Here is a 115,343-nt window from a genome sequence, read left to right as displayed (position 1 = left end):
ACATCCTCACCGGGGCCAAGGTGGCGGACATCATGGCGATCCTCGGTTCGATCGACGTGATCATGGGCTCGGTGGATCGCTAAAGGTTGTTCGACAACTTTTTCAAGGATCCCCCCATCCCCGGCCACTGGCTGCACCAGAGCCGCACGGTTCGTTTCGGTGACACCGATGCCGCCGGGGTGATGCACTTTCACCAGCTGCTGCGCTGGTGCCACGAGGCCTATGAGCAGAGCCTGGAGGCCTTCGGACTGAGCTCCGCCGAAATCTTCCCGGGGCCGACCTGGCGCAAGGAGTTGCCTGGCGGGCGGGCCAACCCGGCCGTGGTGCTGCCGATCGTGCACGCCCGTGCCGATTTCCACAGGCCCCTGCTCGCCGGCGATGCCCTGACGATCACCCTGGCCCCGGTGGTCCTGGAGGGAGGCCTCTTCGAGGTGCGCTATCGCTTCGAGGCCGGCGGTTTCGAGGCGGCCAGCGCCCTCACCCGCCACCGGGCGATCGAGGCGGCGACCCGTCAACGCTGCGCGTTTCCGGAGCCGATCGCCCGCTGGCTGAAGGAGTCGAGCGCCGCACAACCTGCTGCTGAGGGCGCTGAGGCGCCTCGGCCGGCCGATTCCTAGGGCCCCACAGCCCGCTCGAGACCCCCACCCTCCGGGGCGGATGCGCAGGCTCAGGGGGCGGCCGCAGGATCGCCCATGGGCGGAGTTTGACTGGATTGAGCGGAAATGGTCCGTTAGGGACGAAACAGCGCTAGGCATGGATGCCCCCAGGTTCCATCGTCCATGCGCCGCACCGCCGCGCTCAGCCTCGCCCTGCTGGGCGCCTCCCTGAGCCTGTTGCCCCTGCCCGCCCCCGCTGCCGAGCAGGTGGTGTTCGTGAGCGGCGCCTTCCGGCGCTCAATCCCCGTGGCCGATCTGGAGCACCTGGCCCAAACAGGCGAGGCCCGGGGCCTGCTCGCGGACATGATCCGGCTGGGCCGGCAGAAACCCCAGACCGTGGCCGATCTGCTCAACCGCAGTGTGAGCCTGCCTCTGGTGACCACGAGCCGGCTGCTGGGCACACGCATCGGTGGTGTGGCCCTGGCCCGGGTGGCCCGCATCCTCTATCCCCTGCAGGCCCCCAAGTCCGGGGTGCCGGCCCTGCGGGCCGCGACGGTGCTGGGGATCAACGCCGGTGACGGGAAACTCTCCCCGATCGGCTTCCTGCAGGCCTACCCCACCACCGATCTGGCCGTTAACCTGCCCGCCCTGAAGGCGGCCATCAGCCGCGTCAGCGCCCTCAGCGATGTGGTACGCGTGTTCCTCGAGAGCGACCTGGGCAGCAATCTGGGCAACGATTCCTCCAGCCCCAAGCCCTGAAGCTCAGCCCCCCAGGGGCGCTCGCTCAGCGGCGCAGCACCCAGAGCAGCGTCGCCAGCTGCAGGGGTAGCAGGCTGGCCAGCAGGGCCAGGGGATGAAGGCCATCGGAGATCGTGACCCCGGCCAGGCTGAAGCTCACCAGGGCCGCCACAGCCAGGATCAGCCGCAAGGCAGGGCGCTCGGCCCGGCGATCGGAGGGACGGGCCGACGGGCCCGCCACGCTGGTGGTGGCGCGGCTCAGAACCACTCTTTCTTGCCGTCGATGTAGAGGGCCTTGAACTCCTCGGGTGTTTTGGTGAGGTAGATGATCCCCTCGATCAGGCCGATGACACCGAAGACAAAGCTGGCGAAACCGCAGGTGACCACACCTCCGACCACCGAACCCACCGCCATGATCACGCCGGGGGTGGTGTAACCCAGCACGAATTTGTGAACGCCGAAGGCCCCCAGAAAGATGCCCAGCAGTCCGGCGGCGAGCTTCTTGTTGCTGACCTCGGTGAGATCGCTATCGGTCATCGGGGTACGGCAGACCCCCGCTTCTAGCCGAACCATTCGGCCCTGTCATGCGGCCGTCACTGAGTGACGTCGGCGGATCAGGACGTCGGCGTGGCCTCCTGGAGCCACCGCAGCCAGCGCCCCCGCTCCCATTTCCCGATGGCATTCGGGGCCAGCTGCGGGCAGGGGAACCACTGGCGGGGCCGCTGGGCGGGGGACAGGGCCGCCGCGGCCGTCTCCAACGCCGCCACCAGCGCGGATCCATCGGCGCCGCCCTGGGCCCGCACCAACGCCACCAGCCGCTGACCCCAGAGCGGGTCGCGCTGCCCCAGCACCAGGACCGCCTGCAGAGGAAGGCCCGCCTCGGCGGCCAGGTCCCGCAGCCGCCGCTCCACCTCCTCGGGGAACACCGTCTCACCGCCACTGCTGAGCGCCCCATCCAACCGGCCCAGCAGCTCCAGCCCCGCTGCGCTCAGTCGGGCCCCGTCGCCGCTGCTCCACCAGCCCCCCGGCGCCTCCAAGGGCTGAAAGCTCCCGGCCTCAAAGGCCCCGGGGCTGAGGCTGGTGGCCTTCACCTGCAGGGCACCGCTCGCCGGCTCGAGGCGCAGCTGGGCATGGGCCAGGGGATGACCGCAGCCCCATTCGCCTGCCAGGAAACGCTCGGGCGAAAGGGCGGTGACCATCGCCCCGGTCTCCGTGCTGCCGTAGCAAGGGGCCAGGCGCACCCCTGCCCGCCGCGCCGCGGCCGCCAGTTCCGGCGCCAGGGCCGCCCCGCCGATCCAGATCAGAGCGAACCCCTGCAGCCAGTTGATCCCGGCGGGATCGGCCAGCAGCCGCTGCAGCTGGGTGGGCACCAGCGACAGCAGCGCTGGCCCAGCGTCGGAGGAAGGTGCCCATTCAACGAGCGCTGCTGGCTCGCGCATCCAGGCGGGCTCCAGCCAGCGCAACGTCGCTCCCCAGCGGCGGGCGCGCACCAGGGGCATCAGGCCGCTGATGTGGTGCAGGGGCAGGGGGTTGAACAGGGTGGTCGCTGCCGGATCGATCCCCTGGAGCTGCAGCCACAGGCCCGACGCCACCGCCGCCCGCTCCAGCCCAGCCAGGGGCTGCACACACCAGCGCCTTCGGCCGCTGCTGCCGCCGCTGGCGATCACCACGCCCGGCCCCCAGGGGGAGGGGGTCTCCAGGCGCTCGGGCAGGGCCGCCGCCAGCTCGCCCTGGTCCTGCGGCGAGGCCAGACCCACCAGGGCCCCTTCGGCCCAGAGCGATTCCAGTGCTGCGGCCGTGGCCGCTGCATCGGCGCCGGTGCCCAGGCGGCTGATCACATCGCCGCCTCCCACACCCGCTCCGGATCGCTCTCGAACAACGGCCCGCCTGGGCACCAGCCTGGAGCCAGCCCAGGGGCCGTGGGCGTGGGGCCCAGGGCCTGCAGGGCCGCCAGGTGGGCCACCAAGCGCTGGCCGAGGCCGGTTTCCAAGGCCGTGCTGATCATCCGACGGGATGCCCCCTGGCGCAGCTCCAGCCAGAGGGGGCGCGGATCGCCTTCAAAAGCGGGGCGGCGCACCTGCCAACCGTTCCAGGTCGTGCGGAGCTCGGGGAAAGTCCGCAGGGATTCATCAAGGGCCACCGGCACCGCGGCCGCCAGTTCCAGCAGGCCGTCCTGGTCGCTGGGGGCCAGGGGCTGCTCCAGCCATTCCAGCCGCGCTTCCCCCGCCAGCCGCTGGGCCCAGGCGAAGGCCGTCGGGCGGTCCCAACCGCCGTTGGCATCAAGCCGCAGCCGGGCCGTGGCGGGCAGGCGCTGCAGCAGACGCTCCAGCCACTGCCGCTCCCGGCCGTCGGCCCCTGCGGCCACCTTCCATTTGACGGTGAGGGGCGAAGGCGATTTCAGCGCAAGGACCTGCTCCAGTGAGTCCAGCATCGCCGCACCGGCCGGCAGCAGCACGGCCGAGGCGGGCGCGGCCAGCCAGCCGCCTGCGCCGCCATCAACGGCGGGCCAGCCATCGAGTTCCGCCAGGGCTGAGCCCAAGGCGAAGGCCAGGGCCAACGGCAGTCCTGGCAGGGCGAGCTCCAGGTCGGAGCGCTCGATCGTCTCCCCCAGCCCCCGGATCGCCGCCGCCAGGTCGGGTCCAGCCGGGCTCCCCCAGCAGGCACCGCCCCCTCGGCGTTCAGCGGCGCCGCCTCCCCCAACCCAATGCGACACCGGCGCCCTCCATCCGCAGCAGCCAGCCCCGCTTGCGCTCCAGCGCCCCATGGGCCGTAACCATCGCCCGGGGCAGCTCGAAGACGAACGGGCGCCAGGCCAGGACCAGGCGGCTCACCGCAGGGCGGCCAGGGCGGGCCCGATCGCCAGGCCCAGGGCCAGCCCCAGGCCGTTGAGGGCCTGGAAGCGCAGGGCCAGGAACTTGCTGGCATGGATCTTCTCCGGCACCCGGTGGTGCTCCCGCAGCAGGCCGATCAAGGCCGTGCCCGCCGGCAGACCCGCGCCCCCAGCAGGGCCGTGAGCGGCCACTGGCCCACCAGCACCGGCGCCCACTGAAAGGCCAGGGTGCCGGCCACGAACCAGGGCACCAGCGCCGCGGCGCGGCCGGTGCCCAGACGCACCACCGGCGAGCGCTTGCCGTGGGCCGCGTCCTCCTGCACCTGGTGGAAATGGGAGCAGAACAACACCAGGGTGGTGGCCAGGGCCGGGCCGCTGCCGAGCTCGATTGCCGCCCCCCAGGGCACCCCCACCAGGGCCCCTGCCGGCGCCAGGGCCAGCAGGGCGGCAGCCGTGGCCAGGGGCCCGAAGGCGAGCCAGCAGAGGGGCTCCCCCAGCCCCCGGTAGCCCAGGCGCAGGGGTGGCCCCTGGTAGGCGTAGCCGATGCCGCAGCAGGCCAGCACCAGCACCAGCACGGCGGGGTTGCTGCGCAGGGCCACCAGGGCGATCAAGGCCAGGCCCGCCACCAGGGCGCCGTTGGCGATCCAGGCCACCCGGTCGCGGCGGCCGGTGAGGTTCACCACCGAATGCGGTTTGCCGTGGCGGTCCACGCCGGTGTCGGCATCGAACACATCGTTGGCCAGGTTTTCCCAGGCCAGCAGCAGCACCGCCCCCAGCAGGAATCCCAGCAGTTGATCCAGCCGCAACGCCTGACCCTGACCGAGCCACCAACCGGCCGCCAGCAGCACCGGCATCACCGCCACCGAGTACATCGGCCACTTGATCGCCGCCTTCCAGAGGCGCCGGCGATCGGGCGCCGGCGAGCCCCCAGCCGGCTCCCCGGAGGCGTAACGGCTTGCGACGACCTGGGGCTCGGACATGGCGGCCGGCGGCGGACGGCGCGGGAAGGCCCATACATTTGAGCAGCTTCCACGGCCCTTCCCCCATCCCGTAACCGGTGCAGGCCAGCCCCTCCTTCCTTGAACTGCTGGCGGCGGCGGCCCACGGGCGCGGCAGCTGGAAGACGAGGGCGTTCTCAGCCTGGCGCTGCCCCTGGCCGAGCCCAGGGACAACCACCGTCACGATCCGCTGGCCCTGCTGCCCCACCTGGGCGACGGGCAGGGGTTCCGCTTCCTCTGGGATGGGGCCCCGGGGCTGTGCCTGGCCGCCAGCGGTAAAACCAACCACCTGGAACTGAGTGGGCCCCGGCGCTTCGAGCTCGCCCAGCGTTTCAGCGCCCTCAGCCTCAGCCGCCTGGCGGCCCTGCCCCAGGGCTGCCCTCCCCTGGCCAGGCCGCGGGTGCTGCTGGCCTTCTCCTTCTTTGACAGCCCCCTGCAGGAGGGAACGGGCGTGCCGGGGGTGCAGGCGGTGCTGCCCCGCTGGCAACTGAGCCGCCAGGGGCGGCACTGCTGGCTGCGGCTCCAGCGCAGCCTCGGCGGCGAGGTCACCGCCCGCTCCGTGGCCGAGGAGCTCTGGGAGGAGGCCCAGCGGCTCTCCACCCTGCCGAGCGATCCCGAGGCCCACGGCGAAGCGGCCCTCGGCCCCGGTGTGATCCACCGCTCCAGCTGGCAAGCGGGCTACCGGGGCGCCGTGAAACAGGCCCTCGGGCTCGTGGAGGACGGTGAGCTGCGCAAGCTGGTGCTGGCGGTGCGCCAGGACCTGGAGCTGGACCAACCCCTCGATCCCCTGCGGCTGCTGTCTCACCTGCGCCGGCGTCAGCCCGGCAGTTGCCGCTTCCTGTGGCAGCTGCGGCCTGGCGAGGCCCTGATCGGCGCCTCCCCCGAGCGGCTGCTGGCGGTGCGCCAGGGCCAGCTGCGCAGCGATGCGTTGGCGGGCACGGCACCGATCGGAGCCCCCTCAGGTCAGCTCATCGGCTCGATCAAGGACCTCCATGAGCACGAGCTGGTGGTGGAGGCGATCACCCAGGTGCTGACGGAGAACGGCTTGCGGCCCCGGCGGCCCCGCCACCCACGCCTGGCCCGCCACGGCCAGCTGCTGCATCTGCACACCCCGATCACCGCCGATCTCGACGGCCAGCAGCCCCTGGCCCTCGCCGCCGCCCTGCACCCCACCCCGGCGGTGGCGGGCCTGCCCCGGCGGGAGGCCATGGCCTGGCTGCGCAGCCTGGAACCGTTCGAGCGCGGGCACTACGCCGCCCCGATCGGCTGGATTGACAGCGAAGGGGACGCCGAACTGCGGGTGGCGATCCGGAGCGGCACCCTGCGGGGCCGGCGCCTGGAACTCACCGCCGGCGCCGGCCTGGTGCGGGGCTCGGAGACGGAACGGGAACTGCAGGAGGTGGCCCTGAAGCTGGGAGTGCTGCAGCAGCAGCTCTGCCTGCCTGACAGCCATCTGCCCAAGACCTTGCCCCTCAGCCCGCCAGCAGCCGCTCCATGGTGAGATCGGCCAGGGGCACACCCCCGAGCCGCTCCACCTCCCGCACCCCCGTGGGGCTGGTGACGTTGATCTCACTGAGGCGATCGCCGATCACGTCGATGCCCACGAAGAAAAGGCCCTCGCTGCGCAGGGCCGGCGCCAGCTCGGCGCAGATCTGACGTTCCCGCTCGCTCAGTTCCGTGGCCTCGGCGGCGCCCCCCACCGCCAGGTTGCTGCGGAACTCCCCGTCAGCGGGCCGGCGGTTGATCGCGCCGAGGGGTTCGCCGTCCACCAGCAGGATGCGCTTGTCGCCCGCGGTGACGGCGGCCAGAAAGGCCTGGGCCATCACGGGCATCGCCTGTTGCTGGGTCACCAGCTCCAGCAGCGCCCGCAGCCCGGGGGCGTCCGCCGCCGTGCGCACCACCCCCTGGCCGGCGCGGCCCCCGAGGGGCTTGAGCACCACCTCCCCTGCTCGGCGGCGAAGGCCGCCAGCTGCTCCACCTGGGCGCTCACCAGGGTGGGCGCCATCAAATGGCTGTAGCGCAAGGCACCAAGTTTCTCGTTCCAGCTGCGCAGAGCCGCGGGATGGTTGAGCACACGGACCCCCTTGAACGCCGCCAGCTCCAGCAGGTGGGTGGCATAGAGGTAGGCCTCATCCACGGGCGGATCCTTGCGCATCCACACCCTGGGGAAGTGGGTGAGCGGCAACCAGACGGGCTCCCCGAGGCTGTACCAGGGTTCGGGCAGCTCCCAGCCGCCGCTGGTGGGCCGGATGTCCGCCAGGGTGATCAGCTGGGCGCGCACCAGGGGTTCATGCCCCGGCTCCAGCCCCTTGACGGAAAGTTCCGCCGGGGTGGCCACCCAGACCTGCTGAGCGGCCCGCTGGGCCGCCTGCATCAGGGCGACGCTGGAGTCTTTGGTGGGGCGCAGACGCTGGATCGGATCCAGTACGAACAGTTGGGGCTCCGCCACGGTCAGGCGAGCAGGGCGTCGAGCTGGCCGGAGCGCTCGAGGGCGAACAGGTCGTCGCAGCCGCCCACGTGGGTGCCGTCGATGAAGGTCTGGGGCACGCTGCGACGGCCGCCGGCGCGCTGGGCCATGGCCTCGCGGGCGGCGTGATCGCCATCGATCGCGAACTCGGTGTAGGCCACCCCCTTGCGATCCAGCAGCGCCTTGGCGCGGACGCAGAACGGGCAGGCCCGCCAGGTGTAGATCTCAACCTTGTTCGCCGTGCCCACCGCCATTGCGTTGCCGTGCCGATTGGTATGGATCCTAAGAACCACCCCTGCGCCGCACTGGTACGGTCGACCACACCGAACCCCCGAACGCCGGTGCTGGATCTCACCGACTTCAAACGCGATCTCTCCGAGCTCACTGACCGCCTGGGCCATGCCCAGGACTGTCTTTGACGTACCGGCCCTGAACGCTCGCCAGCGCGACCTCGAGCAGCTGGCCTCGCAACCCGGTTTCTGGGACGACCAGCAGCAGGCGCAGAAACAGATGCGTCTGCTGGATGAAGTCAAGGCCCAGCTGGAGCAGCTGCACCAGTGGCAGACCCTGATCGATGACGGCCAGGCCACCCTTGAGCTCTACGCGCTCGAAGCCGACGACGACCTGCTCGCCGAGGCCCATGGCGGCCTCTTGAGCCTTAAGGCGGCCTTGGATCGCTGGGAACTGGAGCGGCTCCTGAGCGGCCCCTATGACAAGGAGGGCGCCGTGATCTCGATCAACGCCGGCGCCGGCGGCACCGACGCCCAGGACTGGGCGCTGATGCTGATGCGGATGTACACCCGCTGGGCCGAGGACCACGGCATGACGGTGAGCGTGGATGAACTCTCCGAGGGGGAGGAGGCGGGGATCAAGAGCTGCACGATCGAGATCGATGGCCGCTACGCCTACGGCTACCTGCGCAACGAGAAGGGCACCCACCGGCTGGTGCGGATCTCGCCGTTCAACGCCAACGACAAGCGTCAGACCAGCTTCGCCGGTGTGGAGGTGATGCCCAAGCTGGAGCAGGAGGTCAAGCTCAACATCCCCGACAAGGACCTGGAGGTCACCACCTCCCGCTCCGGCGGCGCCGGCGGCCAGAACGTCAACAAGGTGGAAACAGCCGTGCGCATCCTGCACATCCCCACCGGGCTGGCGGTGCGCTGCACCCAGGAGCGCTCCCAGCTGCAGAACAAGGAGAAGGCGATGGCGCTGTTGATGGCCAAGCTGCTGGTGATCGCCCAGGAGCAGCGCGCCGGAGAGATCGCCGACATCCGCGGCGACATCGTCGAGGCGGCCTGGGGCAATCAGATCCGCAACTACGTGTTCCACCCGTATCAGATGGTCAAGGATCTGCGCACGGCTCAGGAGACCACCGATGTGCAAGGGGTGATGGACGGCGATCTCGATCCGTTCATCCAGGCCCTGCTGCGCCAGGGTGTGGAGGTTGCGGCGGATGTGGCTGCCTGAATGACCCATGCCTGATCCCACCAGCCCTACCCCGGCGACACCACCCCCCAGCTTCGTGAAGCTGGCCATGCGCAACATGGTGCGCAAGGGGCGCCAGAGCCTGCTGCACTTCGGCCTCACCGCAGTGGGGCTGGTGGGCTTCCTGCTGCTGTTGGCCTGGCTGGGGCGCCCGATTGTGCCCCAATGACCCTGCCCGATCTCGATCTCGCTTTCTCCGTCGAGGGCGTGCTGGCGCCGGAGCTGCTGAGCGCCGCCGGTTCCCTGGCCGACCCGCTGGAGGGGGCCGAGCGCTGGCATGCCCTGATCGGCGACTGGCTGGCCCAGTTGGGCGCTGAATTGGCCGAACACGTGCAAGCCCCCGCCTACAGCCTGGGGTTGCAACTGGTGGACGATGCCGCCATCGCCGAGCTCAATGCCGATTGGCGCCAGCACAGCGGCCCCACCGACGTGCTGGCCTTCGCCGCCTTGGACGAGGCGCTCGAAGACGCTCCGCCGATGCCCCTGCCCCTGGGGATGGACGACGACGAGCCGGGGCGCGAAGCGCTGGAACTGGGGGACATCGTGATTTCCCTGGAAACCGCCGAACGCCAGGCCCTCGAACACGGTCACTCACTGGATCAGGAACTGCGCTTCCTCGCCAGCCACGGGCTTCTGCACCTGCTGGGCTGGGACCACCCGGACGAGCCCAGCCTGGCGGCGATGCTGGAGCGTCAGCAACTGCTCACAGACTGAGCTGGTTATCGGCGGTATGGTTCGTGCCAGGAGGCTTGAGGCCCTGCGCCGAATGACCACCCTGATGCCACCCGAACCCGTCACGACACTCCCCGCTCAACGCCCCGACGTCCACCGCCGCGGACGCAGCCTGAGGGTCGGGGCCTGGCGGGTGGCCGGCGATCTGCCCGCCAGCTTCCGCTACGCCGCCCAGGGCCTGGCCTACGGCTTCGCCAGCCAGCGCAACTTCCGCATCCATGTGATCACCGGATTGCTGGTTTTTCTGCTGGGCCTCTGGCTGGGCCTGAGCACGGAACGGCTGGCGGTGCTGGTGCTCACCGTGGCGGCGGTGCTGGTGCTGGAGCTGCTCAACACCGCCACCGAAGCGGTGGTGGATCTGGCCATCGGCCGCCAGTTCCATCCCCTGGCCCGCATCGCCAAGGATTGCGCCGCTGCCGCCGTGCTGGTGGCGTCGCTCGCCTCGATGCTGATCGCCCTGCTGCTGCTGATTCCGCCGCTCTGGGTCCGGCTCGGCCTTTGAATGGATCCAGTTGAGGGCCGCTCGGCCCACGAGGTTTGATGCTGCTGGTGCTCGACAACTACGACAGCTTCACCTTCAACCTGGTGCAGTACCTCGGCGAGCTGGCGGCGGAGCATCCGATCGCGGCCGAGCTGCGGGTGGAGCGCAATGACGCCCTCAACGTCGAGGCGATCCGGGAGCTGCAGCCCGAGGCGATCCTGATTTCACCGGGTCCCGGCGATCCAGACCAGGCGGGGGTCTGCCTGGAGGTGCTGCGGCAATTGGGGCCGACCGTGCCGATCCTGGGGGTGTGCCTGGGCCACCAGTGCCTCGCCCAGGTTTTCGGCGGCAAGGTGGTGAGGGCCAGCGAGTTGATGCACGGCAAGACCTCGCCCGTGCGCCATGGGGGCGAGGGAGTGTTCGAGGGACTGCCCGATCCGCTCACCGCCACCCGCTACCACAGCCTGATTGCCGAACGCGCCAGCCTCCCCGACTGCCTGGAGGTGACCGGCTGGCTGGAGGACGGCACGATCATGGGCCTGCGGCACCGGCAGCACCTCCACCTGCAGGGCGTGCAGTTCCACCCTGAAAGCGTGCTCACCGAAGGCGGCCATCGGCTGCTGGGCAACTTCCTGCGCCAAGCAGCCTCCATCAACCCTCCAACCACAGCCGCGACCGGATCGCCGGCCTGAACCCAACCGGGGCATCGCTTCGGCACGCCCGACCCGGGGATCGAACGCCGAAACCCAGGGCAACTGAAGGCTTAGAAGAGAGTGAGATCTAAAGGAGGACCGGCGTTTTCGAGGATGAGGCCCCGAAGAAAGCCGTAGGGTGAGAGGCGATTGTTCAGCGATTCAGCAGTTCACCCGGTGGACAAGTGTCCATTGAGCGCTACTGACGATCCCTAGGGCCACATCTCAGGCCTTGTTACGCCACAAAACAGAGACGCAGGCCCCATGGAATTCGCCGATCAGGCCCTGAATCTTCAGTCCGATCGCCTGAACCCGGGAGACATCGTTCCACTCGAACCGTGGAGCACGGGCAGCGAAACAGGCTTGCTGCTGCCCTTGCTGGAGGCCAGCACGCAGGGGCAACTCAACGATCCAGTGTTCCTGCTGCAGGAGGCGCCACCACCCAACCCTGATCAGAGCTGGCCGGCCCTGGTCGACCATCCCATCTTGATCAGTGGCTTGGAGCAAGGCTCCTACAGCCTGAGCGTCGCCCCAGCGGCCAGCGGAGACTGGCTGACGGATTCTTCCGCGCCGCAGAGCAGCCCAGCCCTGCCTGGACGGCAACTGATCTTCGTGGATGGTGGGCTGAGCGATGCCCATGACCTGGTTGGGCAGATCCAGCAAACAGCCGATCCATCAACCACGGTCGTCACCCTGCTGGATCCCCAGCAAAATGGCCTGGCTCAAATCTCCGCCGCGCTCGCGGGTCAGAGCAATCTGGCCGCGATTCACATCCTCGGCCACGGCAGCAGTGGAGTGCTGCAACTCGGCAGCAAGCTCCTCAGTCAAAGCGACCTGGAAGCCCAGGCAGAACTCCTCAGCGGCTGGGGTTCAGCTCTGCAGGAAACAGGCGACATCCTGCTCTATGGCTGTGATGCCGGCTACGGCACGGCTGGCTTCGCGTTCGCCTCAACCCTGGCGCGGCTCACCGGAGCGGATGTGGCGGCCTCTGTGGATGCCACGGGATCAGCAGCCCTGGGCGGCAACTGGTTTCTGGAAAGCCAGGTGGGCACCATCGAAACCACGGCCCTCTCTCCCGATTATCAGGACCTGCTGGCGGTTGAACCGTGGCTCGGCATCAGCAACGCGCTCGCTTCTGTGGTGAACAGGCTCGATGGCATCGGCATCGGACTGCCGGTCGATGCCTCTTCCGCGCTGGCAGGTGATGGCCCCCTGGGCATTCTCACGGCGCTGCGGGATGCCCTGGCCAGCGCAACCGGCGATGGCGCTGTTGTCGCCTCCAGCCTGAACATGGAGCTCAATGGCCTGATCGGCACCAGCGACGTCACCTATGTGACCTGGGCAGCCAACACCCTGAGCCTGAATCTGGATCAAACGGTCACCGATTCTCTCGATCTCACCCTCGGAGAGGGCAGCCCGATCACGGTGGCGGGCTCTCTCGATGCCTCGATCGCCCTGGGGGCGAGCGCAACCTTCACCCTCAATGCTGGCGGCACAGCGCTCCAGTCCTGGAGCCTGAACCTGTCGCTGTCCGACATCGATGTCGACGTCAGCTCCCTCACCCTGGCGGGGGATCTGGGCCTGGCCAGCTTCGAGGCCAGCGCCATCAGCCTCGCGATCGACCCTGGGCTGACCCTCAGCCTCACCACAGGCTCATCGCAGGCCTCCGGCCCGATCACGGTCGACTTCAGCGATGTGAACGATCCGTTGGATCCAGGCCCTGATGTTGACGACCTGACCTTCAGTGCCTCGATCCAGATCGCCTCGGCCCTGGGAGAGTTCCCCACCCAGAGCCTGACCCTGGCCTGGCAGGACATCGAGAGCACCGACTCGATCCAGGTCTCCGGCAGCGCCGTCACCACCGCCCTCGATCTGATTCATGACCTGGCGGGTTCGCTGCAGGACGGGCTGAACGAGCTGGGTACCAAGGCCCAGGAGCTCGCGGATTCCGTCCTCGGCAATGACATCTTCTCGGACGACACTCCGCTGCCGTTGGTGGGTGGCACCCTCAAGGACCTGCTCGATCTGCGCTCGATCATCGATGGGGTGATCGGCGCGGGTTCTGCCGTGGTCGACTACCTGGCCGTCCGCGATCTCACCACCACCACGCTCAGCTTCGACACCAGCATTGGCGATGTTCTGGTCCTCACGGATGGGAAGGAAGTCCATCTGATTGAAGACACGGCCAGCGCCGAGGACATCGAGCGCATCCTTGGCTTCTTCAACAGCATTGGCCAGGGCAAAGCGCGGGTGGTTGAAGTCAGTGGCGCCGACGCGACAACCAGGGAATTCCGCATCGGAGCCCAGGGCACCCTCAGCAGCCTGCCCACCCTCAGCATCGCCTCGATCCAGGCCGCCACCCTCGTTGACGGCGAGCCATCGAACTCGAAAACGCTGACCCTCGCGGCCACGGGCGATGTGGTGGCCCTCCGATTGGGGAGCGGAGCCGAAGCCGAATACGCCGTTGTGGACGCAACGGCCACGGCGGAAGCCTTCGCCGCGGCGATCGCCGAACTCAGCTCCATCGGCGCCGGCAATGTGGCAGTCGTCGAGACCACCACCACCGGCGCAAGAAGCTTCACGATCACGCTCTCCGGTACGGCCACCACTCAACTGTCCGGTCTGGCCGTGGTCGCTCAGCCCTTGACCACAGCCTCCATCGCTGGAGCCAGTTACAGCGAACTGACCGGTCTGAGCTTCAGCGAGATCGAAGACTCCCTGCCGTCGTTCGATGCCCTCAGCTCCGTTCTGGCCGAGCGCATCGAGACCAGCCTCGCTGATTTCCTCTCTGGAACATTGGGAGTCAGCGTTGATGTGGGTCTTGATCAGGATGGGCTCACGTTCACGTTGGCCCCCACACGATTCGGTGTGGAGGATCAGCTCTCCTTTGATCTGGGTGCCGATCTCGCAGCTGCGGGCATCACCCTCGACACCAGTCTGCAAGCCGACGTGGAAGCCGACGTGGAAGCCTGGCTTGACATCGGTCTCACCTTTGGCCTGGATCTATCGCGCTTGGCGATTGATGTTGCCACGATCAGCTCAGGTTCCCCAACATTCGATGGAACCACCTACACCCTGTCGATTCAGAACCCAACAGGCACTTACGTCATCACTGATGGCAACGAGTTGACCGAGTTGTCAACCCAGCTCAGCGCCAGCCAGATTGAAGAAGCCCTAGCGGCCTGGAGTTCGATTGGCGGTGACAACATTGTAGTCACTGCGGTTGGAGAAGATTTCGAGATTCTGATCAAGCCAGGCGCCACAATCCCGGGCGGTCTGCAGATCGCGCCGCAAACCCCCAGCGCTTCTGATTTCTTCATTCAGTTTGACCAGATCAATGCCCACGCCGCCATTGATGTCCTGGGAACTGCGGATCTAGCAGCGGATCTGGCCGGGGCGACGGGAACCCTGGCGGCAACGGTGGATGCCAGCCTGGTGGTGGATGTCGCTGTGGTGATCACCAACAACGACAACGTTGCCGTGCTCAGCGCTGCCGCGGGGACAGCCGACACCTACACACTCACCCTCACAGGTGTTGCCGGACAGTACGAGATCGCCGTGGGCCAGATCTCTCTGGTGCTGGATAGCTCGCTCACCGATGATCCCGATACAGCTGCCGCTGCCGAATCACTGGAAGCGGCTCTCAATGCGGGGCTCGACCTTGGCGCCCGCAGCTTCGTGGTGGAGGCGAGCGGCGCCAACACGTTCACGATCAGCTTCAGCTCGCCACCGGCCTTCGTTGCTGCCTCCGGCACCACGGTCAGCGGAACCCTGCTCACGCTGAATCCGGCAGCGGGCGCCTGGTCCATCTCCCTCGATGGAACGACCATTGCCCTGCTGGGAACCAACGGCTCCCCGCCCAGTGCCGAACAGATCGCCACCATCCTCAACGCCGATCCAACCGTTGAGAACTGGGGCGGAGCGGTGGTGCTGGATGCCCTCGATGCCGCACCATCGCTGACCAGCGGCAATGCTGAACAGGCCACCCTCAATGGTGACAAGCTCAGTGTCCTGGTCAGCGCAGGCACCTACACACTCACCGTAGGCACAACAAATGTAAGCCTGGCCTACGACGCGACCGACGCGGCCCTCACGACGGCCCTTAATGCGCTTGCCACCAACGGCACCTATGAAGTCGAGCTGATCTCCGCAACGGTGCAACCAGCTGTCTTCCGCATCACCTTCATCGGCAACTTCATCCCGGACAGCTACGACATCCGGTTCGCACAGGCTCCTGCTCTGACCCTTGACAACACGGCCGTTCCACGACGTATCAACTACGCCGATCTCGGAGCGCTGCGCATCGACGTCGCGGCTGAGTCCGATCTGGATCTGGCCATCACTGGCACCGGCAGCATCAGCACCAGCGACAACTTCCTCAACTTCTCCGGCAGCTTTGATGTTGCGGCCAGCAATATAGACATCTTCAATCTGTCCGCCCCGCTGCTGTATGCCATCAGCTTTGAGGGCGTGCTGACCATGGACAACTACTTCCGCATCTCTGGAGAGCTGAACTTTGCCCAACAGCAAGGTCCGCTCACCTTCAGTGATGGCAGGGTGGTGGATGATGCCATCTACAGCGTTCTCAGCGGCAACAACATTGATGTCTTTGCCGGCTACCTGGACCCAACGGCAGATGGCAACGATGGTGATAGCCAAGGAATCAGGATCGAAGACATTGCCTTCACACTGGTTACCTACAAAGACGGGATAGGAGCTGATGCCACCAACGCCGACTTCCGTGCCCTCAAATCCACCGGCGGCAGTGCGGAACTGGTGGGCGTCGAGGGTGTGCAGGTCGCGCTGACAGATTTCAGCCTGGAGGTCAACACATCAACGGCGGCTGGATCGCTGGTGCTCGACTTCAATCCAGGAGGCAGCCAGAGCGGCAGCGAAGTGTTCTCGCTCGTCGATGACGCAACTCCCAGTTCCACCGAAACCATCAGCATCGACTTCGATGGCGATCAAGGAAAACTGTTCGGCGCTTCCGGCACCCTGACGCTACAGATCCTCGCCTATCTGATGGCCGAAGCCACCTTCACACTCAAGCGACGCAGCCTGACCCTCAGCGGTGGCTCAGCGCCGGAAGGTGAGTTCGACCTGGTCACCTTTGAGCTGGAGAACGTCTTCGCCTACGCAGGAACCGGCGTGATCGATGTCGCCGGTAGCGAAGGATTAGGGGCAGATGGCCGCTTCAGCCAGGACGATCTCGACGCCATCGATGAGGATCCCAGCCTCTACGACGGCACCGGATTCGCCGTGGCCGATGGTCGTCTGGGCCTGGCGATGCTGCAGGGTGCAGAAGCTGCGAGCGAACCGAGAGATTCACGCAGCTACATGGCCATCACCTCCGAGCTGGGCAGCGCTCAACTGCTCGGGTTGCCATCGGAGTTCGAGGTCCAGGCCTTCAACATCGCCGTTGAACTCAACCGTGCCTCAGGAGTAGCCGCCGACGGCAGCACACAAGCCACGGCCCTGGATTGGTCCACGGCTCTCGGTGCCAACAACCCCACCTTCTTTGCCGAGTCGAGCGACCCCAGGCAGCTCACCTACGCCGGTGCCTTCACGCGCATCGCCGGTGAATTGAATCTGAAAGCCTTCGATGTTGTTGAGGTCAATGGCGGCTTCGAACTCACCATTCAAGAGGCGGATGTCAGCTTTGATCCCTCGGCCTCAACACCAGTGATCGATCTGGATAACGCTGAATTGCTGCAACTCAGCATCAGCATCAACGATCCCGATGGCGATGGTGGCCCTGGCAAGGGCTTGCGCGTCGGCGCTGCCGATGGGGTGAATTTCTCGATCGATGAAGGCCGCTTCATCTACACAAGCCTGCAGGCTAATCCAGCCGATCGCTCAACCTTCCCAGCCAAATACTATTCGATTCAAGCTGAAGTCAACGGCGCAGAACTCAATGGACTGGGCGAAGGGATCGACATCACCGCCACCAGCCTGAATGTTCTCAGCAATGGCCTCAGCGGGGTGGCACCTTCGGGCGCGCCGGATGCCTTGGATTGGACCAGCATGGTGGACCTCTCGCCAGCGGATGACACCTTCACAGCCACGGCGATCAGCGGGGCCACAACCGCTGGCCTATCGATCGGCGGTGAACTGGCCATCAACCTCGATGGCTTCGTGCTGGCCAGGGGCGGTTTCTCGTTCGTGGAACAGACCGGGCTGGAGCTCACGGACAGCACAGCCCTCACCAGCACGGCGCTCAGTGACGTAACCCTGCAGACGATCTCCCTGAGCGAGGTGGATCTGTTCGTGGGCACCGGCGGCGCCTGGAACAAGGACAGCGACGGAGTCATTCAGGCCCTCGATCTGAGCAACGCCACGGGCTTCAGCATCGAGAACGCCAACCTGGAGATCGCCACCGTCAGCGAAACGGCTGGCCAGCGACGCCGTTGGATGGGGCTCGCCGCGAGCGTAAGCCAGCTCGATCTGGTGGGCCTGCCCAGCGATCTGCTGGAGTTGCGCTCCCTCAATGTGCTCTACAACAAAACCGATCCCGCCAGCGGCAGCCGGTTGGACTGGTCCAACCTGGTGAGCACCACCGAGGCCGACAACACCGATGGGCATCTGAACGGGTTGGCGGAGGAGATCCAGTCCCTCACCAGCACCACAGACCTCAGTGTCAGCGGTGATGTGGCGCTCAATCTCGAGGGCGCGGTGCTGGCCACGGGCACGATCGGCGTCAGCCTGAAGTCCGGCCTCAGCATCGACGACTGCAACGTCAACGTGGACAACGCCAGCCTGCTGCTGGTGGAACTGTCCGATCTGGATGTGTTCGTCGGCAGCGGTGGCGCCTTCACCCGCGAAGACGCCAGCGATCCCGATTCAGCCGTCACCGGCATCCATACGGATGAGGCCGTTGGCTTCTCAGTCAGCGGCGCCAATCTCGATCTGGCCGTGCTGCAGGAAGTGCCGCCTACCACTGGCGGTGGCACGGCCCGAAGCTGGCTGGGTCTGGCCGGAAGCCTGGAATCGATGGCGCCCGTGGGCCTGCCCGATGGCATCACCATTGAGGTGAACAACCTCAAGGTGCTGTTCAACGGTCCCGACAGTTCGACAGCCCCAGAGCGGATCGATTGGCAGGCCCTGGCCGAGCAGGACGATGATCTCTTCGGTATCGATGACACCGGGCTCGCGGAGCTCAGCAGCGGCACCTCGCTGAGTATCGCTGGTGACCTGCTGGTTTCTGTCGACAACGCCATCACCATCAGCGGCTCGGTCGCACTCGAGCAGCGTGAACTCGCCCTGGATCTGGATGGTGACTTCCAGGCAGAGAGCTATTCCGCCCTCACCCTGGGCGCCAAGAACCTGCAAGCGTTCGTCGGCACGGGGCCAGCCGACAGCGATGACGATCAGCAGGTGGACAGCAACACCGAGCTGGAAGCCAACGGCGCCCTCGGAGTTGCCATTCGCGTCGACGAGTTGGCACTGGCCTTGATTGCTCCGGTGCCCACGGCAGGAGTACCAAGCACCAGGAGCTATTTCTCGCTCAAGGCCAGCGGCAATGCAGCACTGATCGGCGTCGAAGGCATCACCCTCTCGGGTTCCGTGGCCGTGGAGGTCAACCGCGGCCGCGATGGTGCAACCACCATCGATGCCCTGAATTTCAAGGAGCTGTCCGCCGATGCCCTCTCCGAGGGTCTAGACGAGGACCTTGAAGGTCTGGTGGTGACGACAGGCCCGCTGAGCACGGATCGCGTGGTGCTGGGTTTTGACAGCACCGCCCAGGTTCTATCAGTGGCGGGTTCGGTGGACATCGTCATCTCTGAGTTCATCCAGGTTCAGGGCAACTTTGCCTTTGAACAATCGGACGCTCTCCAGGAGGTCGTGCTGGCTGATGCCAGCAGCACAACGCTGGATGTCTCCGTACTCAAGATCGGCGCCAGCGACGTGAAGGTGTTCGTCGGAACCGGTGGCCCCTACTTCCTGGCCAACGATGCGACCTCAGATTCGGCAACCGGTGTTGCCCTCACGATCGATGCGTTCGGCCTCGCCCTGATGCGCACCGAGTCGGGTGCAACGGGACCCAGCGGAAGCTTCTACGCCCTCACGGGAACTGGCGGCGGGGCACTCGTGGGCCTGGAAGACATCCTCACGATGGCCGTCACGGACATGAGCGTGGCCGTGAACGGAGGTTCACTCATTCCGGCTGGCGGAGGACCCGCCACGACCGCGGCGGTTGACTTCAGTGAGACAGATTTTGGCGCGGGCGCAGGCGGCGGCATCGAGATCCCGACCGGGATCGGTGCCTCGATGATCCTTGGCGCTAACCCCAGCTTCAACGGCGAAAGTCTGCGGGCCAGTGGCGACGTGGAGATCTCCATCGGCGGGTTTGTGGAGATCAGCGGCAGTGTGGCGCTGGAGCGCAAGGGCGGAATCACAGCCACCCTCAGCGATGGCTCCACAAAGACCCTGTCGATGCTGAGCTTCGGTGGCTCGGGTCTGGACGCCTTCATCGGCGATCCAGGTGTCGATGGTGACGCAACCGACGACAAGGGGCTGGTCGTCGACGGTGCCAGCTTCGGCCTGGCTCTGTTGACGCCGGACGATGTCGCCGATGCCAGCCGCTACTACGCCTTCGAGGCCAGTATCGATGCCGTGGTCCTCACCGGCTTCGATCCCTTCAACCTCTCGATTACCGACGTGGCCATCTCCGGCAACGGAGGCAGCGATGTGCTCAATCCCCGGCGTGTTGTTGATTTCAGCCAGGGTTACACACAGGGTTCCGGAGCTGCGCAGGACTTTGCCATCAGCACCGGAACGACCCCAGATTCCGTAGTACTCAGCGGCAGTGAGGCCGAGATCAAGGCCAGAGGCACGGTCACGCTGGGCGTGACTGTGGATACGCTCAGCGTGGAACTGAGCGGCAGTGTGGCCGTCCGCATTGGATCGGCCGATCTCATCCTGGCCGATGGCAGCGCAGTCAACGATGCCAACGCGATCGAGGTGGGCATCAGCAATGCGGCCATTGAGATCGACACAGATACAACCGACGCTGCCAACGAACTGATCAGCTATGGCAGCGCTGCCAATGTCAACATCGGTCTTGCCTACTACACCAGCACAGATCCAACCGATGCCCGAAGCTGGCTCGGCTTCAAGGTGGCTGGCGGTGAACTATCCGGCGGCAGCGGAGGCGTATCTGGCGAAATTTCGAACATCTCGGCCAGCTACAACGCAGTCTTTGGCCAAACCACCCCAGATCCGACGGAGGCCGTCAACTTCAGGACGAGCTTCGACGGAGCCCTGCTCGTTGAAACCGGTGGGCTGGATGCAGAGGGTAATCCCACCACCATTGCCCTGGCCATGGGGTCAGGGGGCATCAACCTACAGGCGGATGCCGCCCTCACGATTGACGAATATTTCTACGTCAGTGGAACCTTTGGCCTGGAAAGCAGCACCGGCACAATTGACATCTCCAAGACTGGCGTTGTTCAAGAAGTCGCTGTCAGTATCCGCAGTGTGCAGGTCACCGGGGCCCAGGCCTTTGCCGGCACTGGCGGCCCTTACCGCCAAGGCGATGGCAGCATCAACTACGAGGCCGCTGGCCTTGCCCTGGAGGATGTCAACTTCGTCCTCTATCGCTACACGGAAGTCGGCGGCAGCACACGCAGCTGGGACGTGGTCTACGCCGAAGCCTCAACGGCGGCACTTGTGGGCATCGATGGCCTCACCCTCCGCAGCGATCTGATCCGCATCAAGGTCAACACTGCGGCACTCGATGGGAGCTTCGTTCGGTTCAACGAAGATATCGATTTCGATGGCGATGGCACGAGTGAAACCATCATCAGTTACGTCAGCGTCCTGAAGGAAGTCAGCACCCATGCGGTGCTGGCCATCGATGAATACGTCTACATCGAATCCGTTCTCACCTTCAAAACTGAGAGCGGCGTGGATGTGGTCCTCACCCAGCCGAGCTCAGGTGCTGAAGACACCATGGCCCTGCGGAAGACCATGGCCGTCACGACGGTGACCGCCACAGACGCCAACATCTTCATCGGCACGGGTGGACCGTACTTCCAACCGGATGGATCCAAAGAGGAAGCAGGCGCAGCAGGCATTGTCATAGAAAATCTGGATCTCGAACTGAATTTGTTCAAGTCAGAGGTTGCCAATGACCGATCCAGCTTCTTCGCGCTCGATGCCTCAGCAAGTGATATCAAAGTGGTGGGAGTAGACCCAGCGATCTTTAAGTTTGATGTCGAAAATCTCAAGATTGAAGTCAACAGCGGCAACGACATTCGGGGTCGGGTCATCGACTTCCAGGCCACCAACGCGCTCACAGGAGATCCCGCAGACGATTTCGCCTACGACTTTGACACCAAGCTGATCAGCGTATCGGCCGAAGAACTGACGCTCTCGGTGGGTGGCTTCCTGCAGATCAACGGCTCCTTTGCCATGTCGAAGCAGGACGGACGAACCGTCACCCTCTCGGACATCTCCCAGACCCGAGAGGTGGTGAATCTCGTCACCTTTGGCTTCGACAACCTCAACGTGTTCGCCGGTGAGGGCCGCTACGACTTCAGCAAGCCTGTGGAGGAGCAGACCGACGAGCCATCGGGCCTGCTGATCAGCGGCGGCCAGCTGGCCGTTGCCCTGTTCAATCCGCTGGCTCCAGCCGCAGAAGGCTATTACGCCATCAGTGCCTCCCTGGGAACGGCCGAGCTGGTAGGCATTGATGTGGGTTCAACCGACGCATCACCGCTGAGTGCCTCGGGGTATCAGGTACAGATCAACAGTGGTGTCACCAAGCTTGGGGCAGCCAGCAAGGTGGGGATCGACTTCACCGCCTTCGAGGATCCCTTCACCGTGCAGACCGGTGGTGAGGAGGTGGAGTTCAGCTTCTCCTCCCCCACCGAACGGGTGGCAATTGACCATGCCAGATTGACCATTGGAGACTTCGTCTATGTCTCCGGGAGCTTTGCCTTGGAGCGACGCATCGGTGGCTCGGTGACACTCGGCGCGGGTCTGCAGAATGACGTTCAGCTGAACAACGTGAACACCCTGGTGATCGGAGCCAAGGATGTCGACCTGTTCGTGGGTGACGGTCCTTACTTTGTCGACGCCGACAACGATGGGGTCTACGAAAATGTCAACGATGGTTTGGACGGACGCCCTGAGGCCGTCGGCCTGGCCATCGAGAATGGGATGTTTGCCCTCGTCGTCAGCCGAGAAGTTGCGAACACCGGTGCCTCGCAAACGAAATACACAGCACTGAAGGCCTCCGCCGACTTCGTCGGCTTCGTGGGCATCGACGATTTCCAGCTGTCCGCCTCAGGAGTCAGCATTGACTACAACTCCGTCTCCGGACCTGGCGTTGATGTTGGAGGAACCAGTTCAGCGATCAACTACGCCGACGATCCGCTGGATGTCTTCGGAGACGAAAGTGTCATCTTTGACGTGGCAACGCGGGTCCTTCGTGCATCCGTCGACAATGCCACTCTGCAGATCGGCTCCTATGTCTCGCTCACGGGAGGCTCTCGCCTTCGAGAAGGGCGAGGTATTGGAGGATGTGGAGCTCTCCAGAGGTGGCAGCATCGCCACGGCATCGGTCCTGAAGATCGGAGCCAGCGATGTCAGCCTGTTTATCGGTACGGGTGGTCCCTATGCCAGCGACAGCAACGCTGATGGTTCGATCGATCTGGCAACCGAAACCAATGCCAATGCCGTTGGTTTTGCAATCACGGATGTCGATCTTGCCCTTGCCATCCTTCAGGATGCGGACGCGACGCCTGGCACTCCCACCACCAAGTACATCGGCCTGCGGGCCAGCGGCGCCCAGGCCGGCTTGGTGGGTACATCGGATTTCGGTGTCGATTTCGGCACCGGTGCCATCACCATTGAACTGAACATCGCCAGTGGCGGTGGGGCCACAGCCGCCTCCGAGGTGGTGAACTTCGCATCCCTTGGCGATGGGGATGGGTTGGTCGTCAAAACGAGCACAAGCACGGAGCAGGTCCTTGATTTCGAGGAACGCCGGATCCATGTCGGTGCCAATGATGTCCTGGTGAACCTGGGTGGCTTTGCCTATCTCAATGGCAACCTCAGCTTTGATCTTGGCTCGCGAACCTCGGTCATCGTTAATTCCGGAATCCCCAGCAGCGTGTTGTCCGCTATCGAAAGCTCCGGCCTCACATTGAGTGAGGTTGCAGCAACAATCAACGGCTTCCTTCAAGAACTGGAGGAAACCGATCCGCGCACATTGCTGAGAACGAAATTCGTGGACGCCGTTGAGCTTGCACGGACCACCCTGGAAGAAAAATTGATGAGCTTGTCGAGACAATCAAGGATGAACTGAATGAGCAGATCACCAGCGCGATCAGCTATGCGCAGGATGCATTGGCGCAAAGACTGAAGAGCAACGTCGGCGCTGTATCCACAGGGATCTCTGAAACCATTATTGACGATCTGTTTCAACCTTTGCTCGACGAGATCTCAAGCGGACTACCTCCTGCGATGGCCAGCCTTCTTGGCAAAGTGATTGAGCCGCTCAAAGCCACGCTCACCAAAGCCATCAATTCCTACCTCGGTGGAGCCATCGATGATGCCATCCAGCAGGTGGCCGGCACGCTGTCAACAACAATCACCTCCACAACCGATCGGCTCGCCGCAACCATCAGCGCCAAGATTGATGCTGCACTCATCCCTGTTCTCAACCGCATCCAGCTGAAGCTGGATGGTCTCTACAACCGCTTTGATGCCCAGCTGGCTCCTGTCCTGGATGGTCTGGAAAGCTTCGCTGGCCTTCAATTCTCCGACGACTTCCGCACGGTGTCGGGGATGGACGTGGAAGTCACCAAACTGGGGATCGGCGGCGCCGATCTGTTTGTTGGCCTGCCGGGCGTGGATAGCGATGAGATCGGGGATCTCTTTGCGGGAGACAACCTGGGAGAACGCCTACGCGATCTCGGTGCCATCGGCCTCTACGGCTCCAATGTCAATCTCGCCCTCGGCATCTTCAAGCCCCTGGTCAGCGAGCAGCTGCCCACCTTCACGGCGATGAGCCTACAGATCGATGAAGCCGGCTTCACTGATGGTGGCGCAGGCATCCTCGACTTGGATGTCCAAGACATTGTGGTCAACCTGAACCTCGGAGGCGCTCTGGTTCCTGGGGCGAGCGCTCTGCTCAATAACTCCACGATCAACTTCGTCGCGAGCGCGGAAGCCAATCTGCGGGACGATGGAACCTATGCGGATGGCTGGACAGCAGATGGCTATACCATCGAAACTGCGGTGGATACCGGGGACGACACAGTTGAAACCAGTACCACGCTCGGCTTCGAAAGCGAACTGATCAGCGCCAGTGTGGGTGAAGCCAGAGCCCAGATCGCCAACTTCGTCTACCTCAAAGGCAGTCTCGCCTTTGAAATGGGGCGCACCCAGACCGTCGAACTCACCGGCGGCCTCGCGTCAGGTGCGATCGACGCCGCGATTGATGCGGCAGAAGAACTGGGCTTTGGCGGTGATCTGCTGACCACACTGGCCGCCAACGTGACAGGGCCCAAGACCCTGTCGTTCATGACGATCGGAGGTTCTTTGAATGCCTTCGTGGGCATTGTTGGTGATCCCGATGATTTTATCGATAACTTCGATGGCACCAGAGAGAGTCTCGGCGAAGGATCCGTCGGTCTGCTGATCAACAATCTCGATGTTGGCATGGCCTTCATGAGGCCTGAATTGAAGCTGGATCCCTCGAAGTATTTCGCCCTCAAGGGCAGTGCTTCAGGAATCAGCCTTGAAGGAATTGAGGGTGTCACGGTTGATGCCGACAACCTCCTGATTGAGGTCAACCAATCAACGCCAAGCATTTATGGTGTTCCGATCTTCCCCGTCGTTGACTTTGCCGGCACCGACCAGTTCGCCAGCGAAGAAGATGCCTTGTTTGGCGGCGCCGACCGGGTGATCACCCTCGGGGAACTCAAAGCATTCGTCGGCTCTGCATCGATTGCCTCGCTCAGCAGTGATTCACGCGCAGGCAACACTGTCGTCAATCATGAAGACCTCCTCACCTACCTGGATGGCGATCTCGACGGCATGATCAGTCTGGCTGAAGCAGCCCAGCTGCTGGGTGGCGGCGACAATGGCCTTGATCTTGCCACGGCAATCGATCTCGATGAAGACGGCAAGATTGATCCACTGGGCTATGAAGTGAAGACAGGCACGGGTACGGCACCGGTCTACCTGAGCATGGATTCCGCCCTGGTGCGAGCCCAGGGCATGCTGAACCTGGATGTGCTGGGGATTGTCACCCTCAGGGGCAACTTCGCCTTCGAACTCGGTCCCACCCAGGATGTGACCATCCGGGATGTGAACGGCAATCTGGCTCCAGACCCCGTCAATGTCACCACCATGACGGTGGGCGCCTCCGATGTGTTCGGCTTCATCGGTTGGGATGGGCCCTACTTCAATGACGACGGTTCCATCAATCCCAATGCCAGTGGCCTGGCGCTGAACAACCTCAATGTGGGCCTCTTCGTTGGAGTGTCCACGGATCTGAGCAATCCAGCGGCCTATGCAGCGCTTGACTTCTCGCTTGATTCACTGCAGACCGTCGGCGCGCTCAAGCCGATCATTGATTTGGATGTCTATCTCTCCGCCAAGATCAATCTAGGCGTGGGCGTCAACGGGAGTGGTGCCAGCGTCGGCGCGATTGATTTCAAAGAGAGCGCGCGTAATTACTACGAAAACAACAACGACACCTACGGCGACTACTGGTCTGAGCAAGGATTCCTGGTCAACACAGGCAACCCCGATTCGCCCATCGTTCTTGGCTTCGAGGAGTTCCAGATCGATGTGGAGATGGTGGGTTCGCTCACCGTCAAGGCCGGTTCCACCAAGCTGGCCGAAATGCAGGGGGTCTTCTTCCTGGAAGTTGATAACGAAGGCTTTGCCCTTTTCGCCAGCGTGGATGTGCGCGTAGGCCCAGACATCGGCAAGAGCAGCAGCCCCCTTGTAGCCATCAGCGCCCTGGGCGCTGTTGTGATCAACAACCAGGGCTTTGCGGCAGACCTCGATATCGATATCGGTCTGAATCTATCGGTGATCGATCTGGATGTTTCCGCCAGACTGCTGATCAACACAACAGGCGTAACCCAGACAATTACACTGCCTGACACCATCATCAGCAGGCTTGAGGCCAATGAGGATGCCGGCAACATCCTTGCGGGCAACCTGCTCGATCGCCTGGGTGGAAGCAACAACAATCAATACAGTATCGATGGACGCAAGCCCATCATCGTGGGTAGTGACGGCATACCGAAAACCAGCACCATCAGCAAGCTGCTCAACGGTGGTGTTCTCAGCGCATCGGAATATGCCCGGACGCCCTCTCCCTATATCACTGCCGTACTTTCCGGTAGCGTGACCTTTGCCGGCTTTGCCGAGGCGCAGATCACGGGAGGGATTGGGATTGATGCCAACAGCGTTGAGCTATTTGCCGATCTGAGCTTCTCTATCGGCACGCAAGGTATCTCGCTTGATTTCGAAGCCAAGGGTGCCATCTCCATCGATCGCTCCGGCATTGCCCTGACCGCAGCCGTGACGCTCAAAGCTGACGTCACATCAATGCTCAGTCTTGAGGCAGCAGGCTCCTTACTGATCAATACGAAAGGCCCTGTTGATATCTTCAAGCTCAGCATGAAAGGAGATCTCACCATTGCCAAGGTGGTCTCCATTGGTGGTGACTTCAACATTGAAATCGGCGCAGGCGGGGAAGGCACCTGGCGGATCGGGGCCAATCTCTACGGCAACCTCGGTCCGATCAACATCACGGCCGGTGGCTGGATTCAATCCGATGGTCAGTTCAGCATTTCCGTGAGTGGAGGGCTGTACTTCGGCATCCCGGGCTTCTCGATTTCAGGCCAGGTGTTCGGCTCCGTCTCCCTGATCAAGAGTGGCACCAACTATCTCTATTCTGAAGACGATACCTACACGCTCTCCGTCCAGGTTGGAGGACGGGTCAGGCTGGAGATCGTCGGCATCGGCATCGGCGCCTCCGTCACCCTCGGCGGCACTGCAGTCTTTGGCCCGTCCTCGACAACGCTGAGCCTCTACGCGCGGGGTTGTGTTGATCTGTTCTTTGATGAAGTCTGCGGGGGCGGCACCATTGCCAGCATCAGCATTCCTGGAAGCATCTTCCCCACCCCGCCGCCCAGGTTGGCCAAGGTGGAAGGTGGCGTCCTCAATCTCAACGCTGGCGCGCGCAGCACCCAACGTACGGTTGTTAAAAGCGAGATCAACGAGGGCTACCAACTCACTGACCTGGGGGTGGCCGAGTACTCGTTCAGGCCTTCGGCTACACGGAGTACTACAACGGAGTTTCCAGTGTTGCTGCTGACTTTGGATCCGGAAATGACAGCCTGATCCTGACCCAGGGATTTGGATTGGCGGTCAACGCAAGAGGGGGTGCCGGCAACGATGTGCTGGCCTCCGCCGGCAGCGCTCGTGTCGACTTCGATGGTGAGGGAGACAATGACATCCTCTTCGGGGGCTCGGGAAATGACACCCTGCGTGGCGGATCCGGCAATGATTACCTCGAAGGTGGCGCCGGTGCCGATCGGATCGAAGCCGGCGCAGACAATGACGCTATCTTCGGCGTCATCAACGATCTTCTCGGCGATTCGATCGATGCTGGGGCGGGAACTGACAAGCTCGAAGTCAAGGGAACATCGCGATCCGATCTTCTGCGCTTTGCCGGAAATGGCACCACATTGGAGATCTACAACATCCCAACCGGGCCGCAAAGCAACATGGCAACGGCATCGGGCCTGGAATCCCTGCTCATCGTTCCCGCCGACGGTGCCGACACGGTCCTTCTCGAAGACAGCGTACGAAGTGCCGTCGGCAGATTCGAGGTCAATCTGCGCGAAGACAGTAACAAACAGCTCGCTGACACCGTAAACCTGATCCAGTCAGCCTTCGCCGATCGCGTTGATGTCAATGCCAGCGTTTCTCTGGAGCCCTCCACTGTCCGGCGCCTGACGGATTTCCCTGCTCTAGCCAGCACCAACTTTGTGGACACCACCTCGGCAACCTGGGGGCTGGCGAACGGACCCACAACCAGCCTCTCGATCTCCGGGCAAGGAAGCAACGACGAATTCGTGGTCAGAGGTGGGGATGGCAATGATGTCTTCAACATCAACGCCATCAACATCAATACCCGTATCGAGGGCCAAGCCGATGCGGACACCTTCACAGTGGGCAGCAATGCATCGACGACCAACAGCAATGGGGCGCTGACAGGCATCAAGGCCAACCTGGCCGTTGATGGTGGCAGTCAGCCAGTCGACCTCCTCACGATTGACAAGAGCGGTGACAGCACCAACAACCTCGGCACGATCGCCAGCACGGGTTCTGCCGCAGGTCTCAGCGGCTTCGGCATCGCCGGCGGCAGGCAGATCAGCTTCGCCGCCCTTGGCCAGGTGAACCTCAACCTGGGCAGCGGCGCTGACGACCTCACGATCCAAGGCAGCCATGCCTCGGTGCAGCAGATCAGCATCGATGGCCGTGCGGGCGCCGATCAGTTCAACGTCCGGGCCATCGCCGCCGCCGTCACGATCCAGGGCGGAGAGGGCGTCGATCGCTTCAACGTAGGCAGCAACGCCACCACAAGCACGAACAGCGGAGGCACTTTGAATGCCATCGCCGCCCTGCTCACCCTCCAGGGGGCGGCGGCACAGGCGAGCGCGACTCACTGCTGGTGGATGAAACCGGAGATGCCACCGCTAACAGCGGTGCGCTCAGCCGCGACAGCATCACTGGACTAGGCATGGGTGGCTCGATCACCTACCTGACCCTCGAAGATCTCACCCTCTCTCTGGGCAGCGGCGGCAACACCTTCACGGTTCAGAGCACCCACTCCGGCACTCCGCGCAAAACCACCTCTCTCCAGCGGCAGCACTGGCGATCAGGTCACCATCGTTGACGCTGCTGACGATCTCACCGTCTTCGGCCAGCAGGGTGCCGACACCATCAACCTCCAGGGTGCCGACAGCGGCAGTTCGGTCGTGGTCAACGGAGACGCCGACAACGACACGGTGAACCTTGCGGCCAGCCTTGATCTCACCGCTGGAACGGTCACCGTCAACACCGGCGACGGTGAAGACACCACCAACATCCGCGGCATCGGTGGCACCACCACGGTGAACGCCGGGGCCAACGACGACATCATCAATGTGTTCGCCACCGGCACCGGCGGGACCGGCACAGCGACCCAGCTCACCCTCAGGGGCGATCAGGGTGCCGATGTGGTCAACATCCAGACCCTCAACGACGTCACCCTCGTGCAGGCGGGCAATGATTCGGACACCATCAACGTGGGCAACCAGGCCGCAGGCACCCTCGCCAGCCGCAGCGCGAACGGAGGCGGCAACGTGCAGGGAATCCGGGCCAATCTCACGATCAACGGCGATCTGCCCACCAGCGGCAGCGACCATCTCAACGTGGACAACACCGGTGATAGCGCCGATCGCAGCGGCACCCTCACCTCCACCACGCTCTCAGGCCTCGACATGGGGGGAACGATCACCTACGGAACCATCGAGCACCTGCTGATCAGCCTCGGCAGCGGCAGCGACACGTTCACCATTGAAAGCACCCACAAAACCAGCGATCCTGCGGCGCTCGCCATCGGCTTCCAGAAGGACACCACCCTGCGCAGCGGCGGCGGTGACGACCAGGTGGTGATCAACAGCGCTGACGACCTCCTCGTGGTGGAAGGCCAGGCCGACAACGACACGATCACGGTCAACGGCACCAACAACGGCAGCAACAGCACCTTGCGCGGTGATGGCGGCAATGACACGTTCAACATCCGCGCCATGAACGGAACGGTGCTGGCGGAAGGAGGCACCGGAAGCGATACCACCAATGTGGGAAACCTGGCCCCTGCGCGGCCAACTGCCGATGGCGCCACTGCGCCCACGGGCGTCATCACAGCCATCAATGGCTTGCTCACCGTTGATGGGGGCAACGACGATGCCTCCAGCGATCAACTCAATGTCGACGACTCCGCCGCCGCTAATGCCAAGTCAGCAATCCTGGATCAAATCGACACCAGCAGATTCAGCCTGAGGGGCATGGAGCTGGAGCAGGGCATCAACTACCTCAATCTCGAGACGTTCAACCTCTGGATGGGTGCCGCTGGGGATCACCTGCTCGTCAATGCCACCCACGGCACGACCACCAACGTCTTCAGCGCCGCAGGAGCGGATCAGATCCAGATCAACGACGCCGATGGCCAACTGACGATCTACGCCGAAGCCGGCGACGACGTCATCGGTGTGCGCGGAACTGGCTTGGGCAGCACGGTCACGATCTACGGCCAGGCCGGCAGTGATCAGATTCACATCAGCGATTACGGCAAAACCGATAACAACAAGCTGGATCTTGCCACTGCCACCCTGCTGCCCGCTGCCTATCCAGGCGGTCTGCAGGGGCCAGGCATCGGTGGCATCGCCACCCCGGTGGCCTCCAGGATCGGCCAGGTGGATGGGGTGCAGGGCTTGGTGGTGATCGATGGTGGAGCCGCCGCGAACGAGAGCGACGTGCTCTTGATCGACGATTCCGGCAACACCACCGCCAAAGCCGCCACCCTCACCAGCAACAGCCTGCGCGGCCTGGGCCTCGGCGCAGGACTTGACTACACCCATCTCGAAAGCCTCAAGCTCTCGATGGGCACCGGGGCCGATGTGCTGTTGATCGACAGCACCCACCAAGCCAGCACTGAGGTGTTTGGCGGCGATGGCACAGAAGCCACCAACCGCCGGGATGACACGATCGCGATCAACACAATCGGCGGTCTCACCACCATCCACGGCCAGGCCGGCAACGACGTGGTGGAAGTCAATGTGCAGGGGGATCCGAGCGGAGGCATCTTCACGCGCACCAACAGCAATGGCCTGGCGGCCCTGCTCAATCTGCACGGTGAATCGGGTTCCGACCTCACCACCGTGAACCTGGCCGGCACGGGCAGCGCCCTGGTGAATGTGTTTGACAACGGCGCACCCGACAGCGGCGTCGACGCGCTGATCATCAACGGCACCGAAGAGGCCGACACCTTCCTGGGGCGCCAGAACTTCGTGGCCCTCCTCAATGGCTTGACCAGCCAGGGCTTCACCAACGCCGAACGGGTCAACTACGACAAGAACATCAACGCCCGCCTACGGATCAATGGCCTGGGCGGTGACGACAAGATCGTGATGGATGACAACAGCTCGATCACCACCCTCGATGGCGGCGAAGGAGCAGACACCTTCCAGATCGGCCAGATCTTCGGCACCCTTAGGGATGCCAGGGCCGGGGTTCAACCGGGAGACAGTTTTGATGTCACCCCCGTGATCATCGGTCTGATCCGCGATCCCGAAACAAACGAGATCATCTTCAATCCCGTCGGCTTTGACCCCGTCACCGACGTGCTATCTGCAGAAACGAGGCAGAAAATCATTGACGCCATTGCGGCCAGTGGAGATCAACCCCTACAAGGCATCGCCTACGTCAGCAGGGGTGTCAGCTATGCCACCACCATCTTTGGCGGAGACGGCAACGACACCTTCAACGTCTATCGCAATGAAGGCACTCTTCGCATGGAGGGTGAAGACGACAACGACACCTTTGTGATTCGTGCCTTCGTTACCATCGATACAACGGACAAGCAAGGCGAGAGCGAAGTCAAGGGCGGTGATGGCGAAGACTCCATCACCTATGCCATTAATGCCCCCGTGAACATTGATGGCGGAGCGGGCTTCGATACCGTCGTCGTGCTTGGCACCCCCTTCAATGACAGCTTTGTTGTCACCCGCGATGGCATCTTCGGTGCCGGCCTCAATGTGCGCTTCGAGAACATTGAGCAAGCTGAGCTCGATGCCCTCGAGGGCGATGACAAGATCTTCATCCTCAGCACCAATGAAGATGTGGTCACCAAGATCATCGGCGGCCTGGGTAGCGATCAGATTCAGGTCATGGGCGATGTGACCGCCCCAATCGTGAGTGCCGAACTTCAGGCGATTTCGGGCCTGATCACCCACACCTTCAGCAGCACGGATTCCAGCTACGCCACCGTGGGCGCCCCCGGCGTAGACACCCTGGTGAGCACCCCCTCCACCGGGGCTCTGGTGTCAATCGAGCAGGCCACCCAACCGCTGCTGGTGAGCGAAGCCGGCCTGCTCTCCGGCTACAGCATCCGCCTGCTGGAGAAGCCCAAGGCCGGGGAACCCGTCTATCTCACGGTGTCCGCAGGCCCCACCAGCACAGCCGATCAGGCCATTGGTGGCCGCAGCCTCCTGCTGCGCCGCAAGGGTGTGGGCACATTCACCAGCGCCCTTGTGCTCAGCTTCGATGACGACAACTGGAATCAGGCCGTCGAGCTTGAAATCCAGGCCGAAAACGACAGCGCCCCTGAAGGCGAGCGCATTGCCCTGATCAGCCACAGCATCATCAGCCTGGATCAGCGCTTTGACGGCCTGGCTCTCAAGGACGTCTACATCAAAATCATCGACAACGACAAGGCCGGGCTCGACATTCGCCCGCTCGATGCCGACCACTCCGGCTTCAGCGGCACCACCACCGAGGTGCTGGAAGGAGCCAATGGATTCACGGATCAATACTCCGTCAGCCTCACCGCAGCCCCGAAAGTTGGAGAAACCGTCACGGTGACCCTGAACAACGGCATCTTCACGTCAACGAACACCAACACCCTGATCTTCACAAGCGCTGACTGGGATACGGCCCAGACCGTCACGGTCTCAGGCGTGGAGAACAGTAAGCAGGATGGCAAGAAAGCCACCAAGATCAAGCACACCCTCTCCTCAGTGACGGGAGATGGCAGTGACGCTGGCAACTACGCCAACATCGCCGCCTCCTTTGATCTCGATGTCACGGTCTACGACGACGACGTGGCTCAGCTCATCGTTCAGGAAAGCGACGGCTTCACCGCCGTCAACACAGGCACGAATGGTGGTGATGCCTACCGGGTACGGCTCACCAAGCTGCCTACGCAGACCGTGAATCTAAAGGTGGAGACCGATACCACCACGATCATCCAAGGCGCAGTTGCAGACCCCTACAGCACAACGATCAGCTTTGACTCCAGCACCTACAAGCAGTGGAGCATGGTCGGCATTAACGCCAATCCCACACTCTCGCTATCGGCGGAAGCGCGCAGCCTCAAGAAATTTGCCACCCGTGACCAAAATCTCGACCAGATTCAGGGCGCCTTGGTCATCGAGGGTGGTCGATCGGACATCGACCGCAGCTTCGCCGCGCCAGTTCTGCTCCCGGGAGAAACAAATGTTCCAAGCAAAGTCGAGCTGCTCAACACCAATGAATGGGATGACATCGATTCACTCACCATCTTCCACACCGACAACAGCGATGCTGATACCGGCAAGCTGAGCTACCGCACCCAGACTGATCAATCACAGAACCTCTCCAACCCTGGGCTCGCCTTGACAGGCCTGGGGATGGGAGACGACATCCGGGTGAATGAAGGCACGGATGAAAATCCAGTTTGGCGTTACTACGGCGGCGGCATCACATTCAACGGCTTTGAAACCACCGACATCCTTCTCGGCAAGGGGAATGAAACCCTGATCGTGGAGACCACGGCTGATCGGGACGAGGCCACTCGCGATGAAGTCAACACCGATTTGTTGAACGATCCACGCTCGATCATGGCGATCCATGGCGGCGGTGGCGACGACACCATCACCATCAACGACCGCGGTGAAGGTGCACTGATTGTCTATGGAGACAGCTCCCAAGATCGCCTGCGCTACAACAATTCCACGGGTGCGGCGTCTGCCAGTGGCACCAGCTTCAACAACCCAGGTAACGACCGGATCGATGCCTCAGCCATGCAAGCCAAGGCTGATGGCTACGTGGGGCTCGTAATCGATGGTGGCGAAGGCAACGACAACATCAAAGGCAGCCAGGGAGCCGACCAACTCACGGGCAATTCCGGTGACGATGGGGTGGACGGCCAAGCCGGCGACGACCACATCTATGGCGATGCTGCCTTCAATCTGAACCTGAGACTGTTCGCCGAAGATCAACAACCCAACCGCAAAGTCCAAAACTATGGGCTCAGCAATGATGCGGCCATGTTCACGGTGCTCACCAGCCCAGAGCCTGGTTCTGACAACCTCTTGGGCGGAGATGGCCAAGACGTGATCCTGGCCGACCAGGGCATCCTCACCCTGGCGGCGGGCGTCCGCCGCATCAATACCACCGCGGAGGTGGAGCGCATCGAAACCAGCGTGGAAGGCAAAGGTGGCAGCGACACCATCAATGGCGGCGGTGGTGACGACATCGCCCTGGGGGGCTTTGGCGCCGACACGATTGCGCTCGGAGCTGGCAATGACATCGCCCTCGGCGACAACGGCGAGCTGATCTACGACCTGGCCAACCAACAGGATCCGGCCACACTCAAAGCCGTGCGCACGACATATGTGTACAAGGGTGGCGACGATGTCATCACTGGCAACGCCGGCGATGACATCTTGATCGGCGGATTCGGCAACGACCAGCTGTTCGGCGGCAATGGTTCAGCCGGCGCTGCGCTTAGCGGCAGCTTCATCGATGCAGACCTGTTGATTGGCGACAACGCTGAACTTCTCGACGTTCAGACGCTGTCAACCCTGCGGGCCGCGTCAATCACAACCACCGACGTTGCAAACGAGACCGGCGGTGACGACATCATCGAAGGCAACGAAGATGACGACATCATCCTTGGCGGCGTTGGTCATGATGTGATCGACGGCAACGCCGGTCGCGACCACATCCTGGGCGACCAAGGTGTGCTCACCAGCCGCGCGGCGGGCGTGAGCACCAACCCACGCTTCCGCAGCCTGGCGGGCAGCCAGCTCTACGAAACAACGGGCCCATCAGCTGGTCAGTCCGTGCTGACGCTGACCGAGTATTCCGGTCCGAGCGGCGACGTTCCGAAGTGGAGCAACTGGACCACGACGATTGGTGATGGCCAAGGTGGCCTGTTCGGCAACGACTACATCGCCGGCGGCGCCGGCAACGACCAGATCTTCGGCCAGAGCGGCGACGACAGGATCCAGGGCGACGGCTCCATCGCCAGCCGGGTGGCGGGCAGCGGAGTCGACTACCAGCGCGATGCAGCGGGCCTTGTCTCAGTCAACGTGGCGTCGTTCGAGGCTGCCAGCGACGGTGATGACTACATCGAAGGCAATGCCGGCAACGATCTGATCTACGGCAACCTCGGCCAAGACGACATCATCGGCGGGAGTTCCAACCTGTTCGGTCTGAGCGCGAGCAGCCAGCGCACCGACGGCGCCGACCGCCTCTTTGGCGGTGCCGGCACCGACACAGCCCGCAATGACCTCGGCGACCACACCGTTAACAACGGTCACGCCCTCGATGCCGACGCCATCGTCGGCGACAACGGAACCATCTTCCGAATCGTCGGTGCCGGCGGCACGGCCAACGCCGCACAGACGCTCAACTTCAACTACGACGACTACAACTCAGCTACCGGTTCGGCCAACAAAATCGTCGTGCGCTCGATCCAGCTGCTCGACTACACGCCAGGCGGCTCAGATTTCAATGCAGAAACATCCAATGACCTCGGTGCGGCCGACGAACTGCATGGCGAATCCGGTGACGACTTCCTCTATGCCGGCAAGGGCAACGATGTGATCTTCGGCGAAGGCCAGGATGATGACATCGTTGGCGGCTACGGCAACGACTGGATCAGCGGCGGCACGGGCGACGACGGCGTGATCGGTGACGACGGGCGCCTCTTCACCAGCCGCAACGGCAAACCTGAGCCCTTGAATGGGGTGATGGTGGCGGTGACACCAGCCGTGATCGCTACCGGCGGCAACATGCAGCAGGCAACGATCAACATTGCCGGCCAACTCAAGAAGGCCGTCGACCTGAGCCCGTTCAGTCAGGACCCAAACTGGAAGGCAACGGCTGATGAATTCGCGCTACCAAACGCCGGTGGCGTGGGCCAATCACGGCACACCAGCGACGACATCATCTTCGGTGGCTGGGGCAATGATTTTCTGCACGGCGGTTCGGGCGATGACGCCATCAGTGGCGCGGAAGCACTGCAGCTGGCCTGGACCCAGCTCTACGGCATGGATGGCAAGACGGTGGGCGCACCGATCCGCATCGACTACGAACGCCCCTTCAACCCCGGTGATGCGCTTTCGTTTAACCCCAGCGACCTCAACGGCACGAAGGCCAGTGCCCTGCGGGCGGGCGAATTCGCTCTCTACGACGAGTACAACCCCTTGGCGAAGATTTCAGTCAATGGCGGCGAGTTCTTCCTGAACTTCGCCGCCAATGAGGGACCGAAGTCGACCCTGGATGCAGCCCGCCAAACCGATGGCGACGACAAGATCTTTGGCGATCTGGGCAACGATTGGCTGATCGGTGGCAGTGGTCGCGACAATCTCTACGGAGGCTGGGGCAACGACCTGCTCAATGTCGACGACGACCTGGCCACAATTACACCCGACACCAGCGCGAGTTACGAAGACCGTGCCTTCGGCGGCGCTGGCCGCGATGTGATGATCGCTAACACCGGTGGCGATCGACTGATCGACTGGACGGGGGAATACAACAGCTACCTGGTGCCGTTCTCGCCCTATGGGGCCGCCACGATCAGCCGCAGCCTGCAGCCGAGACTGATTGACTTCCTGTACGCGCTCTCACGCAGTGACGGCGCAGACTTCACCCGCGCCACCGACAACCCCGGCGGCGACCCAGCTCGCAACGGCGAACCCTGGGGCGAACTGGGTCTGGTGCTGCAGAAGGATGCTGCCTGGGGCGACCAGCACGGTGGGCCCGCCGATCCGCAGCCAGGCAACAGCGGCGGTGCGCGCGACGTGCTGCGCACGGCCAACTTCAACAGCACGGCCTCACAGGGCTTCACGCCTCAAGTCGGTACCTTCGCGGTCGTGAACAACCGCTACGAGGTGGCACCCGCCACAGCTTTTGGCGATGCCATCAGCCTGTTCAACCAGTCTGATGTCGAGATTCCGGGCGTCTTTGAGATGCAGGCAACCATCAATGCACTCAAGCCCACGGGCGGCAACAAGGCCAATGCCTACTTGATCTTTGACTGGCAGAGCAACGACAACTTCAAGTTCGCCGGCATCAACATCTCAACCAACAAGCTCGAAATCGGGCATTACTCAGCGGGCACCTGGTTCGTAGACAACCAGACCAATGCCCAATTGAAGGCAGGCACTGACTACGTGGTGCTGCTGTCCGTCAGCGGCACGGCCGTCAAGCTCACACAGGGCATCACCTCGGTCAGCTACACCTTTGCCGCCCGCATCGATTCGTTCGGCCTGCGGCACAGCATCAACGACGGCGTGGTTGGCATCGCCTCGACGGGTGGCACCAAGGCACAGATCGATGACGTCGTCGTGCAGTCGCCGCCGAAGACGATCACACTCGATAAGACTGTCGACTTCAGCAGCACCAGCCCAGCCAGCCAACTGTTCACCCAGCCCAAGAACACCACCGGAGCCTGGGCCACAAGCAGCGGGCGCTTCAACGGCACGGCCGCTAGCGCCGCTGCGCCGGCCGTCAACCTGATCGGTACCTTGATCACTCCGGGGTCGCTGCTGGACATCACCACGACCTTGAAGACAGGCGGCCAGGGTGGAATCGTCTTCGATTACCACGGACCGACGTACTACAAGTTCGTCACCCTCTCCGCAGACACCAATCAGCTCCTGATCGGCTACGTCAAGAACGGAACCACGGTCATCGTCCGCAGCGTCTCCATCTCGGTTTCGGCAAGCAAGGATTACAACCTCGGTGTCTCCCTACGGGGCAACGTGGTCAATGCGTCGATCAATGGCGCCGTGGTGGCGAGCACAATCTTCAACGAAACGCTCACTGACGGCGGCTATGGCCTGATCAGCCTCAAAGGCGCGACGTCCGCTCAGACCTCATTCGACCTGGTTCGCCTCAAAACTGACGATGCCGCCTATGGCCAACCCGCGGCGGGCCTGGTGGCGGCCAGCGCCGCACCGGCATCCGTGGCCACCGCCACGGCCCGCCTTACGCAGCCAACGCAGGCGGACCTTGATGGTCTCGTGGCCGAAGCCAAGCGGCGCATCGCGCTGATGGGGCTCGATGCGGCTGCCTTGGCACGCCTAGAGACGGTGACCGTGCAACTGGATGACCTGGAGGGCCTCTCGCTCGGAGCCGAACAGGGCAATGTCATCAAGATTGACTGGAACGCCGCCGGATTTGGTTGGTTCGTCGACGCCACTCCCACCAACGACCAGGAGTTCCGTTTCATCGACGGCATTCTCCAGGCAACGTCAGGCGCCGCCACGGGTCACATGGATCTGCTCAGCGTCATCAGCCATGAACTTGGCCACTACGCGGGGCTGGAGCATGCCGAGTCGGGCTTCATGGCCATGTCTCTCGAAGCCGGCGTCAGAACGGTCATGGGCTCTCCTGTGCTGGCTCCAGGACCCGGCACAAGCTCCGCCTTGACTCCATCGCCAACCATGGATCAATCGGTGAGTCGTGCGGTCGCTGGAGCCGAATGGTCGATGACACTTGCTCCACCCCCAAAAAAGGGATCAAGCTTGGAGATCGGGCCCTGGGTTGCACCGGCAGTCCCACTGAAAGGATCGCCCGCGAGCGCCATTGATACGGCGATCCAGCCCCTGAACATCCCGATCCAACCTCTCGACAGCAAGCCTGCAGCGGAGGCCCTCTCTGGCATCCCAAGGAAACGCTCGAGCAGCAACTCCAGTGGATTGTTCGAGATCCTCTCAAAAGGAGCGGGAGCGCTCCAAAAGGCCAAGCAAGCCCTCAACAAAATGCTGACTGATTAGAAATTTTTACGCATCCTTGCGGGGACCTGTGCACTTCAATCAAACCAACTTCCCCAAACGGGTTACCAGCTCTTGTCGCGTTAGACGCGGCACGATCGCGCCCAAATCAGTTACCCTTGGCAATTAAATCCAGACTCCTATATCGCTGTCAGCCAAGCAGCTTTCCTATCCGTCAGCGAGACAAGCCTGAGCCCAGAAACTCCGTACACTCCTCCCATGCAGCGGATGCTTGAGCACAGCTTGATGGCCGCATGCATCATGCCCGACTTCAACTCTGCTCGCTCATCAAGGTCAGGTCAGACAACACAACGGATCAAAAATCCAGGCCAAGCTCCCTGCGACCACGCCGGGTTAAGATGATTAAGTTAAAGAGATTTTTATGGCCACCCAGCTCCTCTTCTACAACGAAATCATTCCCCTGTCGGCCGAACGCCACAAGGACTGGCACATCAGCCCGGTGAAGGACTATTCCTTCACCGAGTCGACCAACGCTGTGCCGCTGATGGCCATTGAGTTTCTCAATGCTGCTGGCGACTACCCGATCGTCTTTGTCGGCGAGGACGAAGTCATGCCTGTGATACTGCTCGGCATGCAGCAATCAGAAAATCTATACTTGTCTCCCGAGGGAAACTGGGAGGGCAAGTATGTCCCCGCCTTCATTCGCCGCTACCCCTTCGTCTTGTCCCAAGCGGACGATCAAGAGAAAGCCTATCTTTGCATTGATGAAAGCTACCCCGGATTCAACCAAAGCCAAGAGGGCATTGCCCTGATCGGTGACGACGGCAAAGCAAGCGAATACATCGACGGTATCTTGCGCTTCTTAAGTCAGTTTCAAGCTGAGTACCAGCGCACCAAAGTCATCTGCAAAAAACTGAAGGAGCTCAACTTGCTTGAACCCAAGCAGGCTGAAGCCAAGCTCCCCAATGGTCAGACGAAAGCCATCAACGGCTTCTACACCGTCGAGCGCTCGAGGGTGCTGACCCTCTCCTCAGAGGCCCTGCTGGAATTGGTGCGCTCTGGGGTTTACGAGATGATCTGTCATCACCTTGCCTCCCTGCGTAATTTCAACACGCTCGGCAACCTGGGCGGGGCCCAATCGACCACTTCTGATCAGCTTCTGCCTGTTTAATTCCCGTATCCCGCTCCATGCGCCGATGGCCATCTGACGATGCAATCGGTCAGCTCGCCATCGGCCGATCAAGCCAATCCAGCCAACTGGGCAAGGCCTGGCCTTGGAAGGATTGAGCATGCCCCATGGGAGCGACTAACAAACAGCCATCATTCACACCAAGAGCTTCATACTCGTGCAATGCCGGCAGTCATAATGCTCTCAAAGCAACGACGGATTCCCTGATTTCTAGCACTTTGGGCCGCGATTGGTATCGAATTACAGGCGCTGCACGCACCCCTAACGACAAGTCAATCCTCAATCCACCGCTAGTAAATTACAATTCACAGTAAGCACTTGAAGCTAAATAGCATATAAAAGTCATCTACAATCTGGCCCTCATGTACAAGACGCCCATGGCGAATGACTGGGCCTTACCGAAGCAGACCGAGCACGTCCAAGAACTCATCAAGGTTGGAACCATAAATCCCCATGGAATCCTATAGCTCGCCAACCAAACAGAAGCCTGGAGTAAAAATATTGAACTCGATTGCCGCGAAGCAACAGGATAGTACGTCGGAAGATACTTAATGGATATAAATCCCCGGGGAAAGTTCTGCAAAATGGCATGAATTTGGGGCTCTGTCTATTTCAGGGAATGCGCTGACCACCTACCCACGAGACTCGGCCGGCTTCGTTCTCGATCGAATCCAAAGCCAATCTCCCATAACCTGAGAGGGAAGCAATACAGTTTCAAGCTACTTCGCTAGACTCAATGTCTACACGACACCAGGGCTCCAGGCTGAAAGCCATATCAACACAATCACGCAATATTTTTCGCAAAGTAGTCAAAGACAGCGGTCGGTGCCGCTCAGCGACCCATGCGAATAATTGCTAAATGGGCACGCGTTCAGCGATGCCCCGATTGATCATCCCTTGGGCACCGTGATGGCCATCGTCCCCATGGGCCCAATCATGTAGGGAAGATGAGCGGAGCGCGCCTGCCCATAACCTCCACGACTTCGATAACGCTTTTCTCTCTTCAGCGAACTGCTCGCGAAAGCATTCCACCATCTAAACGCATGGCTTTTCTCGAAAAGCTTGATTGCTGCTGATGCCTTGGCTCCATGGCTTTGTTTGGGATTATCGTCTGGGGAGCAAACTTTATCCCTTCAATACTGAATCCCCACGCGCATTGATCTCGAAAAGCATCGATCGTGCCGATCTGGACGTTCAGGTCTCCACCCTGCTGGCAACCGTGGCGATGCTCCTGTTCTGCGCCTCGTCCAGTCACCAAGCCAAGTCTCTCTCGACCACTCCACACCAACATCCCCGGACCAACCACAGCCGCGACCGGATCGCCGGCCTGAACTCAACCGGGGCAACGCTGCTAGGTTCGCGCCACCGCAGGCGTCAGCGGGCGCCCCACACCCCCATGGCCCTTCCCCCCTGTCCCTGCTGCGCCGGTGTGCGGGAGCCCTGGGCGGCAGCTCCCTGGCGGCGGCGGTGGCCTTCGGGGCCAGTTCTCTACCCGCCGCTGCCGAGCAGGGTGGCGGGGTGAACGTCACCAGCTACGGCCACAGTGCCCTGCTGATCCAGGGGGTGGCGCCACGGTGCTGATCAACCCCTTCAAGGCGGTGGCCTGCGCCGCCGGGCTGGCGGAACCACGCGTGCGCGCCGATGTGATCCTGGCCAGCAGCCGCCTGCTGGATGAGGGGGCGCCGGTGGCCAGCGGCAAGTTCCTGGTCAGCCCTGGCTCCTACAAGGTGGGGGGTCTGCGGATCGAGGGTGTTTCCTCGCCCCACGACCGCTTCGATGGCCGCCGCTTTGGCGCCTCCACCCTCTGGCGCTGGAAGCAGGGGGCCTGGAGATCGCCCACATCGGCGGCACCGCCGCCCCACTCAGGCCCGAAGACAAGGTGCTCCTGGGCCGCCCCGACCTGCTGATCATCGGCGTCGGCGGCGGAGCGAAGGTGTACGACGGCGCCGAGGCGGCGGCGGTGGTCAAGGAGTTGCAACCGCGCCGGGTGATCCCCGTGCAGTACGTGAGCGGCAAGACCCCGGCCGACTGCGACCAGGGCAGTGTCGAGCCCTTCCTGCAGGCCCTGGCGGGCACGCCCGTGAAGCGCGTCGGCCGCTCGGTGAGCCTACCGGGCAAGCTCAGCGACGCCACCCAGGTGCTGGTGCTGCGCTGAGCCCATCGATCGCGGCATAGGCCGCCCAGAAGCGCTGCATCTGCTCAAGGGTGCCGAGGCTCACCCGCAGGGAGCCATCAATGAGGGGCTTGCCCGCCATCGAGCGCACCAGGATGCCGGCCTGGCGCAGCCGCTCCTCCACCCGGGCCGCTGGGGCCGTGGGCCAGATCAACAGGTAGTTGCCGCCGTCGGCGTGGTGCCGCACCCCGACCCGATTCAGTTGCTGCACCAACCAATCGCGGGCCCGCAGCACCTCGGCCACGTAGGCGTCCACGTAGGCCGAATCCGCCAGGGCCGCCCGGGCGGCGGTGACCGCAAAGCTGTTGATGTCGTAGGGGCCTGTGACGCGGCTGACCCGATCCACCACCCCGGCGGCTCCGATCGCGAAACCGATGCGCAACCCGGCCAGACCAGCGGTTTTGGCCAGGGAGCGCAGCACCAGCAGATTGGGCACTGCCGCGAAGGGATCACCGCCAACACCTGCCGCCCGCAGCAGCGGCGGCAGCACGCTGTCACCGGTGAAGGCCTCATAGAGCTCATCCACCACCACCAGGGTGCCCGGCGCTGAGCGCGCCAGCTCCAGGATCCGCTCCGGCGCCAATCGGGTGCCGGTGGGGTTGTTGGGGTTGCAGATCAGCAGCAGCCGGGGCCCGGCCGCCAGGGCCAGCTGGATCGCCTCCAGGGGGAAGGTGAAGGCGGGTCCCTCGTAGGGGATCGCCTCGATCGCCATGCCCTGCATGCGGGCGCAGGGGCTGTAATAGCCGAAGGTGGGGCTGGTGGTGAGCAGTGTGTCGCCCGGGGCGCCGTAGGCGTGAAACAGGGCGTGGATGGCGGCGTCAGCGCCGTTGAACAGGCCCACCTGGGCGGGCATGAGGCCTCCCGCTGGCGACGGCTCCGCCGGCAACCCAGCTTCTGAGTTCAGCGAAGCCACCACCGCCTCCCGCAGGCCGTCGTACTCCGGGTAGATGGCGTAGTGATCGGCGGGGATGGCGCGGATCGCCTCCACCACCGCCGGGCTGGGGCCCACCGTGTTCTCGTTGAAATCCAGCCGCAGCAACCCCCGGCGCCCCTCCAGCGGGGCGCTGTAGGCCGTGAGCGATTCCACCTCGGGGCGCGCGTTCACCATCACATCCGATCGAGGGTAGGGATGCCCAGCAGGCCGAGGCCCAGTCTGAGCGTGTCGGCGGTGAGGCGGCAGAGGGCCAGGCGCGAGCTGCGGGCGGGCCCATCGGCCTTGAGCACAGGCACCTGGTCGTAGAAGCGGTTGAAGATCTGCGAGAGCTCAAACAGGTAGGCGCAGAGTCGGTTCGGCAGCAGCTCCTCCTCCACCTCCGCGATCACGGCATCGAACTGCAGCAGCTGGCGGGCCAGGGCCCATTCCTGGGGCTGATCGAACACCAGAGGTTCCAACGCCGCGGCCTCCAGGGCGCCACCCTTGCGGGCGATGCCCTGGATGCGCACAAAGGCGTAGAGCAGGTAGGGGGCCGTGTTGCCCTGGAGGGCCAGCATGCGATCGAAGCTGAACTGGTAGTTGGTGCCGCGGTTGGTGCTCAGGTCGGCGTACTTCACCGCCGCATGGCCCACGGTGGTGGCCCCATGGGCGATGAAGGCCTCGTCCTCGCTGCGGCCCTCCTCCGCCAGACGCCGGCGCAGGTCGGCCTCAGCACGCTCCACCGCCTCATCCAGGAGGTCCTTGAGCCGCACGGTGTCACCGGAGCGGGTCTTGAGTTTCTTGCCGTCCTCGCCCTGCACCAGCCCGAAGGGCACGTGCTCCAGCCGGCCACCTTCAGGGATCCAGCCGGCCCGACCCGCCACCTGGAACACGGCGGCGAAGTGGCTGGCCTGGCCCGCATCGGTCACGTAGATCACCCGGCCGGCGCCATCGCCCTCTGGGGGAGCGGCGAAGCGGTAGCGAATCGCCGCCAGGTCGGTGGTGGCGTAGTTGAAGCCGCCATCGCTCTTGCGCACGATCAGGGGCAACGGACCGCCGTCCTTGCCCTTCACCCCTTCGAGGAACACGCAACCGGCGCCGTCGTCGATCACCAGCAACCCGGTGGCCTCCAGATCGGCCACCACAGCCGCCAGATAGGGGTTGTAGAACGATTCGCCGCGCTCGCTCAACTGGATGTCGAGGCGGTCGTAGATCTGCTGGAACTCTCGCCGCGACTGCTCGCACAGCAGTCCCCAGGCCTTGAGCGACACCGCATCGCCCCCTGCAACTTCACCACCTCCTCGCGGGCGGTGGTCTGGAAGGCCGGGTCGTCGTCGAAGCGCGCCTTGGCCTCGCGGTAAAAGGTCACCAGATCCCCCAGGTCGACCGCATCAGCGGTGATGAGCGTTTCGGGGGCCACCTGCTTGAGGTGGGTGATCAACATGCCGAACTGGGTGCCCCAGTCGCCCACGTGGTTGAGGCGGAGCACCGGATGGCCGCGAAACTCCAGCACCCGGGCCAGGGCATCACCGATGATCGTGGAGCGCAGGTGCCCCACGTGCATCTCCTTGGCGATGTTGGGGCTGGAGAAATCAACGATCACCGGCGCCAGGGCTGCCCCCTGCGGAGCCTGGGCCCGCCCCACGCCCAGCCGGGGATCCCCCAGCCGCGCCGCCAGCTCCGCCGCCAGCCGCTCGGGCCGCAGGGTGAGGTTGATGAAGCCGGGGCCGGCGATCTCGGGCTCTTGGCAGAGCTCGGTGAAGGCGGCATCGGCCTTCAACTGCTCAACGATGGCCGTGGCAATGGCACGGGGGCTCTGGCCCAGGCCCTTGGCCAGGGCAAGGGCCCCATTGGCCTGGAAATCGCCGAATTCAGGCTTGCTGGCGGGGGCCAACTGGGGGTCCAGGAGATTCCCCGCCGCCGCCGCCCTCTCCGCCGCCTCGGGATAGGCCCGCTCGATCGCCTCCTGCAGCTGGTGGGTCAGCGTCTGGGCGATGCGCAGCATGGAGGGAGGGAGCCGAAGCGGCCTGGGGCGTTGCCTGCGATCATCCCGCGCCGCCCTCAGACAGCCCGCTCAGGCGGTCGGGGGGCGCTGCAGTCGTGTTGGAGGCGGCTGATCACCTGAGCCTCCACGGCGAAGTCCTGCAGCAGGCTGACGCAGGCCTTCACCCGTTCCGCGACGGGAAGGTCACGCACTTGCTCGAGAATCTGCTCGCCAATGGGTCCTACGGCCTTGAGCAGGGCTTGCCTCAGGACGGCATCGTCGGGTCCTCCTGGTGGCTCCACTTCAACTTGAGGAGTGATCGGCCCATTGACGTCAACGACTTCAGTTGTGGGACGCGAGGCCAGGGGGTTGGGACGGGGGCCTGCCGTTCTCTGAGCTGACGCGCCACTTCCAGCAATTCTTGAATGGCCTCATCCTGGAGGTGGTTGCCTGACAGGGTGGCAGAGACAGTCTGATCACCAAGCATCAATTTGGCGATGAGTTCCGGTGTGAGCAGCAGATCGGCGACAGGCCCAATCGAACGGCGCAGAACGGACAGCAAAATTTCCCTCTCTCGCTCGCAAACGCCAGCAACAGATTCCGCAGAAACCGTTGCGGTTGGTGCTGTTGGTGCAGGCACCGGGCGAATGGAAGCGGCAGCCAAAGCCGGCTCAATGTCCTCGGCACGCATGCCGCAGTCCTCCAGCTTGGTGCGCAGGGTCGCCTCACGTGAAAACGGAATGACCGAGGGCCAGCTGTCCAGGAGCAACTGAACGACCGGTCCGTAGGTCCTGGCAAGAGCGGCCACCAGCCTGGATTTCTCGATCACACCCTGTTGAGCTGAATCGGCAGCCTCGATCACAACCTGCTGCGGTGGATGGGCAGGCTCAATCAGTGCGGATTGCGGTCGGTCGAGACGTTGCAGGGCATCGGCCGCGGAGTGGATGCGGCGCCCAGGTGACTCCTCAAGCAGCGGCGAAAGCCATGCCATCACTTCCGGGTCGAGATCGCCGCAGTTCCAGCCGCCGATATCCTGGTCGTACAGCTCTCCCGGCGGCCGGCCGCTGTAAAGAGCCAGTGCGGTCACACCGAGTCCGTAAAGATCAACTCCTGCCCAGATCCGCCCGAAACGGATCAGCTCTGGTGGGCTGAAGAACGAACGAGAAGTGACGCCTGCGGCTTGTGCTTGTTCGGTCTCCCCAGAAGGGAATGATTCTGGAGTGGGGAGGATGAAGGAGGAACTCCCCGCCCTGGACTTGATCAGCGAGAAATCCACCACGAACAGCTGCCCCGAGTCCGCGTCTGGGATCAGGTTGGCGGGGTGGAGATCACCGTGCAGGATCCCGGCCGAGTGGGTGACTTCCAGAACTTCCAGAACCTGACGCAGCAGTTCAGAAAGACGCTGCTTCTTGCGCAGGTAGTCGAACGACCCATCCAGGGAGGGACCGGGAATCCATTCCTGCAAAAGGCAGTACTGGCCAGCACGAATGAAGCCGTCGAGTGAGCGGGGGATGCGGGGATGGCGCAACCGATCCAGGCAGGCGGCTTCCAATTCCATGGCGGCCAGCTGTTCCCGATCTCCAGGGAACAACTTGAGCACCGCATGCCGGTCCCTATTCGGATCCTTGACCAGATAGGTGCGGCTTCCGGGTGACCGCCCCAGGGAACGCTCCAGGTGGTAAGGAGAACCAGCCAGCACATTCTCAATGGTGTTCCCATCACGAGGCGCGACAGCCCGATCGCTGAGAAGCTGCTTCTCGGCGATGGAATAACACATCACCGGAGCAGGCAGGCCCGCCAGCGGGACCAGCCCCATCGACCGTGCCCGTTGACGGAACTCGCTGTCCACCATTTCATAGGTGGACTGCAAGAAAGCGACTCCGTTGGGCGGGGCGATCGTCTGAAGCCTGGAGGCCAGGTGCACTCCCTGGCCGATGATGTCATCGCCATTGGCATAGATCTCGCCCACGTGGATGCCGAAGCGGTGCTGCAAAGAATGCCCTCCTCGCTGGCCTACGAGTTGCTCTACGGCGTCTTGGACGAACTCGAGCGCCTGGGTGGGGGCATCGAACGTGGCCAGCACCCCATCGCCGAGCGACTTGACCAGATTGCCCCCATGGCTCTGGATGGCATCTTTGATCAAAGAGAGATCGGTCTTGATGTGCTGAACGGCAATCAGTTCATCGGCAAAGATCCGCTCCGAGGAGTCAACAACGTCGCTGAACAGGACGACCTTGAGCTGCCTGTCACTGCCGATGCTCATCGCCGAGCTCCGATCGGTCCGAAGACACGGTAGGGCTTGCCTTCTTCAGGAAGCTGCCACGACTCCACGTGGGTGACGATGGCGCGAAGTTCCTGCACGCGTTGCCCCTCCGGCGAGGGAGTGCCAGGAACATACCCGAGGCCCGAGGGAAAATCACGGGCTGAATCATCAAGGATGGCCAGAAGACCCGCCAGGCTCCCACTGGTGAGCTCCTGCTTGACCACCATCGAGCCCATCGGGATGGCATGGGTGTCGGTCACGATCCTTCGCACCGGCGGAGTGGGTTCGGGCCGGGCCTCGTCCCAGGCAATCGCGTCGACGCGACCGGAGGCCAGCATCTGCAGCAGGCTTGAATAATCGAGGGCGTAGACAACCTCAGAGAGCTGCAATCCATGCAGGTTGTAGAGCGGTAAATAGAAGCCCGTGAGGGAACCACGCGGTAACAGGCCGAGCCGTGCTCCCTTGAGCTGGACACGGCTACGGATCTCACCCTGCTGAGGAACCACGATCGACGAGCGCGACTCCCGCGTTGTCCCGAGGGTACGAATCGGAACGTAGGGAGGCTTCAGCTCCAGGGCGAACGCCATCAGGCCAGGCGGCAGAAACGCCAGATCCCAGGCCTGGGCAGAGAGACGGCTCCTCGCCAGATCCGGACTCCGGACCGGCTCCATCTGGACCTCGCAGCGACTGGCTGCCGTGAGCTGATCCTTGAGCTCGAAAGCCTGGGCCTGGTCCAGCAGGCCCTCCTTCGCGTCGGCGGCTCCCTCAATGACACCTACGACCCCGACCCTCAGCTCGCCGGAGGCTCCACAAAAAGGAGGACCAGCCCCGGGTTGACCGGAGCATCCCGCCAGAAAGAGCCCTATGAGAACGGCGACGGCTGTGACAGTGTTCCTCACGGAGCGAGAGGGCATCAGAGTTGCTTACGGTCCTTGATCATCTGCATGGAGATCGTCAGGCTCTGCTTCATGCGCTCGAAACTGCGAGCCAGTAAACCAATTTCATCACCACGGGACTTTTCCTCAAAACTGACACTGGAGGGAGTCACACTGGCCTGATCGGCTTTGAGGCTGATCGCCCGCATCGGGCGCAGGATCAGTTGATTGAGAACCGCATTGGTGACAACTCCAACAACGGACAAGGAACCAACCAGCAGGCCTGCGGTGATCAGCAGTGAATGATTCTTGGCAGCGATCACGCTCTCAACCGGCACCGAGACGATCTGAGCCCCGACCACTTCGTTGAGTTTCCAGCCAAAACCATTCGTGGTGCCGTAGGCCAGGATCTGACTCTTGGGAGCACGGTCAGGCGTGGAGTGACAAGCCAAGCAACTTTGCTTGTTGACCATGATGGGCTTGGCCACGTAATGGAACGTCCCTAGACGCGTGGCACGGTCTCCAGACTGGATCTTGAGCGCTCCATTCGCACGAAACGACTCCACAAGCTTGGATTCAAAGGTGTCAGACTTGTCTTTGAGGTTGGTTGGGTTAAGAGTGGCTTCTCGATAGGAATATTGCTTGTATTCAGGCCGGGATTTCAGATATTCAAACACAGTATTGGCGGAATAACTTGGAACCGCTTCTGGACGGAAGACGCCTCCACCCTTGTTGAGAGGTGCCACAATCGGATTGACTTTCTGGCTGGTGTATTCACGCACAGCCAGCATGCTATCCATGAAAAAGTTTGACCTCTGGTCGATCAGCGATCGCGCCTGAATGCCGAAGAGATAGTTGAGAATCAGAACGGCAAGCAAAACTGACAGGGCGAAGATGCCCGCAAGTGTGTAAGCCAGCTGCGTGCGGAGCGGACGGGTGCCATCTCCGCTGAATAGTGAGGTGATCCGACGCAATCTCACAGCAGAACATAGCAATCATGCTTTGATCATACTGGCCTGAACCGGATTGACCATGCGGTTGGGCCAAGTCCGATTTCAGAACATCCCGAATGGGCAATTTAGTCGCATACGACGCCTCATCAACGCCTCCAGGCCCCAACAGACTTTCCGACGGGCGATTACGACCTCGAAGCTCATCGGGATGTCCCTCCTTCGGCTGGGGTGATCGGAGCGCTGGAGGAGATCAGATGGATCCCCATGGCAGCACAGCCGCGCATTACTTCAGACTGGACGCCTGAGGCTTCAAGCACAAGCCGACTGGGGAAAGCACTCCCTCTGCCGTCCGCCACGGGCCCAAGGGCCAGCGCCTGAGCCGCGGTTCACCGCCTCCAGCCGGCCTGGAGAGAGGTCAAGCCGGCTGGAGGCCCAGGTGGATGAACCCGCTCCGCAGTCGAAGGCGGCATTCTCGAGGACCCACAGCCCTGGGTCGTCGTTCGGGTCTCGGCGAACTTCATCCCAGTGCCTTCCCGCTGCCGAACCCGTGAGGAGGTCGCTGCGCTGGACCCTGGATCTCTGGGCTTCGCCCGATTGCCCGGACCCCGAAATGCTGATCCAGTTCAAATGAGAGCTTTCCCACCAGCCAAACCTGGCATGGAGGAACCCCTGAAATGCAAACGTCACAACCCGTGCCAATGGCTGCTCCGAAGGAGTCAAGCTTCTCAACCTTGGGCTGAACGTCGTTGATGTGTTCAGGCCCTTCAAGGCTCCGCAGCCACCCATCGGCGCTGACATCAGTTTATAGCGGAGAAGCAGACGAAGTCGGCCAGAGGCCATAGGCTACAAAAGTAAAATGCTTCAGAAGCTCGAGCAGAAAAAAGCAGACTTTTGCTGCAGGCTTCTCCTCAGGAGAAGCGATTAATCGCTGATGCGGAGCTCGATGGGGCCACGATTGAGGGCCTTGCCGAGGAAACTTCGAAGCCCGAAACGTCACCGCAGAGCTCATGAGCGGTCGCCAAAAATGTGCCGGTTGACATTTCTGATCAGCACAGAGCTGCGCCGAAAACTGTCGAAGTCAGCCAACCTTCAGGCCGAAAGCTCCAACATCTCCTCCAACCCAGCGAGCACCACATCGGCCGTGAGTTTGATCCGATAACGGCAGGCCTGGGTTTCACTGCAATCGAAGGTGCCGTGCTCCCAGTATTTGTTGCTGCCGGCGCCGCCCCCACAGAGGCCGAAATAGGCGCACTCGCTCTGGCAGCGGGCGAGGCCGGAGCGCATGTCCCGGTGGATGCGCTCGAACTTGGCGCTGGCCGCGATCGACACCAGGCTGTCGCTGAGCACATGGCCGAGCACGAAGTCGCCGTAGGTGTCGGTCTGAACCGCCAGCAGCTCCGGATCGAAGGTGGTCATCGAACCGCGGGCATCCACGTTCACGATCGCGAAGGGATGGGTCATGTCGGAGAGTTCCATCCGCGCATCCGCCGCCGCCAGGCTGCAGATGCCCTCGAACTCCCGCACCCGCATCAGCGCAGGGTTGTTCTGCTGCCAAAGCTCCCAGAACCGCTTCAAAAAGGCCTGGTAGGCCACCTCCGCATCGGGGCGGCTGAGGGTTGAAACGCGATTCTCACCCTCGGTTTCTTCCATGTTGAAGGCCACATCCGTGATGCCGTTGTCCACGAAGAAGGCGAACAACTCGTCGGCATGGCCCAAGGCCTCTTCGGTGATCACGCAGATCATCTGGAAGGGGATCTCCCGGCGCCGAAGCACCTCGATGCCCCGCAGGCTGGCGGCGTGGGTCCCCAGGCCGGTGCGCGTGCGCCGGTGGATGTCGTGGAGGAAGGCCGGCCCATCCATGCTCACCCCCACGGACATGCCGTTGCGCTCGAAGCAGTCGCACCAGGCGTCGTTGATCAAGGTGGCGTTGGTCTGCACCGACTGGTGGATCGACAGCGGCTCCCCCTCCCCCTGCCAGCGCTCCAGGGCGCTACGGATGCAGGCGCTGGCCTCGTCGTAGAAGGCGATTGGCACGGTGAGCGGTTCGCCCGCATGCCACAGCAGCGTGAAGTCACCGCCCACATAGGGGCTCTCCAGCACCCGCTCCAGGGCCGCCTCCAGGATCTCCAGGGGCAGGCGATGGCGGTCGTTGCGGTTGGGGAGGTAGCAGTAGTCGCAGTCGAGGTTGCAGTAGGGGGTGGGCTGGATCACCAGCAGTTGCAAGGGCCCGAACCCCTCCGGATTGCCTAGGGGCGGGGCGCCTGGCGGGGTCACCAGAAGTTGCGGAAGCCGCCGTTACGGAACCCGCCGTTGCCGAAGCCACCGTTGCGGAACCCGCCGTTGCCCCAGCCGCCGTTGCGGAAGCCGCCATTACCGAAGCCACCGTTGCGGAAGCCGCCATTGCCCCAGCCGACCCGGCGACCGCCGCCGTTCGCGAACACGAAGGCGAGGCGGCCATCTGGGGAGCTGGCGCGATCCTCAGGCCCCATGGGTTCAGGGGACTTCTCCCTCAGGGCCTGGGAGATGCGCCGCAGCCGGGCATCGATCGAGCCCGGAGCAGCTTCCAACGGGGAGGCACTGGCCGCCGGTGGGGACCCCTCACCGGCCAGCGTTGTGGCGCCAGCATCAGCCAACGAGGTGGCACCAGCACCAGCGGGGGCCAGGGCGGCCAGCAACAACAGAAAACCGAAAAGGCCGGAGCGGGAGAAGGTCGCCATCGGGTTGACGCGAGGAATGAAGAACGGAAGGGAGCGCGGGAGGGGTCCGCCGACAGGCGGAAGCGCTGCCATCAGCGGGAAGCGGCCGGGGAAGAGCCCCCAGGATGAAGCCTTCGCGGCTCAGCAGCACCGATTGAAAGAAGGCGCGGACGCGCTCGGTGGGCACGCTCAGCACACCCTTCGGACCGATCCAGGCATCCACGCTGGCCACGGCGTCGGGACGTCCCTCCAGGTAACCCTGGAACAGTCCGGCTATCGCCAGATTGACCACGTTCAGCAAGGTGGAATTGTTCTCGGGCACGATGCAACCCACCCCGTAACTCAGATAGGGCACCTGGGGCACGAGCGTCACGCCGCTGAGCCGGCGCTGCTGACGCAGCCCGGCGAGCACGATCGTGTCACCGAGAACACCGGCCACTTTGTTCTGCTCCAGGGCCGTCACGGCCTGAGCCAGGGTGGAAAAGCTGACCGCTTTGGCCTTGGGCTGCAGGCTCCCCAGGGCACCGGCGCCGATGGAGCCTTCCACGACGGCGATCGAGCGACCCGCCAGGGAGGCGGGGGAGCCATCGACGGCGCCGCTGCGGCTGAGCAGCCTCAGGCCGGAGAGGGCGATCGGGAGGGAGAAGTCCACCACCCTGTCCCGCTCCCAGCTGAACGGCACCCCGCAGGCCAGGCCCGCCTGGCCGCTGGCCACGGCCTCCACCATCGCGGCGGCGTTGTCGACGGGAACGAAGCGGATCTGCAGCTTGCTGCCCAGTTCGGCCTTGATCTGGCGATCAATGCGGCGGGCCAGATCGATGGCATAGCCCTCGGGTTCGCCCTTTGCCCCCAGCCGGATCAACGGTGGGATGTCGGAGGGACCGACCATCAGCACCTCGCCGCTCTTGGCCGCCCGCTCCAGCACGGTTTCGGCGGAGACCGGCGCCGGCGAGAGCGCCGTAAGCGGCAGCACGGCGCTCAAGGCTCCCAGGAGCAGGGCCCGGAAACGGCTAGGGGCAAAAGAACCCACGATCACGACCCAGACGGATTGAGCCGAAATCTAGGCCCGCTCGAAGCGCATGCTCAGATCGAGCCAGGGGCTGCGGGTGATCGGCGCGCTGGTGGAGATCAGATCAATGCCTGTGGCGGCATAGGCGCTGAGCCTTTCGGGGTCCACACCCGAGGCCTCCAGGACCACTGCCGGGGCGAGCGCCCGCAGGCGCGGTACCAGCTCCGCGAGGGCCTGGGGCGTGAACTCATCCAGCAGCACCGCATCGGCGCCGGCCCGCAGCGCCGCTTCGGCCTCGGCGGCGGTTTCGGCCTCGACGATCACCCGGGCCGGCCAGGGGGCCGAAGCCCTCACGGCCGCGATCGCGGCGGCCACCCCGCCGGCCCAGGCCAGGTGGTTTTCCTTGAGCATGGCGGCGTCATCGAGACCTTGGCGGTGGTTGTGGCCGCCGCCGCAACGCACGGCGTATTTCTCCAGGGTGCGCAGCCCCGGCGTGGTCTTGCGGGTGTCCACCAGGCGCACGCCGCTGCCCGCCAGCTGGGCCACCAGCACCGCCGTGGCGGTGGCGATCCCCGAGAGGCGCATGGCCAGGTTCAGGGCCGTGCGCTCCCCCGCCACCAGGGCCGTCGCTGGGCCTTCCAGCTCCAGCAGGCGCGTCCCCGGCTCCACCAGCACGCCATCGGCCACAAGAAGCTCCACCCGCACAGCCGGATCCAGCAGCTTGAACAGGGGCTCCACCAGCACGCCGCCGCAGAAGCGGCCGCCTTGCTTGGCGATCCAGGCGGCCTGGCCCCGGGCCCCCATCAGGGCGGGCGCCGTCAGATCGCCACGGCCGATGTCTTCGGCCAGCCAGCCCCTCAAGCGCTCACTCAGACCTGGATCGGCGAGCAGGCTGGCGTGGGGGGCGGGACCTGGGGGCATGGGTAGGCGCGGCACCGCCGCAAACCAGAGGCGCGGGGCTGGGGTGGAAAGAATTGTCGACCAGAGTGGCCTGGAACCAACCCCAGCCCCCAGCAGCTCCATGGGAACCCGATCGAATGATCCCGCATCGACCCTCAGCCTGCGGCGCCGGGAGCTGTTGCTGGGGGGCCTGGCCACTGGTTTCGCCATCGCCGCCGGGCCGACCATGGCGGCCACGATCACCACACCCGCCGATGGGCTGCTCGCCGGCTTCGTGAGCGTGCCGGCGGCTGATCGCTCGATTCCCGCCTACCGCGCCCAGCCCGCCAAGGGCAGCCGCCATCCGGTGGTGCTGGTGGTGCAGGAGATCTTCGGGGTGCACGCCCACATCCAGGACGTCTGCCGGCGCCTGGCCAAACTCGGTTACCTGGCGATCGCCCCCAGCCTGTTTGAGCGCCAGGGGGATGTGAGCCAGCTGCCCGACATCCCATCCATCCTGCCGGTGGTGGCCCAGGTGCCGGATGCCCAGGTGCTCTCCGATCTCGATGCCACGGTGGCCTGGGCCGCGGGCCATGGGGGCGACACCAGCCGGCTGGGGATCACGGGCTTCTGCTGGGGTGGACGCATCACCTGGCTCTACGCCGCCCACAACCCCAAGCTCAAGGCCGGTGTGGCCTGGTACGGCCGCCTGGTGGGCACCGCCACGCCGCTGCAGCCCCGCTTCCCGATCGATCTGGCGGGAAAGCTGAAGGCACCGGTGCTGGGCCTCTATGCCGGCGCCGATGAGGGCATCCCACTGGAGTCGGTGCAGCGCATGCAGGCGGCGCTCAAGGCGGCCGGCAACCGCAGTGAGATCCAGGTGTTCCCGGGCGTGCCCCACGGCTTCCACGCCGATTACCGCCCCACCTTCCTGGCCGAAGCGGCGGCGGCGGGCTGGAAGCGGCTGCAGGCCTGGTTCAAGGCCCACGGGGTGGCACCGGCGGGCTGAGGCTTCATTTGCCGATGCAGAAGCGGGAAAAAATCCGATCGAGCACGGCTTCATTCACCTCCTCGCCGGTGATCGCCCCCAGGCTGCGCACCGCCTGGCGCAGGTCAATGGTCCAGAAGTCCCAGGGGAGGTCCTGATCAGCGGCCTCCAGGGATCGGCCCAGGGCGATGGAGGCCTCGGCGGCCAGATCCCGCTGGCGCTGGTTGAGGGCCACTTCCAACCCTGATCCAAGCGTCGCGCCGCATCGAGCCAGCAGCGCCGTCGCCAGGGCGCCCAGCCCCTCGCCCGCCAGGGCGCTGATTGCCAGATCCGCCGGGCCGGCGACCCCACCCCCAGCGGCCGCATCTGGCTGGACCGCATCCAGCTTGTTGCCCACCACCAGCAAGGGCACCCCTCGGGCACCAGCGCCCGCAGGGCCCCATCAGCCTCGCCCCAACCTGCCGACAGGTCGAAGAGCAGCAACACGGCATCGGCGCTCGCCAGGGCCGAGCGGCTGCGTTCGATCCCCCGGCGCTCCACCGGGTCGTCGGTGGGGCGGATACCGGCCGTGTCGAGCAGGGTGATCGGCACCCCCTGGAGCACCAGTTCGCTCTCCACCAGGTCGCGGGTGGTGCCGGGCAGCTCGGTGACGATCGCCCGTTCGCTGCCGCTGAGGGCATTGAGCAGGCTGGATTTGCCCACGTTCGGGCGACCGATGATCGCCACCTTCAACCCCTCCCGCAGCACCCGGCCCTGGGCGGCCTCGGCCACCAGCGCGGCGAGTTCCCCCTCACAGACTCCAGTTCCGCCACCACGGCGCCGCCCTCAAGGGGGGCAGATCCTCTTCGAAATCGACGCGGGCCTCCAGCTCCGCCAATTGATCCAGCAGCCGGAAGCGCAGGGCGCCGATGCGCCGCTCCAGGCCGCCATCGAGGCCCGCCATCGCCAGTTGGGCCGCCCGGCGGCTGCGGGCGGTGATCAGCTCACTGAGCGCCTCGGCGCGGGTGAGGTCCAGGCGGCCGTTGAGGAAGGCCCGCTGGCTGAACTCCCCAGGCAGGGCACGCCGGGCCCCCGCCGCGAGCACCTGCTCCAGCACCCGGCCGACGGCCACCACCCCTCCATGGCAGTGGAACTCCACCACGTCCTCGCGGGTGAAGCTGCGGGGGGCGCGCATCAGCAGCAGCAGCGCCTCATCGAGGCGCTCACCGCTGCCGGGATCGATCACATGGCCGTAGAGCACCCGATGGCTCTCCCAGGCCTGGTCCCCAGGGGCCAGGAACAACCGGCGGGCGATCGGCTCAGCCCCAGCCCCGGAGACCCGCACGATCGCGACGCTGCCTACCCCCGGCGCCACGGCGGTGGCAACCGCAGCGATCGTGTCGGTGGCGCCGCCGCCGCTGGCGATGGTGTCCTCGCTCTTCAAGGGGGCGTCCGCCGCACAACCCCCAGTGTCGGCTGGCGTCATCGCCGACGGCAGCCCCTCAGCCGACAGCCCCTCAGCCGGCAGAAGGCGTCGGGCAGAGCACCAGATCGATCTCCGGGCCGCTGGGGTGGCGCCACTCGCGGAATTCCGCCTCCAGGGCCTGGCATTCCGCCCCCTGATGGCTCAACTGCAGGTGCTCAAGGCGGAGATGCACCAGATCGAGGGTGTCATCCAGCAGGGCGGCGGCTTGCTCAGAGGTCATGGGACGCGACTCCTGAAATGGGTTGAGCCTGTCTAGCCAGCGCTTCCCGGAGCTGATGTGACCAAAGGCACGGCTTCAGGGGCTCCACACCTCAGCCGATGCCCGTGCGGCAGAGATCGAGCACATCCGCCATCGAGCGGATCTGGTCCATGGTGGTGCCCAGCTGGGCGGCACTGGTGAGTTCCACCCGCAGGTCGATGCGGGCCGGCTTGCCGGGGTTGGTGCGCACGCGCGCATCGCTGACGTTGATGCGGCTGTCGGAGAGGCGCGTGAGGATGTCTTTCAAGACCCCGACGCGATCGAGCACCTCGATGCGCAACTGCACCGGGTAACGGCGGCGCACGGGATCCACCAGGGGGTTCCAGCGCACCGGCAGCCGCCGGTCGACCGGCACCGGGCTGATGTTGGGGCAGTCCTGGCGATGGATGGTGATGCCGTGGTTGCCAAGGGCAACCGTGCCCAGGATCGCCTCCCCGGGCAGGGGGCTGCAGCAACCACCGATGCGGTATTCGAGCCCCTCGAGCCCCAGGATCGGGCTGGCGGTGGAGGTCTCGTTCGGCGCAGGGGCGCTCTCCGCCTGGGCCGACACCGTGCGAGCCAGTTCCTCGTTGCTGAGCACCGGAGCGGCCACCGCCGTGGCCAGGCGGATCTCCTCCCGCAGCCGGTTCACCACCTGCTGCAGGGTGACGCCCCCGAAGCCCAGGGAGGCCAGCAGATCGTCGGTGCCGATGAGGTTGCAGCGGCGGGCCACCTTGGCCATGGCCGGTCCGTTGAGCAGGGCATCGAAGCCGTCGCGGCCGAGTTCGCGCTCCAGCAGCTCCCGCCCGCGGAGGATGTTCTCCTCCCGGTGACTGCGCTTGTACCACTGGCGGATGCGGTTCCGCGCCGTGGGGGTGGCGACGAAGTTGAGCCAATCGAGGCTGGGGTGGGCCGACTTGGCGTTGAGGATCTGCACGAAATCGCCGTTCTGCAGCGGCGTGGCCAGGGGGCAGAGGCGGTCGTTGATGCGCACCCCCTGGCAGTGATTGCCCACCTCCGAGTGGATCCGGTAGGCGAAATCCACCGCCGTGGAACCTTTGCGCAACCCCACCACATCACCGCTGGGGGTGAACACAAACACCTCCTCATCGAACAGGTCTTCCTTGATCGAGGCCAGGTAGTCGCTGCTGTCGGCGCCGCCGTCGTCCTTCTGCCAGTCGACCAGCTGCCGCAGCCAGTTGAAGCGCTCGGTGTCGCCGGCGGCGGGGAGCCCCCTCCTTGTATTTCCAGTGGGCGGCGATGCCGTATTCGGCCACCTGGTGCATGTCGGCGGTGCGGATCTGCACCTCGATCGGCCGGTGGCGGCCGATCACCGCCGTGTGCAGGGATTGGTAGCCGTTGGGCTTGGGCAGACCGATGTAGTCCTTGAAGCGGCCGGGGATCGGGCGGAAGGTGTCGTGCACCACGGCCAGGGCGCGATAACAGGCCTCGTCGCTCGGGGTCAGGATGCGAAGGGCCGCCACGTCGTAGATCTCGTGGAAGGCCTTCTGCTGGCGCTGCATCTTGCTCCAGATGCCGTAGAGGTGCTTCGGCCTGCCGCTCACGTCACAGGCCTCCAACCCCACCGCCGCCAGCCGGTCGCGCAGCAGTTGCACGGTGACCGCCAGGCGATCCTCCCGGTCGCTGCGCTTGCTGGCCACCTGCTGCTGGATCTCGCGGAAGGCCTCGGGCTCGAGCACCTTGAAGGCCAGATCCTCCAGTTCCCACTTGAGCCGGCCGATCCCCAGCCGGTTGGCCAGGGGGCCGTAGATCTCGCGGGTCTCGCGGGCGATGCGCTGCTGCTTCTCCGGCGCCAGCGCCGCAATCGTGCGCATGTTGTGGAGCCGGTCGGCCAGCTTCACCAGCACCACCCGGATGTCGCTGGCCATGGCCAGGAACATGCGTCGCAGGTTCTCCGCCTGGGCCTCGGTGCGGTTGGTGAAATGGATGCCCCCCAGCTTGGTGACCCCCTCCACCAGCGCCCGCACCTCAGGGCCGAAATGCTGCTCGAGCTGCTCGGGGGTGACGCCTGTGTCCTCGACCACATCGTGGAGGAACCCGGCGGCGATCACGCTGGGGCTGGCACCGATCTCCCGCAACAGATCAGCGACCGCCACCGGATGAACGATGTAGGGCTCGCCGCTGGCCCGCATCTGACCGTCATGGAGCTGGTAGGCGAAATCGAAGGCGGCGGCCAGCAGGCGCTGATTGGCTGTTGCGAGCGGATGGGCTGTTGCGGGCGGATGAGCGGTTGCCGGCTGGGCCTCGCTGGCGGTGGCGGGAGCCCCGGGGGCGCGAGCTGGGGAAGACGGCTGGGACTGCTCCAAAGCGCGCCGCAGCCACTCCGGCAGCGGAATCGCGTAGTCGTCGGCGGAACGGCGCCCAGAGCCGAAGGCCACCACCAAGGTCCCGCTCACCGGGGGATGTCCAGCAGGCGCTTCGGCAGGGGGATCGACGCGATCGGCATCAACAACCGCCCGATCTTCCAGATCCCCATCGTCGAGAGCGAGATCTTCGGCGAGAAGATCGTCGGCGACAAGATCTTCGACAGCCGTGGCCTGGGCCGCTTCGAGCATTTCACCCTGCGGATTCATCCATCGTATTGGGGCGCCGAAACATTTGGCCGGATGTGCGGGTCCCGGCATCCAAGCTGGGGGAATGGCCACCATTTCCGCCACCGATCCGGTGTTGCTGATCCGCGATCTGGTGGTGCAGTACCCGCCCGCGGCCGGATCGGAGCGGGAAGCCTTGGTTCCCACCCTCGACGGCCTGAACCTGAGCCTGGCCCGGGGCGAGCGGCTGGCCCTGGTGGGCCCCTCGGGCTGCGGCAAGAGCACTGTGGCCCGGGCGGTGCTGCAGCTGCTGCCAAGCGGCAGCCGTTGCGAGGGCACCCTGCTGCTGGCGGGCACCGATCCGCGGCTGCTGCGGCAGGGGGCACTGCGCCAGCTCCGTGGTGAAGCCGTGGGGCTGGTCTTCCAGGACCCGATGACCCGGCTCAACCCGCTGCTCACGGTGGGGGAGCACCTGAACGACACCCTCGCGGCCCACCGCCCCCTGTGGAAACGCCGCCAGCGCCGGCAGCGCGCCGAGGAGCTCCTGGCCCGAGTCGGCATCGAGGCGGAGCGCTACGGCAGCTACCCCCATGAATTCAGCGGCGGCATGCGCCAGCGGCTGGCCATCGCCCTGGCCATGGCCCTGGAACCGCCCCTGGTGATCGCCGATGAGCCCACCACCAGCCTGGATGTGGCGGTGGCCGCCCAGGTGATGGCCGAACTCAGCCGCCTCTGCCAGGAGGCGGGCAGCGCCCTGCTGCTGATCAGCCACGACCTGGCGCTGGCGGGCCGCTGGTGCGATCGCATCGCCGTGCTCGATCAGGGCCGGCTGGTGGAGGAGGCCCCCGCCACCCAACTGCTCACCCGCCCCCGGGCCCCCCTCAGCCAGCGGCTGCTGGCGGCCGCCCGCGCCCGCGAGGGCACCCCCACCCCAGCCCCCAGCGAGGCACCGCTGCTGCTGGAGCTGGAGAACCTGCGCTGCTGGCACCCGCTGCCCTCATTGCCTTGGAACCCCCGTTGGCTCAAGGCCGTCGACGGGGTGAGCCTGCAGGTGCGCGAAGGGGAAACCCTCGGCGTGGTCGGGGCCTCGGGCTGCGGCAAGAGCACCCTCTGCCGGGCCCTGATGGGCCTGACGCCGGTGCGGGGCGGATCGGTGCGGCTGCAGGGCCAGGACCTGCTGGCGCTGCGGGGCCGCCTGAGGCGCCGGGCCCGGCGGCGCATTCAGATGGTGTTCCAGGACCCCCTGGCCTGCCTCAACCCGGCCATGGCCGTGGGGGAGGCGATCGCCGATCCCCTTCTGATCCACGGTCTGGCGGGCCGCGCCGAAGCCCGGGCCAGGGCGCGCGCCCAGCTGGCGGCGGTGGGGCTCTCCCCGCCGGAGCGCTACGAGCGGCGCCTGCCCCGGGAGCTCTCGGGGGCAGCAGCAGCGCGTGGCGATCGCCCGCGCCCTGATGCTCGAGCCCCGGGTGCTGCTCTGCGATGAGAGCGTGAGCATGCTCGACGCCGAGGTGCAGGCGGAGGTGCTGGAGTTGTTGCGCTCCCTCCAGCAGCGCCTGGGGCTGGCGATGGTGTTCGTCACCCACGACCTGGCCTTGGCCAGCGGTTTCTGCCAGCGGCTGATCGTGCTGGAGGGGGCAAGATCGTGGAGCAGGGGCCGGGCGATCAGCTGCTGGAGCATCCCCAGGCAGCCATCACCCGGGCCCTGGTGGAGGCCTCCCCGCGGTTGCCGTCGCTGGCCACTTGAGCACGGGCTCCCTGGCCCCCTGGATCCCGGCCGGCGCTCAGACGCTGCGCAGCTTCGCCAGCAGGCGCTCGAATGCCGCCGGCAAAGGCGCTTCGAACACCAGGCGCTCGTGGCTGATCGGATGGTCGAGCCCGAGCTGCACCGCATGCAAGGCCTGGCCCGCCAACGGAACCGGCAGTTTGCGGCAACGGCCATAGGTGGCATCCCCGACGATCGGGTGGCCGATGTGGGCGCAGTGGACGCGGATCTGGTGGGTGCGGCCGGTGTCGAGCTTGAAGCGCAGCAGGGAGTAATCGCCCAGCCGCTCCAGCAGCTGCCAGTGGGTGCAGGCATGGCGCCCGGAGGCCTCGGCCACCACGGCGTACTTCTTGCGATCCACCGGGTGGCGCCCGATCGCCCCCACCACCGTGCCCCGCTCGGCGCCCGGGGCCCCATGCACCACCGCCAGGTACTCCCGTGAGGCCACGCGGCTCTGGATCTGGCCCTGCAACTTCACCAGGGCCTCCTGGCTCTTGGCCACCACGATGCAGCCCGTGGTGTCCCTGTCGAGGCGGTGCACGATCCCCGGGCGCAGTTCGCCGCCGATGCCCGGCAGATCAGGGCAGTGGTGCAGCAGGGCGTTCACCAGGGTGCCGTCCCTGTTGCCCGGGGCCGGGTGCACCGTGAGCCCGGCGGGCTTGTTGAGCACGATCAGGTGTTCGTCCTCGAAGAGCACATCCAAGGGGATGTCCTGGGGCAGCAGATAGGGCAGGGGCTCCGGGGGCGGCATCCACAGCTGCACCGCATCGCCCTGGCGCAGGGGGTCTTGGCGCGGCCGGTGACGCCGTTGACCCGCACGTAACCGGCATCGATGAACTTCTGGATCCGGGCGCGGCTCTGCTCGGGCCGCTGGCTCACCAGCCAGCGGTCCAACCGCATCGGCAGCGGCTTGGGGTACTCAAGCGTCAGCAGCTCCCCTCCCCTCGCCGAAGCCGCTCACGCCCCGGCCACCTCCATCCCGGCGGGCTCCAGCTCCGCCGGAGGGAGCTCTGCAGGCGGCGCTTCAAGCACCGGCTCCGGTGGCAGTTCCAGGGCGATCGGCCCCAGCACGCCGCGGCGGAAGTCATCCAGCAGGCGCTGGGCCTGGCGGGCCGTGTCGCCGCTGGTGTGGCGGGCGGCGGCGGCCTCCAGCCACTCGGCCCCATCGGCATGGGCGGCCGGGGCCGCCACGCCATAGCGCCGCTGGAGCAAGCCGGCGGCGATGCCGTTGGCGGGATCGAGCTCCAGCTTCTCCAGCAAGCGCAGAAACGCCCGCGCCACCGCCTCGCCGTCGTAGGCCGCCTGGCCGATGTCGTCGCAGAGGGCCAGCAGCAGGGCCGCCCGCTGGTCTTCGAGCCGGGGCGGCAGCACGCCGGGGGCATCGAGCAGATCCAGGGCCTGGCCCAGGCGCACCCAGCGCAGGGTGCGGGTGACCCCGGCCCGGCGGGCGCTGTCCACGACCTTCTGGCGCACGAGCCGGTTGATCAGCGCCGATTTGCCCACGTTGGGGAAGCCCAGCATCAGCGCCCGCACCGGCCGCGGACGCATGCCCCGACCGGCCCGGCGGGCATTGAGCTGCTCTCCGGCGCGAATCGCCGCCTCCTGCAGCTGCTTGACGCCCGTGCCCACCTTGGCGTCGCACCACCAGGGGGTCTCACCGCGGGCGCGGAACCAGCGATCCCAGGCGATCCGGGCCGCCTCCGGCACCATGTCACGGCGGTTGATCACCAGCAGCCGCTGCTTGCCGTCGGTCCAGCGTTTGAGACGGGGATGGCCGGTGGAGAGGGGAATGCGGGCATCCCGCACCTCGATCACCAGGTCGACCTTGGCCAGCTGAGCCTTGAGCTGGCGCTCGGCTCGGGCGATGTGGCCGGGGTACCACTGGATCGCCGGCGCGCGGCCGCCGGCCTCCCCTGGGCCATCCATCAGGGCACCACCAGCACCGGACAGGGGGCGAGCTGGATCACCCGGGCGGCGGTGCTGGGAACGTCGGCCTCCACGGTCAGCCCCCGGGTGCCCATCACGATCAGATCGGCGTTGATCTCATCGGCCACATCACAAATCACGAAGGCCGGCTTGCCCTGCCGCTCGATCACCTGGGTGGGTACCCCCGCCTCCACGAAGCTGCTGCGGGCCTGCTCCAGCAGCTGGGCCACGGCCTCGGGGTCGTGCATCGCCCCGGGTTCCTCCTCCACCACCGAGAGCACCACCAGGTGGCTTTCATGCTGCCGGGCCAGCTTCAGGGCCGTGGCAACCGCGTCCAGGGCCTGGCGGCTCTGATCAATGGGGAACAGCACCGTTTCAAACATCGCCACGCTCCCGGGTGCCCTTGTCCTAGCGCCCGGGGCCGCCGGCGGCAGAAGGCTGAGGGTTAATGTCGCCCATCCTTTACCCCGAAACCCTCCCCCATGGCGAAGCGCTCCCTGACCAGCCTCACCGCCGACGACCTGCGCGGCAAGCGTGTCCTGGTCCGGGTGGACTTCAACGTACCGCTTGATGATCAGGGGGATCACCGACGACACCCGCATCCGCGCCGCCCTGCCCACGATCAACGACCTCTCTGGCAAGGGCGCCCGGGTGATCCTGGCCGCTCACTTCGGACGTCCCAAGGGCCAGGTGAACGAGGCCATGCGCCTCACCGCCGTCGCTGCGCGGCTGAGCGAACTGCTGGGCAAGCCGCTGGTGAAGACCGAGAGCTGCATCGGCCCCGACGCCGAGGCGAAGGTGGCCGCCCTGGCCGACGGTGACGTGCTGCTGCTGGAGAACGTGCGCTTCTTCGCCGAGGAGGAGGCCAACGACCCCGGCTTCGCCGCCAAGCTCGCCGCTCTGGCCGACGTTTATGTGAACGACGCCTTCGGCGCCGCCCACCGCGCCCACGCCTCCACCGCGGGCGTGACCGCTTACCTGAAGCCCTGCGTGGCCGGTCTGCTGATGGAGAAGGAACTGCAGTATCTGCAGGGTGCCGTCGATGAGCCCAAGCGCCCCCTGGCGGCGATCGTGGGCGGCTCCAAGGTGAGCAGCAAGATCGGTGTGCTTGAAGCCCTGATCGACAAGTGCGACAAGGTGCTGATCGGCGGCGGCATGATTTTCACTTTTTACAAGGCGCGCGGCCTGGCGGTGGGCAAGAGCCTGGTGGAAGAAGACAAACTCGAGCTGGCCAAGGAGCTGGAGGCCAAGGCCAAGGCCAAGGGCGTTCAGCTGCTGCTGCCCACCGATGTGGTCCTGGCCGACAACTTCTCCCCCGACGCCAACAGCCAGATCACATCGATCGAGGCCATCCCCGATGGCTGGATGGGCCTCGACATCGGACCCGATTCGATCCAGGCCTTTCAGGCCGCCCTGGCTGACTGCAAGACGGTGATCTGGAACGGCCCGATGGGCGTGTTCGAGTTCGACAAGTTCGCCGCCGGCACCAACGCCATCGCCCACACCCTGGCGGGCCTGAGCGCCACCGGCTGCTGCACGATCATCGGTGGCGGTGACTCCGTGGCCGCCGTGGAGAAAGTGGGGGTGGCCGAGCAGATGAGCCACATCTCCACCGGCGGCGGCGCCAGCCTGGAGCTGCTGGAGGGCAAGGTGCTGCCCGGCGTGGCGGCCCTTGATGAGGCCTGATCTGAGCGCGGGTTGAGGCCCTCCCGCCCGATCAGCTGAGCCATGGGATCAGCTGGGCTCAGCTCAATCCACCTCGGCCTCACCAGACGGGATTTCCGGCACCCTCAGGGCCAGAGCCAGTCCGCTTTTGGCCATTCCAGCGGCGCGGCTGCGGGGCCGGCAGACCCAGGCGTTGGTACAGCGCGGTCACCTCGGCGCGCTTGCGCTCCATCAGCTCCCGCTGGGCGGAGCGCTCCTGCTGCTGGCACGTGCGCAGGCCATCGAGATCCCTGGCGCCTGAGAGGCAGCGTTCGCTCTGCTGGAGCAACGCGATCCGCTCGGAGGCGGTGCGCAGGGCCATGGATTTACGGCCGCTGAACAGCCCCTCGCGCTGGGCGGGGGTGAGATTGAGGGCCTCTTGGCGTGGGCCCATGGACCCCTGGGGTGTGGGGGCGGTCTGGGCCTGGGCGCCCCCCAGTTGCAGGGCCAGGGCGAGGGCGGCCGCCACCGGTGGCAGCAGCAGGCGTTGAACGGAAACGGAAGAAAAGGCGCGCATGGTGTTGGGCTGGATGACTTCGCCATCCTGTGGAACCCATCCGACTGAATCCCTACCGGGGCCGCGGCGTCCATGACCGAATCTTCCTGGCCCCCGGGCCCCAACGCCCAGAACCCACTGAGCGTGGCCTTTCTTGGCCTTGGAGCCCTGGGCGAACCGATGGCCGCCAACCTGCTGGCGGCGGGCTTTGCGCTCACGGTCCACAACCGCACCCGGGAGCGGGAGGAGCCCCTGGCGGCCAGGGGCGCCCGGCGGGCGGCCACGGCGGCGGCGGCGGCGGCCGACGCCGACCTGCTGGCGATCTGCGTCAGCGATGGCCCCGATGTGGAGGCGGTGCTGTTCGGAGCGGACGGGGCGGCCGAGGGCCTGCGGCCCGGCGCCCTGGTCGTGGATTTCTCCAGCATCGATCCGGCCGTCAGCCAGCAGCTGGCGGCGCGGCTGCGGCTGTTGGGGGTGGCTTACCTCGATGCCCCGGTGACCGGTGGCACCGAAGGGGCCCGCGCCGGCAGCCTCTCGGTGCTCGTGGGCGGCGAGCCGGCCGACCTGGAGCGGGCCCGGCCCCTGCTGGAGGTGGTGGGGGGGCGCCTCACCCACTTCGGGCCGGTGGGCGCGGGCCAGCAGGCCAAGGCCGTGAACCAGGTGCTGGTGGCGGGCAGCTACGCGGCGGTGGCAGAAGCCCTCGCCCTCGCCCGGCGCCTGGGGCTACCGCTGGAGCTGGTGGTGGAGGCCCTCAAGGGCGGCGCGGCGGGATCGTGGGCCCTGGAGCACCGCTCGGGCGCCATGCTGCGGGGCCACTTCCCCTCGGCTTCAAGCTCGCTCTGCACCGCAAGGACCTCACCATCGCCCTGGCCGCCGCCGCTGCCCAAGAGCTGGAGCTGCCGATCAGCGCCAGGGTGGCCGCGATGGAGGACAAGCTGATCGAGGCTGGCTTCGGCGAGGAGGATCTGGCCGCCCTGGCCCGCTGGTACGGGCAGGATCTGGGAGAGGGCCAGGGGCCGCTCAGAGCTTGAGGGCCGCCGAACTGCTCACCACCCGCACCCTTTTGCTGGCGCTGATGATGCCATTGGGATGCACGAGCAGCACTGCCCAGGTCTGGCCGCCGGGCTGATCGGGGGCCAGCACCGTTTTGAACAGGCCACCACCACCGAGGGCCGAGAGGCGCATCTCGGGGCTTTCCTGGGCCTCCACCTGCTGGGGAGTGACCGCCGCGATGCCGCCGGCGGCCACCGCCCCATTGAGGGGTTCGTCGAAGACCACATCCACGTCGTAGCGCTGGCCGGTGAGCACCGCATCGGGGATCAGCAGGCTCACCTTCAGATCGGCGCTGCCGCTGCGCAGGATCGAGTTCTCCTTGAGCAGCTCCTGGGCCGTGATCCGGGATCCACTGCTGGTGACCGCCAGCACCTGTTCCGCCAACAGGCGATAGGCAAAGGGCCCTTCGCTGCGGCTGCCGGTGACGCGCAGGGTGAGGCTGCTGCGGCCATCGGCCAGGGGCGGACCGCTCAGCACCTGCCAGCGGGCGTCGGGGAAACGCTCCTTGAAGCTGCGGCGACGGCCCTCGATCGACGCTGGCACCAGCCCAACACCGGGCTCCAGCACGGCGGCCAGGGCGCCAGGGGCCTCGCTGTTGAGGGCCGCCTCCAGACTCTGCAAGGCAGGCGGCAGCGGCGCCAGCTCGGCGCTGATCCTGGCAGGGGCGGCCGCCTGGGCAGCCCTCGGTGCCGCCGGCAGAGCCAGGGCCGCGGCGGCCAGCAGGGCAGCGAGCCAGGGGCGAAGCAGCGACATGGAGCGCAACGGGGTGACCCTTAAGTTAGGCGCGCTCCCCGCGCCAGCGGCGCTTCAACTGACTTCCATGACGAGGCTTCTGATCGCCGCCAGCGGCACCGGGGGCCATCTCTTCCCCGCCCTGGCGGTCGCCGATGCCCTGCCGTCGAACTGGTCGGTGCGCTGGTTGGGGGTGCCGGACCGGCTGGAGAGGGAGCTGGTGCCCAGCCGCTACCCGCTGCACACCGTGCGGGCGGGCGGCCTCCAGGGCCGGGGCCTGCGCAAGCTCTGCCAACTGCTCCGGCTGCTGCTGGCCAGCCGTGACGTGCGCCGGCTGATCCGGCGGGAGCGGATTGAGCTGGTGTTCAGCACCGGCGGCTACATCGCCGCCCCGGTGATCCTGGCGGCCAGAAGCTGCGGCGTGCCAGTGGTGCTGCACGAATCCAACGGCGTGCCTGGGCGGGTGACGCGGTTGCTGGGGCGGCTGTGCACGCGGGTGGCGGTGGGGCTGCCCGAGGCCCAGCGGCGGCTGCCCCAATGCCACCCCCTGCTCACGGGCACCCCCGTGCGCCGAGCCTTCCTGGAGCCCGCCGCGCTTCCGGCCTGGGTGCCCCCTGGGGAGGGCCCGCTGCTGCTGGTGATGGGCGGCAGCCAGGGGGCCGTGGGGCTCAACCGGATGCTGCGACCCCTGCTCCCCGCCCTGCTGGAAGCCGGTGTGCGGGTGGTGCACCTCAGCGGCAGCAGCGACCCGGAGGCGGGCCGTTTCCAGCAGCCGCTCTACCTGGAGCGCCCCTTCAGCGATGACATGCCAGGCCTGCTGCAGCACGCCGATCTGGTGATCAGCCGCGCCGGCGCCGGCAGCCTGGCCGAGCTGGCGGTGAGCGGGGCGCCCGCGATCCTGGTGCCCTTCCCCCAGGCCGCCGACCGCCACCAGGACGCCAATGCGGCGGCGGCGGCGGCCCTGGGGGCGGCGGTGATCGTCTGGCAGCACCCGCCGGAGCAGAAGGCCCTGGGCGAGGCGATCTGGCATCTGTTGGGGCCGCGGCTGCGGGGGTCGATGGCGCCGCCGACCCCCTGCTCAGCCTGCGGCAGGGCATGGAGCGCCTGGCGGTGCGCGATGCCGACCAGCGGCTGGTGGCCCTGCTGGCGGAGCTCAGGCCCCCTGCCTGAGCTCCCAGGCCAGGGCCCGCAGGATCCGCCCGTTGCCGCCGCGGTTTTGGAGGCCGATCCGCAGCCACTCGGGGCCCAGCCCCTCGAAGGAGCGACCATCGCGCAGCAGCACCCGGTGCTGGCGCTCCAGCCGCTCGCGCAGGGGCACCAGGGAACTCTCTCCACGCACCAGCAGGAAATTGGCGGCCGATGGCAAGGGATAGAGCCCGCTCAAGGCCGCCAAGCGCTGGCGCAGCCACGGCCCCTCGGAGCCCACCCAGCGGCGCACCCGCCGGGGCCAGCGGCCATCAGCCAGCAAGGCCTCCCCAGCGGCAGCGGCCAGGGCGTTCACCGGCCAGGGGTCCCGCCAACCGCTCCAGCGCCCCAGCCGCTCCGGCGCGGCCACGGCGTAGCCCAAGCGCAGGCCCGCAATCGCAAACAGTTTGGTGAGGCTGCGGATCACCACCAGGTTGGGGTGATCGGCCACCAGGGGGATGAGCGATTCGCACTCGCCTCCTGGCACCAGGGGCAGAAAAGCCTCATCGACGATCACCAGGGCAAAGCGCCCCAGCAGCGCCTCGAGGCTGGCGCGCGACCACAGCTGGCCGGTGGGGTTGTGGGGGTTGGTCACCCACAGCACCTCGGCGGGGGCCAGCGCGGGGCCCGGATCCGGAAACGCCTGGGGCCAGGCGTCGGGCCACTCCAGGGCCAGGGGCAGCCGCCGCCAGGCGCCCCCCAGCAAGCCAGGGCGCGTTCGTAGTCGGCGAAGCCCGGCGCAGGCAGCACGCTGACACCAGCGGCCGCGGCCTCCCGCGCCACCCAGGTGAACAGCTCGGCGGCGCCGTTACCGGGCAGCACCTGAGCCGGCTCCAGGTCATGGAGGCGGGCGATTGCCCCGCGCAGGGAGGCGTAGGTGCGGTCGGGGTAGGCCCGCAGCGGCGCGGACCGCAGGGCCCGCAGCAGGGCGGCGGGGGCGCGAAGGGCACCAGGGAGGCGCTGGCATCCAACAGCTGGTCGGGGCGGCAGCCCAGGCGGCGGGCGGTGGCCGCCAGGTTGCCGCCGTGGCGCTCGATCGGTTCGGAGCCTGCGCTGGACACGGATCGGGGCGGCAACACCCCTAGCCTGACGCCACCTGCGCCGGTCCATGAGTTCCCTGGTCTCCGTCGTGGCCCAGATCAGTCGGGTGCTGCTCGGCAAGGAACGCCAGGTGCAGCTGGCCGTGAGCGCTCTGGTGGCCGGCGGGCACCTGCTGTTCGAAGACCTGCCCGGCATGGGCAAGACCACCCTCGCCGAGGCCCTGGCCCGCAGTTTCGGCCTGGATTTCCGCCGGGTGCATTTCACCAGCGATCTGCTGCCGGCCGATCTCACCGGCATCCGTCTGTTCGATCAGACCCAGGGGAGCTTCCGCTTTGAGCCGGGCCCGCTGTTTGCCCAGGTACTGCTGGCGGACGAGATCAACCGGGCCAGCCCCCGCACCCAGAGCGCCCTGCTGGAGGCGATGGCGGCCGGTCGGGTGAGCGTGGATGGCACCAGCCACCCGCTGCCCCAGCCCTTCTTCGTGATCGCCACCCAGAACGGCCTCGATCAATCCGGCACCGCCCCGCTGCCGGAATCCCAGCTCGACCGCTTCTTGATGCGGCTCAGCCTGGGCTTCCCGGCTCGGGAGGCGGAACGGGCGTTGCTGGCGGGTGAGGGCCTGGCGCTGACCGATCTGCCCACCTTGCTGAGCCCGCAGCAACTCCAGGAGGAACAGGCGCGCTGCCGCCGTCAGCACGCCTCGCCGGCCCTGCTGGATTACGTGCTCGATCTGGTGGCCCAGAGCCGCAAGGCGGGGCCCGGAACCGGGAACCTTGCCGGGAACTTTGCCGGCAGCAGTGCGGCGCTCTCACCCCGGGCGGCCCAGGGGTTGCTGCAGGCGGCCCGGGCCTGGTCGCTGATCGAGGGTCGCGATTTCGTCAAACCAGGCGACGTGCAGGCGGTGTTCGCGGCGGTGTGTGAACACCGCCTCGATGGGGGCGAGCCCCGGGGGGCGGAAGGCACCCTCAGCCGCCCGTTGCTGGAGGCGGTGGATGGCGTGCGTTAGGGGAGCACCAGCAGTAGTTTGAGGTTCACGGTGAACCTGATCGCAAGGCCATGGCGCGCACCACTGCAACGGTTGACTGGCTGCTCGATCAGCTCAACCCTGGAGGCTCCGGGCGTAGCCGCCGCGACCCGATCAGCCTCGGCGGCCTCGACACCAATCCCCTGGCTGGGGTGGGCGATCAGCGATTCGCCCGGGAGGATCCAATCACCGGCAGCGACGCCCCCTCCCTCCGCTCAGCACACCGCCGCGGCCCTTCGAGAGCCTGACGCAGCCGCTCCTGGCCGTGGACAAGGCCTCCCCGACGCCACCGCTGGCGGCTGAGAATCGTCCCGATGCGATTCCCGAGGCCGGTGGCTGGGCCCCCTCCGGCGCGCTGACGTCCCACACCGCTTCAGCCCAGTTCAAGGCGGCTGAACCCAGCGTCTGCCGCTGCCCGGCCTGCTCCACTCTCCGCGTCAGTGGCGGCGCCGTCGAAGCCGCCACAACGGCCGTGGCCGCCGCCGGCACGGTGGCGTCCCTCAGCCTGCTCGACACCTTCAAGCTCCACAGCAACCCCTGGCGACAAAGTCGATCTACCTGGACTTCGATGGCCATCTGATTCCGGCTGGATCCGCCTGGAGCAACGGCTACAACGGCGGCAACGCCATCAACGCCCCCGCTTGGTCGATCGATGCTGATCCCAACAACTTCAACGATCAGGAACGGGCACTGATCCAGAAAATCTGGCAACGGGTGGCCGAAGACTTCGCACCATTCAACATTGATGTCACCACGGAGTATCTCGGCGAGGCCTTTCTCACACGAAGCAGCATCGGCGACCAGATCTACGGCACCCGTGCCTTAATCAGCCCGATCAGCAGCTACTTCGGAAACTACGGAGGCATCGCCTATGTGAATGTCTTTGACTCCGTTGGCGACACTTACAAACCAGCTCTTATCTTCCCGGAGAATCTCGGGCCCAACGGTGAAAAATACATTGCCGAAGCCATCAGCCATGAGGTTGGGCACAACCTCGGCCTGAGCCATGACGGCACCGCCACCCAGGGCTACTACAGCGGCCAGGGATCGGGCGAAACCGGTTGGGCACCGATCATGGGCGTTGGTTATTACCAGCCCCTCAGCCAGTGGAGCAAGGGTGAGTACATCGGGGCGAACCAAAAGCAAGATGATCTTGCGATCATCGCCAGCCAGAGCACTTACCGGTCTGATGCCTCAGGTAATACTGCCGCAACCGCAAGTTCCCTGGGAGTGAACGGATCAAATGCCACCTATGCCTCTCTGGTGGATGTCTTTCAATTCGGAATCATCGAAACCCGGAGCGATCTGGACTGGTACGGATTCACCACCGGAGTCGGCACAATCTCCTTCTCAGTTGGGAGCATCACCCAGGCCTTCATCAATACCGGTGGCAGTTATCTGAGCAGCTACGTCACGGCTCCTGGCGGCAGCACCAACCTGGACATCTGGGCAGGCCTCTACGCATCAAACGGCACTAAATTGTATGAATCCAATCCCCAGTATGGCCTGGGAGCCAGCTTCAGTTACGACATCTCCATCGCTGGCACCTATTACCTCGCCATCGATGGGGTCGGTGAAGGTAATCCCCTGATGACCGGCTACAGCGATTACGGCAGCCTGGGCCAGTACCTGATCAGCGGCACGATCGTGGCCACGGCGGCCCTACCCGGGATCGTCGTCACTCCCACCTCCGGGCTCACCACAACTGAAGCGGGCGGCACAGCGAGCTTCAGCGTCGTGCTCGCCAGCGCACCGACGGCCAATGTGAGCATCAGCGTCAGCAGCACCAAGACCAACGAAGGCACGCCCGATAAGTCGACTCTCACTTTCACCACCAGTAACTGGAACGTCGCCCAGACCGTCATCGTCACCGGAGTCGACGATCAACTGGTCGATGGCCCCCAGCCCTACGCGGTGACCCTGACCAGTGCCTCCGGAGATTCCGCCTACCAGGGCGTGAGCAGCAGCGTCAGCCTCACCAACCTCGACAACGATCTGCCGGTGCTGAGCCTCTCGTCCGCCCAGACCATGGTCGAGGGACTGAACACCAGCGTTACCTACACCGTCAGCCTCTCGTCGGCAAACCCCGCCGGTGTGACGACAACAGTGAGCTACGCCACCGCCACCGCCAACGGCACCGCCACCGCCGGCTTCGACTACACCGCCACCAGCGGCAGCCTCAGCTTCGCCGCCGGCGAAACGTACAAGACCATCACCGTCGCCCTGCTCAACGACAACAGCTACGAAGCCGACGAAAGCTTCACCCTCAGCCTCTCGGCTCCCACCAATGCTGCCCTGGGGACCCCCAGCAGCGTCACCACCACCCTCACCGACACCCTGGTGGCCACAAGCACCACCACCTTGGCCGCTGGTATCGAGAACCTCAGCCTGAGCGGCAACGCCGCCATCGACGGCACGGGCAACAGCGGCGCCAACGTGATCACAGGCAACATCGCCGCCAACCTGCTCAAGGGCGGCGGCGGCCTCGACACGCTCACCGGCCTTGACGGCACCGACAGCTTCGACCTGAGCGGAATCAGTAGCGCCGCCAACCGCTGCACGATCACCGATTTCAACCTCGACCCTGTCACGGGAGAGACCATCCGCCTCTCCGACAGCCTCACCAGCCGCAGCGGCAGCAGCGCCAGCCTGGCCAGCATCAGCGGGGCCACCACCAGCTACAACCTGAATACCGGCCCTACGGGCAGCGACATCTTCGCCTTCAACTTCGATTCCTCCGCAACCTTGGCGGGCGTCACCAATGGGACGGCCCTGCTGGATGGCCTGATCGGGAGCGGCAGCGCCACGCTGAAAACCAGCACCAGAGGCGGCAAGGGCTATCTGCTCGCCTACGACAACGACAACGCCTTCCTCTACGCCTTCAACGCCGGTGGTGGCAATTCCACCAACTCCACCACGGTGAGCGCCAACGAAATCGCCCTGATCGGCACCTTCGACAACATCAGCGCGATCAATCCCGTTGATGCCTTCGTGCAGAGCAACTTCAACCTGGTTTGAGCCCCCGTCCCGCCGCAGCGGCGCCCCGTGAGCGCTTCCCCGATCGCCTGATCCGGCCCCGGGGAGGCCCGGAGTTGCTGCTGGGCCTGCGCAACCTCTACATCTTGCCGACGCGGTTCGGCTGGCTCTGGCTGCTGAGCTGCCTGGTGCTCTACCTGCTGGGAATCAATGGCGGCAGCAACGGCCCGCTGCTGCTGGGGTTTCTGGGCACGGGACTGTTCCTGATCAGCCTGCACCTCACCCAGTTCAACCTGCAGGGGCTGCGCCTGCGCTGCGGCGAACCGGCGGGGGCTTCGCCGGCGAGCCCCTGGCCTACCCACTGCAGCTCAACAGCCGAGTGAACCGCTACGGCGTCCAGATCCAGTTCAGGGCCAGCGGCGGGCCGATCACGACGCTGACGGTGCCAGCAGGGGACGAAACGATCGCCGTGGCCTGGAGTTCCCCCCAGCGGGGGAGCAGCGCCCGGGGCGACTGCGGATCTGGTCCACGGCGCCCCTGGGGTTGTTCCACTGCTGGAGCGTCTGGGAGCCGAGCGCTCCCCAGCTGGTCTACCCCCAGCGGCTGAATGGGCCGGTGGCGGTGGTGGGCGAAGGGGAGAAGGCGGCGGATCAGGCCGCCAGCCAGCGCAACGCCCATGGAAGCGAGGACTGGAGCGAGCTGCGACCCCATCGGCCCCAGGAGGGTCTGGCGCGGCTGGCCTGGAAACAGCTGGCCCGCAGCGGCGGCCGCTACAGCAAGCGCTTCGAGGATCCCGAACCCCGCCACGGGCTGCTCGCCCCCCACCCGGACGCCCCCTGGGAGCGGGCCCTGAGCCAGCTGAGCGCGCGCATTGCCCAGCTCGGCCAGGGCAACGAGGCCTATGGGCTGCGGTTGGGGGAGCTCACCATCCCCATGGGCAGCGGCAAGGCCCACCGGGACCGCTGCCTGCGGGCCCTCGCCCTGGCCCGGCTGTGATCGCGAGACCGCGATGAGTCAGGCGCGCACCACCCTCAGCCCCCGGGCGGTTCGGCTGCAGCAGGTCGTCCTCGGCAGCCTGGCGCTGCAACTGCTTGGCAGCGACAGCCGCCATCCCCTGTTCTGGGGAGTGGTGGTGCTGGTGGTGCTGGCGGCCCTGAAGCTCTGGGAGGCGCGCCGGCCCTCGGATCTGCAGCGCAGCGCCCTCACCCAGCTGCTGGCCGTGGGGGTGCTGGCGGTGATCAACCCCGGCCTGGCGCCAAGCCTGGTGCAGGGGGCCACGGCGCTGGTGGCGATCATCGCCATTGTCTTTCAGGAATTAGGCGAGCTGCCGCCGGTGCGGCGGGTGCTGGAGCAGACCCTGCGGCTGCTCGGGGCCTCGATCCCGCTGATGCTGCTGCTGTTCCTGCTGCTGCCACGGCTCGGCCCGCTCTGGCAGTTGCCCCAGAACCAGGCCGGGCGCACCGGCCTCTCCGACCAACTCAACCCCGGGGGCCTCAGCTCCCTGGTGCGCGATGCCTCGCCGGCCCTGCGGGTGAGCTTCGGCAAGGACCCGCCGCCCCCACCCAGCCAGCGCTACTGGCGGGTGCTGGTGCTCGAGGCCTTCGATGGACGCGGCTGGGGTGTCTCCCAACGGGTCCCGGCGGCTGCAGCGACCGCCACCGATCCACCACCACCCCCAACAACGAAACCCGAGCCAGGGGGCCAGCCAGCTGTGGTTGCTGGAGCCCTGGCCTTTGACCCAGCTGCCCTGGTCAGGGCAGGGGTTACCTGAATCAGCCGAGCTGCGCACCAGCGACCAGGGGGTGCTGCGCAGCCAACGCCTGATCGGCGATCGGCCGGTTTACACCCTCACCCACACAGAGCGCATCGGCTCCTGGAGCCTGGTGCCGCCCACGGCCAGGCAGCTGGCGTTGCCCATCGGCAGCAACCCGCGCCTGGAGGCCCTGGGCCAGTCCTGGGGCAGCCTGGCCACCCCCTGGAGCGGGTGCAAGCCGCCCAGCGCTGGTTCAAGCAACGGCCCTTCCGCTACACGCTCGAACCAGGCCCCCTGCCGCAGCTGGCGCCCATGGATGCCTTTCTGTTTCAGACCCAGAAGGGCTTCTGCGAGCACTACGCCTCCAGCTTCACGGCCCTGATGCGGGCCGCCGGCGTGCCCGCGCGGGTGGTGGTGGGGTACCAGGGGGGCGACTGGGTGGGGGCGGCCACGGGCGGCGATGGCTACCTGGATGTGCGCCAGAGCGATGCCCACTCCTGGAGTGAGGTGTGGCTGGGGGCCAGCGGCTGGCTGCGCGTGGATCCCACCGGCTGGGTGGATCCGGCCCGGATCGAGCGGGGCCTGGCGGGGAGCCTGGCGGACCGCCCGGGGGAACTGGCGCTGCTGAAGATCGGTCCGGCCTGGTTGCGGCAACTGGGCCAGCGCTGGGGGGGCCTGGACCTGCTCTGGACCCGCTGGATGCTGGGCTTCGACGGCCCCGCCCAGCAGGCCTGGCTGGGCCAGTGGATGGGGCCCTGGAAAGACTGGCAGGGGCTGCTGCTGGTGCTGACCATGGCCGGGACGATCACTGTGGCCCTGGGTCTGATGCAGCTGCTCGATCACTGGCGAAGGCGTCCGGGCGATCGCCTCAGGCGCCAGCTGGAGCGCAGCCTCAGGCCCCTGCGCCGCGTGGGCCTGGAGCCCCTTCCCGGGGAGAGCCTGGACGCGTTCTGCCGGCGGGTGAGGGAGATCCATCCGAGCCTCAGCGCACCCTTGCAGCAGCTCGAGCATCACTACAGCCAGCGGCGTTTCGCGCGCCAAGCCCCGCCGCTAGCGGTTCTCCCCTGGCGGCAGCCAGGCCACGACCTGGCAACGGCCATTCGACGCCTGGAGCTGCCATGGTTAGAACTCAGGCAGCATCCACGGCAGCAATGAACAAGGTTGTCCCTCTGATCAGCCTGGCCCTGCTGGGGGCCTGACCGCTGGTCCCGGCCAGGCAGCCGATCAGACCCAACTGATGCGGCTGCTCGAGAGCCGGCGCTGTGTGGGCTGCAAGCTCCAGGACGCCGATCTGGTGCGGGCGGATCTACGCGATGGCGATCTGCGCAAGGCCCGGCTGCAGCGGGCGAATCTGAGTGGCGCGCGACTTGATGGGGCCAACCTGAGCGGCGCCGATCTGAGCTTCACGAGCCTGTCCGGCGCGAGCCTGCGCGGGGCCGACTTGCGCGGTGCCCTGCTGCAGGGCACCGATCTTCGCGAAGCCGATCTCAGTGAGGCCCTGCTCGACACCGACGCCCTGAGCCGCAGCCACTGGGAGAAGGCGGTGGGTGTGTCGACCACCTTCCAGAGTTACGCCTCTCTCCATAACGCCGGAGCCGACGCCGCCACCCAGGGGCGCTATCCAGAGGCCGAAAAATTCTTTGGTGACGCGATTCGCAAACAACCCGATGCGGCGATGAGCTGGGTCGCCCGGGGCATCAGCCGCACGGAACTGGGCAAGAATGCTCTAGCCGCCCAGGATTTCGCCTACGCCGCCTCGCTATTCGAGCAATCGGGCCAGCCGGAACCGGCCCTACAGCTCAAGAAGGCCTCCGAGCAGCTCCTGGCCCCCGAGAAAAAGAAGGACGCCGGCAATGGCATGGGCTCCCAGCTGCTGAGCGGGGTGATGTCAGCATTCAGTTACCTCGCCCCGCTGGCGGCCAAGGCGTTCATGGCGTTTTAGGAAAGAGCCCTGGCCTATGGCCTGGGCTCTACATCTGGGATCCGACAAACTGCCTGGCGTCTTTGGTAGAAGGGTTATAGCCGTAGCCATAGGTGCCGCCTTCGGTGTCGTTGATGATCTTCGGGGTCACCAGGATCACCAGCTCACGCTTCTTGCGGCCACCGTTGGAGCTACGGAAGAACTGCCCAATCAACGGGATGTCACCAAGAATGGGCCATTTGCTGACGAGTTGTGTATCAGAGTCGGAAATGACACCCGTAAGGATCAGTGTCTGCCCATCTCGAACCCGGGCACTACCCGTATCCAATCTACGGATCGAAAGAATATCGATCAACCCACAGCCGGCAACGTTCTGCTGTCGTGTGGTGGCAGAAATCTGAGGGGAAAGCGTGAAAGTGACAAAGCCATTGTCATCAATCTTCGAGACCCGAGCGCCAAAGGTGAGACCCGCGATGCCAAACTCAGGTTCACAGGAGTTGCCGTTGCCTTGGGTGCCGGTTGTCACCGTGTAATTCGTGATTACCTGCTCTCCAACGGTCACATAGGACTCGTTCGAGCGCGGACGGCCAATGGTCGCACCTCCTGTGGTACCGGAGAGGCCACTGCCACTGGAGCTGGAGCTGCTAGATGAACCTCCGGCAGTGGCCAAGGCCGCCGAAACCTCAGCACCGCCTTTGATTTCGTCCTGATTCTCACTGAGGATCAGGGTTGGGCTAGCTAGAACTTTGGTGCTTCGTGCTGTGATTGTGGCATTCACAAAATCAAAGAAGTTGTCCCTTGGATACTGGAGGCCAGGATTAGGAGGGGCTCCTGCGGTGGCAAAAGCGCGCGGTGCATCGAAAGCGCTAAGTCCAAGCGCCGTACTTGGAGGGAGAAGCCGACCAAACGCCCCAAGCATCTGGCCATTGTCATTGACGATAAAATTGTTCCCGTAGCGGAAAGCAAAGCTATTGGAAATAGTAGCGTCGTTATCCAGTGTGACATCCAGGATCTTGACGGACAGCGCCACCTGCCGCTGACGCAGATCCAACTGCCTGAGGTAATTCTCAGCAATGGCCACGACACCAGAATCACCGATCAAAGTGATCGTGCCCAAGCGCGAATCCGTCGTGCCGATCAAACCACGGAGGGGGCCGCTGCCTGCCCCGTAAGACTCAACCGTCTGCTGGGAAGAGGTGGTGGTCTGTGAGGTGGCCGAGCCTCCGGCCACCTGGTTGGCTTGGTCCACGCCCTGGGCCACCGCCGTGGTCACCGTGGTGACTTTGGTGACAGTGGCACCAAGACTGGCGAGGTAATTCGCCGCCGATGCTGAAGACGCCTGATTCAGGCGATAGATCTTCGAAATCTGCGATCCGAAGGATTTACCGGATACATTCGGTCCAGCAACAATCATGCTGCCTTCGAGCTTGCCTTGGAGGCCAGCGGCGAGGAGCACAGAATTCAATGCTCTGGGATAGCTTTCATTGCGGAAGGCAATCGATACAGCGCGCGAAGGGGCTGGCGCTCCCCCTGCCTGGGCATCATCCACGAAGACGAAGCCGTAATTGCCCATCTGGGCCAGAGCCATCAGGGCATCCTTGGCCGGTGCGTTGCGCAGGGTGAGGGTGACACGGGGGCCGCTCACATTCACGAAGCTGCGGTTGCGCAGCACCATGCTTCCCACGGCCATGTCCCCGAGCGGCGGGGCCACGGCCCTTGGCTGCAGAGGGGGAGCAAACACGCTCTGGGGCACCCGGCCAGGGGCATTGAGATCAAGCCGTCCGCTGACCGTGGTCGCCTGGGCATTGGCCGAGAACGACAGGATCAGGTTCCGGCCATCGGCGCTCACCAGCGGCCGGGCTAGGGGCGCCCCGCCCATGGGCTTGACCTGGATCTGATAGCTGCCCCCCGATCCCTGCAGGGTGATCGATTCGATCCCCGCTTCCGGCAGAGCCAAGCGCTGGGAGCCGGCCCCCAGACGCAGGGGCTGACTGGTGGCCAACTGACCGAACCAGAGGCCGCCGCTGTTGGACTGCTGCAGCACCGGCGCCGGGCCCGTGCCTTCGATCATCACCTCAACCGAATCGCTCAGCCGCCGAGCCTTGAGCACCAGGCCTTCGGCTGCCGGCTGGGACTGAACGGAGAGCGGCACCGCCTGGGCCAGGGCAGCCCCACCGGGGGCTCCCAACTGAAGAACGGGCAAGGCAGTGGCCGCCGCCCAGATAAACAAGCGCTTACTACCCACAGTGACCACCACCCTGACGACATCCATAACCTGCGGATCGTAACGCTGAACTGACGGAAGAACCATGGCAAGAGCAGTAATTCAAGGCTTTTTCGCCCCCGAGGGCGCAGGAGCTTTGGAATAAAGCGCCACATTCAACTTCAACACCGTGCGAGGAGCGGGTGGCTGGATCACAAGGGTGGAACCTGGCACGGGCGTCGGCCCTTGCTTGACATCCTCAAGCCCCAGAACGAGATCGCTCTGCACCACCAAGAGGCTCAAGCTTTCAAGCCGGCGCAGGAAGGCCAACACCTGCGGATAGCGTCCCCGTGCCCCAATCAACACCGAGGTTTTCTGCATCCCCGGTGCCAACAGTGGATCCACTGGAACGGCGGGCTGGGCCGCTTGATCCGCTGGCGCCCCCTTCGCCGGTGGGGCTGCAGGTGCCGGGGGCGCTGCAGGTGCCGGGGGCGCAGCGCCTGGGGGTGGCGCAACAGCCACCAGTGGTTCATAGGCATCCAGTTGCACACCGGTGCGCAATCCTTCGGCGCTGAGTTGGGCCAAGAAGGTTTTCATGCTGCCGCTGCCAGCGATCAAAGCAAGAAGTTTGGCCCTGAGATTGAGTGCCTCGGTTTCATTGGTCTGCTGCACCGCCAGTTGGTTGCGCAGCAGCGGCAGGGTGGCCTCCTGCTGGCGAAGATCGTCGACTTGCTTTTGAACCTTGTCGACTTGTTGTACGAGCGGCACGACCGCGAAGCCAACGAAGGTCAGGGCGATCACCCCACCGATCACGGCCGGCACACCGACGAGCATCCGCTCGCGGGTGAAAAAGCCCGTGAGCCCTGGACTGGAAGCTTGGGCCTGAAGATTGGTCATGGGAGCACCCCCGCACGGCGAAGAACGATCAACCGCTGAGCCATGCCTTCGGCCCCCAGGCGCTGCAGCTCCGCCAAGTTGGCGGACTGGGCTGCGGGACTGAACTCCACCTTCATCTCGAAGGTCACCTGGGTGGCAGGGGCGGCCCCAGGTTGGGCCTGAACTGGAGACTTCTCGCGACTGACCTTGACAACTTCCGCGGTAGAGGCATCGAACAAGGGAGAATTGGCAAGCTGCAGCTGCAGAGCATTGATGCGGCGGAACGCCTGCGGATCAGCCGCAAGGCCCTTGAGGGTGAGGGTGTTGCCCTGCACATCGCCGTTGGTGAGTTGAATTCCGGCGGGGTTGATCAAGGACAGCTGGGTGAGCAGCGCCGAGCCCGAACGCACCGCCAATAGGCCCTCAACCAGGCCCTTGTTGACGGCCTTCAATTTGATGACACGCCCGATCGAGGCCTCAAGCTCACCCTTCAGCGCCTTCACCTGCACCGGGACATCGGCTAGAGAGGCCACCTCGGTGTCCAACACCTGCAACCGGAAGCGGAATCCCAGCCAAACCAGCAAGGACAGAAGCACCAGGGCGGCCCCGGCGAGACCCCCATAAGGAGCAGCCTTGAAGAATCGGTGGGGGCCGCCGGTCGCTCGGGCAGCCCCAGTTCAAGGCGCCGTTGGCGCAGCAGATCGACCGAGCCTGGAGATCGGGTCATGGCTTGAGCGCCTCCTGGAGCAGACCCGCCACCCGCAGCAACTGGCCACCGGACGGCGTGCCCGTTTCGCCCGCATCAGCCGGTGGATCGATCCATCCAAGCCTGTAGGCATCGATCTGCTCCACGCTCCAGCCCTCCGGTTGACTGAATAGATCGAGCAGATCCTGGCGCTCCGCGTAGGTTCCCACAAGCCCCACCCGCACGGACGTCACCGCGGCATCCTGCTCACGCCAGTAGCGAACGATGCCCTCGACCTTCTGCACCAACTCCTGGTTGAGATCCAGCTGCACCGGACGGCCCGCCGCCGGCAACGCCTGCTCGAACTCCGGCACCCCATGGCGGTAAAGCACCAAGCGGCTGCCTCCCTCATTGAGTTCCACCTGGACAAACAAGGCTCCGCTGGGCAGGTCGCTGAGCAAGGGTTCCAGGGCCCTCCATTCACTCAGCTGCGCCGATTCCAAGTGCTCCAACTCCACGCCCGCCAGGGAGAAGATTTCGATCCAGGACTGAACGGCGGCACGGCGGACAGTCACCAAGAGCGAGGTGGCCGGCTCGCTGGACTGTTTGCGCGGCAGGGGCAACAGCGTGACATAGGCGGCCGTGAGGGGGTAGGGCAAGCCGAGATCGGGATTGAGTGTCTCCAGTTCCTTCTCAGGATTCGCCGGCCAGCCCGGTGTGGTCCACTGCACCATCCGCCACTGGGTGGCCTGGTGGGGGAGCGTGGCGACCACCCGAGCTCCCGTGAGGCCATGCTCGAGCAACAGATCACCCATCAGGTCGCCGATCGCCTCCGTGCGGCGCGGTTCGCCGGCCACGATCGAGCCGGCGGGCAGCGGCACCCGCTGCAGAAAAGTGGCCCGCCGCTGCTGGCTGCCGGAGGGGAAAGCGGACAGTGTCAGCCAGCGATCCTCCACCTCCAGCAGGACCCGAGGCGGAAAGAGCCAAGCCTTCAGAGGCTTGAGTCGATTCTGTACACCGGAGAGCACCAAAACCGCAGGTGGTCAAAGTTCTCCAAAGGGTACCGGTAGTTCAGCGCCAGGGAACCCCACAACCGACCGCTTCACCAATCTCGCGGAATCCGTGGCGATCAAGCTGTGCTGAGAGGCCCTCAAGAATCGCCGGCACCAAGGCCGGTCCCTGGTAGATCCAGCCCGTGTAGAGCTGCACCAGGGAGGCTCCGGCGGTGATGCGCTCCCAGGCAGCCTCTGGCGTATCGATGCCGCCCACACCGATCAAAGGCAACGACGGCCCCGCTGTGGCCCTAAGCCGCCGGATCACCTCCAGGGCTCGAGCCCGCAGGGGAGCACCGCTCAGTCCCCCCGCCTCCTCCGCCAGGCTGCGGCCGCTCTGGGCGAGTCGCCGCTGCTCCAGACCCAGCCGGTTGAGGCTGGTGTTGACCGCGATCACTCCGGCCAGGCCCTCCTCGTAGGCCAGGCGGGCGATGGCGTCGATGGCGTCATCCTCCAGATCAGGGGCGATCTTCACCAGCAGGGGCGGGCAGGCGGGCAGCCGCCGCAGCCGCTCCACCAGACGCCGCAGCTGCACCTCCTCCTGCAGCTCCCTCAATCCCGGTGTGTTCGGCGAACTGACGTTGATCACCGCGTAGTCCGCCAGGGGCGAGAGCAGCTCCAGGGTGGAGGCGTAATCATCGGGAGCCAGCTCCAGGGAGGTGGCCCGGGACTTGCCCAGGTTGATCCCCAGCACCGCCGGACGCTGGCCTGCCGGGGGCAGCTGCTGGCGCTCGAGCGTGCGGCGCACGGCCTCGGCGCCGATGTTGTTGAAGCCCATGCGGTTGAGGGCGGCCCGCTCGGCGGCCAGCCGGAACAGCCGGGGCCGGGGATTGCCGGCCTGGGCCTGCCAGGTGACCGTGCCCAGCTCGGCGAATCCGAAACCGAACACATGCCAGATCGCCGCGGCCACGCCGTTCTTGTCGAAACCGGCCGCCAGCCCCACCGGGTTGGCGAAACGACAGCCGAACAGGGTCTGCTCCAGCCGGGGATCGCGGCGCTGGAGCTCCGCCGCAAGCCCCGCCAGGCTGCCCGCCACGATCGGCCATTGGCGCCGCAGGGCCGCCTGGCCAAGGGCCGCCAGGGTGATCACGCTCAACTGTTCGGCGTCGGCGCCCCCATCGCGGGCCAGGAGCGGGCCGACCCAGCGGCGGTAGAGCGGCATCGGCTCAGCCATCGGCCACCTCCCGCACCAGCCGCCAACGGCCTTCAGCCTCGGGCCGCACCTGCCAATCGCGCCAGCGCCAGGACCGCTGTCGGTCCTGCACCTTGGCCAGCGGCTGTTCCACCAGCTGGGCCAGCTCCACGGCGCTCAGGCCGTAGCCCCCCGCGCCAGTCGATCGGCCAGCTCAAGCCGATTGAGCAGCGCCTGCAGGGGCGCCGGAGCAAGGTCCTCGATGGGCGCGGGGGGCCTTCGGCCGCAGGAGCCGAACCCGCCAGGGCCGGCCGCCCCCGCGGGAGTAGGCCACGGCGATGGCGTCGCAGCGGTCGTTGTCGGGGTCGCCACTGTGGCCCTTGACATGGACGAAGGGCACATCGGCCAGGCGGGCCCGGTCGAGGGCCTCCCAGAGCTCGCGGTTGAGCACGGCGCCCCCGGAGGCGGTGCGCCAGCCCTTGCGCTTCCAACCGGCCATCCACTTGCTGAAGCCATCGATCAGATAACGGCTGTCGGTGCGGATCGCCAGCGCGGGGTGCCGGGGCAGATCGGCGAGGGTTTCCAGCAACGCCAGGGCCGCGGTGAGCTCCATGCGGTTGTTGGTGGTGGCCGGCTCCCAACCGCCGAACTCCCGCACGGTGCCATCTTCAAAGCGCAGCAACGCTCCCCAGCCGCCGGGGCCAGGGTTGCCGCTGCAGGCACCGTCGCAGGAGGCGGTCACCACACGCCCTGCCTCAGTGGCCACTGGGCCGGGGCGGGGAAGTTCGGTAGAACGCAGTTCCGATCTCGATGAGAGGCGTCCGTCGCATGCAGCGAACCTACCTCGCAGCCCTTGGCCTCGGTGCACTTCTGGCCAGCGGATCGGCGCTGGCCCCCACGCCGCTTGCGCCCCTGCAGGCGGCCCGGGCCGCCACCCTGTTTGAAAGCCGGCCGGTGGAGGCCTCCCGGTTTGTGATCCTGGCCAAACCCGTGGCCCGATCCGACTGGAGTCTGATCGTGCTGGAGCAGCTGCAGCCCGCCCCCGCCTGCTGGCAGCAGCGGTCGGATGGTCTGATCGACGCAGCCCTCACCCGTTTTGACTACACCGGCATCTGCAGCCGCTACATCGACAGCAACGGCTATTCCCTGCGGGTGAACGGCGTGGACCTGGCGAGCCGCTACCGGCTGCTGCTCCGCCAGCGGGGCCAGGAACTGCAGCTGCTCGGGTCCTCCCCGATAACAGCAATGATCTGGTGCTGGGCCGTGGCTCGGTGCAGCGCCGGGACCGGGACGGCTTCGTGGCGATGTCACTGGAGCCCGGCTGGCAGCTGCGCCGCCGGGTCTACGGGGGCCAGACCCTCAGCCACATGTACTTCGCCAGCGACGGCAGCCTCAGCCAACTCTCCAGGCCTGCGGAGACGGCCACAGCCTTGAGCCCGGGCCGAGCGGGCTACGGCAGTGGACCGATCAGCCTGCGGGTGATCCCCTTCCGGCCGTGAGCCCCTCCAGGAGTGCGGACAGTTGCCATAGCGTCCGCCCCAGGTGGGCGCCCCCATCCCCTCTCGGTAAGGTCTGTGCGTGTGAGGAGTGCGGAACGCTCTCCCGGGGTCGAAACGAGGAAAGACTCCCAGGATCGTTCCAATCTCAGAGCCCTGCCTTCGGCGGGGCTTTTTTTGTCTGCGCACTGGAGCAGTGGGGCGGCGGGCCATGAAAAAGCCGGCCCCGCAGGGCCGGCGAAGGCAACCAGAAGAGCTGACGGGGGCGAAGGCCCCCGCCGGGCCGGAGATCACTTGATGGTGACCTTGCCGCCGACTTCTTCCACGGCCTTCTTGATCGTTTCGGCGTCGCCCTTGGCGATGCCTTCCTTGATCGGAGTGGGAGCGGCTTCCACGAGGGCCTTGGCTTCGCCCAGGCCGAGGCCGGTGGCCTCGCGGACGGCCTTGAGGACCTTGATCTTGGCGGCGGGGTCGAAGCCGTCGAGGATCACGTCAAATTCGGTCTGCTCTTCGACGGGCTCGGCAACGGCGGCGGCAGCCACCACGACCGCACCGGCGGAGGGGGCTGCGGAGACGCCGAAGGCCTCTTCGATCTGCTTGACGAGCTCAGAGGCCTCCAGCAGGGAGAGCGCCTTGAGCGATTCGAGAATGGTGTCGGTTTTTGGGGACATGGTTAGGGGGATCAGCAACAGATCTGTTGGGGAACAGGGGGATCGGTCGAACTCTTGGGGCCCGGCCCGGCGAGAGCCGGAGCCAGGATTCAGCTGTCGCCGGATTCGGCGTGGGCCTTCAGCGCCCGGGCAAGACCGGCCGGAACCTCGTTGATGCCCACAGCCACCTTGGCGGCCACGGCGTTGATCGCACCTGCGATCTGAGCCAGCAGCGCCTCCTTGGAAGGCAGCTCACCAATGGCCTGAACATCGGACTGGGAAAGGAGTTTGCCCTCGTAGAGGCCTCCTTTGACTTCCGATTTCTTCGTGTCCTTCTGGAAGGACTGAACGGCCTTGACGGCACCGCCGACATCGCCCTTGATCAGGACGAAGGCATTGGTGCCCGTGAGCAGGGAATCGAGTTCCGACCAAACAGCGTCACCATCAATGGCACGGCGGATCAAGGTGTTTTTGGTCACCTTGCAAATGCCGTTGCTGGCCTGCAGACGGGTCCGCAGATCAGACATCTCCTTGATGGTCAGGCCCTTGTAATCAAGAACCAGCGCCATGTCGGCCTCACCGAGGAGCCCTTTGAGCTCTTCGACGATCTGTTGCTTGCTCTCCAGCGTGCGGCCCATAGGTGTGGAACGGATCGGGGGAACAAGCTGGGCACGCGGCCATGGGAACCTCCCTTGGAAGGGAAGCGAGGCCGCGTGATGATCCGCCCCATGGGGGAAAAACCTTCGCGTGCACCTCGGCAGGATTTAAGGGAAACCTGCTGTCTTGGGTCGGGCGCGTGCCCGTTTCTGGCCTGAGCCAGTTGATCACCCTACAGGGTGACGTACCCGGGCCAATCAGCTCTCCTGCTTGATCTCCTGCAGGAGGGCGACGTCCACCTGCACCGAGGGGCCCATGGTGGAGGAGAGGTAAAGGCTCTTCCAGTAGCGGCCCTTGGCACCGCTGGGTTTCTGGCGATCAATCGTTTCCTGCAGGGCCTTGAGGTTCTCCAGCAGTTTCTCAACGCTGAAGCTGGCCTTGCCGAAGCGCACGTGCACGATGCCGGTGCGATCGGCGCGGAATTCCAGCTTGCCCGCCTTGAATTCTTTGATCGCTCCGGCCAGGTCAGTGGCCACGGTGCCGGCCTTCGGGTTCGGCATCAGACCCCGGGGGCCGAGGACACGGCCGAGCTTGGCCACCTTGGGCATCATGTCCGGGGTGGCGATCAGCAGGTCAAAGTCCATCTGGCCGGCGGCGATGGCGTCCACGAGTTCGTCGTCACCGGCGAGGTCGGCGCCGGCCGCCTTGGCCTCGGCCACCTTCTCACCGCGGGCGATCACGGCGATGCGAATGTTCTGGCCGGTGCCGTTCGGCAGCGCCACGGTGGTGCGCAGCTGCTGGTCGGTGTACTTGGGATCGATGCCCAGGCGCACGTGGGCTTCGATCGTTTCGTCGAACTTGGCGGTGGCGGTGTCTTTCACCAGTTGCACCGCCTCCTCGGGGGTGTAGACGCGGTCTTCGACCTGGGCGTGGAGCGCGGACAGTCGCTTGGAGATCTTTGGCATGGCAGGTGGTGGGGTGCAATCGACCGTTGGGCGGTCTCCCCCGGTGAGGTGGATGAAAGGAACGTTGAAGATCGGGCGGGCCGGAGCTCGCCGGATCAGGCTCAGTCGCTGATGGCGACGCCCATGTTGCGGGCGGTGCCTTCGATGATGCGCTGGGCGGACTCGAGGCTGGAGGTGTTGAGATCGGGCAGTTTGGTGCGGGCGATCTCCTCGAGCTGGGCGCGGCTGATGGCACCCACGGAACCCTTGGCGGAGGTGGCGGCACCCTTCTCGATGCCGGCCGCCTTGGAGATCAAGACGGAGGCGGGCGGGGTCTTGGTGATGAAGGTGGAAGCTGCGGTCTTCGAAGACCGAGATCTCCACCGGAATCACATAGCCGGCCTTGTCCTGGGTGCGGGCGTTGTACTCCTTGCAGAACGCCATGATGTTGACCCCGTGCTGGCCGAGGGCAGGGCCCACGGGCGGTGCGGGGTTGGCTTTGCCGGCATTGAGGGCCAGCTTGATCACGGCTACGACTTTCTTGGCCATCGGCTGGGCTGGGGAACGGGGACTTCCCTAGGGGGACGTCGGGACGGTCTGCGGATCGCCGACCCGAAGGGAACGGCGTGCGATGGACGGCCACCCTCCGCAGGGAGGCGGCCGCTGGGCTTCAGCTCTGTTTGCTGATCTGGGCGAACTCCAGCTCGACCGGGGTTTCCCGGCCGAAGATCGAGAGCAGGGCCTTGAGCTTGCTGCGCTCACCGGAGACTTCGATCACCTCGCCCTGGAAGTCCTTGAACGGACCGGCGGTGACGAGAATCTGGTCGCCCTCGGTGAGGTCGAACTTGACCACGGCCTTCTTCTCGGCGGCGCGCTTGAAGATGCGGTCCACCTCCGTGCGGCTCAGGGGGCGGGGCTTGATGTGGCCGCGCACCCGGCCCGTGGCGCGCCGCTCCTCGGCCCCCACGAAATTGATCACGTTGGGGTGCTGCGCACCGCCATCATCGTGTCCTCGTCGAGGACCATGCGCACCAGCACGTAGCCGGGGAACACCTTTTCCTCGGTGCTCTGGCGGTTGCCGTCCTTCTTGATCTTGATGGCCGGGGTCTGGGGAATCTCGATCTCCAGGATGCGGCTGTCCACGCCGAGGGTGACGGCCCGCTGCTCCAGGGTGGCCTTGACCTTCTTCTCGCAGCTGGAGGCCACCTGGACCGCATACCAGCGCGCCACGGTCTTCTTGCCCTCGGAGGCCCCTTCGCCGGCCCCATCACCGGAAGGCGCTTCGCTCAGGTCGATCAGTTGGCCCGGCGAGGCGATCTCCTCGAAGGGCTCATCGCCGGCGGAGAGATCAGAGGTGGCGAGTTGGGCTTCGGACACGGAGTTCAGAACGGGGAGGCGCAGCGGGAAGGGGACAGCGGGCGAGGCGATCAGCGGAAGATCTGGGTGGACCCCCAACCGAAGAAGCGATCAACGGCGGCGATCGCGGCCGCCGAAAGGCTGACCATCAAGATCACGGCCACCGACTCGCTGAACAGCTGTTGGCGGCTGGGCCAGACCACCTTGCGCAACTCCTCCACAGTGGCGGCGGCGAAACCGCCGGAATCGGCCGGCGCCGCTGGCGCGGCGGGGTTTTGGCCGTGTCTTCGGGCGTTTGGAGGGTCACAGGCGCTGGCGCACCGGTGCGATCAGTCGTACCGGCAAACGATCACCCTACCGGACGTCCTCACGCTCTGGCCCCAGGGGATGAAACACAGCGGCTCCGCCGGGTCAGCGGATGCCTGCACCCGAACGCCCCTGGCGCCGCTGAAGGTCTCGGCCAGCAGGGCCGTGGCCAGCGGGTTCTCAATCTGACGGCGCAGCAGGCGCCTCAGGGGCCTGGCCCCGTACTCGGGCTCGTAACCCTGGGCGGCCAGGCGGGCCACCAGGGACTCGTCCACCTGCAACTCCAGTCCCTGGTCCGCCAGCAACTGAGCCAGCTCCGCCAACTGCAGGCGCACGATCCGCTGCAGATCTTCGGGCCGCAGGGGTCGGAAACGAATCACCTCATCAATGCGGTTGAGGAACTCCGGCCGGAACTGATCGGCTAGGGCCCGCTCCACGGCGGCATCGAGGGCGGCCCCGTCGCCGCTGCGCCCGAATTCGAGAATCGCCCGACTGGCCAGGTTGCTGGTCATCACCACCACCGTGTGGCGGAAATCGACCGTGCGGCCCTGGGAATCGGTCAGGCGGCCGTCGTCGAGCACCTGCAGCAGCACGTTGAACACGTCCGGGTGGGCCTTCTCCACCTCATCGAGCAGCAGCACCGCATAGGGACGCTGGCGCACCGCCTCGGTGAGCTGCCCCCCTCCTCGTAACCCACATAGCCCGGCGGCGCCCCCAGCAGGCGGGCCACGGCGTTGCGCTCCATGTACTCGCTCATGTCGAGCCGCACCAGGGCCTCGGTCTCATCGAACAGGGCCGCCGCCAGGGACTTGGCCAGTTCGGTCTTGCCCACGCCGGTGGGCCCGAGGAACAGAAACGAGCCCACGGGCCGGCGGGGGTCCTGCATGCCGGCCCGGGCGCGGCGGATGGCGGCGGCCACGGCGGTGACCGCCTCGGGCTGGCCGATCACCCGCTCCCCGAGTCGGCTTTCGAGCTCCAGCAGCTTCTGGCGTTCCCCCGCCAGCAGCCGTTGCACGGGGATGCCGGTCCAGCGGGCCACCACATCGGCGATGTCCCCCTCCTCCACCTGCTCCCGCAGCAGCGACTGACCGGAGCGCTGGTCTTCGAGCATCCCCTGCTCCAGGGCCAGACGGCGCTGCTGCAGCCCATGGAGCTGGTCGTACTGCAACCGGGCCGCCTCCTCGAGATCGCCATCGCGCTCGGCCTCGGCGATGGCGTGGCGCAGGTCCTCGTCCTGGTGCTGGAGCTCCCGCAGCTCCGCCAGCTGCTCCCGCTCCCCTGCCAGCGTTCCTGCAGGGCCGCCAGGCGCTCCTGGGCGTCCCGGCGCTGGTCCTGCCACTGCAGGCGTTCGGCCATCGGGGCGGACTCCGCCGCCAGCAGGGCCAGCTCCACCCGCCGCAGGGCCAGTTCGGCGTCCTCCACCAGCTGGGGCTTGGAGGTGACCTCCATCTTGAGCTGGGCGGCGGCCTCATCGATCAGGTCGATGGCCTTGTCCGGCAGGCAGCGGTCGGCGATGTAGCGGGCCGCCAGGCGGGTGGCGGCCACCACCGCCCCATCGCTGATCGTGACGCCGTGGTGGAGCTCATAGCGCTCCTTGAGCCCCCGCAGGATCTCGATGCTCACCTCCAGGCTGGGTTCGCCCACCACCACCTGCTGGAAACGGCGCTCGAGGGCGGGGTCCTTCTCCACCGTGCGCCGGTAATCGGCTGGGGTGGTGGCACCGATGCAGCGCAGCTCGCCGCGGGCCAGCATCGGCTTGAGCAGGCTGCCGGCATCGGCGTTGGAGCGGTCGCTGCTGACCACCGTGTGCAGCTCGTCGATGAACAGCACCACCCCGGCGTCGGGGTCGCTCACCTCCGCCAGCACGCTGCGCAGCCGTTCCTCGAACTGCCCGCGGAACTTGGCGCCGGCGATCAGGGCCCCCAGATCGAGGGCGATCAGGCGCAGGCCCTTGAGCGAATCGGGCACCTCACCGGCCACGATCCTCTGGGCCAGCAGCTCGGCGATGGCGGTCTTGCCGACGCCGGGCTCGCCAATCAGCACCGGGTTGTTCTTGCCCCGGCGCGAGAGCACCTGAATCAGGCGGCGGATCTCGGCGTCGCGACCGATCACCGGATCCAGCTGACCGGCGCGGGCGGCGGCGGTGAGGTCGCGCCCGAATTGCTCCAGGGGAGAGGGTTCCCGCTCCAGGGTGAGCCCGCCCTCAGAAGCAACCGGAACCGCCAGCGCAGCCTTGGGCGGGGCCACGGGCTGGGGGCGGGATGGGGTCGTGTCGATCCAGTCGTCGTCGCTGCGCAGCAGCGCGGTCCGGGGGCGGGGGGACGCCTGGGGCGATGGGCTCGAGAGCAGGGGCGCCCCGGGACGCAGCTGTCGCAGCAGGCGCTCTTCGCCCAACCCCTCGGCCGCCAGCACCTCGGCGCCGAGGCGGGGTTCCTCCAGCAGGGCGAGCAGCAGGTGGGGCACATCGATCAGGCGGGAGCCCCAGCCCCCCGCCGGCGGTCGGCGGCCTCCAGCAGCTCCTCCAGGGCCTCACCGATGAACAGCTCACCGCCACTGCCCGCGGGCTGATCGGCGCAGAAGGCCTCGAGGCGATCGAGCACCCGGTCGACGCTGATCGGCAGCGGATCCACCCAAGCGGCGAAACGGGCATCGCTGAACAGCACCTGCAACAGATGCTCCACATCCAGCTGGCCATGGCGCCAGCGACGGGCCTGGTCCTGGCTGGCCAGCAGCAGGTCCCAGGCGGCGTCGCTGAAACGGTCCGGTTCGGCGGTGAGGCTGCCCGGGGGAAGGGTCAGTCCGCATCGTGCCGGGGGAGGTTTGAATCAATTCCACCTTGTAGCCATCGGGATCCTCCACGAAGGCGATCACGGTGCTGCCGTGCTTCATCGGTCCAGGCTCACGGGTCACCCGGCCGCCCTTGGCGCGGATCTGATCACAGAGCGCCTGGATGTCCTCCACCCCCAGGGCGATGTGGCCGTAACCACTGCCGATCTCGTAGCTGGCGGTGTCCCAGTTGTGGGTCAGCTCGAGCACAGCGGTGTCGCGCTCGTCGCCGTAACCCACGAAGGCCAGGGTGAAACGGCCCGACGGGTAATCCTTGCGGCGCAGCAGCCGCATGCCGAGCACATCCGTGTAGAAGGCGAGCGAGCGCTCCAGATCCCCCACCCGCAGCATGGTGTGAAGCAGTCGCATGGCCAGGGGGTGGGGCGAAGCCATTCTGACCAGAGGCCCGAGATCCGTGCCAACCGGCACAAATGGGCGGGCGGGGGAGGCCCATAAGATCCCCAACATCAACGACAGCCTTTCGTGTTCGATTCCCTCGATCTCGTCATCGACAGCGTGGTGGCCCGCGAGGTGCTGGATTCCCGTGGCACCCCGACGGTGGAAGCGGAGGTGCTGCTCGAAGGGGGCGCCCGCGGGATGGCGATCGTGCCCAGCGGCGCCAGCACCGGCGCCCACGAGGCCCACGAGCTCCGGGACGGGGATCCCAGCCGCTACTTCGGCAAGGGAGTCACCAAGGCGGTGACCAACATCGAAGAAAAGATCGCGCCGGCCCTCTGCGGCCTCAGCGCCACCGACCAGGGCACCGTGGATGCCGCCCTGATCGAACTGGACGGCAGCGACAACAAATCCGCCCTCGGGGCCAACGCGATCCTCGCGGTCAGCTTGGCGGTGGCCCGGGCGGCGGCCGAGGGGTCGGCCTGCCCCTCTACCGCTACCTGGGGGGCCGATGGCCACCCTGTTGCCGGTGCCGCTGATGAACGTGATCAACGGAGGCGCCCACGCCGCCAACAACCTGGATTTCCAGGAATTCATGGTGGTGCCCCACGGCGCCTCCAGCTTCAGGGAGGCCTTGCGCATGGGCGCCGAGGTGTTCCACACGCTCAAGGGTCTGCTGGCCGAGCAGGGGCTCTCCACCGCCGTGGGCGATGAAGGGGGCTTCGCCCCCGACCTGACCAGCAATGACGCCGGCGGTGATCTGCTGGTGGCGGCGATCGAGAAGGCGGGCTATCGGCCCGGGGATCAGATCTCCCTGGCCCTGGATGTGGCCAGCACCGAGTTTTTCAAGGACGGCCGCTACGCCTTCGGCGGTGGCAGCTACACCAGCGCCGAGCTGGTGGATCAGCTGGAGGCAATGGTCAGCCGCTACCCGATCGTCTCGATCGAGGATGGCCTCGCCGAGGACGACTGGGAGGGCTGGGCCCTGCTCACCGAGCGGCTGGGGAGCCGCGTGCAGCTGGTGGGCGACGACCTGTTCGTGACCAACACCAGCCGCCTGCAGCGGGGCATCGAGCAGGGGATCGCCAATTCGATCCTGATCAAGGTCAACCAGATCGGCTCCCTCACCGAAACCCTCCAGGCGATCGACCTGGCCGGCCGGGCCGGCTACACGAGCGTGATCAGCCACCGCAGCGGCGAAACCGAGGACACAACAATCGCCGACCTGGCGGTGGCCACCCGCGCCGGCCAGATCAAGACCGGCTCCCTCAGCCGCAGCGAGCGGGTCGCCAAATACAACCGCCTGCTGCGCATCGAAGACGAACTGGGCAGCCAGGCGATCTACGCCGGTGTCGAAGACCGGGGCCCGAGAGGCAAGGCCTGATCCAGCTCAGCTGCGGGTGCCGGGGAGCTGCTCCAGGCGGCTGTCACGGCGCAGCTTCGCCTGGAGCTTGATCCAGCCGACCCCCACGGGAACACCCGCCAGCAGGGGAAGGGCCGAGAGCAGCGGCCGACCACTGCTGGCCAGCAGGGAAGCGGCCACCACCAGGGCCCCCAGCAACACCGACTGACTGGCCAGTTGCTGACTGACCGCCAACCGCCGCAGCAGCCGGTCGGTTTCACCGGCGCGAATCTGCACCTGCAGATCGCCTTGCTCGACGCGGGCCAGGCTCTCCTCCAGGCGCCGGGGGATGCCGAGGGCACGGCTGCCCACCTCGGCCGCCTGGCGACCGAGTTCGTTGATGAAGTCGTTGGGACCGTTACCGCTGGCGGACATCAGAGGCAGCAGGTAGGGGCGGGCAATCGCCACCAGGCTAAAGGCCGGATCGAGGCTGCGGCCCACCCCCTCGAAGGTCGAGAGGGCCCGCATAACGAAGATCAGCTCCACCGGCAGGCGGAACGGCTGGCCATAGACCAGGTCATAGAGATCCCCCGAGAGCTTCTCGATCACGTTGCTGGAGAAGGGCGGCGTCAGGGCGTCGTTGAGCATCACCCGCACCAGCCGGCGCACGGGCCCCTGATCGATGCCCTGGGCGATCACCCCGGCCGCCTGCAACTCCTCCACCAGGCCGGAGGCATCGCGGGCGGCGGCGGCCCGCACCATGCGCCCCAGGCGGCTGCGCAGCCGCTGGGAGATCTGACCCATCATCCCGAAGTCGTAGTAGATGAGGGCGCCATCGGCCGCCACCGCCAGATTCCCCGGATGGGGGTCGGCGTGGAAGAACCCGTAGCGCACCAGTTGCTGCAGGTAACTGGCCGCCCCCGCTCGGCCACGGCGGCCGGATCGATGCCGGCCTCGATCAGGGCCGCACGGTCGGTGATCTTGATGCCGGGCAGGTAGTCGAGGCAGAGCACCCGGCGGGTGCTCAGTTCCCAGACCACCGCCGGCACACGGATGAGCGGATCATCGAGGAACTGTTGGCGGAAGCGGGCCGCATGTTCGGCCTCGGTGCGGAAGTCCAGCTCGCGGATCAGCACCCGGCGGCATTCCTGGGCGATGCCCACCCAGTCGCGGCCTTCCCCCAACGGGGATGGCGCTGGAACAACGCAGCCACCTGCTGGAGGATGTCGAGATCGAGGCGGAAGAGGCGTTCCAGGCCGGGGCGCTGGATCTTGAACACCACCTGCCGGCCGCTGCGCAGGCTGGCCCGGTGCACCTGGGCGAGGCTGGCGGCGCCCAGGGGCTCAGCCTCCAGATCGATGATCTCGGCGCAACGCTCCCCCAATTCCTGCTCCAGCAGGCCCTGGGCCACGGCGAAGGGGAAGGCCGGCACCTTGTCCTGGAGATGCGCCAGCTCCTCCACATAGCCAGCGGGCAGCACATCCGGGCGAGCGGAGAGCAGCTGACCGAGCTTGATGAAGGCCGCCCCCAGATCGAGCAGACGGGCCGTGAGCCAGCGGGCCCGTTGTCGTTGGCGCTGGGCGCGGCCTTCCTCGGTGACACCACCGGGATAGCTCCAGGCGGCCCCGTCCCACCAGAGGCCCACCACCATCGCCACCACCACCCACCACACCTGAACGCTGCGGGCCAGTTCCCGCAGCCGGCGCCGCAAAGGGCCGATCAAGGCTGATCCTCGAGCCGCGAGGCGAGCCCGGCCACCTGGGCCCGCAGGGCATCGATCTGATCCTGGGGGTTCGGGCTGGCACCGGAGGACTGGCCCTGGACCCCAATGTCCGCAGGTGGGGCTGCGGCACCGGGAGTGGCATCAGAGGGCGCCGTTTCACCCCGTTCCAGGCGCTCGGCCTCCTGCTCCACCTCCTCGACGAACAAGCTCCATTCCTGTTGCAGACGCTCGGGCGCCAGCTCCGCCAGGCTGGTCAGGGCGGACAGGGCCTCGGCCACGCCGCTCTGGAGGCGCGCCGAGAGCCGATTGACGGCGGCTTGAAGCAGGGATTGCGGGGCGCTCATCCTGGGCCTGCTGTGCTGGCCAAACTGTGGCAGATCGGAATCCCCGGCGGGGATCTAGCGGGCGGGAGTCGCCTCGGGCAGAACGGGGGGCGCTGGTGCGTCCAGAGGGGGCAGCGGGTCGAGGGCGCCGTCGTCGGCACTCCGGGGCTGTGGCTTGGCACTCGGGGGCTGTGGCTTGGCCTTCGGGGGCTGTGATGGGGCCGTCGGGGCGGCGCTCTCCGTGGGCGCGAGGGGATCGGGGGCGCCGTTGCTGTCGGGCTCCGCCCCCGGCAGCGGCTCAGGCAGCTGGTCTGCGGGGTCTGTTTTCGCGGGCGGGTTGGGATCCCCGCGCAGGGATTCATTCTGGGCGCCGTAGCGCATCCTCAGGCTCTCCAGGCTGATGCCGGGCAAGGGCTGTGCGTCGAAACGGTGGCCCAGGTCGATCGAAGGGGTCCCGTCCAGGACCTGCAACCGCTGGGTGAGGCCGAACCCCAGGGCGAAGCCGAGCCCGATCACCAGGGGACCACTCCAGGGGTTCCCGGGGCGGGCGGCACGGGTGGGGGCGGCACTGGCCTGGGCCATGGGCATAGGGCGGTGGGGCGGCGGTGCGGGGGGCAGCGGTGCGCCGACCCATCCTGCCCCAGGCGGATCTCTCAGCCCTTCAAGATGAAGGTCAGTGGCGGGGATCCGGCCCTGGCGCCAGGGATCCAAACGAGACCGGGCAACCTACGCTCAGTCCAAGACAAATGGGGGTGGTTGTGGCGAAATCGCGGGTCGGACACAACACCCAGTTCAAGGCACCCGCGCGCATCAGCATCACGATCCCCGAAAGCGTCAACGAACGACTGATCGCCATCTCGCGCGAACAGGGACGTTCCCTGAGCAATCTCGCTGCCTACCTGCTCGAGTGGGCCATCTCCAACGAGCCGAACTGCCACGCGATCCTCAGCGAGAAGCAGTCTTCGGAGTGATTCAACCCGCTCAGGTGGTGTAGTCGGCGTTGATGCGCACGTATTGATCCGATAGGTCACAGCCCCAGGCGATGCCCGTGCCGGACCCCTCCCCCACCCGCAGCCGAATGAGCACCGTGTCGCCGCCGGGGCCCGTGCCGCCCAGGTAGTCACCTTCGGCACGGGCCTTGAGATAGCTGGAGGCCCCCGGTCGATCGAACACCAGGGGCTGACCCGCCGCCATCAGTTGGTGCTCCCCGAGCCAGAGGGCCACCGCCTCCGGATCGAAGGCCGCCCCGGCCCGGCCCGCCGCGGCCACGATCCGGCCCCAGTTGGGGTCGCGGCCGTGGACGGCGCATTTCACCAGCGACGAGCCGCAGACGGTGCGGGCGATGGCGCGGGCGTCGGCGTCGCTGGCGGCACCCTCCACCCGCACCTCGATCAGGCAGGTGGCCCCCTCACCATCACGGGCAATCGCTTGGGCCAGGTGCTGCGACACCGCCGTCAGGCCGGCCTCCAGCGCCTCGAAGTGCTCCGGTGGCAGGGGCGCACCGGCGGCAAAGGCCAGGAACGTGTCGTTGGTGCTGGTGTCGCCGTCCACCGTGATCGCGTTGAAGGAGCGCTCCACCGCCCGCTGCACCATGGCGCGCCACAACTCCGCCGGCACACCCGCATCGCACGTGAGATAGCCCAGCATCGTGGCCATCTGGGGGTGGATCATCCCGGAGCCCTTGGCCATGCCGCCGAGGCGCACCCGCCGGCCACCCAGGTGGGCCTCCAGGGCGATCTGCTTGTTCGTCAGGTCGGTGGTGAGGATCGCCGTGGCGGCGGCGGCGCCCCCTCGGGGCCCAGGGCCGCCACCAGGGGATCGAGGCCCGCCACCAGGGTGTCGATCGGGATCGGCACCCCGATCACGCCGGTGGAGCAGATCAGCACCTCCTCGGCGGCCAGACCCAGGCGATGGGCCAGTTCGGCCGTAGCCGTCAGGCTGTCGGCCAGGCCCCGTGATCCGGTGCAGGCATTGGCCTGGCCTGAGTTGGTGAGCACCGCCCGGGCGCGGCCACCGCTGGCGGCCAGCCGTTCGGCGCAGAGGTCCACACAGGCGGCCCGCACCCGGTTGGTGGTGAAGCTGCCGGCGCAAACGGCCCCAACGGGCGCCAGCAGCAGGGAGAGGTCGCTCTTGCCGGAGGCTTTGAGGCCAGCGGTGGCGCCGGCGGCGAGGAAGCCCGCCGGAGCGGTGATGCCACCGGCGATGGGCTGCCAGGGGGTCGGAAGGGTCAAGGCGAGGGATCGCTCTGGGTGCATCCTGCCGGGGCGGCGGCCCGTTCAACGCCAGGGCGGGGGCGCAGGCCGCGCCCTCAGCGGTACACGCTGGCCGGGCCCACCTTGGCGTAGAGATCTTCCAGCCGAACCGACAGCTGCTCCAGCAGGCTGCGGCTGAACTCGGTCGATTGCGACAGCAGCTCTTCGAAATGGGACGCGGTGAACACCAGCACCGTCGCGGGTTCGGCGCCGGCGCGCACCTCGGCCCGGCGGGGATGATCGGTGAAGAAAGCCACCTCGCCGATCGGCTCGCCCACGCGGATCTGGGCCATCAGGGCCATCGGATTCCCCACTCCGTCGTCGCGGTAGACCTCACAGCTGCCCTCCAGCAGGATCGCGACGATGTCGGGTTGATCGCCGACGCTGAACAGAGCCTCACCGGGCTCGAGCCGCCGCTGGTCTCCCCAGCGCAACATGCTGAACAGGGCCGCCGGGGAGAGGTCGGCCCCCAGGGGGACCTGGAGCAGCTGGGTGAGCCGATCGCTGTGGGGCACATCCACCCCCGCCAGCAACTGGCGCAGGGCCGGGCTGTCCGGCAGACCCACCCGCGGCTGCCGGCGCAGGGCGGCGGCCCGCTCCGGCGCGCGCCGGTCCTGCACCCACAGCACCCACAGGGCGGTGTCGGGATCGGGATCGCGCCAGAGGGCTTCGAGGGCATCGGAGGGATCGGGCAAGGGCTCCAGGTTGATGGAGCCCTCCCCTGGCTCCATCACCAGGCGCTGCTCCCTGCGCCTGAGCTGGCTCAACACCAACGGCGGCGCCAGGGGCAGCAGCGCCGCGAAACGCCGCACCAAGGGGTCGTCGTCGCTGAAATGTGCAAGACCGGGCCAGATGATCACGAACAGGCTGGTGAGGCGTCGGTCGATCACCGGCAGCAAAGGGCGGATCAGAGGATCGCTGGCGGTGGCCTGCTCCAGGCTGATGCGGGCCGCAAGCTGGGCGCGCAGCTCCTCCCATTCCTCCTCGAGGCGCTGGCGGGAGAAGGCCGAGGTGGGGCCAAAACGGGCCAGCAGCTCCCCCAGCTGGCCTCATCGAGCACGAATTCAGCGCGGATGCGCTCCAGGCCCTCCTGATGGCTGGGGGAGGCGAGGGCGGCACTGAGGTCGAGGCTGCGGCTGGCCTCGAGCAGATCTTCGATCGCCTCGGCGGCGGCCTCCTGGCGCAGGCCACGGATCTCCCTCTGGCGGTAGTCCAGCTGCAGGATGCGCGGGTCGGTGATCGCCAGTTCGCGCACGGCGGCGTGGTGGTCCTCCTCCACCAGCCCCAGGGATTGGCGCAGCTCCTCCAACTGCACCAGGGCCGCGGCCCGGTCCAGTCGGCCGGTGTCGAACAGGTCGGACATCACCTCCCGGTAGATGCCGCGCTTGGTGGCGCTGATCTGGACCGGCAGCACCTTGGCGAGGGTGAACACCTCGTTGGCGCTGAGCTCCTGGAGCGAGCGCCCCTCAAGCAAGGCGTCCAGCTCGGGCATGAGCTTCTCGAGCTGCTTGCGCAGGCTGGCGCTGGTGCTCTCGCGGGTGTAGGTGGCCTTGTCCCGGGACCAGCCGCGGTAGAGCCACATGCCGCTGGCGATCAGCACCACGGAGCGGATGAGCTGGCCGCCCTTGCCCCCCAACGCCCCCAGGGAGGGATCAGCAAACCAGAAGAAGACGTTCACCGCCAGGAAGCTGGCCAGCAGGCGGGTGCGCTGCCGGGCCACATCGGCGGCCCGCTCCCCGAGGGCCGCCAGCCGGCGTTCCAGCTGCCGTTGCAGCCAGGAGAAGATCAGCACCGAGAGGACAGCCGCCAGCACCAGCAGCGCCGGCAGGGAGATCAGCCGCGGCAGCAGCGTGTTCAAGCCCCACAACTGCAGGGGCTGAAGGATCGCATCAACATGGCGGGCGTCGTAGGCCCACAGGCCCGTGCGCAGGTAATCGACGCCCTCGCGGGACTCGGCGCGGATGAGCAGGAAAAAGCCCAGCACCAAGCCGGGATAGGACAACCAGGCCCAGTCGAGGCCACGCTTGGCGCTGAAGGTCTGCCAGTAGGCCCGTTCCGAATCGATGTCGATGCAGGGGGCCTGGCAGGCCACACAGGCGCTCTGGAGCTTGCCCTTGTCGCCGTAGGTGCGGCACATCGACTGGGTGATCTTGGAGCTGGTGTCCATGTGGGCGGGGCTTCCCAGCAGGCTGCGCTGGCCCGTGACCACGGTCTGCACCGGCGCCATCGGGCAGAAGTACTGGCACCAGGCCTTGCCGCCATAGGCCCAGCCCACCACCAGGGCCGCCGCCACCGTGAGCAGCAGGAACAGACCCAGGCCCACGGTGCTGCTGTTGACCACCAACAGACGGAGGCTGAGGCCGGCGATGAACAGGCTCCACTGCAACTGCACGTGGTGTTGGCCCAGCCAGGAGTTGGCCTCGATCTTCACCACCTCCCTACGGCTGCCCTTGCCGGCCACGGTGCGCTGCCAGTGCAGGGCCCGGAACAGCTGGGAGATGAACGCCAAGGGGCAGATCCGGCGCCAGAGCTCATGGCTCAACACCACCAGGGTCAGCAGACCGCTGGGCACCACCAGGCCCCAGAAGATCTGGTTGCCCTCATGGGTGTGGCATTCCAGGAGCTGGCCGCAGTGGTTGATGTTGAACGGCCAGGGATCGACGTTCGGGATCAGCAGCGAGACGATCAACCCCAGCCAGCCCAGCAGCAGCACCCAGCGGGTGAGATGGGCCTGACGCTCCGACCAGGCACTGAACAGTTGCAAGGCGCAAGCCGTCGGCGGATTGGACCCTACCGATGCCCTCGGGGCCTGTCGAGTTGATGATGACGTTCACCCCGCCATCCCTTTCGCCCCTCCATGTCTGCCTCGGGTTCCAGCCGCCAACGCCGCATCGGCCTGACCGGCGGCATCGCCAGCGGCAAGAGCACGGTGGGGCGCCTGCTGATCGAACGGCACGGCCTGCCGCTGCTCGATGCCGACGCCTTCGCCCGCGAGGCCCTGGCCCCCGGCAGCCCGGGCGCCCGGGCCGTGGCGGAGCGCTACGGAGACCTGGTGGCCGGGGGGAACCCAGTGCAGGTGGACCGCGCTGCCCTGGGGAGGATCGTGTTCGCCGATTCCGCTGAGCGGACCTGGCTCGAGGGCCTTGTCCACCCGGCGGTGCGGGCGAGATTCGAGGCCGAACTGGCGCGGCTGGTAGCCGAGCCCGTGGTGGTGCTGATGGTCCCGTTGCTGTTCGAGGCCGGGCTGGAGGGGCTGTGCAGTGAAATCTGGCTGGTGGACTGCGACCCTGAGGAGCAACGGGAGCGGCTGATGACCCGCGATGGCTTCAGCCGGGCGGAAGCCGAGGCCCGCCTGGCGGCCCAGTGGCCCCTGGAACGCAAACGGGCCCGCGCCGATGTGCTGATCGACAACCGGGGCGCGCCCGAGGGCCTGGAGGTTCAGGTGCAGCGGGCCCTGGCCCTCAGCCCTTGAGCTTGGCCACGAGCACCTGGTTGGCCAGCTTCGGGTCGGCCTTGCCGGCGGTGCGCTGCATCAGCTGACCTATAAAAAAGCCCTGGAGCTTGGTCTTGCCGCCACGGAACGCCTCCACCTCAGCCGGGTGGGCCGCCAGCAGCTCCTCGACAATCGCCGTGATCGCCGCCGGGTCGCTGATCATCCCCAGGCCCCGTTCCTCGACGATCGCGGCGGGGGAGCCGCCTTGCTCCAACAGCTCCGGCAGGATCTCCTTGGCGATCTTGCCGCTGATCGTGCCGCCCTCGATCAGTTGCACCAGCTCCGCGAGCTGCTGGGGCCGCAGGAGCATTTCGCCGTAGGCGAGGCGGTTGGCGTTGACATGGGCGGCGATGTCGCCGGTGATCCAGTTGGCCGCCCCCTTGGGGTCGGCGCCGGCCGCCACCGCGGCCTCGAAGTACTCCGCCATCGGCCGCTCATCGGTGAGCACGCGGGCGTCGTAGATCGAGAGCCCCAGCTGTTCGGCGTAGCGGTGGCGCTTGGCGGCCGGCAGCTCCGGCAATTCGGCGCGCCAGGCTTCACGCCGCTGGGGCGTCACCTCGATCGGGCCGAGATCGGGTTCGGGGAAGTAGCGGTAGTCGCTGCTGCCCTCCTTGCTGCGCATGCTCTTGGTGAGCTGTTTGCCCTCATCCCAGAGGCGGGTTTCCTGGAAGATCGGCTCCCCGGCCTCGATTGCTTTGATCTGGCGTTCGATCTCGTGATCGCAGGCCTTCTGGATCGCCGAGAAGGAGTTCATGTTCTTGATCTCCACCTTCACCCCGAAGGGTTCATCGGGCCCGCGGCGCACGGAGATGTTGACGTCGCAGCGCAGGGAGCCCTCCTGCATGTTGCCGTCGGAGACACCGAGGTAGCGCATGATCCGGCGGATCTCGGAGGCATACTCAGCCGCCTCGCGGCCCGTGCGCAGATCCGGCTTGGAGACGATCTCCGCCAGGGCCACACCGGCGCGGTTGTAGTCCACCAACGAGTGGGTGGAGCCCGCCAGGCGGTCGCTGCCGGCGTGCACGAGCTTGCCGGCATCCTCTTCCATGTGCAGGCGCTCGATGCCGATGCGCTTGGTGTAAGTGTCCTTGCCCTTTTCGGCCACCTCCACCTCGATCCAGCCGTTCTCGGCGATCGGCTGATCGAACTGGGAGATCTGAAAGTTCTTGGGCAGGTCGGGGTAGAAGTACTGCTTGCGGTCGAACTTGCAGTGCTCGGCCACCTGCAAATTGAGTGCCAGCGAGGCCTTGACCGCGTACTCCAGCACCTTCTGGTTCAACACCGGCAGGGTGCCGGGCAGCCCCAGCACCACCGGATCGATATGGGTGTTGGGGTCATCGCCGAAGTTGGTGGAGGCGGCCGAGAAGATCTTGCTGGCGGTGGCCAGCTGCACATGGGTTTCCAGGCCGATCACGGCCTCCCAGCTCCCGTGGCCGATCGCCGACGCCATACCGCTTCACTCCCTTGGCTGAGGGGGCGATCCTAGGCAGCGGCCTCAAACGTCAGCTCCCGGTAACCGCTGAGGGCATCGAGCTGGCGCTCGAAGCGCACCGCCAGCGGCAGCAGCAGGGCGATCTCGGCGGTGGTGCGGATGACGTTGCCCGCCAGCAGATGGCCGCCGCGGCAGTGGCCGCCCTGATCGGCGGCTGTGAGATGCAGGTGAACGCCGCCGGGGCCGAGGCTGCCCTGGAGGCTGAGCAGTTCCCAGGGGCCCTCCAGCTCCAGAACCCGGTCGCTGCCGGCGGGGCGGAACACCAGCCCCTGGAGGCTGCCGATGGCCGAGGCCACCCAGGCGGCGGCGATGGCGCGTTCGTTCACCAGGGCCTCCAGAGCCCCGCGCAGGTCGGCCCCCGGCGACAGCCGCAGGCTGAGCAGCCCTGTCGGCGCCGCTGATCCGGGTGGATAGGTTGTCGTCATGACTGGGGCCACAGGCGAACCGATCCTGATCCTGGGGGCGGCCTGATGGGGCTGGCGATCGCCCACCAGCTAGCCCGCCGCGGCCAGGCGGTGACCGTGCTGAGCCGGAGCCGCAGCGAGGCGGCGGGCTTCGTGGCGGCGGGGATGCTGGCGCCCCATGCGGAAGGGCTCTCGGGGGCCCTGCTGGCGTTGGGCCAGCGCAGCCTGGAGGCCATTCCGGCTTGGGTGGAGCAGATCGAAGCCGACAGCGGCCTGAGCTGCGGCCTGCGGCCCTGCGGGATCGTGGTGCCGTTCGCCAGCGCCACCGAGCGGGACGCCTATCCCACCGCCAGCCTGGGCACGCCATTGGATCGCCCCGACCTCGAGCGCGAGATCCCCGGCATCGGGCCTGGCTTCCAGGCGGCCCTGCTGTTCGAGCAGGACGGCCAGATCGACAACCGCCGCCAGCTGATGCGGGCCCTCGAACGCGCCTGCAGCGCCCACGGGGTGGCCTTCCAGGAGGGCGCCGAGGTGCTGGACCTGCACCAGGAGGCCCAGGCCACGGCCCCCCGGCTGACGGGGGTGCGGCTGCGGCGGGCGGAAGGGGACGAGCAGCTTTTGAGCTGTGGCAAGGCCGTGCTGGCCTGCGGCGCCTGGAGCGCCCGGTTGCTGAGCGAGCTGTCGGTGTTTCCGGTCAAAGGACAGATGCTGTCGCTGCAGGGGCCGATCGGGGCCCTGGCACGGGTGGTGTTCGGCCCCGGCACCTACCTGGTGGCGAGGGAGGACGGCCTGCTGGTGGTGGGCGCCACCTGTGAACCGGAGGCGGGTTTCGCTGAGGGCCTCACCCCGGCCGGCCAGCGGCAGCTACAGGCGGGAATCGACGCCCTGCTGCCGGAGGCGGCTCAGTGGCCGCCGATGGAGCGCTGGTGGGGCTTTCGCCCCTGCACCCCCGACCAGGGGCCCCTGCTGGGGGCGAGCCCGCTCGCAGGCCTGGAGCTGGCCACCGGCCACCACCGCAACGGCGTGCTGCTGGCGGCGATCACCGCCGAGCTCATCACGGCCAGGCTGCTGGGGGATGAGCTGCAGGCGGCGGATCGGGGCCTGCTAGAGGCGTTCCGTTGGGACCGCTTCAGCCCCCGGGCGCCGGCGGCGGGGATGCCGGCGGTGACTCCGGCAGGGTGAACACCGGCGTGGGCCCCATGCCCTTCACCGGCGGTGAACCCTTCGATTGGGGCGCCAGTTCATCGCGCACCAGGTCTGCGGTGACCTGATCGAACAGCACCGGCACCTCCAGGGTGCGGGTGAGACCCTCCAACCGGCTGGCCAGGTTGACCGTGTCGCCGATCACGGTGAAATCGAGGCGGCGGGGGCTGCCGATCTGGCCCACCACCACATCGCCGCTGGCCAGCCCGACGCCGTTGCCCAGAGGCTCGATGTCGCGCTGGGCCCAACCCAGGTTGAGCCGTTCGAGCGCCTCGCGCATCGCCCGGGCGCAGCGCACCGCCGCCAGGGCCTCCTGCTGCTCGCCGCGGCTCACGGGCGAGCCAAACACCGCCATCACCGCATCGCCGATGAACTTGTCGACGGTGCCGCCGTGGGCCGTGATCACCTCCACCATCTCGCCCAGGTATTCGTTCAGTTGACTCACCAGCAGCTCGCTCTGGCCGTCGAGGGTGCGCTGGCGGGTGAGCTGGGTGAAGCCCTTGAGATCCGAGAACAGCACCGTCACCCGCAGCACGCGGCCCCGCAGGATGCCGTCGGCCGCCTTGGGATCGGAAAGGATCTCCGCCACCACGCTGGGGGCCACGTAGCGCTCGAAGGTGCGCCGCAGGCGCCGCCGCTCCCGCTCCTCCTGCAGGTAGGCATCGCCGCCATAGAGCAGCCCGAGCACCACGAGCCCTGAGGCGGGGGCCAGCAGGGGCAGCCAGCGGTGACTGCGCTGCAGGGCGAAGAAGCCCGCGGTGACCACCAGCACCAGGGCGGCGCCCACGAGGGCGAGGCGCCAGCCGATGCCGCCGCGCCAGAGGCCGAGGGCGGCCACCAGCAGCACCGGCGCCAGGGCCAGCAGCGCCCGCCAGGGAGCCGTGGTGGGCCAGGGGGCCAGGCCATCGCCGGCCAGGGAATTGGCGGTGGCGGTGGCCAGCAGCTCCAGGCCGGAGAGGTTGCCGAAGGGGGTGGGGTTGCCCGCCTCCCCCTGGGAGACCACGGGCCCCACCACCACCAGGGCGTTCTTCAGGGAACCCCGCAGGGGATGGCGGCTCCAGCGGGCCGGATCGAGCACTTCCCAGGCCGACAGGCGCGTGAAGCTGCCCTCTGGCCCATAAAAATCCAGGGCCATGGCCGGATCGTTCTGGCGGGAAGACCGTCCCCCCAGCTGGAGCAACGTGGCCGCCAAGGAAGGCTGGGGCTTGAGGCCATTGGCCGGCAGCAGTCTGCGGCCGTAGGCCTCCGGGTGTCGGTCGGGATCACCCGCCTGGGCGGGCAGGGTGTTGGTGAGCCCCAGGGCACCCGATCCGCCAACGGGGGTCATGAAACGCTCCGGGCGCACCAGGGTGAGCCCACTGCCCACCTGGGCATCCTGGGGCTCGAGCATCTCGGCGGCCAGGGCCACCTTGCCGCGTTGCGAAGCCAGGGAGCGGGCCAGGGCGGTGTCATCGGCGAACCCACGGCTGCTGGAGCCCTCGAAGACCACGTTGAGGGCCACCGCATCGGCACCCGCCTCCAGCAATCGACTGGCCAGTTGGCCATAGCTGGCCCGCGGCCAGGGAGGGTGCCAATGCCCCGGGCCCAATCGGGCATGGCGCCATGGCCCTCGAACCAGGCCCCCTGCTGCAGGGTGGCATCGTCGATCGCCACGACCATCACCGACCTGGGCGGTTGGCGCGGGCCCCGCCAGCGCACCAACTGGTTTTCAAGACCTCGCTCCCAGCTCTTCCAGGGGCCCAGGGGCCAACCGCCCAGCCCCCCACCAGCAGCACGATCGCGCCGGAGGCCAGGGCGATCACGGCGGGGCGTTTCATCGCCGCCTCTCAGTGGTCAGCAGCCAAGCCCCAGCGAAGGCCCCCATCAGAAGAAACGGGGGAAGCCGAAGCTGGGCACCGACGGCGCATAGGGGACCGATGGAATCGACACCCCCGGCACATAACTGCGGATGTAGCTCTCCAGCGAGCTGAATCCAGGCAGGGAGGAACTGAAACCTGAGAACAGGGGACCGTTCAGAACGCTGGTGTAGTCCGAAGGCGACAGACGCAGGATCGCCAGCACCACCCCCACGGGCGAGAGCTGCACCTTCTGCCCCGCCTCCACCGTGGTGCTGGGGGCCCCGGTGGGCTCGCCATCAAGGCTGGGGGCCACCTCCACCGAACCCTCCAGCACCGAGAGTTCGGCGTCGCCGCTCTCGGAGACGTCAATCACGTAGTTGGTGCCGCGCACGCTCATCCGCGACGACTTGGTGCAGCCGTTCTGCTTGCCGGAGACCAGGATCTGCCCCTTATCGAGCAGGAAGCAGCTGGCACCCAGCTTGAGCTGGGAAAAGCGGTTCAAGCGGCCGGCGGCACCCCCTCGAAGGCCAGCTGGGCGCGGCTGCTGCCGGTGCTCACCTGCTGGGGGGAAGCCGCTTTGTCCTTCACCCGTGCCGGCTTGCTGTCGATGTAGAGCTCCTTGCCATCGAGGATTTCCTGCACCGTGGCGGCATCGGCGGCGCGGGCGGCAGAGCCGGTGCCCGCGTCCAAGCCCATGGCCAGGGCGAGGCCCACCAGGAGCCCTGAAGCGGAAAGGGAGCCCAGGCCAGCGGAGCGGCGCCGGAGGGAAGCGACCATCGTCAGCCAGTGGCAAGGGGCGCCATTCTGCCCCCGGTGACCAGGCCTGGCCCCCTCGGCCTCAAGCCTCCGGCCGCAGACCCTCCAAGGCATACACCGCCAGGGGCGTCGGCCAGCCCTTGACCGTGTGCTCACCGAGCGGCACCACCTCCGCCCGTTCCCCCAGCAGGGCCAAGAGCTCGCCGCTGATCAGGATCGAGTGCTCCGGGAAGCGGCGGGTGAGCCCTTCCAGGCGGCTGGCCACATTCACGCTCGATCCCACCACCGTGAACTCCAGGCGCTGGGAGGAGCCCAGGTTGCCAGCGATCACCTCACCGAAGTGCAGGCCGATGCCCTGGCGCAGGGTCGGGCGGCCCTCACGCTCCAGCTCGGCGTTGAGGGCCTCCAGGCTGCTGCGCATGGCCAGGGCGGCCCGTGCCGCCGCCAGGGCCTCCTGGCGGTCGCCGCGGCTGCGGGGCACCCCGAACTCCGCCATCAGCGAATCGCCGATGAACTTGTCCAGCAGCCCCTGCTCCTCGATCACAGCGGTGGCGATCGCTTCGAAGTAATTGTTGAGCAAGGCAAAGAGGGCCGCTGGCTCCAGCTGGGCGCTCAGGGGGTGAACCCCACCAGGTCGGTGAACAGCACCACGCAGTCGGCGCGGCTGCCCCCCACCTGGGTCCAGAGCGGCCCCGGCTCCCGCAGGATGTCCTTGAGCAGGGTGGGGGAGATGCGCCGGGCCAGCACCTGGTGCAGGTAGGCGCGCTCGCGGCTCTCCTTGAGCCACTGGCCGCCGCCCCGCACGGCACCCGCCGCCAGGGGCATGGCGACCAGGGCGGCCCAGGGCAGCACCAGGAAGGCCCGGGCCCAGAGCAGGGCCCCCAGCCCCAGGGCCGCCGCCGCCAGGGCCAGGCCCGTGACCAGGCTGGCGGAGGCATTGGGGCCGCGGCGCAACAGCAGCGCTGTGGCCAAGCCCCAAGCCAGCAGCAGCAGGGTTTCCAGGGCGGGCTCCGGCCGCGCCAGGCCGTCGCCCCGCAGCACGCTGGCCAGGGCGGCCGCCTGCACCTCCGTGCCGCTCTGGGGTCCGTAGGCCGTCTCCAGCAGGCCGCCGAGTTCGGGAGCGGTGGCGCCGATCAGCACGGTGCGCCCACGCCAGAAGCCTTCGGGCTGCTCCAGCACCCGCCAGGCCGGCACGCTGGCCACACGGCCGGCGGGGCCAGGAAAGTTGATGCCCAGGGGCTGACGCGGCGGCCGCCGGCCCGTGGCCACAAACGGCAGGGGATCGGGGCGGGGCGGGGCGAACGCCGCCAGGTTGCTCTCCAGCCACTCCAGGCCTGGAATGGCGTCGCTGAGGCCCTGGGGGCTCTGCAACAGGGTGGTGAGACCGCTGTGGAGGAAGGGGTAGATCGGGCGGTCCAGCTGGGAACGCTCCACCCCGTCCTGGCTTTCGCGGCCATAGGCCGCCGCCAGAATCACCCGATCACGCCAGGGGGCCAGGCGCGCGCTGAAGGCCTTGTCATCGGCGGGGCCATAGCGGCTGGGCTGGCCGTAGACGACGTTGAACACCACCCGGGCTGCCCCCCGCTCCAGCACCGCCGCCGCCAGCTCCGCCTGCAGGGCCCGCGGCCAGGGCCAGGGGCCCATGCGCCGCCACAGCGGCGATCGCTGTCGCTCCTCGGGGCCCAGCAACCGATCGAGGGCGAGCGAATCGCCATCCACCGCCAGCACCACCAGCGACGGCGGCGCCGGGCGCGGGCCGCGAAGGCGAAAGAACTGGGCCCCGATCGCGGCATCGGCGGCCACCAGGGCGAGGCCGACGGGGCTGGTGCGCAGGGCCGGAAGAGCCAGGAGCAACGGCGCCAGCAGCGCCAGACCCCACAGGGGCGGCCGCCTCAACGGTGCCCGGCGGCTGGGGCTTGGGCTGGAGCTGCGCTCCTGGGGGCTGAATGGAGGGCGTCGATCTGCCGATCGATCAACGGCAGGGTGTCCATCGGCGTGCTGAAGCTCTGGAAAAGCGGGTTGCGCTCGCGCCGGCCGCGGGCCTCCACGGGGCTGAGCGGGCGGGGCAGGGCCCAGGTGTCACCGGTCTTGGTCATGACCTGGCCGCCTTTGAGCTGGATGCGCTTGCCGTCGTCGGTGGCCACCTTGACGAGACCCTCCCAGCTCAGGAACAACACCCTCTCCGCGCTGGCATCGATGAACACCGTGGTGCCCACGATCGAGGCGGTGGCCACCCGGGTGCGGATGCGCAGCGGCGGCCAACCGCCCTTCTGAGCGGGATTGATCCAGGCAATGATCTGGCCCCGGCGCAGGTCCAGCTCCTCACCAGCCAGATGCAGTTCGGCATCACCGCCGAGGCGGAAGCTGCGGCCATCGGCCAGGCGCACCTGCAGCCGTCCGGGGCTCTGGGTGCGCAGCACCGTGCCGGGGGCGAGCAGCTGTCCGGGTTTGGCTGCCACCTCGGAGGCCCCTGCCGCGCGTTTGAAGGCGGGCCGGGCGGCCACATCGACGATCCGGGAGCTGGGCTTTTTCGTAGGCGTTGCCGCGTCAGCCCATCCAGCGGCCAGGGCGGCGCTGATCGCGGTGGCCAGCACCAGGGGACGTCCGCGGACCTTCATGGCGAAGACGCACAAGTCCCCCCAGCCTGCCAACCCCGGCAAGGGCCGGAACTGGCCCAAGCCAAAAGTCAGCCCGCGGCTGGCTCAGCCTTCGCTGCGCCAGGTCTGGTCGGAAGGGGTCCAGTCGCTGAGTTCCTCGGGGCGGAACCACAGGCCGATCTCGAAAGCGGCCGTTTCCGGGGCGTCGGAGCCGTGGATCACATTGCGGCCGATGTTGATCGCCAGATCACCGCGGATGGTGCCGGGTTCGGCCTCCAGGGGCTTGGTGGCGCCGATCAGCTTGCGGGCGCTGGCGATCACGCCGTCGCCCTCCCACACCATGGCCACCACGGGGCCGCTGGTGATGAACTCCACCAGGCCCGCGAAAAAGGGGCGCTCGCGGTGCACGCCGTAGTGGCTCTCGGCCAGCTCACGGCTGGGGGTGAGCTGCTTGAGGCCCACCAACTTGAAGCCCTTGCGCTCGAAGCGGCCGAGGATTTCCGCCACCAGGCCCCGCTGGACCCCATCGGGCTTGATCGCGATGAAGCTGCGTTCGCTGGTCATGGGTGCTTGATCCACAAATCCGGACCATCGTCCGCGCCAGTCGGCCCCCTTGGCAAGCACAGTGGAAACGCTTCATGCCCCCTGAGCGCACCGATGGTCGCCTCGAGCACCGCTGCTGATGCCGCTGCTGACGCCAATTACGGCGCCATTGCAGACCCCACTGCGGGCGGGACAACCTGGTCGGTGGCGGACAGCGCCCACCTCTATGGGCTCGATGGCTGGGGGGAGCCCTACTTCTCGATCAATGGCCGCGGCCACGTGATGGTGCAACCCCGGGGCGACCGGGGGGCTCGTTGGATCTAGTCGAGCTGGTGCAGGGGCTGCAGGGACGGAACCTGGGCCTGCCGCTGCTGATTCGCTTTGATGACATCCTCGAGGACCGGCTGGAGCGGCTGCACGCCGCCTTCGAGCGGGCGATCGCCCAGTACGGCTACTCCGGCCGCTACCAGGGGGTGTTCCCGGTGAAATGCCACCAGCAGCGCCACGTGGTCGAGCAGCTGGTGGAGAGCGGCCGGCGCTGGCATTTCGGTCTGGAGGCGGGCAGCAAGGCGGAGCTGCTGATCGCCCTCTCCCTGCTCGATGACCCGGAGGCACTGCTGATCTGCAATGGCTACAAGGACCGTCGCTACATCGAAACGGCGATCCTGGCCCGGCGGCTTGGGCGCCAGCCGGTGGTGGTGATCGAGCAGGCCGATGAGGTCGAGCGGATCATCGAGGCGAGTGCGGCCCTGGGGGCAGCACCGTTCATCGGCGTGCGCGCCAAACTTTCGGTCCGCAGCACCGGGCGCTGGGGAAGTTCGGTGGGGGATCGTGCCAAGTTCGGCCTCTCGATCCCCGACCTGCTCACCACGGTGGAGCGCCTGAGGGCCGCGGGGCTGCTGGGGGAGCTGCGCCTGCTGCACTTCCACGTGGGCAGCCAGATCAACGACATCGCCGTGCTCAAGGACGCCCTGCAGGAGGCGGGCCAGATCTACGTTCAGCTGGCCCAGCTGGGGGCGCCCATGGGCTACCTCGATGTGGGCGGTGGCCTGGGCATCGACTACGACGGCAGCCGCACCGCCACCGCCGCCTCCACCAACTACTCGCTGCAGAACTACGCCAACGACGTGGTGGCCACGGTGCGGGAGTGCTGCGAACCCCTGGGCGTTGCCCTGCCCACCCTGGTGAGTGAGAGCGGCCGGGCGCTCGCCAGCCACTTCAGCGTGTTGGTGTTCGATGTGCTCGGCGCCGCCGGCGTGCCGGACGCGGTGCCCGAAGCGCTGGAGGGTGAACCGCTGATCGTGCGCAACCTGCGTGACACCCTGGCCGGCATCAACGCCACGGAGCACGGCGACACCCGGCACCTGCAGGAGGCCTGGAACGACGCGCTCAAGTTCAAGGAAGACGCCCTCTCGGCCTTCCGCCTCGGCTACCTGAGCCTGCCGGAACGGGCCCTGGCGGAGCAGCTCACCTGGGCCTGCTGCCAGGCGATCGCCCAACGGCTACCAGCCGTCGGCGTACCCGATGAGCTCAAGGGGCTACAGGCCGCCCTGGCCAGCACCTACTACGCCAACCTCTCGGTGTTCCGTTCAGCGCCCGACACCTGGGCGATCGATCAGCTGTTCCCGGTGATGCCGATCCACCGGCTGGGCGAACGACCCGATCAGCTCGGCAGCTTCGCCGACCTCACCTGCGACTCCGACGGCAAGCTGGCCCGCTTCATCGACCGCGGTCAGGTGAAGCCGCTGCTGGAACTGCACGCGCTCAAGCCAGGCGAGCCCTACTGGATCGGCTTGTTCCTGGGCGGGGCCTACCAGGAGGTGATGGGCAACCTGCACAACCTGTTCGGCAGCACCAACGCCGTACACATCCGCCTGGCCGCCGGCGGCGGCTACCGCCTGGATCACGTGGTGCGGGGCGACACCAACGCCGATGTGCTCCAGGCGATGGAGCACCAGCCTGAGTTGCTGCTGGAACGGCTACGTGTGGCCAGTGAGGCGGCGATCAGCCGCGGCGATCTGCGCATCAACGACGCCCAGCGGCTGATGGACCACCTGGAGAGCAGTCTGGGGCAGATCACCTACCTGCAGTGAGGGCGAGGCTCAACGGCCGCTGATCCGGCGACGCACCGCCTGAATCACCTCCCGCAGGCTCTGCTGCAGCTGGGCCGGGCTTGGGGCCACCCTGCCTCCGCCCTCCAGGCCGAGCTTGGAGGCGGTGTCTTCCAGCGCCTTCTGCTCTGAGGACGTGAATTGATCGTTCACCTGCTGGGGAGACAACTGCTGCACGGCCCGATCAAACAGGCCCTGGGGGCCGCCCGAAAGGCTGAGCACCGCGCCGGAAGGCCAGGTCTGATTGAAGGCCGTAGAGGGGAACAGCGCTTGCAGCAAGCGCAGGCTGAACGGATCCGCAGTGGCCCCCGTTGCGGCCAAGGCGGCCGAGGGGGCGGCCGCGGGGGCAGACGGAATGGGCCGTGTCCATTCGAGATTGAGCTGCACCGGCTGGCTGTAGATCGAGCCATCGGCCAGCAGGACGGCCGATTCCGCCAGGGCCCGCTGATCCGCCGCCGTGAACTGCTCCATCACCTGCAGGGATGAGAGCAACTGAATCGAACGCTCCGCCACGGTCGACGCGTCCACCACCCCACCGAGCACGGGACCCGGGGGCCAGGCCGTGCTGATCGCCGCTGACGGGTACAGATCCTGATAGAGCCGCAGGGCGCTGGGCTCGACAGCCGGCATCAGAGACGCCAGCAGTGAAGGGGCCGCCTCCGCCACAGCCCCGGCCCCGGCCCCGGCCCCGGCCGAGGGGAACAGGTCCTGGGCCAGGCGAAGGTTCATCAGTTCGCCGAAAGAGCGAGCGGCCTCCAGGGCGAACACCGGGTTGCTCAGCAGTTCGGGATCAAGCTGCAGGGGCTGGCCATAGGGCGAAGCGAGGGCCAGATCGCTGAAGAGCTCAGCGAAACTTCCCGACGTGGGGCTGTCCCACACCGCCAGGGGACCCTGAGCTGACGTCATCCAAGTGTCGGCGAACAGGAACGCCGATTCGCTCAGGCTGATCGAGAGCGGATCGATCCCCACTTGCTCCCACTGGGCGACCAGCAACGAACCCGGTGCCGTGTAATCAACGCTGGAGAGCGGAGAGCTCTGACCAAGATCGACGCTGAACTGGAATGCCACCTCAGCGGGCAGCGCCTCGATCGAGGGCAGATCAGGCAGCACCGTCACGGCGCCCAAGTCCACGCCGTTCACGAACAGACGGCCGCCGATGATGCTGGCGTTGTTAACGATTGAGCCGGCGAACAGGCTGAACGACGCCCCACCGCCGCCGACCAGGGATGTGGCGGCATCGAGACTCAAGGTGGCGGTGTTGGCCGAACCCAACAGGATCGAGCCACCACTGAGACCGACCACGTTCAATGTGGAGCCGACCAGGGCGATGGCACGGCCGTCGATGGTGATCGTGCCGCCCAGGCCCGGCGGATCGGCCACCAGGCTGCTGTTGGTAATGGTGGTGCTGCTCGGCAGGGTTTTGAGACCCAGCTGAATCAAACCACCGTCGCTGGCACCGGAGGTGTTCAGCGTGGCGTTGGTGAGTGTGAGCGAGCTGCCATCAAGCTGCACCGTGCCGCCGGCACTGCTGCCGCTGGCATCGACGCGGGCACCCAGAAGGCTCAGGGGGCCGCCGCTGCTCACGGAGATCAGAGCGCCGGGGCTGGTGAGCAATGAACCGGAGGCAAGCAAGGTGGGGCCGCTGGAGCTGAGGCTGATGGGACCACCAGCGGAGCTCACAGCGCCGCTGAGATTGAGGCCGCCGGCGCTGCTGGAGAGGCTCACGGGGCCCGTAGCCCCCACGCCACTGAGGTTCAGGTCGCCGCTGGTCTGGGTGATCGCAACGCTGGAGAAGTTGCTGCCAAGGCTGCCGCCGTTCTCCGTGTAGGTCCCATTAAGCGCGAGTGGGCCGCTGCCGTTCACCAGCCCTTCGTTGATCAACGTGGCGGTGGAGAAGCTGCCGCCATTGAGGCTCAAGCTGGCGCCGCTGGCCACGGATGTGGCACCACTCACCGCCAGGGAACCACCGGTGATGCTGAGGTTTTGATCGTTGAAGAGGCTTTGCAGGTTGGTGCTGCCGGCGGCGGCGTCATAGGTGAGGGCGCCGCTGCCGACTGGGATCGCCACGGCGGCCACGTTGGAGCCGCTGGGCAGGGCATCCCAGTTGGCCGGATCGCTCCAGTTGCCGGCAGTGGAGGCGCTCCAGGTGGCGAGGGGGCGGATGGCGATGTCGGCGGAGAGGCTGCTGGAAGGCAGCAGGCTGTAGTTGGCAGCGTCGGTGCCACCAAGGCCCAAGCCGCTGACGGCCACGGGCTTGGCCAGGCCCACGTTGGCATCGGCGAACAGACCTGTGCCACCAGCAAGGGCCACACGGTCACCCGCGATCAGACCCGTAAGGGTCGCGCCGCTGGTGCTGATCGTCGCCACGGTGTTGCCGTCGTAGACCTTGTTGTTCGCGAGAACCCCGTGGCCGTGAGGTCTAGGGGACTGATCGTGTAGATGGACGCTGACGTGAAGCCCGAGAAGGAGTAGTTCGCCGCATCAGAGCCGCTGAGGGCCGTGCTGGCGGATTGGGTGTAACCGCCAACGATGGCTTGGCCGCCGGTGCTGAGGATGGAGGTGTTGACGGAGATGGCAGAGCCGACGAGATCACCGGAGAAGAGATTGCCAAAGCTCACCGCGCCTGGGGTGAGGGCAGAGCCGTAGGTCGAACTGCCCGAAGCAATCGCTGCGCCTGTGAGCGCCAGCGGGCTGATTGTGTAGTTAGGCGTTGATGTGAAGCCCGAGAAGCTGTAGTTCGCCGCATCAGAGCCGCTGAGGGCCGTGCTGGCGGATTGGGTGTAGGCACCAACGATCGGGTTGCCGCCCGTGCTCAAGGTGGAGGTGTTGACCGCAGCGGCAGCTCCGACGAGATCACCGGAGAAGAGGTTGCCAAAGCTCACCGCGCCTGGGGTGAGCGCTGAGCCGTAGATGGAACTGCCCGAGCCGATCGCCGCGCCTGTGAGGGCGAGCGGGCTGATCGTGTAGTTGGGCGTTGAGGTGAAGCCCGAGAAGCTGTAGTTCGCCGCATCGCCACCGATGAGGGTCGTGCCAGCGGATTGGGTGTAGGCGCCAACGATGGAGTTACCGCTACTGCTCACGCCGCCTGTGTTGACGGAAGCCGTGGCGCCAACGAGATCCCCTACGAGGAGATTGCCAAAGCTGACGGCGCCGGGGGCAAGTGCTGAGCCGTAGATGGAACTGCCCGAAGCGATCGCAGCGCCTGTGAGGGCCAGCGGACTGATCGTGTAGTTGGGAGTTGATGTGAAGCCTGAGAAGCTGTAGTTCGCCGCATCGCTACCGCTGAGGGTGGTGCTGACCGTTTGGGTGTAGGCGCCAACGATGGAGTTGCCGCTACTGCTCACGCCGCCTGTGTTGACGGAAGCCGTGGCGCCGACGAGATCCCCTGAAAAGACATTGGAGAAGCTGACCGCACCGGGGCTGAGGGCCGAACCGTAAATGGAGCTGGAGGGCGCAATCGCGGCACCGGTGAGCGCGAGGGGATTGATCGTGCCCAGGGCGGTACCGGTCGCTGTTGAGCTGGCCAACTGGTAGCCATACACCGCGACCGCACCCTCGCTGGCCCCGGTGATCGCCACCCCAGCAGCGGAGACATCCTTACCACTGCCGGCATCCTTCGCACCACGCCCCCCGGTCCCGGCCGATGTGTACGTGCCCAGCGTGGGATTGTTCACCTGTACGGTGTCGCTGTCGATCGCGCCAGTGACGAGATAGTTGCCAGCCGCGAGCGGGGCTGCCACGGTGCCGTCGTAGGTCTTGCTGATGCTGCCGGTGAGGCTGGCCGTGACCGTTGGCGTGGCGCCGTAGAGGAAGCCATTGCCGGCGCCCACTACGGGGGTCGCACTGCCGTAGGTGATGCCGTATTGCTTGAAGGCATAGCTCAAGCCGCCGCGGTTGTCGGTCAGGGGGCTGGCGGAATAGACCAACCAGCGCGCCCCTGGTGCGACCGCTAGCGCCCCGGCGCCGGCCAGGTTGGTGAAGGCGCCCGTGCCGGCCTCGAGCACCAAGGAACTCCCCGTGCTTGCCGTGGCGTTCAGCACGACACCGGGCTGCAGCGTCAGCCCTGTGGCACCGCGGCCCAGCAGGGTGGTGGCCGTCACGGGTCCATCGATCAGCAGGTTTCCAGCCGCCGCCGTGAACGACACCGGTCCATTGACGCTCCAGGC

At 66.3% G+C, this 115,343-nt stretch carries 77 protein-coding genes and 24 pseudogenes (2 of these 101 running past the window's edge); 38 read left to right on the top strand and 63 right to left on the bottom strand.

Annotation, left to right across the window (positions count from 1 at the left end; all coding sequences use genetic code 11):
* The 3 genes and pseudogenes from AAF143_RS08295 to AAF143_RS08285 all read left to right on the top strand — a co-directional run.
* Window positions 1–83, top strand: a pseudogene (locus tag AAF143_RS08295) (NAD(P)H-quinone oxidoreductase subunit H) (it extends 1,101 nt beyond the left edge of the window).
* Between the two features lie 3 nt (window positions 84–86).
* Window positions 87–617 (top strand): acyl-CoA thioesterase, encoded by a 531-nt coding sequence (locus AAF143_RS08290; protein ID WP_255008109.1) that lies wholly within the window; start codon window positions 87–89, stop codon window positions 615–617.
* Between the two features lie 162 nt (window positions 618–779).
* A complete protein-coding gene (locus AAF143_RS08285; RefSeq protein ID WP_255008101.1) occupies window positions 780–1,355 on the top strand; it encodes an alpha/beta hydrolase in 576 nt (191 codons plus the stop codon).
* 25 nt (window positions 1,356–1,380) lie between these two features.
* On the opposite strand, the gene AAF143_RS08280 is transcribed toward AAF143_RS08285, so the two are convergent.
* The 6 genes and pseudogenes from AAF143_RS08280 to menA form a co-directional block, all read right to left on the bottom strand.
* Window positions 1,381–1,602: a hypothetical protein gene (locus AAF143_RS08280; protein ID WP_255008099.1), complete on the bottom strand. Its 222-nt coding sequence runs from the start codon at window positions 1,600–1,602 to the stop codon at window positions 1,381–1,383.
* Window positions 1,593–1,871, bottom strand: coding sequence for a TM2 domain-containing protein (locus AAF143_RS08275; RefSeq protein ID WP_255008097.1), 279 nt, complete (start codon window positions 1,869–1,871; stop codon window positions 1,593–1,595). Before AAF143_RS08275 ends, AAF143_RS08280 begins: the two co-directional genes overlap by 10 nt.
* Before the next feature lie 77 nt (window positions 1,872–1,948).
* Window positions 1,949–3,172, bottom strand: coding sequence for an AMP-binding protein (locus AAF143_RS08270; RefSeq protein WP_414026779.1), 1,224 nt, complete (start codon window positions 3,170–3,172; stop codon window positions 1,949–1,951).
* The gene (locus tag AAF143_RS08265) at window positions 3,169–4,047 is read right to left on the bottom strand and encodes an enolase C-terminal domain-like protein (RefSeq protein ID WP_414026778.1); all 879 of its coding nucleotides are present in this window, start codon (window positions 4,045–4,047) and stop codon (window positions 3,169–3,171) included. The genes AAF143_RS08270 and AAF143_RS08265 overlap by 4 nt, the downstream gene beginning before the upstream one ends.
* Window positions 4,013–4,165 (bottom strand): hypothetical protein, encoded by a 153-nt coding sequence (locus AAF143_RS08260; protein WP_414026777.1) that lies wholly within the window; start codon window positions 4,163–4,165, stop codon window positions 4,013–4,015. The genes AAF143_RS08265 and AAF143_RS08260 overlap by 35 nt, the downstream gene beginning before the upstream one ends.
* Window positions 4,162–5,144, bottom strand: a pseudogene (menA, locus tag AAF143_RS08255) (2-carboxy-1,4-naphthoquinone phytyltransferase). The gene AAF143_RS08260 and the pseudogene menA overlap by 4 nt, the downstream one beginning before the upstream one ends.
* 418 nt (window positions 5,145–5,562) lie before the next feature.
* Here menA and AAF143_RS08250 point away from each other — a divergent pair.
* Window positions 5,563–6,663: an isochorismate synthase gene (locus AAF143_RS08250; RefSeq protein ID WP_414026776.1), complete on the top strand. Its 1,101-nt coding sequence runs from the start codon at window positions 5,563–5,565 to the stop codon at window positions 6,661–6,663.
* Here the strand turns inward: AAF143_RS08250 and gshB are convergent.
* A pseudogene (gshB, locus tag AAF143_RS08245) lies at window positions 6,635–7,611 on the bottom strand (glutathione synthase). The gene AAF143_RS08250 and the pseudogene gshB sit on opposite strands and share 29 nt — an antisense overlap.
* Before the next feature lie 2 nt (window positions 7,612–7,613).
* Complete coding sequence (gene grxC / locus AAF143_RS08240) at window positions 7,614–7,877, bottom strand: glutaredoxin 3 (protein ID WP_414026775.1); 264 nt, start codon at window positions 7,875–7,877, stop codon at window positions 7,614–7,616.
* A gap of 96 nt (window positions 7,878–7,973) precedes the next feature.
* Here grxC and prfB point away from each other — a divergent pair.
* The 13 genes and pseudogenes from prfB (at window position 7,974) to AAF143_RS08175 (ending at window position 42,175) form a co-directional block, all read left to right on the top strand.
* Window positions 7,974–9,096, top strand: a protein-coding gene (prfB, locus tag AAF143_RS08235) for a peptide chain release factor 2 (protein ID WP_261358922.1) whose coding sequence is annotated in 2 segments (ribosomal slippage) — window positions 7,974–8,045 and window positions 8,047–9,096 — 1,122 coding nt in all. Because the reading frame shifts where the segments join, the coding sequence is not laid out codon by codon here.
* 7 nt (window positions 9,097–9,103) lie between these two features.
* Window positions 9,104–9,283 carry a DUF3285 domain-containing protein gene (locus AAF143_RS08230; RefSeq protein WP_255008085.1) on the top strand — a complete coding sequence of 60 codons (180 nt, stop codon included), beginning with the start codon at window positions 9,104–9,106 and terminating at the stop codon, window positions 9,281–9,283.
* Window positions 9,280–9,828, top strand: a complete 549-nt coding sequence (ybeY, locus tag AAF143_RS08225; protein WP_255008083.1) for an rRNA maturation RNase YbeY — start codon at window positions 9,280–9,282, stop codon at window positions 9,826–9,828. Before AAF143_RS08230 ends, ybeY begins: the two co-directional genes overlap by 4 nt.
* A 52-nt stretch (window positions 9,829–9,880) precedes the next feature.
* Entirely contained in the window at window positions 9,881–10,348 is a 468-nt protein-coding gene (locus AAF143_RS08220; RefSeq protein ID WP_255008081.1) for a diacylglycerol kinase family protein, read from the top strand.
* A gap of 38 nt (window positions 10,349–10,386) precedes the next feature.
* Window positions 10,387–11,019, top strand: coding sequence for an anthranilate synthase component II (locus AAF143_RS08215; protein WP_255008079.1), 633 nt, complete (start codon window positions 10,387–10,389; stop codon window positions 11,017–11,019).
* Between the two features lie 264 nt (window positions 11,020–11,283).
* Complete coding sequence (locus AAF143_RS08210; RefSeq protein WP_414026774.1) at window positions 11,284–22,662, top strand: DUF4347 domain-containing protein; 11,379 nt, start codon at window positions 11,284–11,286, stop codon at window positions 22,660–22,662.
* Entirely contained in the window at window positions 22,547–23,332 is a 786-nt protein-coding gene (locus tag AAF143_RS08205; protein WP_414026773.1) for a hypothetical protein, read from the top strand. The genes AAF143_RS08210 and AAF143_RS08205 overlap by 116 nt, the downstream gene beginning before the upstream one ends.
* A 41-nt stretch (window positions 23,333–23,373) precedes the next feature.
* Window positions 23,374–27,396 (top strand): hypothetical protein, encoded by a 4,023-nt coding sequence (locus tag AAF143_RS08200; protein ID WP_414026772.1) that lies wholly within the window; start codon window positions 23,374–23,376, stop codon window positions 27,394–27,396.
* Window positions 27,397–27,452: 56 nt separating this feature from the next.
* A complete protein-coding gene (locus AAF143_RS08195) occupies window positions 27,453–28,799 on the top strand; it encodes a hypothetical protein (RefSeq protein ID WP_414026771.1) in 1,347 nt (448 codons plus the stop codon).
* 2 nt (window positions 28,800–28,801) lie between these two features.
* A complete protein-coding gene (locus tag AAF143_RS08190; protein ID WP_414026770.1) occupies window positions 28,802–28,957 on the top strand; it encodes a hypothetical protein in 156 nt (51 codons plus the stop codon).
* Window positions 28,958–29,039: 82 nt separating this feature from the next.
* On the top strand, window positions 29,040–38,873 hold the full coding sequence (locus AAF143_RS08185) for a hypothetical protein (RefSeq protein ID WP_414026769.1): 9,834 nt from the start codon (window positions 29,040–29,042) through the stop codon (window positions 38,871–38,873).
* Window positions 38,874–39,252: 379 nt separating this feature from the next.
* Entirely contained in the window at window positions 39,253–40,002 is a 750-nt protein-coding gene (locus AAF143_RS08180; RefSeq protein WP_255008066.1) for a SapC family protein, read from the top strand.
* 1,437 nt (window positions 40,003–41,439) lie between these two features.
* Window positions 41,440–42,175: pseudogene (locus tag AAF143_RS08175) on the top strand (MBL fold metallo-hydrolase).
* Here AAF143_RS08175 and AAF143_RS08170 read toward each other — a convergent pair.
* The 10 genes and pseudogenes from AAF143_RS08170 to nadC all read right to left on the bottom strand — a co-directional run bounded on the left by AAF143_RS08170 (window position 42,141) and on the right by nadC (window position 53,807).
* Window positions 42,141–43,301 carry a pyridoxal phosphate-dependent aminotransferase gene (locus AAF143_RS08170; protein WP_255008064.1) on the bottom strand — a complete coding sequence of 387 codons (1,161 nt, stop codon included), beginning with the start codon at window positions 43,299–43,301 and terminating at the stop codon, window positions 42,141–42,143. The pseudogene AAF143_RS08175 and the gene AAF143_RS08170 sit on opposite strands and share 35 nt — an antisense overlap.
* Window positions 43,301–45,111: pseudogene (argS, locus tag AAF143_RS08165) on the bottom strand (arginine--tRNA ligase). The gene AAF143_RS08170 and the pseudogene argS overlap by 1 nt, the downstream one beginning before the upstream one ends.
* Before the next feature lie 56 nt (window positions 45,112–45,167).
* Window positions 45,168–45,302: a hypothetical protein gene (locus AAF143_RS08160; RefSeq protein ID WP_414026768.1), complete on the bottom strand. Its 135-nt coding sequence runs from the start codon at window positions 45,300–45,302 to the stop codon at window positions 45,168–45,170.
* 53 nt (window positions 45,303–45,355) lie between these two features.
* Entirely contained in the window at window positions 45,356–47,353 is a 1,998-nt protein-coding gene (locus AAF143_RS08155) for a protein kinase domain-containing protein (protein ID WP_414026767.1), read from the bottom strand.
* The gene (locus AAF143_RS08150) at window positions 47,350–48,267 is read right to left on the bottom strand and encodes a phosphate/phosphite/phosphonate ABC transporter substrate-binding protein (protein ID WP_255008059.1); all 918 of its coding nucleotides are present in this window, start codon (window positions 48,265–48,267) and stop codon (window positions 47,350–47,352) included. The genes AAF143_RS08155 and AAF143_RS08150 overlap by 4 nt, the downstream gene beginning before the upstream one ends.
* Window positions 48,267–49,202, bottom strand: coding sequence for a DUF3365 domain-containing protein (locus AAF143_RS08145; protein WP_261358902.1), 936 nt, complete (start codon window positions 49,200–49,202; stop codon window positions 48,267–48,269). The genes AAF143_RS08150 and AAF143_RS08145 overlap by 1 nt, the downstream gene beginning before the upstream one ends.
* 1,068 nt (window positions 49,203–50,270) lie before the next feature.
* Entirely contained in the window at window positions 50,271–51,455 is a 1,185-nt protein-coding gene (gene grrM, locus AAF143_RS08140) for a cyclophane-forming radical SAM/SPASM peptide maturase GrrM/OscB (RefSeq protein ID WP_255008055.1), read from the bottom strand.
* Entirely contained in the window at window positions 51,452–51,898 is a 447-nt protein-coding gene (gene grrA, locus AAF143_RS08135) for a GrrA/OscA1 family cyclophane-containing rSAM-modified RiPP (protein WP_255008053.1), read from the bottom strand. Before grrA ends, grrM begins: the two co-directional genes overlap by 4 nt.
* Window positions 51,807–52,913 (bottom strand): extracellular substrate binding-like orphan protein GrrP, encoded by a 1,107-nt coding sequence (gene grrP / locus AAF143_RS08130; protein WP_414026766.1) that lies wholly within the window; start codon window positions 52,911–52,913, stop codon window positions 51,807–51,809. Before grrP ends, grrA begins: the two co-directional genes overlap by 92 nt.
* Window positions 52,914–52,937: 24 nt before the next feature.
* On the bottom strand, window positions 52,938–53,807 hold the full coding sequence (nadC, locus tag AAF143_RS08125; protein ID WP_255008048.1) for a carboxylating nicotinate-nucleotide diphosphorylase: 870 nt from the start codon (window positions 53,805–53,807) through the stop codon (window positions 52,938–52,940).
* A 100-nt stretch (window positions 53,808–53,907) separates the two neighbouring features.
* Between nadC and AAF143_RS08120 the strand changes: the two genes are divergently transcribed.
* Entirely contained in the window at window positions 53,908–54,774 is an 867-nt protein-coding gene (locus AAF143_RS08120; protein ID WP_255008046.1) for a dienelactone hydrolase family protein, read from the top strand.
* Between the two features lie 4 nt (window positions 54,775–54,778).
* Here the strand turns inward: AAF143_RS08120 and mnmE are convergent.
* From mnmE to AAF143_RS08105, 3 genes and pseudogenes are all read right to left on the bottom strand, one after another.
* Window positions 54,779–56,158: pseudogene (gene mnmE, locus AAF143_RS08115) on the bottom strand (tRNA uridine-5-carboxymethylaminomethyl(34) synthesis GTPase MnmE).
* Window positions 56,159–56,249: 91 nt separating this feature from the next.
* Entirely contained in the window at window positions 56,250–56,438 is a 189-nt protein-coding gene (locus AAF143_RS08110; RefSeq protein ID WP_255008042.1) for a hypothetical protein, read from the bottom strand.
* A 91-nt stretch (window positions 56,439–56,529) separates the two neighbouring features.
* Window positions 56,530–58,873, bottom strand: a pseudogene (locus AAF143_RS08105) (RelA/SpoT family protein).
* A 241-nt stretch (window positions 58,874–59,114) separates the two neighbouring features.
* Between AAF143_RS08105 and AAF143_RS08100 the strand changes: the two are divergent.
* A pseudogene (locus AAF143_RS08100) lies at window positions 59,115–60,752 on the top strand (dipeptide ABC transporter ATP-binding protein).
* A 37-nt stretch (window positions 60,753–60,789) separates the two neighbouring features.
* On the opposite strand, the pseudogene AAF143_RS08095 reads toward AAF143_RS08100, so the two are convergent.
* The 3 genes and pseudogenes from AAF143_RS08095 to AAF143_RS08085 all read right to left on the bottom strand — a co-directional run bounded on the left by AAF143_RS08095 (window position 60,790) and on the right by AAF143_RS08085 (window position 63,079).
* A pseudogene (locus AAF143_RS08095) lies at window positions 60,790–61,731 on the bottom strand (RluA family pseudouridine synthase).
* Window positions 61,728–62,696, bottom strand: coding sequence for a ribosome biogenesis GTPase YlqF (gene ylqF / locus AAF143_RS08090; protein WP_255008035.1), 969 nt, complete (start codon window positions 62,694–62,696; stop codon window positions 61,728–61,730). The pseudogene AAF143_RS08095 and the gene ylqF overlap by 4 nt, the downstream one beginning before the upstream one ends.
* Window positions 62,696–63,079 carry a universal stress protein gene (locus tag AAF143_RS08085; protein ID WP_255008210.1) on the bottom strand — a complete coding sequence of 128 codons (384 nt, stop codon included), beginning with the start codon at window positions 63,077–63,079 and terminating at the stop codon, window positions 62,696–62,698. Before AAF143_RS08085 ends, ylqF begins: the two co-directional genes overlap by 1 nt.
* A 99-nt stretch (window positions 63,080–63,178) precedes the next feature.
* On the opposite strand from AAF143_RS08085, the pseudogene AAF143_RS08080 reads away from it, so the two are divergent.
* Window positions 63,179–64,382, top strand: a pseudogene (locus tag AAF143_RS08080) (phosphoglycerate kinase).
* Window positions 64,383–64,461: 79 nt separating this feature from the next.
* Here the strand turns inward: AAF143_RS08080 and AAF143_RS08075 are convergent.
* Entirely contained in the window at window positions 64,462–64,917 is a 456-nt protein-coding gene (locus AAF143_RS08075; protein WP_255008032.1) for a hypothetical protein, read from the bottom strand.
* Between the two features lie 72 nt (window positions 64,918–64,989).
* Here AAF143_RS08075 and AAF143_RS08070 point away from each other — a divergent pair.
* Window positions 64,990–65,927, top strand: a pseudogene (locus tag AAF143_RS08070) (NAD(P)-dependent oxidoreductase).
* Here the strand turns inward: AAF143_RS08070 and AAF143_RS08065 are convergent.
* Window positions 65,917–66,702, bottom strand: a complete 786-nt coding sequence (locus tag AAF143_RS08065) for a hypothetical protein (RefSeq protein ID WP_255008029.1) — start codon at window positions 66,700–66,702, stop codon at window positions 65,917–65,919. The pseudogene AAF143_RS08070 and the gene AAF143_RS08065 sit on opposite strands and share 11 nt — an antisense overlap.
* A gap of 67 nt (window positions 66,703–66,769) precedes the next feature.
* Here AAF143_RS08065 and AAF143_RS08060 point away from each other — a divergent pair.
* Window positions 66,770–67,851 (top strand): annotated as a pseudogene (locus AAF143_RS08060) (UDP-N-acetylglucosamine--N-acetylmuramyl-(pentapeptide) pyrophosphoryl-undecaprenol N-acetylglucosamine transferase).
* On the opposite strand, the pseudogene AAF143_RS08055 reads toward AAF143_RS08060, so the two are convergent.
* Window positions 67,835–68,927: pseudogene (locus AAF143_RS08055) on the bottom strand (pyridoxal phosphate-dependent aminotransferase). The pseudogenes AAF143_RS08060 and AAF143_RS08055 overlap by 17 nt on opposite strands.
* Window positions 68,928–68,974: 47 nt before the next feature.
* Here AAF143_RS08055 and AAF143_RS08050 point away from each other — a divergent pair.
* The 5 genes from AAF143_RS08050 to AAF143_RS08030 all read left to right on the top strand — a co-directional run bounded on the left by AAF143_RS08050 (window position 68,975) and on the right by AAF143_RS08030 (window position 73,290).
* Window positions 68,975–69,913: an AAA family ATPase gene (locus tag AAF143_RS08050; protein WP_255008021.1), complete on the top strand. Its 939-nt coding sequence runs from the start codon at window positions 68,975–68,977 to the stop codon at window positions 69,911–69,913.
* A gap of 50 nt (window positions 69,914–69,963) precedes the next feature.
* Window positions 69,964–70,179: a hypothetical protein gene (locus tag AAF143_RS08045; RefSeq protein WP_414026765.1), complete on the top strand. Its 216-nt coding sequence runs from the start codon at window positions 69,964–69,966 to the stop codon at window positions 70,177–70,179.
* 17 nt (window positions 70,180–70,196) lie between these two features.
* Window positions 70,197–70,511, top strand: coding sequence for a hypothetical protein (locus AAF143_RS08040; protein ID WP_414026764.1), 315 nt, complete (start codon window positions 70,197–70,199; stop codon window positions 70,509–70,511).
* 134 nt (window positions 70,512–70,645) lie between these two features.
* Window positions 70,646–72,949: a Calx-beta domain-containing protein gene (locus AAF143_RS08035; RefSeq protein WP_414026763.1), complete on the top strand. Its 2,304-nt coding sequence runs from the start codon at window positions 70,646–70,648 to the stop codon at window positions 72,947–72,949.
* Window positions 72,946–73,290: a hypothetical protein gene (locus AAF143_RS08030; protein WP_414026762.1), complete on the top strand. Its 345-nt coding sequence runs from the start codon at window positions 72,946–72,948 to the stop codon at window positions 73,288–73,290. The genes AAF143_RS08035 and AAF143_RS08030 overlap by 4 nt, the downstream gene beginning before the upstream one ends.
* 4 nt (window positions 73,291–73,294) lie before the next feature.
* Here the strand turns inward: AAF143_RS08030 and AAF143_RS08025 are convergent, their stop codons facing one another.
* Window positions 73,295–73,459 carry a hypothetical protein gene (locus AAF143_RS08025; protein WP_414026761.1) on the bottom strand — a complete coding sequence of 55 codons (165 nt, stop codon included), beginning with the start codon at window positions 73,457–73,459 and terminating at the stop codon, window positions 73,295–73,297.
* On the opposite strand from AAF143_RS08025, the gene AAF143_RS08020 reads away from it, so the two are divergent.
* Window positions 73,451–73,903, top strand: coding sequence for a DUF58 domain-containing protein (locus tag AAF143_RS08020; protein WP_414026760.1), 453 nt, complete (start codon window positions 73,451–73,453; stop codon window positions 73,901–73,903). The two genes, AAF143_RS08025 and AAF143_RS08020, sit on opposite strands and share 9 nt — an antisense overlap.
* Window positions 73,904–73,916: 13 nt before the next feature.
* On the top strand, window positions 73,917–74,678 hold the full coding sequence (locus AAF143_RS08015; protein WP_414026759.1) for a DUF3488 domain-containing protein: 762 nt from the start codon (window positions 73,917–73,919) through the stop codon (window positions 74,676–74,678).
* 69 nt (window positions 74,679–74,747) lie between these two features.
* On the opposite strand, the gene AAF143_RS08010 is transcribed toward AAF143_RS08015, so the two are convergent.
* A complete protein-coding gene (locus AAF143_RS08010; protein ID WP_414026758.1) occupies window positions 74,748–74,879 on the bottom strand; it encodes a hypothetical protein in 132 nt (43 codons plus the stop codon).
* 12 nt (window positions 74,880–74,891) lie between these two features.
* Here AAF143_RS08010 and AAF143_RS08005 point away from each other — a divergent pair, with 12 nt between their 5' ends.
* Both AAF143_RS08005 and AAF143_RS08000 read left to right on the top strand, forming a co-directional pair.
* Window positions 74,892–75,815, top strand: coding sequence for a transglutaminase-like domain-containing protein (locus tag AAF143_RS08005; RefSeq protein WP_414026757.1), 924 nt, complete (start codon window positions 74,892–74,894; stop codon window positions 75,813–75,815).
* A gap of 82 nt (window positions 75,816–75,897) precedes the next feature.
* Window positions 75,898–76,602 (top strand): pentapeptide repeat-containing protein, encoded by a 705-nt coding sequence (locus AAF143_RS08000; protein WP_414026756.1) that lies wholly within the window; start codon window positions 75,898–75,900, stop codon window positions 76,600–76,602.
* Between the two features lie 28 nt (window positions 76,603–76,630).
* On the opposite strand, the gene AAF143_RS07995 is transcribed toward AAF143_RS08000, so the two are convergent.
* The 6 genes and pseudogenes from AAF143_RS07995 to AAF143_RS07970 all read right to left on the bottom strand — a co-directional run bounded on the left by AAF143_RS07995 (window position 76,631) and on the right by AAF143_RS07970 (window position 83,295).
* Complete coding sequence (locus AAF143_RS07995) at window positions 76,631–78,892, bottom strand: type II secretion system protein GspD (RefSeq protein ID WP_255008015.1); 2,262 nt, start codon at window positions 78,890–78,892, stop codon at window positions 76,631–76,633.
* A 15-nt stretch (window positions 78,893–78,907) separates the two neighbouring features.
* Entirely contained in the window at window positions 78,908–79,681 is a 774-nt protein-coding gene (locus AAF143_RS07990; RefSeq protein WP_255008014.1) for a hypothetical protein, read from the bottom strand.
* Window positions 79,678–80,244, bottom strand: coding sequence for a PilN domain-containing protein (locus tag AAF143_RS07985; RefSeq protein ID WP_414026755.1), 567 nt, complete (start codon window positions 80,242–80,244; stop codon window positions 79,678–79,680). Before AAF143_RS07985 ends, AAF143_RS07990 begins: the two co-directional genes overlap by 4 nt.
* A gap of 139 nt (window positions 80,245–80,383) precedes the next feature.
* Window positions 80,384–81,301, bottom strand: a complete 918-nt coding sequence (locus AAF143_RS07980; RefSeq protein ID WP_414026754.1) for a hypothetical protein — start codon at window positions 81,299–81,301, stop codon at window positions 80,384–80,386.
* Between the two features lie 115 nt (window positions 81,302–81,416).
* Complete coding sequence (locus AAF143_RS07975) at window positions 81,417–82,571, bottom strand: quinone-dependent dihydroorotate dehydrogenase (protein ID WP_255008011.1); 1,155 nt, start codon at window positions 82,569–82,571, stop codon at window positions 81,417–81,419.
* Window positions 82,564–83,295: pseudogene (locus AAF143_RS07970) on the bottom strand (ribonuclease H family protein). Before AAF143_RS07970 ends, AAF143_RS07975 begins: the two are co-directional and overlap by 8 nt.
* 44 nt (window positions 83,296–83,339) lie before the next feature.
* Here AAF143_RS07970 and AAF143_RS07965 point away from each other — a divergent pair.
* Together AAF143_RS07965 and AAF143_RS07960 are read left to right on the top strand one after the other, a co-directional pair.
* Window positions 83,340–83,702 (top strand): annotated as a pseudogene (locus tag AAF143_RS07965) (DUF3747 domain-containing protein); the annotation flags it as partial.
* 80 nt (window positions 83,703–83,782) lie between these two features.
* Window positions 83,783–84,028, top strand: a complete 246-nt coding sequence (locus AAF143_RS07960; protein WP_414026753.1) for a DUF3747 domain-containing protein — start codon at window positions 83,783–83,785, stop codon at window positions 84,026–84,028.
* A gap of 287 nt (window positions 84,029–84,315) precedes the next feature.
* On the opposite strand, the gene rplL is transcribed toward AAF143_RS07960, so the two are convergent.
* The 10 genes and pseudogenes from rplL to gloA form a co-directional block, all read right to left on the bottom strand.
* Window positions 84,316–84,696, bottom strand: a complete 381-nt coding sequence (rplL, locus tag AAF143_RS07955; RefSeq protein WP_255008006.1) for a 50S ribosomal protein L7/L12 — start codon at window positions 84,694–84,696, stop codon at window positions 84,316–84,318.
* 89 nt (window positions 84,697–84,785) lie between these two features.
* A complete protein-coding gene (gene rplJ, locus AAF143_RS07950) occupies window positions 84,786–85,313 on the bottom strand; it encodes a 50S ribosomal protein L10 (protein ID WP_255008004.1) in 528 nt (175 codons plus the stop codon).
* A gap of 216 nt (window positions 85,314–85,529) precedes the next feature.
* Window positions 85,530–86,237: a 50S ribosomal protein L1 gene (gene rplA, locus AAF143_RS07945; protein WP_255008002.1), complete on the bottom strand. Its 708-nt coding sequence runs from the start codon at window positions 86,235–86,237 to the stop codon at window positions 85,530–85,532.
* Window positions 86,238–86,338: 101 nt separating this feature from the next.
* Window positions 86,339–86,765, bottom strand: a pseudogene (rplK, locus tag AAF143_RS07940) (50S ribosomal protein L11).
* Between the two features lie 121 nt (window positions 86,766–86,886).
* Window positions 86,887–87,506, bottom strand: a pseudogene (gene nusG, locus AAF143_RS07935) (transcription termination/antitermination protein NusG).
* Window positions 87,507–87,643: 137 nt separating this feature from the next.
* Window positions 87,644–87,835: pseudogene (gene secE / locus AAF143_RS07930) on the bottom strand (preprotein translocase subunit SecE); the annotation flags it as partial.
* Window positions 87,836–87,901: 66 nt separating this feature from the next.
* Window positions 87,902–88,764, bottom strand: a pseudogene (locus AAF143_RS07925) (AAA family ATPase).
* Between the two features lie 59 nt (window positions 88,765–88,823).
* Window positions 88,824–90,341, bottom strand: a complete 1,518-nt coding sequence (locus tag AAF143_RS07920; protein WP_414026752.1) for an AAA family ATPase — start codon at window positions 90,339–90,341, stop codon at window positions 88,824–88,826.
* Window positions 90,342–90,346: 5 nt separating this feature from the next.
* A complete protein-coding gene (locus AAF143_RS07915) occupies window positions 90,347–90,478 on the bottom strand; it encodes a hypothetical protein (protein WP_414026929.1) in 132 nt (43 codons plus the stop codon).
* Between the two features lie 214 nt (window positions 90,479–90,692).
* Window positions 90,693–91,073: pseudogene (gene gloA, locus AAF143_RS07910) on the bottom strand (lactoylglutathione lyase); the annotation flags it as partial.
* Between the two features lie 114 nt (window positions 91,074–91,187).
* Here gloA and eno point away from each other — a divergent pair.
* Window positions 91,188–92,484 (top strand): annotated as a pseudogene (eno, locus tag AAF143_RS07905) (phosphopyruvate hydratase).
* Window positions 92,485–92,490: 6 nt separating this feature from the next.
* Here the strand turns inward: eno and AAF143_RS07900 are convergent.
* From AAF143_RS07900 to AAF143_RS07890, 3 genes and pseudogenes are all read right to left on the bottom strand, one after another.
* Window positions 92,491–94,093 (bottom strand): annotated as a pseudogene (locus AAF143_RS07900) (ABC1 kinase family protein).
* A 68-nt stretch (window positions 94,094–94,161) separates the two neighbouring features.
* Window positions 94,162–94,509 carry a hypothetical protein gene (locus tag AAF143_RS07895; protein WP_255007995.1) on the bottom strand — a complete coding sequence of 116 codons (348 nt, stop codon included), beginning with the start codon at window positions 94,507–94,509 and terminating at the stop codon, window positions 94,162–94,164.
* Window positions 94,510–94,563: 54 nt separating this feature from the next.
* Window positions 94,564–95,070 carry a hypothetical protein gene (locus AAF143_RS07890; protein WP_255007994.1) on the bottom strand — a complete coding sequence of 169 codons (507 nt, stop codon included), beginning with the start codon at window positions 95,068–95,070 and terminating at the stop codon, window positions 94,564–94,566.
* A 170-nt stretch (window positions 95,071–95,240) separates the two neighbouring features.
* Between AAF143_RS07890 and AAF143_RS07885 the strand changes: the two genes are divergently transcribed.
* Window positions 95,241–95,459 (top strand): ribbon-helix-helix domain-containing protein, encoded by a 219-nt coding sequence (locus AAF143_RS07885; protein ID WP_414026751.1) that lies wholly within the window; start codon window positions 95,241–95,243, stop codon window positions 95,457–95,459.
* Between the two features lie 10 nt (window positions 95,460–95,469).
* Here the strand turns inward: AAF143_RS07885 and argJ are convergent.
* From argJ to AAF143_RS07870, 3 genes and pseudogenes are all read right to left on the bottom strand, one after another.
* Window positions 95,470–96,743: pseudogene (gene argJ, locus AAF143_RS07880) on the bottom strand (bifunctional glutamate N-acetyltransferase/amino-acid acetyltransferase ArgJ).
* Window positions 96,744–96,796: 53 nt separating this feature from the next.
* Window positions 96,797–97,630 (bottom strand): Crp/Fnr family transcriptional regulator, encoded by an 834-nt coding sequence (locus AAF143_RS07875; protein WP_414026750.1) that lies wholly within the window; start codon window positions 97,628–97,630, stop codon window positions 96,797–96,799.
* A gap of 17 nt (window positions 97,631–97,647) precedes the next feature.
* Window positions 97,648–99,504, bottom strand: coding sequence for a 4Fe-4S binding protein (locus AAF143_RS07870; RefSeq protein WP_414026749.1), 1,857 nt, complete (start codon window positions 99,502–99,504; stop codon window positions 97,648–97,650).
* Window positions 99,505–99,597: 93 nt separating this feature from the next.
* On the opposite strand from AAF143_RS07870, the gene coaE reads away from it, so the two are divergent.
* Window positions 99,598–100,212 (top strand): dephospho-CoA kinase, encoded by a 615-nt coding sequence (gene coaE, locus AAF143_RS07865; RefSeq protein WP_255007990.1) that lies wholly within the window; start codon window positions 99,598–99,600, stop codon window positions 100,210–100,212.
* Here coaE and gatB read toward each other — a convergent pair.
* Window positions 100,202–101,683, bottom strand: a complete 1,482-nt coding sequence (gatB, locus tag AAF143_RS07860; RefSeq protein ID WP_255007988.1) for an Asp-tRNA(Asn)/Glu-tRNA(Gln) amidotransferase subunit GatB — start codon at window positions 101,681–101,683, stop codon at window positions 100,202–100,204. The two genes, coaE and gatB, sit on opposite strands and share 11 nt — an antisense overlap.
* Window positions 101,684–101,715: 32 nt before the next feature.
* Window positions 101,716–102,150: a PPC domain-containing DNA-binding protein gene (locus tag AAF143_RS07855; RefSeq protein ID WP_255007986.1), complete on the bottom strand. Its 435-nt coding sequence runs from the start codon at window positions 102,148–102,150 to the stop codon at window positions 101,716–101,718.
* Between the two features lie 45 nt (window positions 102,151–102,195).
* Between AAF143_RS07855 and AAF143_RS07850 the strand changes: the two genes are divergently transcribed.
* Window positions 102,196–103,311, top strand: coding sequence for an FAD-dependent oxidoreductase (locus AAF143_RS07850; RefSeq protein WP_414026748.1), 1,116 nt, complete (start codon window positions 102,196–102,198; stop codon window positions 103,309–103,311).
* On the opposite strand, the gene AAF143_RS07845 is transcribed toward AAF143_RS07850, so the two are convergent.
* The 8 genes from AAF143_RS07845 to ndk form a co-directional block, all read right to left on the bottom strand.
* Window positions 103,259–104,857: an adenylate/guanylate cyclase domain-containing protein gene (locus AAF143_RS07845; RefSeq protein ID WP_414026747.1), complete on the bottom strand. Its 1,599-nt coding sequence runs from the start codon at window positions 104,855–104,857 to the stop codon at window positions 103,259–103,261. The two genes, AAF143_RS07850 and AAF143_RS07845, sit on opposite strands and share 53 nt — an antisense overlap.
* Before the next feature lie 133 nt (window positions 104,858–104,990).
* The gene (locus AAF143_RS07840) at window positions 104,991–105,149 is read right to left on the bottom strand and encodes a hypothetical protein (protein WP_414026746.1); all 159 of its coding nucleotides are present in this window, start codon (window positions 105,147–105,149) and stop codon (window positions 104,991–104,993) included.
* Between the two features lie 46 nt (window positions 105,150–105,195).
* Window positions 105,196–105,672, bottom strand: coding sequence for a hypothetical protein (locus tag AAF143_RS07835; RefSeq protein WP_414026745.1), 477 nt, complete (start codon window positions 105,670–105,672; stop codon window positions 105,196–105,198).
* Window positions 105,669–105,947, bottom strand: coding sequence for a hypothetical protein (locus AAF143_RS07830; protein ID WP_414026744.1), 279 nt, complete (start codon window positions 105,945–105,947; stop codon window positions 105,669–105,671). The genes AAF143_RS07835 and AAF143_RS07830 overlap by 4 nt, the downstream gene beginning before the upstream one ends.
* A 61-nt stretch (window positions 105,948–106,008) precedes the next feature.
* Window positions 106,009–106,506, bottom strand: coding sequence for an adenylate/guanylate cyclase domain-containing protein (locus AAF143_RS07825; protein WP_414026743.1), 498 nt, complete (start codon window positions 106,504–106,506; stop codon window positions 106,009–106,011).
* Between the two features lie 32 nt (window positions 106,507–106,538).
* Complete coding sequence (locus AAF143_RS07820) at window positions 106,539–107,822, bottom strand: CHASE2 domain-containing protein (RefSeq protein WP_414026742.1); 1,284 nt, start codon at window positions 107,820–107,822, stop codon at window positions 106,539–106,541.
* On the bottom strand, window positions 107,819–108,544 hold the full coding sequence (locus AAF143_RS07815; protein ID WP_255007979.1) for a FecR family protein: 726 nt from the start codon (window positions 108,542–108,544) through the stop codon (window positions 107,819–107,821). The genes AAF143_RS07820 and AAF143_RS07815 overlap by 4 nt, the downstream gene beginning before the upstream one ends.
* Before the next feature lie 84 nt (window positions 108,545–108,628).
* The gene (ndk, locus tag AAF143_RS07810; protein ID WP_255007978.1) at window positions 108,629–109,087 is read right to left on the bottom strand and encodes a nucleoside-diphosphate kinase; all 459 of its coding nucleotides are present in this window, start codon (window positions 109,085–109,087) and stop codon (window positions 108,629–108,631) included.
* Between the two features lie 93 nt (window positions 109,088–109,180).
* Here ndk and speA point away from each other — a divergent pair.
* Window positions 109,181–111,159 (top strand): annotated as a pseudogene (gene speA / locus AAF143_RS07805) (biosynthetic arginine decarboxylase).
* A gap of 9 nt (window positions 111,160–111,168) precedes the next feature.
* Here speA and AAF143_RS07800 read toward each other — a convergent pair.
* A complete protein-coding gene (locus AAF143_RS07800) occupies window positions 111,169–113,544 on the bottom strand; it encodes a YDG domain-containing protein (RefSeq protein ID WP_414026741.1) in 2,376 nt (791 codons plus the stop codon).
* Window positions 113,502–115,343, bottom strand: the 3' end of a protein-coding gene (locus AAF143_RS07795) for a beta strand repeat-containing protein (protein WP_414026740.1). 7,965 nt of this gene lie beyond the right edge of the window; the window shows 1,842 of its 9,807 coding nt (coding positions 7,966–9,807); its start codon lies off the right edge, out of view; it ends in the stop codon at window positions 113,502–113,504. The genes AAF143_RS07800 and AAF143_RS07795 overlap by 43 nt, the downstream gene beginning before the upstream one ends.

Source organism: Cyanobium sp. ATX-6F1 (assembly GCF_047395825.1).
Taxonomy (GTDB): Bacteria; Cyanobacteriota; Cyanobacteriia; order PCC-6307; family Cyanobiaceae; genus ATX-6F1.
This window is presented reverse-complemented; position numbering and strand designations above follow the sequence as displayed.

Coding starts and splice junctions, on each gene's coding strand:
- AAF143_RS08285 (WP_255008101.1), top strand. CDS start 780: ATGCGCCGCACCGCCGCGCTCAGCCTCGCCCTGCTGGGCGCCTCCCTG.
- AAF143_RS08275 (WP_255008097.1), bottom strand. CDS start 1,871: ATGACCGATAGCGATCTCACCGAGGTCAGCAACAAGAAGCTCGCCGCC.
- AAF143_RS08230 (WP_255008085.1), top strand. CDS start 9,104: ATGCCTGATCCCACCAGCCCTACCCCGGCGACACCACCCCCCAGCTTC.
- ybeY (WP_255008083.1), top strand. CDS start 9,280: ATGACCCTGCCCGATCTCGATCTCGCTTTCTCCGTCGAGGGCGTGCTG.
- AAF143_RS08220 (WP_255008081.1), top strand. CDS start 9,881: ATGACCACCCTGATGCCACCCGAACCCGTCACGACACTCCCCGCTCAA.
- AAF143_RS08215 (WP_255008079.1), top strand. CDS start 10,387: ATGCTGCTGGTGCTCGACAACTACGACAGCTTCACCTTCAACCTGGTG.
- AAF143_RS08210 (WP_414026774.1), top strand. CDS start 11,284: ATGGAATTCGCCGATCAGGCCCTGAATCTTCAGTCCGATCGCCTGAAC.
- AAF143_RS08190 (WP_414026770.1), top strand. CDS start 28,802: ATGGGTGGCTCGATCACCTACCTGACCCTCGAAGATCTCACCCTCTCT.
- AAF143_RS08180 (WP_255008066.1), top strand. CDS start 39,253: ATGGCCACCCAGCTCCTCTTCTACAACGAAATCATTCCCCTGTCGGCC.
- AAF143_RS08170 (WP_255008064.1), bottom strand. CDS start 43,301: ATGGTGAACGCGCGCCCCGAGGTGGAATCGCTCACGGCCTACAGCGCC.
- AAF143_RS08155 (WP_414026767.1), bottom strand. CDS start 47,353: ATGAGCATCGGCAGTGACAGGCAGCTCAAGGTCGTCCTGTTCAGCGAC.
- AAF143_RS08150 (WP_255008059.1), bottom strand. CDS start 48,267: ATGCCCTCTCGCTCCGTGAGGAACACTGTCACAGCCGTCGCCGTTCTC.
- grrA (WP_255008053.1), bottom strand. CDS start 51,898: ATGGCGACCTTCTCCCGCTCCGGCCTTTTCGGTTTTCTGTTGTTGCTG.
- nadC (WP_255008048.1), bottom strand. CDS start 53,807: ATGCCCCCAGGTCCCGCCCCCCACGCCAGCCTGCTCGCCGATCCAGGT.
- AAF143_RS08120 (WP_255008046.1), top strand. CDS start 53,908: ATGGGAACCCGATCGAATGATCCCGCATCGACCCTCAGCCTGCGGCGC.
- AAF143_RS08110 (WP_255008042.1), bottom strand. CDS start 56,438: ATGACCTCTGAGCAAGCCGCCGCCCTGCTGGATGACACCCTCGATCTG.
- ylqF (WP_255008035.1), bottom strand. CDS start 62,696: ATGGATGGCCCAGGGGAGGCCGGCGGCCGCGCGCCGGCGATCCAGTGG.
- AAF143_RS08085 (WP_255008210.1), bottom strand. CDS start 63,079: ATGTTTGAAACGGTGCTGTTCCCCATTGATCAGAGCCGCCAGGCCCTG.
- AAF143_RS08075 (WP_255008032.1), bottom strand. CDS start 64,917: ATGCGCGCCTTTTCTTCCGTTTCCGTTCAACGCCTGCTGCTGCCACCG.
- AAF143_RS08065 (WP_255008029.1), bottom strand. CDS start 66,702: ATGTCGCTGCTTCGCCCCTGGCTCGCTGCCCTGCTGGCCGCCGCGGCC.
- AAF143_RS08050 (WP_255008021.1), top strand. CDS start 68,975: ATGAGTTCCCTGGTCTCCGTCGTGGCCCAGATCAGTCGGGTGCTGCTC.
- AAF143_RS08045 (WP_414026765.1), top strand. CDS start 69,964: ATGGCGCGCACCACTGCAACGGTTGACTGGCTGCTCGATCAGCTCAAC.
- AAF143_RS08015 (WP_414026759.1), top strand. CDS start 73,917: ATGAGTCAGGCGCGCACCACCCTCAGCCCCCGGGCGGTTCGGCTGCAG.
- AAF143_RS08000 (WP_414026756.1), top strand. CDS start 75,898: ATGCGGCTGCTCGAGAGCCGGCGCTGTGTGGGCTGCAAGCTCCAGGAC.
- AAF143_RS07995 (WP_255008015.1), bottom strand. CDS start 78,892: ATGGTTCTTCCGTCAGTTCAGCGTTACGATCCGCAGGTTATGGATGTC.
- AAF143_RS07990 (WP_255008014.1), bottom strand. CDS start 79,681: ATGACCAATCTTCAGGCCCAAGCTTCCAGTCCAGGGCTCACGGGCTTT.
- AAF143_RS07975 (WP_255008011.1), bottom strand. CDS start 82,571: ATGGCTGAGCCGATGCCGCTCTACCGCCGCTGGGTCGGCCCGCTCCTG.
- rplL (WP_255008006.1), bottom strand. CDS start 84,696: ATGTCCCCAAAAACCGACACCATTCTCGAATCGCTCAAGGCGCTCTCC.
- rplJ (WP_255008004.1), bottom strand. CDS start 85,313: ATGGGCCGCACGCTGGAGAGCAAGCAACAGATCGTCGAAGAGCTCAAA.
- rplA (WP_255008002.1), bottom strand. CDS start 86,237: ATGCCAAAGATCTCCAAGCGACTGTCCGCGCTCCACGCCCAGGTCGAA.
- AAF143_RS07895 (WP_255007995.1), bottom strand. CDS start 94,509: ATGAGCGCCCCGCAATCCCTGCTTCAAGCCGCCGTCAATCGGCTCTCG.
- AAF143_RS07890 (WP_255007994.1), bottom strand. CDS start 95,070: ATGGCCCAGGCCAGTGCCGCCCCCACCCGTGCCGCCCGCCCCGGGAAC.
- coaE (WP_255007990.1), top strand. CDS start 99,598: ATGTCTGCCTCGGGTTCCAGCCGCCAACGCCGCATCGGCCTGACCGGC.
- gatB (WP_255007988.1), bottom strand. CDS start 101,683: ATGGCGTCGGCGATCGGCCACGGGAGCTGGGAGGCCGTGATCGGCCTG.
- AAF143_RS07855 (WP_255007986.1), bottom strand. CDS start 102,150: ATGACGACAACCTATCCACCCGGATCAGCGGCGCCGACAGGGCTGCTC.
- AAF143_RS07850 (WP_414026748.1), top strand. CDS start 102,196: ATGGGGCTGGCGATCGCCCACCAGCTAGCCCGCCGCGGCCAGGCGGTG.
- AAF143_RS07840 (WP_414026746.1), bottom strand. CDS start 105,149: ATGAAACGCCCCGCCGTGATCGCCCTGGCCTCCGGCGCGATCGTGCTG.
- AAF143_RS07830 (WP_414026744.1), bottom strand. CDS start 105,947: ATGGTCGCTTCCCTCCGGCGCCGCTCCGCTGGCCTGGGCTCCCTTTCC.
- AAF143_RS07815 (WP_255007979.1), bottom strand. CDS start 108,544: ATGAAGGTCCGCGGACGTCCCCTGGTGCTGGCCACCGCGATCAGCGCC.
- ndk (WP_255007978.1), bottom strand. CDS start 109,087: ATGACCAGCGAACGCAGCTTCATCGCGATCAAGCCCGATGGGGTCCAG.